Origin of the sequence: Variovorax paradoxus (assembly GCF_030811855.1) — a bacterium.
Lineage (GTDB): Bacteria > Pseudomonadota > Gammaproteobacteria > Burkholderiales > Burkholderiaceae_C > Variovorax > Variovorax paradoxus_L.
This window is the reverse complement of sequence record NZ_JAUSRN010000015.1, coordinates 1-115,067: the sequence shown is the minus strand read 5'-3', so window position 1 is coordinate 115,067 and position 115,067 is coordinate 1. Positions and strand designations below refer to the sequence as shown.

Sequence of the window (115,067 nt, the reverse complement as noted above, 5' to 3'; positions counted from 1 at the left end):
CGAGGTTGTCACGAACGCGGTCCATTGCTGCGAATTCTCCCAAGTGAACGATGAGTTCGCGCAGCCAGAGCTTCTCCTCAAAGCCTGGCGCGAGCTGGCGCGCCTTCTTCGCGATCGCGCGGACGTCGCCCCAAGACAGATGTTGGACTCTGACACCGTCGATCTCGCGAGCGAGGCTCAAGCGCGCGACCTCGGCCGTCGCGGCGCTGACCGAGACCATCGCGAGTTTCGAGCGAGACAGGCCCTTTTCATTGAGCCTGGGCCGGTATCGGCGCAGTTGGTCCGCGGAAGGCACGAGCCAACCCACCTTCGCCTCGACGATGGCGTGCAGCTCGTCGCCGAAGCGCATCTCCAAGTCCGTGAAGCCCTTGTCCGCGCCGGATTGCTGCAGGCGGAAGAAACGGTCGGTCGCCGAAAGCTTCCGACCGGCGACGCGCTCGGCGAAGAGGCTCGCGAATTGAGGGCTCACTTCGAGCGTCCAACCGAGAGCGAAGGTCGCACTGTTCTCGTCTCTGCCAAGCAGACGAAAGACGTTGCCAGGAAAATCTCCTCGCGCGACGAGCGTCATCGACACCTCCTGCGTCTAGCTTACCCCGTATCGGGTCGAGAGGCGGGCAAGCCCCGTGTCGATTCCTCGCGACGAGGCGTATGGCTGCGCGTTGACAGCCGCTCGGGCGAGCCGCTAGAACTTCTTCTATGGCGCAGGTCGACACCTGCTGTGCACCACGGTAGATCCTCGCGGGACTTCGAAGGCCAAGCGGGTGCGCTGCTACTTGAACACCCAAGGCTACGTTCGTCGAACGACGGGTAATCGCCGTAGCTGCCGTCCAGGCGTTGATCGCGAGTGATCGGGTCCAGTCTCATTAACAGAAGCAGGCACTCGAAGTTTGTCGTTGCATGACGTGGATCGTTCCGCACTCTGCCCAAAGCTTCGTTCGCGGCCGGGTAAGTGGCACGTACCGCTCTCACTAGGCCGTCGGCCACCCGGCGGTACTATTGCCTATATTTTCAGCAAACCCTAACCCACGTAAATGCCTGCTTATAGTGGGTTAGAGTTGCGCGTCCCTGATCGACGCTGGACCCAAGCGCGGCGGCCGAGCCGTCGGACTTTGCGGCGCCACTGTCTCGCCACTCGCTCGCGCACTTCGCCGAGACCGAGCGACAACAATTATTTCAGCGATGCCTCAACCTTTTCCGCCACCCACCATCGGCGCCGTCTTTCGAGAGGAGCTTGGCCAGCTCGCGTGGGCAGGGGGGCTGAATTTCGACCGTCTGATTGCGACCGACCATGTGATCACAGAGCGGCCCGATGGACGGCACCTGTTTGCGGATGCCTTGTGGGACATCTGCTTTCCTCGGCTGGTCGGCGGCGTCTTTGGACACCACACCGACCTCACCGCGTTCAGCAAGATCATCGGCAGCCGCGAAATTTGGCTGCACGCCGTCGCAAAGCATATTCGTTGGGGAGAGCTGGAGCTGTTCGCTCAGCGCTTCGACCTCGACGGGTACCTCGCCAGGGATGCCAACGGAGGACGCATGCTGGACGAGCTCGCGCAGGACATGTTCTCCCTGTCATTGACCTTGGCGCAGCCCAACAAAGAACTGTGGGGCAGGCGCTTTGGGCCGATCCGCTTGAATCTGGAAGTTGTCCCCATCCAAGAACGAAGCGAACTTCGGCGCGTTGCCTACGACGTGGCGAACATGCAAGCTGACCACCCGTTCGCGGTGCTGAGAGAGGTTTCGATGCGTCGCCTCAGCCGCCCCTTGGTTCCTCCGAGGGTCAATCGTGCGGGCGCGTTCTTCCTGCCCTCCAAGTACCAAGGGCAACAGGAGGTCAGGCTCTTGGTGAAAAGGCTGCCCGGCTCGCCCGCGATCAACACAAAGACCGCAAGCACCGATGAGGTGCTTCCCATTCCACTAGGACTACGGCACCCGCGCGTCGAAATCCGACTGGTGAGCGTGCAGGTGAGCAAACCCGAACTCGTCGGTCCCGTCGAGAATTTTCTGACTCAGGTTGCCGACTGGAAGGTCGCGGTGAGCGTCGCGGATGATTCGCCGACCTCTGGCTGATGCCACCCTGAATTCCGTGCGGCCGTTGGCGGTCACACCGCAAAATCGCCGCACTCGCTTGCCCAAAACCCACTGAAAGGCACTTCGCATGGAGCGAGACTGGGACCGAATCCGCACCTGCCTGTTGGCCATCGAAAAGGACGAGGACCTGAAGCAGACCATCCTTGCCGATGTGCTGACCAATCCTCTCTGGGAGGACCAGACCGAGGCCGAGTTCAACAAAGAATGGGCAGCATTCAAGGCCAAGGAGCGTGTCGTGTGCAGACACCTCGAACTGCTGGTTGCCGGTGGCTACATTGAGGGCCTGACCATCAGCCGCGATACGTCGGAAGGCTTCCACTTTGCGCTCCATGATCCGCGCCTGACAAACGCGGGGCACGATCTGCTGGACTCCATCCGGTCACCGAAGGTATGGGCCTTCATCAAGGACACGGCCAAGTCGAAGAGCGTTGACCTGACCCTCGATGCTGTCAAAGCGCTTGGCCCGCTCGCCATGAAGGCGATTTTCGGAAGCTGAGGCAGAGCGTCGCCATCGCCAGGGTGCATTGGCTCACTGCAAGCCTGCTGCCAGCATGGGTCAGCCCGCTGCCTTCTAAGGATGGCCGATAAGGCCGAATATCGCATCTACCTCCACCTTGGTGCCGGGCGCGTGCAGCACCACGAACCAGGAGTTTGGCAGGAGCGCCACGTTGGCTGGGTAGCGCGGCACCCCTTGGGGCCGTGGTGGCATGGGGTCGTCAATGCGGATGAGACTCGGCGCTGCCGCCCTGAACGTGGCCGGAGGGAAGAGAGCGAGCGCTTCCCCGTGCAGTTCCGCTGTCGCAGCGGGACGGATGCTTCGCAGTGCCGCGAGCGCGCGAGCAAGCGGTGTGGCGGCGTCAAGCGACTCCGCCACCTCAGCCAAGGGGGCGAAGAAGTGAAAACCATCCACAGTCTGCGCCAGCCGGCGCACTTGTTCCGCCTTGGCCTCCGGACCAGGGAACACGACCCACCCGATCGGCGGTGCCGCGCCCACTTCGCCGAAATCGCGGCCGACGCCCGCGATGGTCGACGACTCGCGGCCCTCTGCGGCGAAGATGTAGTGCGCCCACAACTCCGTCAGGCATCCCTCACGAATGGGCACAAAGCACAAGCCCCTCGCCTCGTGGGTGGTGGCAGCGAGTAGCGTTCGCACGGCCTCCCCCACATCAACGGAGAGCGAGGGCAATTGTGCTTCCAGCGCATCGCAGACGCTGGCAACTCGAATGAACATTAGCATGAGGAGACTCCAAGCGGATCAAGGCATCGCGGACTCGCGTACGACAGCGATCAAGCTCGCGGCCGTCGGGCCCGCATGAAACTAAACACTGAGACGCGAGCCCCGTCCCGATCCTTGATCCGCGCAGGCACCGACGCGCCTGCCATCGCGTCCGACATCCAATTCCCTAGTCTCCGAAGCGCCCTGACTCGGGGGGCTAGGTCCGGCTCACTCGCAGTGAGCAGCGAGGTGTTGGCACGATGCGCTGCGGAACGCAGCTTGCCGGACCCGACGCAGTTGGCGCACAACCTCCCATCGGCACGCAGATCGAAGGCAGGCAAAGGCGCCGCAGCACCCGGTGTGGCCGCGCCTCCTCTTCACCGCCGAAGCCACGCTCGTGGTCAGGCAGCCCGCTGTCGATCCAACTCGTCAGCGCCTGCACCTGCTTTTCCGTAAGCGCCTGCCTGCCGGCGCGCGAGATGTGATCGATGGCGCGGTCGCCTGTTCCGCCGAACACCCGCGTGAGCGCGGGCAAGAACTCTGGCGCCTTCGCCTCAATCTGCTGCGGCGTCAGGAATCGCGATGTCGCCGGATCGCCGATGGCATACCGGCCACGAATTTTGCGAAAGTTGTGTTCATGGATGCCGTCATCCCAACGGCTGTACCCGCCGCCCGCATTCACGATGATGTTCCCGTCGGGCCATCGCCCTCGCATTCGCTTCTGTGGCAGCTTGCGATACGCGGCAGCGTGGCTCACGATCGCAGCCACCTTCATGTAGCCGAAGATCATCTGCGGGTGCTGGGCGTGCTTGGAAAGCACGAAGAAGATCGTCTGCCCTAGCACAGCCTTCTTGCGCAGGTCCGGGCGGCAGATGCCCCATGTCGGCGGCGACGACCAGAAATGCGGGTCGTTGTCCACGGGCCAGTGTCCCCGTTCCCTTTGCGTCCTACCAACCGTCTTGAACGAGTTGGCGATATACATCATTCCCGCGGCCACTTGCTCCTCCTTGCCCGCTGTGTGTCGCTATCGCGGCTCCGCATAATATGGCGTTTTCGCGTGCTAAGTAGAAATTCGAGCCTGAGGAATAGAGATGGGAAAACCTGTTTCGTCGGAACTGCCGACGCCGGACTGGAGTGCGTACGATCACACTGCGTCGGCCCGGGTGTCCCACTGTTGCTTGCTACTCATGGGTCTGCGGCCGGGCCCCGCTATCAAAGCCGGAGTGACCAAGTGGCCTGCGCACTCAGAACTCGGGAAACGCTATTACACCCTCCTTCGGAAGTGCTACTGGGCCATGAGCGGCCGGAACCCACTCATGCAGCCATTGGAGGGGGATGCCACTACTGAACTCGTCGAATTCCAGCGGCTTCCACTTTCCCTGGCCCACTTTGCTGCACTGGCCCAGAGTGACATGTCTCCGTTCGCACATACCTTGCAGGAGCAGTTGCCGGAAGGTTTTGAAAACCTGAAGCCCCCCGTCCCGCTCGGTTCGCGCGCGAGCAACGAGCTGCTGTCTGAGCTTCGCGCCACCTACGCCACCAGCGACTCGCCCGAAGACCACGAGCAACTCAATGTTCCTGGGGAGTCAGAGAAGCTGGATCGGAAGGACAAGCAATTGGCGCTCTACACCGGGGTCCTCCTGCACTGGGTATATGAGACTCGCGGCAAACAGAACTGGCTCTGGGGCGCCGCACTCAATGCAAGCGCCATCGAAGCCGACCTCTTGACGTGGCTGCGTGATCGAGCCGTCCATTCAAGCGATGCTCCTCAGGAGGGCACCATGCGCCGATACCTTGGCATGGCTGCGAAGACGTTCGACGACACCTACAAGCTGAAGAGCTCTTAGCCAAATCTTGGCAGGCGTGTCCTGCCCATCTTGCCAAACTCAAAAGCTTGGCAAGATGTCCAGCCATCCACCTCTCCTTGGTGGAATCCAGCCATGTTCAACAACGCCTGAAGGTGTTCCAGCATGGTCAAGCATCTCCAAGACGCACTCATGCGCAAGCATGAGGTTCTGCGACGTACTGGTCTCTCGAATTCGTCGCTGTACCTGCTCATGGCTGATGGCAGGTTCCCTCGGCCTGTCCGACTCGGCCCCAGAACGGTGAGATGGGTAGAACGCGAGGTCCAAAACTTCATTGAAGGTTGTGTCGCTGGGCGCGACAAGGCGCAGGCAGGCCGAGACCATGAGTGATCGGACTCACTCCGCCGCGCAGCTTGAAGCCATTCCGTTCAGGCCAGGAGTCATTCTTGTGACCTTCGACGCACCGGAGAGCGGCTTCCACGCGAGACGCGTTCTTGAAGCGCAAGCGGCTCAAGGAAAGAGCACCTTGCGGCTTCCATTTCCACCTCCGGCACCGGTTATCTCTTTGCACACGGGAACTTTGCGTTCTTTTGAACAGCTGCGAGCGTTTCGCAGTCTGTGCCCACAACTTGCGGCTGCGGGCGTGGAGCATCGCCACGCAGGTCGAGAGGAATTCGACTTCCTCCGAGAAGAAGGAATTCAAGTCCTGCTTGATGCAGTGTCATCGCCATCAGCCGGCTGGGTCTCATTGGAACAGTCGTTTGGCGAGCCGATGCCGCAGCACGTCATCGAGGGTTTCACGCGCGCAAGACATGAGGCTGTCGCCGCCTCGAAGCATGTCATGATTTTTTCGCCCAAGCTCCCACCCGTGTTGCGCCGGCAGATTGTCCGGTTTGTAGATGAAGTTGTTGAAGTTGACACTTGTGAGCCGGGTCCGAACGCGCGCCATAGCTTTAGCGTACGGTGGCGTGGCGCAAGCTTCGTGGGCGACTTTGGCGGTGGCGCGGCAATGGTGTCGGTCCAATTCCAAGACGGTCGGTATCGCTACAAGGGCACGCCGTACATCTCTCAAGATGTCGCAGGGCGGGTCATGTGGCGCCTGCGTTGTGCAAGTTGGACTCTCCAGGGAATCGCAGATTTCTTTCGTCTGAACCGAAGCAGCGTCAAACGCCGACTAGATCAGATGCCACCCGTCCGCCCAATGAGGCTGCCTGATGGCTGGCTGGAACGGTACCGAGATTGCCTCGACGTCCCGGCCGAAAGCGAAATCTAACCGCGCATGTGATTTCGCACGCATAGCACCGGGGAACGCTCACTCCGGTGATTTCTGCGGTCTGTGTTGCGTGCGTTGCGCATGTTGCGTCCGTTTCGCACATCTCGGCCGACCACGCAACGTGGCCCGCACGAAGAGATCTCCGACTGCTTTTCTACGCGCTCCGCGCATCGACTAATAAGCGTGTAAGTGAAACTGTAAATGCGAGTTCAAGTGGTGAATAACACACCCGTACCAGGACAAGAATATGAACACGAATACAGCAATCCGACAGTCTGCCGGATTTATCGACAAGCTGGCGTACCTGCTCCCTACCTCCAAGCTGTTGGGACCCGAGATCACCTGGCTACCCGGTTTTCAAGGCTACGTTCGTACTGCCATGGCCGCAGGCGTTTGCACGCCTTTCTTCGGCAGCTCGGGGCGTTTTCGAGCATCAGCACAGCTGGTCCTGCCTAGCGGCGCCAGCGCCATTGTGAGCTACGGGCGCAAGGGGAAACGGCTTCAGCGGTTCGGCATTCGCGTTGAGTGCAACCCAGGCGGGATGCTGGATGCCGATGTTGCGACGATTCACCGCTTCTTCATCGGCGCGTTCGGCGATCAATACCTGGGGATGCTGAAGTCACCTCGCGTCAAGCGGCTGGATGTTGCCGTGGACATCCACGGGGTCAGCCTTGACGATGTTTTCGTCTCCTACGCGCACGCGCAGCATGTCACCGTGTTTGGCAAGAGTTTCACCAAGGCTCGAGGTAGCGTGGAGACTTTGATGTTCGGCAGCGTGACAAGCAGCAGCGCCGCGGCGGTGTACGCGAAGAGCACCGAGAGCTTGCACAAGCTTCTTGTGGGTGTCGCGAAGCGCGGCGTCACCGCTGAACGGCTTCCGGACAACGTCGTGCGTCAGTACAAAGACATGAAATCATCGCGTCCTGTGGTCCGCATCGAAGTACGCCTTCGGAAGCTCACATCATCTGTCGCGGACCTGGTGGACCTTGAGAACAAGTTTCTTCGATTCATCTTTGTCGAATACGAGGACGCATCCTTTCTACCAAAGCGGGTGCGTTTAGCCTTCCGATCTATGTGCCGGGACATAGGGCTCAAAGCTGCTCTGGACGTGTTCAGGGGTCACCCCCTGCATCAGCGTCTCACTCAGCTCTCACGCGGGCGGCCGTGTTGGTGGGAACCCGAGAAGGCTTGGCGCGAGGCCATCTCGTACCCGGTCGTCATGAAGCTCTTCACGGCTCCCTCCTCCGCTCCTGCGCGGCGGGCTAAGAACCGAGACAATCGAGCGCCTTAGCGCCAGCGCCTGAGTCGAGGCATGATGCCGGATCTTCCGCCGCGACCCGGCAGCGTTGCTAACCACAGTGCCGGGAACGACACCGTGCGGGCACCAGCTGCAAATCTTCCGATCTGCTGCCAAGGGAATATTGGGTGTAATTGGTTGTAGTATTGGCGGCGCAATGATCGCCGCCCATGCCATCCAGATCACCCCGGAAGTCCTGAAGCTCATCGCCAGCATCGATGAGTTCAAAGGTGCCTGGCGTGCGCTCGGCACCCTCGCACCGGACCGGCTCTCGGCCTTGCGCCGGGTGGCCGCCATCGAGAGTATCGGCTCGTCCACCCGCATAGAGGGCAGCAAGCTGTCGGACCAAGAGGTCGAGCGCCTGCTGTCCAATCTCCAGATCAAATCCTTCTCGACTCGCGACGAGCAAGAAGTGGCCGGCTACGCCGAAGTCATGGAAATGGTGTTCTCGTCCTGGCAAGACATCACACTGACCGAGGACCACATCAAGCAGCTGCACCGCGATCTGCTGACCTACAGCGAGAAGGACACTGGGCACCGCGGCAACTACAAGACCTCTGCCATCAGCGTGGTCGCCTTCGATGAGAACGGCGAGCAATTGAGTGTAGGGTCCGAAACCGCGAAGCCCTTCAACACGCCACGCCAGATGACCGAGCTGGTCAGCTGGTTCAACGAGGAGCATGACGCGGCACGATTTCACCCCCTGCTGCTCATCGGCATCTGGGTCGTGGTCTTTTTGGAGATCCATCCCTTCCAGGATGGCAACGGCCGCCTGAGTCGGGTGCTGACCACGTTGCTGCTGCTACAGGCCGGTTATGCCTACGTCCCCTACAGCTCACTCGAAAGTGTTATCGAGCAGAGCAAGGAGGCCTACTGCCTGGCGCTGGGGCAGACGCAGGGAACCATTCGTACGGAATCGCCGAATTGGCAGCCCTGGCTCATCTTCTTTCTACGCGCACTGACGGAGCAGGTTCGTCGCCTCAACCGCAAGGTAGAGCGCGAAAAGCTCGTACTCGCCACACTGCCCGAACTTTCGCTGCAAATCGTGGAATTCGCGCGGGAGCATGGGCGCATCACCATGGGCGATGCGATCAGACTGACTGACGGAAGCCGCAACACGCTCAAGCAGCATTTCCGTGTCCTGGTGGAACGTGGGCATCTCGCGCAGCATGGGGCAGGCCGAGGTGTCTGGTATCAGTTCGCGTCGTCACCCGATGCGCCACGTAGCAACCACCAAGAAGAACAAAGAGGCAAGTGATGGACAACGTCTTCAGTTTCAGAGATCAACTGATCGCGGAATACAGCAGCTTCTCGCGCAGCTTCAGCCGCATCGCCTCCGATGACATCCTTCGCACCGTAGAGCAGGAATATGCCCGCGGCCGTTACTGGCCTGAGCCGCTGATTCAGATCAATCCCAACTACAAGCGCGACACCACCGTTCAGCAATTGGCTCATCAAGGCATGCTGCATGCCGATTGCGCGCATATCTTCCAAGTGGGCAAGACGGAGGGGGCGACTGCAGATCTGCACCTGTATGTTCACCAATTGCAGGCGCTGGCTAAGGCCCAGGGTCGGCAAAGCTATGTGGTCACCACCGGCACGGGGTCGGGCAAATCGCTGTCGTTCTTCATTCCGATCATCGACCGCATCGTGAGAGCCAAGGCAGCCGACCCGAGCAAACGCACGCGGGCCGTTGTGATTTACCCCATGAACGCACTGGCCAACAGCCAGTTGGAAGAACTCGACAAGTTCTTGCACGGTTACCCGGAAGATCAAAAGCCGTTTACGGTCGCTCGCTACACCGGGCAGGAAAGCACTACGCAGCGGCAGGAAATCGCCAGCAATCCGCCGGACATCCTGCTCACCAACTTCATGATGCTGGAGTTGATCCTGACCCGATTTGAGGCGGTGGACAGGCAGGTGGTGGAACATTGCGCAGGGCTGGAATTCCTGGTCCTCGACGAACTGCACACATATCGCGGTCGGCAAGGCGCCGACGTGGCCTTGCTCGTGCGACGGCTTCGCGAGCGCTTGAATGCCGAAGAATTGGTGTGCATTGGTACTTCCGCCACCATGTCGTCCACGGGCACTCAGGCTGACAGAAACCAGACTGTTGCCAATGTGGCCAGCTTGCTCTTTGGTGCGCATATTTCCGAGAACGATGTCATCGGCGAAACGCTGGAGCGAGTCACGAACCCGGGCAAAGGAATTCCTGCCGTCAAACCGCTCCTCAAGCCGGCGCTACTAAAGGAAATCCATCACTGGCCGGACTTCGCCGCCTTCAGTGATGACCCATTAGCTGTGTGGGTTGAACTGAACCTTGGAATTGAACTGCCCCCCAACGAACCGCCCCGACGCGCCAAACCCATGACGCTGCGCGATGCCGCCTTGCGGTTGGCTAGTGATGCGCAATGCACTTTTGAAGAAGCGAGCGCCGGACTTCAGCGCTTTCTGGTTGCCGCACATGCTGTTCGAACAGCGCAGGGCCGTGCGCCATTTGCCTTCAAGCTCCACCAGTTCATCAGCGGGCCAGGCAAGGTGCTGGCGACCCTGGAAGCTGAAGGCGTACGCCATATCACGCTGGATGCCCAGCGCTACGCGCCGGGGCGGCAGGAAGAAGGCACGGAGCTCTATCCCGTTCACTTCTGCCGCGATTGCGGACAGGAATACCACCCAGTGTGGCGCTCTGGCCAGTCGCAAGTGGAATACACCCCCCGAGAAATCGACGACATCTCTGGCGACGACGACGAAAACGCGCGCTACGGCTTCCTGTGTCCGGCCGACATTCGTCAGTCCTACCGTGGAAACATTGAAGATTTGCCCGAAACGTGGCTGGATCTGGCCAAGGCCGAACCCAAAGTCAAAAGCACCTACCGAAAATCCATCCCGGAAGATGTCCGCGTCACTCCACAGGGGCGGCAGACTGTGCAAGGCCAGGACAAGGAGTACTGGTTCATTCCAGGCAAGTTCCGTTTTTGCCTGAACTGCGGCCAAACCCATGAAGTTCATGGCAAGGACATCAACCGATTGGCCAGCCTATCGGGCGAAGGCCGGTCCTCGGCCACTACCATTCTGACACTGAGCGCCCTCCGGCAACTCTTTGCCATGCAGGACATCCCGGCTGGCCAGCCCGACCCGCGCAAGCTGCTCGGCTTCACTGACAACCGGCAGGATGCCGCACTGCAAGCCGGTCACTTCAACGACTTCGTGTTCTTGCTCACGCTGCGCTCCGCCCTCATTGGCGCGCTGCAGAACCACCACGACGTGCTCACCGAAGAAATGCTCGCAGATGCAGTCTTCAAGGCACTGGGCTTTGACCAAGCCGACTTCACCACACTGGCCGAGTACCTGCGCACACCAAAGCTGATGGGTCTCGCACGCCAGGATGCTCAGCGCACCATGCGCTTCATCATCGGCTACCGTCTGCTGCGCGATCTGCGGCGTGGTTGGCGCTTCAACAATCCAAATCTCGACCAGTTGAACCTGCTCTCCATCGCCTATCGTGGGTTGAATGAGTTCTCACAGGAATCCCAACTATTCACAGGTCGCTCCATACTCGCCGCCATCGAGCCAAGCCAACGAGCCGCTCTGGCGCGAACGATGTTCAACCACATGCGGCGCCACCTCTGCCTGGAGACCCGCTATCTAGACTCGGTGGAACAAGAAAAAGCTAGGGCCACGGCGCACCAGCACCTGAATGAACGATGGGCCTTCGCTGCCGATGAAAACCTGGAAACCGCCAGGTACCTGATCCTGACAAAGCGTCCCGAGTACAAAGGCAAACCCCGCAACGACCTAGTCCCCGGCGGATCACGCTCCCGTTTACTGAAAGACATCAAGTCGGCGGACTTCTGGAAGAGCGGCAGCGCCGCTGCTCTGGTCAAAGGCTGGAAAGAGCCGCAGTGGGTCGAGCTTCTGGAACATCTACTCAAAGCCGCCAAGGACCACGGCTACGTTCAACGATTCGAGGTGGATCGGCAAACCGTTGGCTGGCGTCTCAACGCGTCGTCCATGGACTGGCTGCTGGTGGAGGAAACCCAGGCCACCGACGACGGCAAGCACAACCAGTTCTTCCGCAACCTGTACCTGGCCTTGGCCCAAACCCTGCGCCAACAGGGCCATGCTCTGTTCGACTTCGAGGCCCAGGAGCACACAGCCCAGGTGGACACCTCCCGACGCCAACTGCTGGAGCAGCGATTCCGCTACACCGATAAAGACCGCCGCGACTGGTCGGAAAACCCCGCTCATGAAGCGCCTTTGGAGCGCCTGCCCGTGATGTTCTGTTCACCCACCATGGAGTTGGGCGTGGACATTTCGGCACTGAACACGGTGTATCTGCGCAATGTACCGCCGACTCCAGCCAACTACGCCCAGCGCAGCGGCCGTGCCGGGCGCTCAGGCCAGCAAGCGCTTGTCATCACGTATTGCGCGGCCCTCAGTCCGCACGACCAATGGTTCTTCCACCATGCTACCGAGATGGTGCATGGCATCGTCAGACCACCGACGCTGGACTTGGCCAACCGAGACCTGGTCGAAAGCCATCTGCACGCTGCATGGCTGGCGGCGCTGCAGGTGCAACTGGACACCAGCATCGGCCCGCTGCTGGACTTGGAGCAGCCAGGCAAGCCTCTGCAAAGCGCCTTGCGTGAGAAGCTCCTGGCGCCCGAGGCCCACGCACGCGCCCTGCAAAGCGCCCACGCGTTCATGGCGCAGCTCACCCCAGTGCTGCAAGGCAGCACGTGGTTCTCGTCCAACTTTGTGGAAGAAGCCATTCAGCGTGCAGCGCAAGACTTCGATGCCGCCCTGCAACGTTGGCGCGTGCTCGTGGACGCCACGCGCAAGCAGATGGACATGGCCGACCAGGTGGTCAAGAGCTATACCACCACTCATGCTGAAAAGCAGAATGCCCAGCGACGCTATGGCGATGCGGCCCGCCAGTACGCCGTGCTGCTCAAGCCGGGCAACGGCCAAAACGCAGACTTCTATACCTACCGCTACCTTGCCAGTCAGGGCTTCCTGCCCGGCTACAACTTCCCCCGCCTGCCGCTCATGGCCTGGATCCCTGCCAAAGGCGGCGCCACAGCCAAAGGCAAGGACGATGAAGGCAGCATGGTCAGTCGCCCGCGCTTCCTGGCCCTGTCCGAGTTCGGCCCACGCAGCCTCATCTACCACCAAGGCCGCATGTACCGCGTTGTGCGCGCCAAGCTCAATGTAGGCTCAACCGACCACATCTCTGGCAACAGCACGCTGGCCACGGTGGCCAGCCGCGTGTGCAGCCAATGCGGCTATGCGCATATGGGTGAGGAGACCGGCATCGAACCACACCACAACACATGTGAGAACTGCGAGGCCCTTCTCACCGACCTGGATTGGGTGCGCAACCTGTACCGCATCGAAACCGTGGAGACCGTGCCCGTCGAGCGCATTTCAATCAATGACGAAGACCGTCAGCGCCAGGGCTTCGAACTGCAAACCACCTACCGCTTTCTGCCCGGCCCCGATGGCAAGATCGCACAGCACAAGTCTCTCGTCTTGGGCGGCGCGGACGGCAGCGGTGAAACCGATGTCCTCGCCGCGCTGACCTATGCCCCGGCGGCGCAAATCTGGCGCATCAACCGCGGTTGGCGCCGTCGCAAAGACAAGGAGCAGCTCGGCTTCTACATCAACCCCATTACCGGACAGTGGAGCAAAAAGGACGAGCCCGGCGCCACCACCGACGGCTCCGAGCCCGAAGGCGATCTGCTGGACAAAGTACCCAATCAGCAAATCGTGCCGTTCGTGGAGGACCATCGCAACATCCTCATCCTCGCCCCCAGAATTCCCCTAGACATGGAGGCCATGGCCACGCTGCAGGCTGCTCTCAAACGCGGCATTGAAATGACCTTCCAGATCGAAGAGTCCGAGCTCGTGGCCGAATCCTTGCCCAAGCAAGACGACCGCAAGGCGCTGCTGTTCTACGAGGCCGCCGAAGGTGGTGCGGGCGTGCTCACGCGCCTGGCAACGGAATCGGGAGCCATGGCTCAGGTTGCCGCTGCCGCATTGCGGCTGATGCACCACGACGCCCCCACCGGCCCCTGGACAGTCGAAGGCCTGGATGCTCTGGAACACAAGAACAAGTTCGGCCAGAGCATTTGCGAAGCCGGCTGCTACCAGTGCCTGTTGTCGTACTTCAACCAGCCCGACCACAACCACATCAATCGTCGCAATGCTCAAGCCATTGAGATGCTTGTGGCTCTGGCCAATGCGCAGGTGACGCCTGCGGACCCGGAGCAGCCCGCTTTCATCGTAGCAATAACGGCGAACGGAGCCATCCAACCCGCTCCGGGTGCAAGCCATGGCGAACTCTTTGCTCAATGGCAAGAAGCGTTGCACGCTGGAAGCCACCGCGAGCCCGATCAGTACCAAGTGCCTGCACTGGGCGGCGAGCTCACCGTAGCAGGCCAATACAAGGCCGCACGCACGGTGGTGGTCCTGGTGCCCCCCAGTCCAGCCCATGTGGCAGCCCTGATGGACAAGGGCCAGGCAGTGCTGGACATGTCCAACCCTCAGCACTGGCCCGAACAGTTCGCCAGCCATCCGCATGTTTTCAGCTAGATCATCCGCATGACCACCGCGAACCACGACCTCATGGCTGGCAATCTGGTGCGCGCCCGGGGGCGCGAATGGGTGGTACAGAGCGACTCGCGGCGTGACTGGCTGCGCCTGCGCCCATTGAGCGGTTCCGACGAAGACAGCATCGTCCTGATTCCAGAGCTGGAGCTCCAACCCGTCGAACCCGCCACCTTCACCTGGCCCGATGCAGCACGCGCCGGCAACCATGCCGCCGCCTTGCTGCTGCGAGATGCCTTGCGTCTGACCCTGCGCGCCGGTGCGGGCCCGTTCCGCTCTTTCGGCAACATTGCCGTGGAGCCCCGCGGCTACCAGCTCGTGCCACTGTTGATGGCCTTGCGCATGTCCACCGTGCGCCTGCTGATTGCCGACGACGTGGGTATCGGCAAGACCATTGAAGCAGGTCTGATTGCCCGCGAGCTGATGGATCGCGGTGAAATCACGCGCCTAGCCGTCTTGTGCCCGCCGCATCTGGTCGAGCAATGGCAAGGTGAACTGGAAACTCGTTTCAACCTTCAAGCTGTTGCGCTGACCTCGGCCTCCGCCGCCCGCATCGAGCGCGAGCTGCCGCATGGTGTGCGCCTGTTCGACCACCATCCTGTGGTGGTGGTTAGCCTGGACTACATCAAGAGCGAGCGGCATCGCGAGCAGTTCCTCGCCACCGCCCCTGAGTGCATCGTCGTTGACGAGGCCCACACCTGCGCCAGCAGCGGCGCGGGTAAGCAATTGCGCTTCGAACTGCTGCAACGCCTTGCTCGTGACGAGCAACGCCACCTGATCCTACTCACCGCCACGCCGCACTCTGGCGATGAGACCGCCTTCTACAACCTGCTGTCGCTGCTCGACCCACGCTTTGCCGCCTTACAGGGCCGCATGACGGCCGCCGATCCGCTGCGGCAGGAACTGGCCCGCCACTTTGTCCAGCGTCGCCGCAAAGACATTGTTGAATGGCAGTCTGAAACCCGTGACGGACGCGGCTTTCCCCGCCGCATGAAAACCGAGCTCACTTATCAGCTTAGCGGCGATTGGGGCACGTTCTTCGACGCCGTGCAGGATTACTGCCGCGAGCTGGCCGAAACCATTGAAACGCGGGAGCAAGCTGGCGGCGCTCGCCTCATCTGGTACGCCACCTTGGCGCTGCTGCGCTGCGTGGCCTCGTCGCCCGCTGCCGCCGTGAAGGCACTGACCACCCGGCTGGAAGGCGCACTACCGAATGACACTCTCCTCAGCGATGAACGCCTGTACGACGGCGAAGCCGACGACCTCTCCATCAACGACCTGGAGCCGCCCGCCCAGTTGCAGGATGCCGGCCGCCTGCAAAGCCTGATTGCCGACGCGCGGCGCCTTTCCGGCAAAGCTGGTGACCCCAAGCTGGCTGCACTCATACGACATATCGGCCTTCTGGTGAAGGATGGCTACCACCCCGTGGTGTTCTGCCGCTATATCGCAACCGCCCATTACGTCGCCGAACACCTCAAGGCCGCCTTTCCCAAGGCCACGATCGAAGCCATCACCGGCGAATTCACGCCCCAAGAACGCCGCGAGCGCGTGGACGACATGGAGAATGCCGAGCAACGCATCCTGGTCGCCACCGACTGCCTTTCCGAAGGCATCAACCTGCAGCACCTGTTCACTGCTGTCGTCCACTACGACCTGGCCTGGAACCCCACCCGCCATGAACAGCGCGAAGGCCGCGTCGATCGCTTCGGCCAGCAGGCCGACGAAGTGCGCTGCACCATGATTTACGGGCAGGACAACCCGGTGGATGGCTTCGTGCTCAACGTCATTCTCAAGAAAGGCGAGGCCATCCAGAAGGAACTCGGCGTGCTCGTTCCCATGCCCGAGGACGAAGCCCGCATCAATCAGGCGCTGGTCAAGGCCGCACTGATGAAGCGCAGCGACAGCCGCATCGTCTCGCCACAAGTCGCGTTCGATTTCGGTGAGCCGGAGCAACTGCTCGCCCCGTTGCAAGCCCAATGGCGCGACGCGTTGGAAAAAGCCAAGACCAACCGCACCGTGTTCGCCCAACGCCGCATCCGCCCCGACGAAGTGCTGCCCGAATGGCACAAGCAGCAGCAGGCCCTGGGCACCCAGGCCGACGTGCAGCGCTTCCTGCAAAGCGCCTGTGTGCGCCTGGGCGCCCCGCTGGAGATCGGGCGCAAGCAGACTGCACGCTTCTTACCGCAACACCTGCCCGAAGCCCTGCGCCAGCGCTTGGCCGATGAGGGTATCGACGCACCTCAACTCATCGATTTCAACGAACTGCACCGCAGCCACCCATTGGTCAGCGTGCTGGCCCAGCACATGCTGGAAGATGCACTTGGTGGCGAGCACCCATTGGCCGCCCGCTGCGCCGCCACCCTCACCAATGACGTGAAGGTCGTCAGCACTCTCTACCTGCTGCGCCTGCGGCACCAACTCAGTTATGTGCGCCGCCGCGAACCCTTCCAGATGATGGCCGAGGAAACCGTGGCCTTGGCCGTGCAAGGTCGCAACGCCCCGCAATGGCTGACCGATGACAGCGTGAGCCGCCTGCTCGAATGCGTACCCAGCGGCAACTTGCCGCCCGAGGCCGCTCAGCGCGAAATCCGCGCCGCACTCGAGTTCTTGGCCGCGCAGCCGCAGCAACTGCAAGCGCTGGCGCAGCAACGCGCAGATGCGCTACTGGTCGACCACCAGCGCGTACGAGAGGCCACCCGCGACGTGGGTCAGTACAGCGTCAGCCCCTGCCTGCCGGTCGATGTGATGGGCGTGTACGTGCTGCTACCGGATGAGCTCTGACCATGCTCGGACGCACCATGACGGAAGCGGCGGACAAGGTCCGCCACATCTGTCCCACCAACGTCGGCCATTGGGAAGTCGTCGCAGAGGCCAGCCAATAACATGAAACGCATCCGCAAGACCCAGGCCACGCTAAATCTGCCTACCCTCAAGCTGGAAGGCGGGCTGTTCCTGCCCGACCAACTAGAGAAAGCCGCCCAGGGCCGCGCCAGCGCACAGCTTGAGGCCGATTACGGGACCCCCAAGGGCGTCAAGCTCAAGGACGAATACAGCCGTGCCTTCCAAATCGCCTGCGCCCAATGGCAGCATTTCGCCGCGCAAATGGAGCGCACCGACGTCGATGCCGCACACGTCACCACCGCTTTCGTCCACGAACTGTTGCGCGACGCCTTCGGCTACGCAACCTTGCACGCCACGCAAGGGCAGCAGGTGGGCGAGCTGCGCTATCCGGTCAGCCTCGTTGCCGGCCATCCACCTGGAGGAATGCCGGTGCTGGTGGCACCGCATACCCAGCCACTGGACGATGCCGACACTCGCTTTGCCATCGCCGGCTCGGGCAGCCGCAAGAAAGCTCCCTTTCTGGCCCTGCAGGAACTGCTCAACGCCAGCGAAGCGCTGCAATGGGGCGTCGTCAGCAATGGCAAACAGTTGCGCCTGCTGCGCGACGCCGCCAGCCTCACCCGCCCCAGCTTCCTCGAAGTGGATCTGGCCGATCTGCTCGGCGGTGCACGCTATGCCGAATTCGCCAATGTCTGGCGCCTGCTGCATGCAAGCCGTGCCCCCCAAACCACTGCCACCTGCATCTGGGAACAATGGCGCAACGAAGGCCAGGAGGAAGGCACTCGTGTGCGCGATGGCCTGCGCAACGGCGTCGAGCAAGCCCTGCTGACCTTCGGCGCGGGCTTCCTGCAACACCCCGCCAGCCACGCCCTGCGCACCGCCCTGCACGATGGCACCCTGAGCAAGGATGCCTACTTCCAACAACTTCTGCGCCTCATTTACCGGCTCATCTTCGTCTTCACCGTGGAAGAACGCGGCGTGCTGCACCCACAGGACGACAAAGCCGACGCACTGGCCGCCCGCCGCGCCTACGCCGAAGGATATGCCTTGGGCCGCCTGCGCGAGCTGTGTCTCAAGCGCCGTGCCCGCACCCGCCATGAGGACCAATGGCAGGCCATCCGCATCGTCTTTCGTGGTCTAGCGCGGGGCGAGCCACGCCTGGCACTGCCTGCCTTGGGTGGCCTGTTCGTGCCCGAGCAATGCCCCGATCTGGATGCCGCCAGCCTGGACAACGCTCACCTGCTCACTGCCCTGCAACACCTGAGGTGGGCGGTAGTCGCGCAGGGCAAGGGCAGCAGCCTCACCCCGGTGGACTATCGCAACATGGGGCCGGAAGAGTTGGGCAGTGTGTATGAAAGCCTGCTGGAGCTGGTGCCCGTTATCGACCTGCCCGCCCGCAGCTTTGGCTTTGTAGGCCGCACCGAGGGGGGCAGCACCGCCGGCAACGCCCGCAAGCTCACCGGCAGTTACTACACCCCTGACAGCCTGGTGCAGGAGCTCGTCAAAAGCGCGCTCAACCCCCTCATCGATCAGCGCCTGGCCGCCAAACCGGCCAAGCCGATCGAAGCGCTGCTGGCCATCCGCGTCATCGACCCCGCTTGCGGCAGCGGTCACTTCCTACTCGCCGCCGCCCGCCGCCTTGCGGAAAAGCTGGCCCAGTTGCGCAGCCTCGAAGGTGGCCAAGAAGGAGCCATCAAGCCGCAGGACTACCGCCACGCCCTGCGCGAAGTGGTGGCTCACTGCATCTACGGCGTGGACCGCAACCCAATGGCCATCGAACTGGCACGCATGGCCTTGTGGTTGGAGGGATACGAAGAAGGCCGCCCCTTGGGCTTTCTCGACCATCACCTGCAAGTGGGCGACGCCCTTGTGGGCCTGACCGATCTGCATGCGCTGGAACAAGGGATCGCCAAGGATGCCTTCAAGCCCCTCAGCGGCGACGACAAGGACACCTGCAAGCAACTGGCCAAAACCAACGCCCAGGCGCTCAAGCAACTGAACGGCGAGCGCACCATACCGCAAAGCCGCCTGCAACTGGACAACGCCAGCAGTCTGACCGAACTCCAGGCGCTCGAAGCCCTGCCCGAAGACAGTGCCGAACAGATCGCGACCAAGGCCAGTGCTTGGGGCCAGTATCTGCGCCAGGCGCGCGACAACCACCTGGCCCAGGCGGCTGACCTGTTGCTGGGCGCCTACCTGTTGCCCAAGACCGAAGACACGGCCCAGGCCATTCCCACCACCGCCGCGCTCTACCTTACCTTGCTGGGCAGCGCACTACCTGCCGACCAGCGGCTCGCGCTGGTCGCTGCCCGGCAAGCCTGCGAAGAAGCCCGCGTGTTTCACTGGCCGCTGGCCTTCCCGCAGGTGTTTGCGGAAGGCGGCTTCGACTGCGTGCTGGCCAACCCGCCGTGGGAACGCATCAAGCTGCAGGAAGAAGAGTTCTTTGCCACCCGGCACCGCGACGTGTTTGACGCCCGCAACAAGGCTGAGCGCGCCCAGCGCATCCAGTGGCTCAGCGAAGGCATGCTGGCGCGCCACCTCTACCCCGAACTGGCGCATGAAACGCACGAGGACGAAGCCGAACGACGCCTGTACCGCGAATTCGTCAGCGCACGCCGCACGGCGGAAGCCGCCAGCCTTTTCGCCCACGTCAAGGGTGAAGATGGTGGACGTTATCCGCTCACTGGCGTGGGGGATGTGAACACCTATGCGCTGTTTGCCGAAACCATCTTGCAGATCCATGCTGACAGTGGTCGCGCTGGCTTCATCGTGCCCACCGGCATCGCGACCGACGACAGCACCAAGGCTTATTTCGGCCACGTCACCCAGAAGCGGCAACTGGTCAGCCTGTACGACATCGAAAACCGCGAGGCGGTATTTCCTTCCGTGCACCGCAGCTACAAGTTCTGCCTGCTGACCCTGGGCGCCGCAGACCAGGCCGAATTCGTCTGCTTTGCCACGCGAGTCAGCCAATTGGACGATCCGCGCCGCCGTTTCACCCTCACACCCGACGAATTCCGCCTCATCAATCCCAATACGCTAACCTGCCCGGTATTCCGCAGCGAGCGCGACGCGGCACTGACCAAGAAGCTCTATCGCGCCGCGCCGGTGCTGATGCGTGACGCTGTGATCGCGGGCGAGGGCAAGCAGGCCGGGGCCGGGGAGCACGCGCAAAACCCGTGGGGCATTTTGTTCATGCGCATGCTGGACATGTCGAACGACAGCCACTTGTTCAAGGACACACCCGCCCCCGAGCGCTTGCCGCTGTACGAAGCCAAGCTCATCCACCAGTTTGATCACCGCTGGGCCACCTACACGGAAGACGGCAGCAGCCGCGACGTCACCGCCACCGAGAAAGCCTCGGCGGATTTCACTGTCACCCCGCGTTACTGGGTCAACCGCAGTGAAGTGGAAGAGCGCCTGAACGACAGGGGCTGGGAGCACGGCTGGTTGATGGGCTGGCGGGACATCTGCCGCGCTACCGACGAGCGCACGGTGATTGCATCAGTGGTGCCGTTGGTGGGGGTGGGGAACCAGATGCCGCTCATGTTGTTCTCCGAACGAGAGAATCCGCAGCAGTTTGCTGCTTTGCTGGGAAACCTTGATGCGCTGGTGTTCGACTTCGTGGCTCGCCACAAGACGGGCGGCACGCATATGAACTACTTCATTTACAAGCAGCTTCCTGTCCTGCCCCCTGACCGCTACACGGAAGCCGATCTCGCCCATATCGTCCCGCGGGTACTCGAACTCACATACGCTGCTCACGATCTAGTCGATTGGGCCAAAGACCTGGGCTACGGCGGCCCGCCCTTTTCCTTCGATGCAGACCGCCGCGCCATCCTGCGCGCAGAACTCGACGCCTACTATGCCAAGCTCTACGGCCTCACCCGCGACGAACTGCGCTACATCCTCGATCCCGCCGACGTAATGGGCAAGGACTACCCCAGCGAAACCTTCCGCGTACTGAAGGATCGTGAGAAGCGCGAGTTCAACGGGGAATACCGAACACAGAGTCTGGTGCTCGAAGCTTGGGACAAGCTGGAACGCGGAGCACTCGGATGAAGATCCTCGATCTGCAGAACGAATTCCGCGAGTTGATCGCCCAACTTCGACATGAAGTCGAGGCCGCCAGCGCGATGGGGCAGTTTGACGCGCACAAGGTATCAGAGAATCTCATGTGCGGCCTCTTGCGCGAGCTGTGCGGTTGGTCCGCGTTGCGCAACTTGAACACAGAGCAGTCGAACTTCCCCGGAATCGATCTGGCAGACGATACACACCGAGTGGCCATCCAGGTAACAGCCACTGCCGATATCGGCAAGGTCAAATACACCTTGGAGCAGTTCATCAGCCACGACCTACACCAGCGTTATGACCGACTGATTGTCTACGTGCTCACGGCAAAGCAAGGCAGCTACTCACAAACTGCGATTGAATCAGCGTGCGCCGGTAAACATCAGTTTTCAGCCGGCACCGATGTTTGGGACTACAAAGAGATTTGCTCCAAGGCTGCCGATGCCGAACCGCACAAACTGCAAGCAGCGCTGAACCACTTGAAAGCCTACTTGCGTGGCGTCCCCGTTGGCTTGGCTGATGAGGATATTGATCCGCCCTCAACGCCAGCAGAATCACTAACGGCCAATCTTGTAGAGCTCTATTTCCCTAGTGCCCTTTACATTGCTCGTTTAAGCGTTGATCTCGTGGAGCGGCACGGCAAAAGAAAGCCGGGTTTATGGCGAAAAACGATACGGGAGTTCAACCAAGAGAACGATTCCGCTGTCCCCTCTGCCTATGTTATTCACAGCGGCAACTTGGTCTCATTTTTCGACTTGACTGATCGGGACAATCCGTACAAGCACCTGATCGAGTCAGGAACAACAGAAGCGCACCGCCCTGGTGACTACTGGACCATTGACGAAGATCACGAACGTGTCTTCAAGTCACTATTGCGATTCTCGTTGCAGCAGCGCCTATTCAAAGAGCGTGTGCGATGGGAGAACGACGGCGGCGAATTTGTCTTTTTGCCCCTGGAAGACGGACTCAACCAGCGGGAAGAGACATGGCAGGGAGAGAAGAAGGCCAAGCGCACCGTCTTCGCAAGGCAATTTAATAAGAAAGATCGCTCTAAGGTTTATCTACAGAAGCATCTGTCGTTTGCAGTGGAATTTTTGCTCTTCGGTGATCTCTGGTTCATGGCGATAACTCCCAGCTGGTTCTTCAGCTACGGCGCTGCTTTCAAGGAATCTGGATTTAGCCACGACAACCTCAGCTGGATTAAGCGTCAAGAAAATAATCAGCAAGTTATGAATCATTTTCGGTTCCTATCTGCGTGGTTGCGTACCATCGACGACGAGGACCTTTTCTCTGAAAAGAAACTGACTGATTCATTTCTCTCGTTCGGATCAGCACTCACGCTGGGCGGAGCTCCTTCCCTGGAGGAGTCAGGTTGGGCAACGTTGCCGTCTAGCAGTGAAGAGGATTCGGAAAATCCAAGAAGGATGTTCGGCTAATGAAATTGGTGCATGTCAACGAGCCAAGGCTTGAATTCTTTGAGGGTTCGCATGTTTGCCCACGGCGCGGAATTGCAGCCTACGGCGTATATGACAAGAGGTCTCTGACCCGAAGAACCAGAATTCTTCTTGGCGCCATCGGGACAAGCAAAGATCTCGAAGAGCTTTCGAGTTTGCTTGAGCGAATGAAATCACCCATTTCTGCTGATGTTGACGCGCACAAAGGAAACCTCTTCCCAGAATTTTGCGGCTTCAATGAAGACGCAGGATTTTATGCCGAATTTGCATTTAATCAGGACCTAGGTCGGCCGCTAAGGCATTTAGACATTGAGAAAATAGCAAAAATCAAGGACCGTACGCAACGCATAGAGGCGGCAATCGATCTCTACTACGAGGAAATAAAATTCCTCGCACAGAATCGGCCTGTTGATGTCATCGTTTGCGTGCTCTCCAAGTCCATCTTCGATGCAGTCAGCAAGGATGCGGCTGTTGAAGGTGATGAAAAACTGGAAGAGAGCATTGAAGTCCAGGCAGAGCTTAATTTCCGGCGCGCACTGAAAGCAAAGGCCATGCATTTGGGCAAACCGCTGCAATTGGTGCGGGCAGACTCGCTGCTGTCTGGCGCAAAAAGTCAGCAGGACGATGCCACGAAGGCCTGGAATCTGGCGACTGCGCTGTATTACAAGGCGGGAGCAACCAATCCGTGGCGATTAGAAAAAACTGATGGAAATACGCTCTCCTGTGCATTGGGTATTGCGTTCTACCGAAGCAGAGACAAGAAGACGCTTAACACCAGTTTGGCTCAGGTTTTTGATGAGCTGGGCAATGGATTGATTCTCCGAGGCACTCCTGTGCACCTAGAAAAAGGAGATCGGATTCCACGGTTATCCGAAGAGCAGTCATACACCTTGTTCAAGGCTGCACTTGATGAGTATCGCAATGCGATGCGGACATATCCTGGGCGAGTAGTTGTTCACAAGACGTCCAATTTTTCTGATCCTGAAATGTCCGGATTCATGAGCGCAGCATCGGATCTCCGAATTGACACAGTTGATTTCGTGACAGTTATGGATTCGCGTCTCCGTCTTTTCAGGGCTGGCGCATATCCACCCTATCGCGGCACATCCGTTGTCCTTGATGAGCAACGGCAATTGCTCTACACACGTGGCTCCATCTGGTATTACAAGACGTACCCTGGAATGTATATACCTCAACCCCTGGAGCTACGAATCATAAGATCAGAGCAAAGCCCCGCATTTCTTGCCAAAGAGATTCTTGGGTTGACAAAAATGAACTGGAACAACACCCAGCTGGATGGAAAGTACCCCATTACGCTCAGTTGCGCAAGAAAGGTGGGGGAGATCATGAAATACTTGGAAGAGCATGATCGACCACAGATTCGGTACGGCTATTACATGTAATGACCGGAAAATAAAATGCTGACCCACTTGAAGCTCGAGAACTTTAAAATTTGGCGCAGCACCGGCCCCGTTCGGCTGGCGCCCATTACGCTGTTGCTCGGCACCAACTCTTCCGGCAAATCCAGCATGATCCAGAGCTTGCTGCTGATCCGGCAAACGGTCAAAGGCGACGACCCCAATCTGGATCTGAACCTCGGCAATCCCGATGCTGATGACTCGGTCACCATGGGTCAGTTCAAGGACTTGCTCTGCCGTCACAGCGCGGCGACCGAAAGCACATCTGCCACGCAGGTGGGGATTGAATTCCGCTGGGCGGACTCTCATGACACTGACGGCTCAACGCTGTTTTCGGCGCGCTACGGCAAGGGCCCAGCTGGCAGCGCCGAGCTAGCCTATCTCCGACTCGGAAAGGACGATGAGGGCTTCACGGTCGCACGTCGCAAGCCAGGCATCTACCGCCTGAGCTTGGGCACCCGAGCCAAGGCTCTGGGTCAGAGCGCAGACTATCGGCCGCAACGCTCTTTCGCCTTCTCGGCCTCCACATTGAATAAGTTGGGGGACATCGGCGAACTGATCAAACCGATTGGCCCGGCCTTGCTTGATGAGTTGGGGCGCATCATTTATCTGGGGCCCGTGCGCCGCCTGGCGCAGCGAGACTATGTGTGGGGTGGGCGCATGCCCGCTCACATTGGCGACGATGGAGCCAAGGCCGTAGATGCCTTGATTGCCAGCGGTGTCGTGTTTCAACAGGCCAAGAAGCGCAATCAAGCCCTGCCCCCCGAAGCGGGTCTGTTTGACCAGACGATCCACTGGCTCAAGGAGATGAATCTGGCCGACGGCCTCAGCATTCGCGCTCTGGGAGGCTCCGCGCGCTACGAACTGATGATCGAGAAAGACGGTCAGGCCAGCAACCTGAAGGACGTTGGCGTGGGGGTGTCCCAGGTCATCCCCGTCATCGTGGCGGCGCTATTTGCCAAGCCTGGGCACGTCGTGATTTTGGAGGAGCCCGAGAGCCATCTTCATCCGCTGGCACAACGCAAGCTGGCAGAGCTGTTTGCACAAATCAGCAATCAACGCAAAGTCCAGTTCATCGTCGAAACTCACTCCGAGCATCTCTTCCGACGCATGCAGACCTTGATTGCACGCGAAGAGGTTTCCATTACCGATGCTGCGATGTACTTCGTCGAACGGGAAGGCAAGAGCGCGCGGCTGTTGCCGTTGGAGGTCGATGACTTTGGGCGAGTAAGAAACTGGCCCAAAGAATTTTTCGGTGACGCCCTGGGTGAAACCCGCGAGCAAACTGCATTGGCCATCAAGCGCGCCAAAGACCTGAGGACCCAAGATGGCAATGTTCTTGGTTGATACCAATGTGATGCTCGCTGCCAGTGCGATCTCTGATCTGTCCAATGTCGCCGCCCGAGCCATGCCGCGTGAAATTGAGTTGCGCGAGTCGGTATACGAATGGCTGGTCGCCTTCGATCTCTCGGATGGCCGGATCGTATTGGATGATGTTGGCTTGGTGCGAGCGGAGTACGAGCGCAACATGCCCTACAACTGGCGTGAGCAGGAGTACGGCATGCAAGTGCTTCAAAACAAGATTGATCGAATGCAGGCGGATCACGTTCCGATCGAAACATTTGAGGGCAATGGCGAACACATAGCCGTTCTTGAACCTGCGCACGAGGCCATCGTCACCGACAGAGAGGACCGGAAATGGGTCGCGTGTGCGTTGGCAGCACTGATCCTGTTCGGTGAATCACCCCCCATCGTTTACGGAGCGGAGACAGACTGGTATATCGCGAGAGCACAGTTGGAGGTGCTCGGAATTTGCTTTCAGCCATTGCTGCCGACCGATTGGTACCGGGTCAAAGTGGATCAGCAATGACGACCGACTTCTTCCGTTTTCCACACACACCACACTTGGCTTGGCTCGGTCAGGACGCACCACGCGACGATAAGGTGCTTTCACCTTACGAAGCCCAGGCACTGCTGGCAGGCGACGTGGTAATGGAGGAAAAGCTTGATGGCGCCAATCTCGGCTTCTCGCTTGCGCCCGATGGCAGTCTGCGAGCGCAGAACCGTGGGCAGTATTTGGCCGAGCCCCATGCCGGGCAGTTTGCCCGGCTGCCCGCATGGCTTGTCCAGCATAGCGACGCGCTGCGCGGCGTTCTGACGCCCGAAATCATCATGTTTGGCGAGTGGTGCGCCGCACGCCATTCGCTGGACTATGCCGCGTTGCCGGACTGGTTCCTGCTGTTTGATGTGTATGACCGTGGCGCAGGGCGTTTCTGGAGCAGTTCACGCCGAAATGCGCTGGCTGCCTCGGCAGGACTGGCCACGGTGCCCCTGGTGGCGCGTGGAAAGTACAACGTTATTGCGCTGAAGCAATCGGTGGCGACAACCACCAGCCGCTATCGCTGTGGGCCGCTGGAAGGCGTGGTCATTCGCCGTGAGTCTGAGCAATGGTGCGAGGCTAGAGCGAAGCTCGTTCGAGCTGACTTCGCGCAGGCCATCGAGACGCATTGGCGCAAGCGCGTAATTGAATGGAATCGGGTGGGTTCAAACAGCGGCACACAACGATGAACCCGCTGCAACGCACCCTGATCGAGAAAGCCGGCCACGACAACGGCTTTGAGCACGTGCTGGCGCAAGAGCCCGCCGCGGTTGCAATGGCTTCAGCGCGCCATCAAGCCTGCGCGGTGGTATCGGTGCCATCCAGCGGCGGTTTCAACATCCTTTTTCAACCGGCTTCCCCTGCATTGCTTCCGGAACTGCATCGGACGTTCGAAGGCGCCGCGGCATCCGTGGATTCGTTCAATGTTGCCACCGTGGCAGATCTGGCCTTGCTGTTGCGCCGCGCTACCAGCCTGTCGCAGGCACTGCCCAGCCAGGCGGCGCAGGATTACCAAGCCGAGGTCGCGGAAGCGCTGGAAAAGCTCCCCCCCGGTAGTCGTGGTACCGAGGTGGAGCGACTAGTGCGCCAGCGGGTAGGTCAGGACAGGTTCCGTACGGCCATGCTGGACTATTGGGGCGGCGCTTGCGCCCTCAAGAAGGTGAGCATTCCTGCGGTGCTGCGTGCCAGCCACGCCAAACCCTGGGCGGACTGCGCCAGCGATGAGGAGCGGCTCGATGTTTTCAATGGATTCCTGCTGTGCGCTCATCTCGACGCGCTGTTCGATCGATTCCTGATCAGTTTTGACGAGGCCGGCTGGATGCTCGTCTCGCCTTCGATCTCCACCAAAGATGGCGAGTTGCTCGGCCTGATCGAACCCCTGCAGTTGCGTTGGCTGGCCCCCGAGCACGCAAGCTACCTCCGATACCACCGTATGCGGTTCAACGGGACGTCGAACGCGAAAAACGGGAACGACAGATGAGGTTCTGGGCAGGGGTAACGGACAACACCTGGTTCAACTTCCTAGGCCAGTCGGCTCCAGATGAGGTTAACTTCTGGCAACCCCGAGGCGCTGCCACCTATGCAGCGCTGGAGCCAGGCACACCATTCCTATTCAAGCTCAAACGCCCCTACCACCACATCGCGGGCGGCGGCTACTTCGTGAAGTCAACATCGCTGCCACTGTCCATCGCCTGGGAGGCCTTCGGGCCCAAGAATGGCGCTGCTCAACGTGACGCTCTCGAGAAGATGATCCGTAGCCTGCTTGCCGACCCCACGGTGAGGGACCCCGAGATCGGCTGCACGGTACTCGCACAACCGTTCTTCTGGCCGCGCGACGCTTGGATCCCCGACCCAATCGACTTTGCCACCAACATCGTCCGCGGACGGTACTACGATACGGCCGAACCACCAGGAGCTCAACTCTGGTCCGATGTGCAGTCGAGACTTACGGCGCCGTTCAATGAGCCACCGCGGGTCAGCGAGCCTGAATTGACGGAGCGATATGGAGCACCGATTCCGGTACGCCCCAGGCTCGGGCAAGGCGCTTTCCGCGTGCTGGTCACCGATGCCTACCAGCGCCGTTGCGCGCTGACGGGTGAATCCACCTTGCCTGTGTTGGAGGCGGCGCACATTCAGCCTTATGCGGAAAGCGGTCCGCACGATCCCGCCAACGGACTGTTGTTGCGCTCCGACTTTCACAAGCTGTTCGACCTCGGTCTGGTAACTGTTACGACCGATCACCGCATTGAGGTCAGCCCCCGAATTCGCGAAGAATGGTTCAACGGTAAGGCTTACTACCGTCTGCACGGGCAGCCGCTGCCTCGACTGCCAGAACATCCGGACCACCGGCCCGGCGAGGCCTACCTGCGCTGGCACAACGAGAACCGGTTCGTAGGTTAGCGGTGGGAGCGTCACATGATGTTTTTGAGCGCTTGCCGTGAACATGGTCCCTGCCGGCAACTGCGCATTCGTCGAACTGATGGGTCGGACCGATGATCGGCGCGTACTACGACACGGTGTTCACCAGTGCTCAGGATCAGGGCCTGCTCATCGAAATAGCCGCAGACTATGCAGCCACTGCATTCCTAGGTGGCAAGCCTGCGGGCCAAGGCAAACGCAAATGCAGTGGCGCTGACCGCCACGCCGCCTTCTGGGCGTCCGGCTTCTTGCGCAAGCTGCCGGTACAAGCCTGGCAGCAAGAGTCGCTCGGCCTGGCCCTTGCACACTATCTCGGTCAGGACCGATTTGCCTGTCCGGACATCGTGGCTCATGTCGCCAAGCTCGCGCCCGACGTGCTTCAGCAAGCCGCCCGTCATGCCGGCCTAGTGCTGCGGCAGGATTCAGCACGCTGGCGCGAAATTGAAGCCCTGGCCGACAGCCAGCCTGAGACCTTCTCTGAATTCGTTCAGGTCTTCCGCATCTTCAAGCAGGCACATCGACTACGCGTGGATGAGATCGAGCGCCTGCGTCAGCCGCTGGCATCGTTGACGCCTCTGGATCTGTTGGCCTATGCCAGCCTCTACGCTTTCGAGCACCTGTTGCCGGATTTGCTGGCGGGCCGTGACATGCCCAAGGCACCGCATGCTCAGGAAGTCTGGGATGCCGTCGAAGACATTCTGGCCTGGAAGCTCGGCACCTGCGATGCCGCCGGCCTACGCTTGACCGACCCAGCTATCGCAGCTTCGATGCGGCAACACCTCACCCCTTTCCTGTTTCCATCAAGCGAAGCACCTGGTCCTCGACACGATTTGTACGCCGCCTTCGCTGCATTGCTCGACGCGCAGATCGAGTTGGACGCCTTCATAAGCCGATCGGCAGAAGCCTTCAGCTACGACGATGGCATCCGCTTCGTGCGACAGGGCGAGCGCCTGGAAATCATTGAAGTGGATGCGCAAGCACGGGCCGCATGGCGCAGCGATGGCGACAAGCTCAACCGCCTGCACCAGTACTGGCTATATCGCGGCATGGATGCACTGATGGTATCCCCCGAGTTGTTGGCCTTGGTGAGCCCGGCCCATCTGGAAGCCAACTTACAGGCTTTCGCCAAGGCCATGGGCACCTGGCTGCGCCTGCAGGAGGTCTATGGCGTCGCCGAACAGGTGCGCTCCGAAGCCGGCTCTTCCGTCGATGTCTTCCGCGCGCTGCTGGCCACCGAGTTGATGACGGCTTTCTACATCGAGGACTTTCTGCGGCCCTACCACCAGCACCTGCAGCAGCTTGGCCATCCCTGGGTGGCGCTGGGGCGCCTGGCGTTCGGTGGCCTGTTGCAGCCCACGATGCAGAACCGCTTTCCGATCACCTGGTCTGATCGTGCGGCCAAGATCGCCCGCATCACGCCATGGACAGTCACGCCGGAACACCCCAATGGTCAGGCACAGGCCGCAGAGGCCATCCTAGATTTCTGGACCAGCGACTGGAGCGCGGTGGCCGAGCGGTTGCGCGAGGGTGATGTCGCCTTGCGCCCCCGCTGGCAGGAACGCCCCGTGCTGATGATGGGACAGCACCTGTTCCAACTGCCCTGGATGATGGCCGTGCAGAACAACGCCACGGCAGCTGTCAACAATTTGCGCCGGCTGGGCGCCCGGCGGAACGAGGCACGGGAAGAGACCCGACGCATCGAATACCGGCTGGGCGCGCTGTTCGAGCAGCGAGGCTTTCGGGCGCTCGTCGGCCATGAACTGCCCGTCGGTGCAAGCGACGACGCGGACGCGGGTGAGATCGATCTGCTGTGCGCGCTGGAAGGGCACTTGCTCGTTCTCGAACTGAAATCAACCTACCAGCGCCGCTCAGTGAAGGACGCCTGGGTGCACCGCACCTCGAACCTGCGCAAAGCAGGATGGCAGTTGCACAGAAAAGTGCCCGCGGTTCGCCATGCACTCCGGCGCGATGCAGCGCTGCGGCACGCGCTGGCGTTGCCGCCGGAAGCAGAGCCGCAAATCACCGCCTGGATCATCGACACATCCATTGAGTGGGATCACCAAGCGTTTCGGGGCTTTCTCAAGGTTTCGCTGGAAGAGATCCAAATCGCGCTGCGCGATGACCGACGTTGGCTGAACGACCCCGAAGGATTGTTCCGAGCGGCATGCGTTGGTGATGCGACGACGCGCCTCGACGCAGACTCGGAGCCAATCGACACGCTTTATCCGGGCGGATTTTCGGCAAAGCAGTTCATTGAGGTTGTCGAGACGGCCGCGGTGTGGACAGGCACGGCATGAACCGAGGAACTGCCGCGCACGGTCTTGCCAGGTGCGCCTGTGCGAAGCAGGACCACAAGTAGCTCGCTGTCGGAAAGCGTGGTCGGACCGACAGCCAAGCCAATAGTCTGTACCGAGAGCAAAACTCCGAGGCGAAATCTCGATCGACACTTGGTGATTCGCCCTTCGACGTCAGTGCGAAGGCTGCTCCGGAAGTGGCGTGCACCGCGCGGCCAGCCGGATCATGAGCGCCGTGATGGCGCCAAGTTCCGCGAGCAACCAGCCAAGCGCCTCGATCGCGTCGGAGCTGATTGCCTTGTCCTCGCACTCCGGCGCAGCATAGGCCATCATGGAACCTACCGCCGACATGCCCAAGTTCATGGCGGCGGCCGAAGCTTGCGCGTGCAGAACAAGCCCCTTCAGAACTGCGCCATCGGTAGCTCGCGGGTCGGGATCCCCATTGGCATCCAGCTTCAAGTGGGGAAGTAGCTCGAAGAGCTCTTGCATGTGCCGTAGCGACTCCGGCAAGAGATGTCGCGTTCCGCGACCGGCTGGCAGCACGTCGGGCTCCTCTCGACGCCTGCGAGCCTTGCGTTGTCGGCGTGTTCCCGTTCCTTCTGCTGGCGGGGTTGGTGTCTCGGTGGTGTTTTCCTGGGGCATACCCAGACAGTACAGCCTGCTATGCGCAATTCCTACCGCGCTCAACCCGCCCCGCCGCCGCAATCTAACTTTACTACTACCTTGTCGTCCAACGCCGTCCAAGCCAGTCCAGCTCAAAAAGGGGGTAGGAAAGGGAGTAAAAAAGCGCCATGCAGCTGTAAACCGCATGGCGCTTATGTTTGTGGCGGAGTGGACGGGACTCGAACCCGCGACCCCCGGCGTGACAGGCCGGTATTCTAACCAACTGAACTACCACTCCTGGTAGACAACGTTCACTCCTTGCGGAGCCAAGTGCTGACGACTTGTGCCTGCTTCACTTGCGCGAAACTGGCGACCCTACGGGGATTCGAACCCCGGTAGCCACCGTGAAAGGGTGGTGTCCTAGGCCTCTAGACGATAGGGTCAAAACCTTAGGAACCGTGCTGCGATCAGCACTTATCTTCTCGACACTTTGATGGTGGAGGTAAACGGGATCGAACCGATGACCTCTTGCATGCCATGCAAGCGCTCTCCCAGCTGAGCTATACCCCCGTGTGGGTGTCGAGCCTCAAATTATAGCCTGAAAAATCAGGCCCTTTTCAAACGCTCGATGACTTTTTCGCGAGAAAAAATTGCGAGCACTGAATCGAGGGATGGTGTCTGCGCAGTTCCCATCACGAGGACGCGAACCGGCATCGCCAACACAGGCATTTTTACAGAATGTGCGGCCAAAACTTCCTTGATGCCTGCAGCAATCGAAGTTTTTTCCCAGTTCACGCTCGCGAGCTTTTCGGCCAGCGTGGCGATAACGGGCTTCACCGTGTCGGTGATGTGCTGCGCGCGATCGGCTTCGCTCACGGTCACGTCGGCATAGAACGCCGCAGCCCAGTCGGCCAATGCAACCGTGGTCTCGCAACGGTCCTTGAAGAGTGCGCAGATCGCGGGCAGGCGTTCGTCGGCGATGAGGCCGCGCTTTTGCAGCTGCGCGGCCACGAGCGGTGCGAGTTCATCGTCGGCCTTGGCCTTGATGTATTGCGCATTCACCCACGAAAGCTTGGCGGCGTCCCACTGTGCAGGGCTCTTCGAGAGGTGCGACCCGTCGAACCAGCTCACCATCTGTTCGCGCGTGAAGAGCTCGTCGTCGCCGTGGCTCCAGCCGAGGCGCGCAAGATAGTTGAGCATGGCTTCGGGCAGGTAGCCGTTCTCTTCATAGGCGGTGACGCTCACGGCGCCGCGGCGCTTGGAGAGCTTCTGCCCGTCGTCGCCCAGGATCACCGGCACATGGCCGAACGCAGGCAACGGCGCGCCAAGCGCGCGGAAGATGTTGATCTGCCACGGCGTGTTGTTGATGTGCTCGTCGCCGCGGAACACGTGCGTGATGGCCATGTCCCAGTCGTCGACCACCACCGCGAAGTTGTAGGTGGGCACACCGTCAGGCCGCAGGATGATGAGGTCATCGATCTCGCGGTTGTTGATGGTGATCTCGCCCTTGACGAGGTCGTTCCACGTCACGTCGCCTTCGGGCGGATTGCAGAAGCGCACCACGGGCGGCACGCCTTCGGGCACGGGCGGCAGCACCTTGCCGGGCTCGGGGCGCCAGCGGCGGTCGTACAGCGTTTTTTCGCCGCGCGCGCGTTGCGCTTCGCGCATTTCATCGAGCTCGGCCGGCGTGCAGTAGCAATGGTAGGCCGTGCCGGCCGCAAGCATTTGCGCGATGACTTCGCGGTAGCGCTCCAGGCGCTGCATCTGGTAGATCGGGCCTTCGTCGTAGTCGAGGCCGAGCCAGTGCATCGATGCAAGGATCTGGTCGGTCGAATCCTGCGTGGAGCGGGCCACGTCGGTGTCTTCGATGCGCAGCACAAACTCTCCGCCATGGTGGCGTGCGTAAGCCCACGAATAGAGCGCGGTGCGGGCCGTGCCCAGGTGAAGAAAGCCGGTGGGAGACGGAGCGATGCGGGTGCGAACTTTGCCGGTCATTGGATCGATCAGGATTTCAGGGTGCCAAGGCCGCGAAGCAAGTCGGCCTTGATGTCGTCGATGTACTCGAGGCCGACCGCGACGCGAATGAGCCCCTGGCTGATGCCGGCGGCCTGGCGCTGCACTTCGGTCAAGCGGCCGTGCGACGTGGTGCCGGGGTGCGTGATGATGGTCTTGGTGTCACCCAGGTTGGTGGCAATGCTCACCACGCGCGTGCTGTTGATCACGTGGAAGGCATTGGCGCGCGCTGATTCGGGATCGTTGCCGACCACGTCGAACGACACCACCGCCCCGCCCTGCCCCGACTGTTGGCGCATGGCCAGGTCGTGCTGCGCGTGCGAGGCAAGGCCTGGGTAGTAAACGCGTGCAATGCCGGGCTGCGTTTCGAGCCACTGGGCCACGGCGAGCGCATTGGCGCACTGCGCCTGCATGCGGATGCCGAGCGTTTCCAAGCCCTTGAGCACGACCCATGCATTGAACGGCGACAGCGCCATGCCGGCCGTGCGCACCACCGGGCCGAACACGTCGACGATGAGCTTCGACGGACCGCAGATCGCGCCGGCCATCACGCGGCCTTGGCCGTCGAGGTACTTGGTGCCGGAATGAATGATGAGGTCGGCGCCGAGTTCGGCCGGGCGCTGCAGCGCGGGCGTGCAAAAGCAGTTGTCGACCGCGAGCAGCGCGCCGGCGCCGTGCGCCAGGTCGGCCAGCGCGCGGATGTCGCACACTTCGGTGAGCGGATTGGTGGGCGTCTCGGCGAACAGGAGTTTGGTGTTGGGCTTCACGGCCGCACGCCATTCGGCCACGTCGGTCTGCGAGACAAAAGTGGTCTCTACACCGAACTTCGCGAACTCTTTCCCGAACAGGTTGAGCGTGGAGCCGAACACCGAGCGCGAGCAGATCACATGGTCGCCGGCCTTCAGCAAGCCCATGCACATCATGAGGATCGCGCCCATGCCGGTGGAGGCGCCGATGGCGGCCTCCGTACCTTCCATCGCCGCAAGCCGCTGCTCGAAGCTGGTGACCGTGGGATTGGAAGTGCGCGAGTAGGTAAAGCCCGCTTCGGTGCCGGCAAAGCGGCGCGCCGATGTTTCGGCGTCGGGCTGCACGAATCCGCTGGTCAGGAACAGCGCTTCGGAGTGCTCGCCGTGCTGGCTGGGCGCCAGGCCGGTGCGCAGCGCGAGCGTGTCGCGATGCAGTCCGGGCGGGAGGGTTCGTTCGTCGGCAGTCAATTCAGCTCTCACTCGCTGTGATTGGGAAGCGCAAGGCGCGAAGAATCTTCTTCGGTCTCTTCGATGCGCGGGCGGTTGCCGTTCATGCGCGAGATCGCTTCGGTGTCGATGTCGCCGGTCACGTACACGCCGTCAAAGCAGGAGGCGTCGAAGCCGTCGAGCTTGGGGTTGAGCGAACCGATGGCGCGCTTCATGGCATCGACGTCTTGATAGATCAGCGCGTCGCAGCCGATCAGCTCGCGGATCTGCTCGATGGTGCGGTCGTGCGCCACCAGCTCGTCCTTGGTGGGCATGTCGATGCCGTAGACGTTGGGGTAGCGTACCGGCGGCGCTGCGCTGGCAAGGTAGACCTTGCGCGCGCCGGCATCGCGTGCCATCTGAACGATTTCGCGGCTGGTGGTGCCACGCACGATCGAGTCGTCGACCAAGAGCACGTTGCGGCCCTTGAACTCGCTCGCAATCACGTTGAGCTTCTGGCGCACCGACTTCTTGCGCACGCCCTGCCCCGGCATGATGAAGGTGCGGCCCACGTAGCGGTTCTTCACGAAGCCTTCGCGGTACGGCACACCCAGCAGGTGCGCAAGCTGCGTGGCGCTCGGGCGGCTCGATTCGGGAATCGGGATGATCACGTCGATCTGGTTTGGCGGCACGGTGGACACCACGCGCTTGGCCAGCGTCTCGCCCAGGTTCAGGCGCGCCTGGTACACCGAGATGCCGTCGAGCACCGAGTCCGGACGCGCCAAGTACACGAATTCGAAGATGCAGGGGTTCAGCGTGGGCGCCTCGGCGCACTGCATGGAGTGCACGTTGCCCTGCAGGTCGATGAACACGGCTTCGCCCGGCGCGATGTTGCGCTCGAACACATGGCCCGACCCTTCGAGCGCGACCGACTCGCTGGCCACCATCACCGTGCCATCGGCGCTGCGGCCCATGGACAGCGGACGGATGCCGTACGGATCGCGGAAGGCCAGCAGGCCGTGGCCGGCAATCAGCGACACCACGGCATACGAGCCGCGCAGGCGCTTGTGCATGTTCTTGACCGCGGCAAACACCTCGGCCGGGTTCAGCGGCACGCCGCGCGATGCGCCCTCGAGCTCGTGCGCGAGCACGTTGAGCAGCACTTCGGAGTCGCTCTCGGTGTTGGTGTGGCGATGGTCGGTGGAGAACAGCTCCGAGCGCAGCGCATGTGCGTTGGTCAGGTTGCCGTTGTGCACCAGCACGATGCCGAAGGGCGCGTTGACGTAGAAGGGCTGCGCCTCTTCTTCGCTGTAGGCGTTGCCCGCCGTCGGGTAGCGCACCTGGCCCAGGCCCACGCTGCCCGGCAGCCCGCGCATGTTGCGCGTGCGGAACACGTCGCGCACCATGCCCTTGGCCTTGTGCATGAAGAACTTGCGTTCGAGCAGGGTGACGATGCCGGCCGCGTCCTGGCCGCGATGCTGCAGCAGCAGCAAGGCGTCATAAAGCAGCTGATTGACGGGTGCGTTACTGACAACGCCGACGATTCCACACATGAACGATTCCTCTCAGGGCAGGTAGCTTGCCAACTTTTCAGGCAGCGCGGGTTTCAGGCCCTGCAATGCCGCATCGAGAACAATGGCGCTGCGCGATTCGTGCCACCAGGCACTGTCGCTCAACGCCAGCAAATGAACAATGACCGCCAGCACGAGCAGGGCAACCGCACCCCGCGCCGCTCCAAAGGCCCCACCCAATAGCCGGTCCACCGGCCTGAGGCCGACAGCCGCAATCAACTTTCGCGTCAGCGCCGCCACCAGGCCTACGCCGAATGCCACCGCCACGAACACCAGCACAAAGGCCAGCGGGTAGCGCCAGGTAGCCTGCGGGTCGCCGAATGGCAGCCATGCCGCCACGCTCGACGCCAGCCACTGGGCGGCAATGAATGCAGCCACCCAACCCGCCAGCGAAATCACCTCGAACACCAGGCCCCGCCAGAGGCCGAACAGCATCGACACGACGATGAGCGCGACGGCGATCCAATCGAGCAGGGCCACGGCAACGGGCGATGGCTACTACAACGTGAGGATGGCGGCCGACAAAGACAAGCCCTTGACCTTCTCCGCGGCCTTGTCCGCCTCGGCGCGCGAGCTGAACGGCCCGACACGCACACGCGTGCGCTGCTCGCCATCGGACGTCTTGGCCACGTTCACATAGGTCTTGAGGCCGGCCTTCTCGAGCTTTTGCCGCACTTCGCGCGCCTTGTCGGCATCGGCAAAGGCACCGACCTGCACGACGAAGCGGCCGCCGTCTTCGGCGGCGGGCTTGGTGGTGCTGGTGTTGGAAGGCTTGCCTTCGAGCAAGGCGCGCGCGCGGTTGCCGTCCTCGGCCGCAGCCGGCTTGGGCGCCGCGGGCTTCGGTTCGGGTTTGGCTTCCGGCTTGGCTTCGGGCTTTGGCTTCGGCTCGGGCTTGGGTTCGGGTTTGTGTTCCGGCTTCGGCTCGGGCTTGCGTTCCGGCTTGGCTTCAGCGGTGGGTCGGGTTTCGGCCGGAGGCGTGCTGGCGGCCGGCTTGCCGGATGGGATCTCAGTGCCGTCGGCGGTTTCGGTAATCATGCCGCCGCTCGATGCCGAAGGGGGCGCCGCCGCCACGCGGGCGCCGCTGTCGGCCGCGCCTGTGGTGGGAGCGGCGGGCGCGGGCGTTGCAGGCACCGGCAATGGCTTGACCTTGTTGCGGTCGGGAATCTCGATGGGAATGTCGACCGAGACCGGGCGCGGCTGGGTGTCGAACAACAACGGAAATCCGATCACGCCAAGCAGCACCAGAACGGCCGCGCCCACCAGTCGGTGCCGCGCGCGGCGGCGCATGGTTTCGACACTTTCCGCGGGGACGGCGGCCGGTGCGCTGCGTCCTTCGTTGCCTTGCGGGCCGCGCGTGCGGAACTTGAAAAACGCCATGAAGTTCGATCCCTGAAGGAGTGCAGCGAGGTGGTGCCAGATGGTGCGGACGGCCCGGCGATCAGCCGCCGGGCAGCAGGTGTTTGGCTTGCAGCCGCGGAGTGCCGTGCTCCAGCACGCCACCCACGGTGAAGAACGATCCGAAGACCACGATTCTATCAGCGGGGTCCGCGTGCTCGATGGCTGCGCGGAGCGCTTCCATCGGTCCCTTATGCGTGCTGCCGGAGGCATCGGCGCGCGTGTTTTGCGCCTGCCAACTCGCGAGCAGATCGCTCGCCTTGGCGGCGCGCGGCGTCGGCAGATCGGTGAAGTACCAGCGGTCGATCATCGGGCCGATGCGCGCGAGGATCGGGGCCAGATCCTTGTCGGCCATGACACCGAACACGCCGTGCGTGGTGGGGTAGAAGCCCATCGCGTCGAGGTTCTCGGCCAGTGCCGCGACCGCATGGGCGTTGTGCGCCACATCGAGTACCAGCGCGGGTTCGCCCGGAATGATCTGGAAGCGACCGGGCAGCTCGACCATGGCGAGCCCCGTGCGCACGGCCTGCGCGGTGATCGGCAATTGCGGCCGCAGCGCTTCGAGCGCCGCAAGCACGCCCGCGGCATTGAGCAGCTGGTTGGCGCCGCGCAGCGCCGGATAGGCCAGCCCGCTGTAGCGCCGGCCGCGGCCCGACCAGCCCCACTGCTGCTTGTCGCCAGAGACGTTGAAATCGTGCCCGAAGCGCCAGAGGTCGGCGCCGATGGCCGCTGCGTGGTCGATCACGCTTTGCGGCGGCATCGGGTCACTCACGATGGCGGGCTTGCCCGGGCGCAGGATGCCGGCCTTTTCGAAGCCGATGCTTTCGCGGTCGGGCCCGAGGTAATCCATGTGGTCGAGGTCGATGCTGGTGATGACCGCGCAATCGGTGTCGATGATGTTGACTGCGTCGAGCCGGCCGCCCAGGCCGACCTCGAGAATGGCCACGTCCGGCTTCTCCTCGATCATGCAGCGCAGGATGCCGAGGGTCGTGAACTCGAAGTACGTCAGCGGCATGTCGCCCCGCGCCACTTCCACCGCCTCGAAGTTTGCTATCAATTTAGAAGCGTCGACCGCTTCGCCCGAGAGCCGCAGCCGTTCCTCGAAGCGCACCAGATGCGGCGACGTGAAGACCGCCGTGCGATAGCCGGCATGCCGGAGGATCGATTCGAGCATGGCGCAGGTCGAGCCCTTGCCATTGGTGCCGGCCACGGTGATGACCGGGCAGTCGAAGCGCAGGCCCATGCGGGCCGCCATCTCTTTGGCGCGGTCGAGCCCGAGCTCGATGTTCTTCGGATGGAGTTGCTCGGCGCGTGCGAGCCAGTCGTTAAGGGTTTCCATGGAGGCCGGCATTGTCGCCGACCCGGAATGCGCCCGGCGCCCCGCGTTTTATCGGCATCATTGGCGACCATGACAACCCTCTACGGAATTCCCAATTGCGACACCGTCAAGCGCGCCCGCGCCTGGCTCGACGAACACGGCGTTGCCTACACCTTCCATGACTTCAAGAAGCAGGGCGTGCCCGAGGCCGAGCTCGACCACTGGCTGAAAGAGCCGGGCTGGGAGGCTTTGGTCAACCGACGCGGCACCACCTGGCGCAAGTTGGGCGAAGCCGAACGCAACGCGGTGGTCGATGCCGCTTCCGCCCGCGCCGCATTGCTGGCCAACCCTAGCCTCATCAAGCGGCCGGTGGTCAACTGGGGCGCCAAAACCGGCGTTACGACAGGGTTCGACGCCGAAGCCTGGGCTGCTGTGAACGCCGTGTAAACCCCGGAACCCGTCTCGCCGGCCGGCCTCCAACCCCGATCTGCAGGAGAGAACACCATGAACCGACAAGTTTTTCGCGCCCTCACGGGCCTTTCCGTGGCCGGCCTGTTGACGGCGGGCGCCGTCAGCGTAGTCCAGGCCCAGGAGGCATGGGCGAGGGTGATTTCCGCCACCCCCGTCTACGAGACCACCGGCAGCAGCCCAAGCTACAACGTGACCTACGAGTACAACGGGCGCCAGTACACCACGCGCATGAACAGCCGGCCGGGCGCCACCATCCCGATCCAGGCCAGCGCCTATGGCGTGACGACGGCACCGGTCGCGCCCCAGTCCCAGTTGCAGCCTTATCCGGCCGAAGCCGACAGCGGGCAGCAGCAGTACCAATACCAGCAGCCCCCGCAATACGCGCAACCAGGCGGATCGGCATGGGACAGCGTGGTGCCCGAGCCCGGCGTGGTGGTCTCCAATGCGCCGCCGCCGCCCGTTTACGCGCAGCCGGCACCGGTGTATCCGGCCCCCGTCTACGTGCAGCCGAGCTATGTCTACCCGCAGCCTTACGTCTATCCGCCGGTCGGCATTTCGCTGAACCTGGGCTACTCCAGGGGCTGGGGCGGCTATCGCGGATACGGCTACCGCCACTGGCGCTGAACCGCGCAATGCGGTAGTCGGGCTGGCAATGTCGGCCAAGCCCTAAAATCGAGGACTTTTCCAACCCCCAAGGGGTGCGCCGCCGCGGTGGCGCGTCCTCGACAAGCCGACCGCGCACGCGCCGGCGCCATCCAATGACGACGACTACCGACACTCTCAACAGCGCCGCAGTGGCGACCAAGGCCAACGTGTATTTCGACGGCAAGTGCGTGAGCCACAGCCTCACGCTCGCCGACGGCACGAAAAAATCAGTCGGCGTGATTCTTCCGTCCACCCTGACCTTCAAGACCGGCGCGCCCGAAATCATGGAAGGCACGGCCGGTAGCTGCGAATACCTGCTCGAAGGCAGCGCCGAATGGGTCGCCGCGGGCCCTGGCCAGAAGTTCAGCGTGCCGGGCAATTCGAGCTTCCAGATCCGGGTAACCGGCGAGCCCTACAGCTATATCTGCCACTTCGGCTGAACCGCGAACTGGACACGCACATGTCGACCATTCTCCAAAACGTTCCCGCCGGCCAGAAGGTCGGCATTGCCTTTTCGGGCGGCCTGGACACCAGCGCCGCGCTGCACTGGATGAAGCTGAAGGGCGCGATTCCCTACGCCTACACCGCCAACCTCGGCCAGCCCGACGAGCCCGACTACGACGAGATTCCCCGCAAGGCGATGCTATACGGCGCGCAGAACGCGCGCCTGATCGACTGCCGCGCGCAGCTCGCCAACGAAGGCATTGCCGCTCTGCAGGCCGGCGCCTTCCACGTCACCACCGCCGGCGTCACCTACTTCAACACCACGCCGCTCGGCCGCGCGGTGACGGGCACCATGCTGGTGTCGGCCATGAAGGAAGACGACGTCCACATCTGGGGCGACGGCAGCACCTACAAGGGCAACGACATCGAGCGCTTCTACCGCTACGGCCTGCTCACCAACCCTGCCCTCAAGATCTACAAGCCCTGGCTCGACCAGCTGTTCATCGACGAGCTCGGCGGCCGCGCCGAGATGTCGGCGTTCATGACCAAGGCCGGCTTCGGCTACAAGATGTCGGCCGAGAAGGCCTACAGCACCGACTCCAACATGCTCGGCGCCACGCACGAGGCCAAGGACCTGGAGAACCTCGACAGCGGCATGCAGATCGTGCAGCCGATCATGGGCGTCGCGTTCTGGAAAGACGAAGTCGAGGTCAAGCGCGAAACGGTCAGCGTGCGCTTCGAGGAAGGCCGCCCCGTCGCTTTGAACGGCGTGGAGTACGCAAACCTTGTCGACCTGATCCTGGAAGCCAACCGCATTGGCGGGCGCCACGGCCTGGGCATGAGCGACCAGATCGAGAACCGCATCATCGAGGCCAAGAGCCGCGGCATCTACGAGGCACCCGGCCTTGCGCTGCTGTTCATTGCCTACGAGCGCCTGGTGACCGGCATCCACAACGAAGACACGATCGAGCAGTACCGCGACAACGGCCGCAAGCTCGGCCGCCTGCTCTACCAGGGCCGCTGGTTCGACCCGCAAGCCATCATGCTGCGCGAGACGGCCCAGCGCTGGGTGGCGCGCGCCATCACCGGCGAAGTGACCGTCGAGCTGCGTCGCGGTAACGACTACTCGATTCTCAACACCGTCTCGCCCAACCTCACCTACCAGCCCGAACGGCTGAGCATGGAAAAGGTTGCCGGGGCGTTCACGCCGCTGGACCGCATCGGCCAGCTCACGATGCGCAACCTCGACATCGTCGACACGCGCGAGAAGCTGGCGATCTACACCCGTACCGGGTTGCTGTCCCCGGGCCAGGGCACCTCGGTGCCGCGGCTCTCGAACGACGACGAGAGCAAGTAAGCCGACGCGCTTCTTGCAATGACAACGGGCCCCTCGGGGCCCGTTTTGCATGGTGCGCGGTGCGTGCTTGCCGGTCAGTCGCCACCGCCCCCGCCGCAACCACCACCGCAGCCGCCCCCGTCACCGCCGGAAGAATCCCCTCCTCCGCCGCCGTCACTGCTGCCGCTCGATTCGCTGCCGCCAAAGCCGTTGGCATCGCCCGAGCTGCCGCCATCCGATGAGGACGACGAGTCGCCAAAGCTGGTGCCGCAATGGGCGTCGGAGCCGTTGTGCCGGTCGACGGCCTTGCAGTCGGGCACGTAGTCGAAGCCGCCTGGAATGCCGAACTTCACGTCGAGCGCGAACAAGAGCGGCAGGCGAGCCGGCTTGCGCGGGTCGATGCTTTCTTCCTTGCAGGCCCAATACCAGCTGCGGCGCAGGCCATCGTTGCGCTTCGGGTCCTTGCCCAGCACCTCCGCCGGGCTGTGGTGCAGCATGCCGCCGAAGGCCGCCTTGCACCAGTTCTGGTAGCCCTGCGTGTGCAGGATGAACTCGTGCCACGCGGTGTCGACCACCTTGGACGGCATGGCGACGAACTTGCGGCCGCTGCGCAGATGGGCCATGAAAAACTGGCGCAGGCCGCGCAGCACCAGTTCGGCGTCGCGAACGCTGAGCCCGGGGTGTGCGGCGCGCAGCTTGCCGATGAGGAACGGCGGCATGCGCGCCTCGCGGATGAACTGGCGGCGCAGGCTGGATTCCATGAAGCCCAGCGTGGCGGCAAAAAGCCATCCACCCAGGACCAACGGCACCAGCACAAACCGGCCGCCACTTCGGAAGGTGAGGAACACCGCGACCAAGGCGCCCAGCACAATGGCTCGGCGGGCCCAGATCAGGGCGGCAATGCGCCGCCGGTAATTCAGGTGCAGGAAGTCGAGGTCCATCAGACGACCACCGGCTCCGGTTCCAACCGGATGCCGAAGCGCTCGTACACGCTCGTCTGGATGGCCTTGGCCAGCGTCATCACCTCGCCGCCCGTCACCGGGTTTTCGAGGCCGCCGCGGTTCACCAGCACCAGCGCCTGTTTCTCGTAGACGCCGGCATTGCCGACCGATTTGCCCTTCCAGCCGCAGGCGTCGATGAGCCAGCCGGCCGCAAGCTTGATGCTGCCATCGGCCATCGGGTAATGCACGATCTTCGGGTCGCGCGCAATGATGTCGGCGCACTGCTCGGGCGTGACGGTCGGGTTCTTGAAGAAGCTGCCGGCATTGCCGAGCACGCGCCAGTCAGGCAGCTTGGCGCGGCGGATGGCGCAGACCCAGTCGAACACGTCGGTGGGGCTGGGCGTGAAGTTGCCGTTTTCCTCCATCTTGCGTTCCAGGTCGAGGTAGCCCACCACCGCCTTCCAGGGCTTGGCCAGGCGAAAGCGCACGCGGCTGATGAGCGCCCGGCCCGAAAGCCCGAAATCGTTCGGCCCGCTGCGCACGTGCTTGAACACCGAGTCGCGGTAGCCGAAGGCGCATTGCGCAGCGTCCAGGGTGAAGCTAAGCCCGGTGTCCAGGTCGATGGCGTCGAGCGAATCGAAACGGTCTTGCAGCTCGACCCCGTAGGCGCCGATGTTCTGCACCGGCGCGCCGCCCACCGTGCCCGGAATGAGCGCCAGGTTCTCGAGCCCCGGATAGCCGTTGGCGAGCATCCACTGAATGGCGTCGTGCCAGACCTCGCCCGCGCCAGCCTCCACGATCCAGGCGCGCGGGGTCTCTTCGACCAGCCGCAGCCCCTTGATCTCGACCTTCAGCACCAATGGCTTCACGTCGCCCGTGAGCACGATGTTGCTGCCCCCGCCCAATACGAAACGGGGTGCGTCGCGCCAGCGCGGATCGGCCCGCAGCTCGGCCACGTCCCCTTCGCTGGCGATGCGCACCAGGTTCTGCGCGCGCGCGACGATGCCGAAGCTGTTGTACGGCTGCAGCGGGACGTTGTTCTCCACGATCATGGGAGAATTGTCGCATCCAGCACCCGCGATTCCAGGAGGAGCCCAATGCCGTCTTTCGATACCGTTTGCGAACCCAATCTGCCCGAAGTGAAGAACGCGGTCGAAAACACCGCCAAGGAAATCGCAACGCGTTTCGATTTCAAGGGCACGGCCGCCGCCGTCGAGCTCAAGGACAAGGAAATCACCATGATCGGTGACGCCGAGTTCCAGCTTGTGCAGGTGGAAGACATTCTTCGCGCCAAGCTCACCAAACGCAGTGTCGACGTGCGCTTTCTCGACAAGGGCGACGTGCAGAAAATCGGCGGCGACAAGGTCAAGCAGGTCATCAAGGTCAAGAGCGGCATCGAAACCGAGCAGGCCAAGAAGATCACCCGCATCATCAAGGACAGCAAGCTCAAGGTGCAGGCCGCCATCCAGGGCGATGCGGTGCGCATCACCGGCGCCAAGCGCGACGACCTGCAGGCCGCCATGGCACTCATCAAGAAAGACGTGCCCGACATGCCGCTGTCGTTCAACAACTTCCGCGACTGATCTGCAAATGAAATCCCTGGTCGTCGCAGCGCAGCTCCTGGCTGCCGCTGCAGGGGCGCATGCGGCAAGCTCCGTCATGCTGACAGGCACCATCGGCAGCCGCGCGATCCTGATCGTCGACGGCGCTCCGCCCAAGACCGTGGCCGTCGGCGAGACCTTCCAGGGCGTCAAGCTCGTGTCGCTGCAGGCCGAGCAGGCGGTGGTCGAGCTCGAAGGCAAGCGCCTCAACCTGCGCATGGACACGCCCGTGAGCATTGGCGGCGGAGGGGGAACGGGCGGCGGCAGCCGCATCGTGCTGCCGGCCGACAGCCGCGGCCACTTCATGACGCAAGGCGCCATCAACGGCCGCCCCGTCACCTTCATGCTCGACACGGGCGCCACCTCGATCGCGTTGTCGGCCGCCGATGCGCAGCGCATCGGGCTGGACTACAGCAAGGGCCAGCGCGTCCAGATGAACACCGCCAACGGCGTGTCCCAGGGCTACAAGCTGCGGCTGCAATCGGTGCGCGTGGGCGACGTCGAGGTGTACGACATCGACGCCATCGTCTCACCGCAGCCCATGCCCTTCGTGCTGCTGGGCAACAGCTTCATCAACCGCTTCTCAATGCGGCGCGACGCGGACCAGATGGTCCTCGAAAAACGGTACTGAACAGCGAGCGTCAGGCCTGCGCGGCCGTGACCACGATCTCGATCTTGTAGGCCGCATTGGCCATCTTGGCCTCCACCGTCGCGCGCGGCGGCGTGTTGCCGGCGGGAATCCAAGCATCCCACACTTCGTTCATGGCCGTGATGTCGGTGATGTCGGCCAAAAATATCTGCGTCATGAGGATGCGCGACTTGTCGCTGCCGGCCTCGGCCAGCAGGCGGTCGACCATGTCCAGCACCTGCGTGGTCTGGCCTCGGATGTCCTGCGTGGTGTCGTCGGGCACCTGGCCCGCGAGGTAGACGGTGCCGTTATGCACGGCCGTTTCAGAGAGGCGCGGGCCGACGTGGAAGCGGGTGATGGATGCCATGATGTTCAAGCCTTTTTCTTCGAGCCGAGTTTCGACTCCGTGCCGGCCGCGAGCCGGCGGATGTTTTCGCGGTGCCGCCAGATCAGCAGCAGGCTCATGATGATGATCGCAATCAGCACCGTGCGGTCGAGCGGCCACGCAATGTTGCCGCCCAGAAGGTAATACGCCGGCGCAAAGAAGGCCGCCACCAGCGACGACAGCGACGAATAGCGGAAGAACACCGCGATGATCAGCCAGGTGGCGCCGGTGGCCAGCCCCAGCCAGGGCGCAATGCCCACCAGCACGCCCGCCGCCGTGGCCACGCCCTTGCCGCCCTGGAAGCTGAAGAACACCGGGTACAGATGGCCCAAAAAGGCCGCCAGGCCCGCCAGCGCGGCGACGCCCTCACCCAGCCCGAACTGCGCGCCAAAGTGGCGGATCAGGAACACCGGCAGCCAGCCCTTGAGCGCATCGAGCAGCAAGGTGGCCAATGCCGCGCCCTTGTTGCCGGAGCGCAGCACGTTGGTCGCGCCCGGGTTGCCGCTGCCGTAGCTGCGCGGGTCGGCCATGCCGAGCGACTTGCTCACGATGACCGCGAAGGACAGCGAGCCGATCAGGTAGGAGGCCACGATGGCCAGGAGGGAAGGCAAATGAAAGCTCAAGGCGGCGCTCCACGAAGGATGGATGTTCTTATTCGCTGATTCGGACAGAAGGGGTGCCGCCGTTCTCAGGCCGGCGGGCCGGCTATTCTGCCAGCGCGCACTGCACCGGCTTGGCCGCCAGCAAGGTGACGCACACCTGCGGGTCGATACCCACCAGGTAGCCGCGTCGCCCGCCGTTGATGGCGATCCTGGGCAGTTCGAGGATGGTCGACTCGATGTAGACCGGCATCTGGCGCCGCGTGCCGAAGGGCGAGGTGCCGCCCACCATGTAGCCGCTGTGGCGCTGCGCCACTTCGGGCTTGCACGGCTCGACCGACTTGGCACCGATCTGCCGCGCCAGGTTCTTGGTCGACACCGTGCGGTTGCCATGCATCAGCACGATCAGCGGCTTGACATCCTGGTCCTGCATCACCAGCGTTTTCACGACAGTGAAGGGATCGAAGCCCAGCACCTCGGCACTGTGCTGCGCGCCGCCGTGTTCCAGGTACTCATACGGATGCTCGGTGAACGCGACCTTGTTCGCGCGCAGCAGCTGCGTAGCTGGGGTTTCCGAAACGTGAGCCTTCTTGCTCAAGGGTGCACCTTTGGCGCGGCGCTCACGCCGCCGGATCCCGGATCTCCCACCGGATCTTGTCGATCTCGGCCAGCACCTCGGGCGAGAGCGTGGTGCCGTAGGCGTCGATGTCTTCGTCGAGCTGCGCCAGCGTGGTCACGCCGATGATCGTGCTGGCCACCTGCCACTTGGTGTAGCAGAAGCCCAGCGCGAGCTGCACCGGCGTCAGGCCGTTGTCGCGCGCGAGCTGGTTGTACAGGCGCGCGGCCTTCAGCGCGTCGGGGCGGCCCCAGCGTTGCTTGCGCACCGACTCGTAGCTCGAAATGCGCGCGCCCTTGGGTGCGTCGGGCCCCTCGATGCCGCTCTGGTCGTACTTGCCGGTCAAGAGGCCGAAGGCCAGCGGCGAATACGCCAGCAGCGACACGCCCAGCCGGTGCATCGTCTCGTCGAGCCCATTCTCCAGGCCGCGGCTCGCCAAGTTGTAGACGTTCTGCACCGCGGCCACGCGCGGCAGGTCGTGCTGCTCGGCCAGCCGCACGAATTCGTGCACGCCGTAGGGCGTCTCGTTCGAGAGGCCGATGGCGCGCACCTTGCCGGCCTTCACCAGCTTGCCGAGCGCTTCGAGCTGGTCGTGGATGGGCGTCTTCGAGCTTTCCTTGGCGGGGTCGTAATAGATGTTGCCGAAGGCCGGCACGTGGCGCTCGGGCCAGTGGATCTGGTAGAGGTCGATGACGTCGGTCTTCAGGCGCTTGAGGCTCGCATTGCACGAGGCCTCGATGTCTTCGGGCGTCATGCCGCTGCCTGCGCGCACCCAGGGCATGCCGCGCGACGGGCCGGCCACCTTGGTGGCCAGCGTGATCTTCTGGCGCGCACCGGGGTTGGCCGCAAACCAGTGGCCGATGATGGTTTCGGTGACGCTGAAGGTTTCTTGCCGCGTGGGCACCGAGTACATCTCGGCCGTGTCGATGAAATCGACGCCGCGCTCGAGCGAACGGCTCAAAATGGCATGGGAAGTGGGTTCGTCCACCTGTTCGCCGAAGGTCATGGTGCCCAGGCAGATCGGGGTGACGTGCAGGTCGCTCTGGCCGAGTTGGATTTTTTTCATGCGCGGGATGCTACCGCCCTCCCCCGCAATGCGCTGGCCGCGCGCCAAAAAGCCGAGCGAAGGGCTGTCCTGTGCCGGACTGCGCGCCGGCGCCGGGCTCCTTATCATCGACGCCCATGTACCAAGCCCTCCGTCCCTCGCGCAGCGAATTCGTGCCCGTGCGCAACCTCAGCTACCACGTGCGCCTCTGGGGCGAGCCCTCGGCCGCACGGCCGCCGCTGGTGCTTCTGCACGGCTGGATGGACGTGGCCGCCTCCTGGCAGTTCGTGGTCGATGCGCTGGCCGAAGAGCGCTTCATCGTCGCACCCGACTGGCGCGGCTTCGGCCTCACCGACGGCGGCGGCGTCGACAACTACTGGCTGCCCGACTACATGGCCGATCTCGAATGGCTGCTCGACCACTACGCGGGCGAAGGCGACGCGGCGCGGCCGGTCGACCTGGTCGGCCACAGCATGGGCGGCAACGTCGCCATGCACTACGCCGGCGCAAGGCCCGAGCGCATCCGCCGCCTCGTCAACCTCGAAGGCTTCGGCATGCCGGCGCGCAAGCCCGAAGAAGCGCCCGGGCGCTACGGCCAATGGATCGACGAGCTCAAGCGGCTGCACCGCGGCGAGATGGCGCTGGCCGGCTACTCCGCCGTGGACGGCGTGGCGCGGCGGCTCATGAAGACCAATCCGCGCCTCACGCCCGACAAGGCCAACTGGCTCGCCAGCCATTGGTCCGCGTTGCAGGTGCAGGCCGACGGCAGCGAGCGCTGGCAAATCCTCGGCGACCCCGGGCACAAGATCATCAACGCCAACATCTTCCGGGTCGATGAAACCCTCGCGCTCTATGCGCGGATCTCGGCGCCCACGCTCATGATCGAAGCCGCGGACGACAGCCTGCAGGGGTGGTGGAAAAACCGCTACACGCTGGACGAGTTCCATGAGCGCCTCCGGTCCGTGCCTTCGGTGCGCATCGAGCGGCTCGAAGACGCCGGCCACATGCTGCACCACGACCAGCCGCAGCGCGTGGCCGGGCTGATCGAGCAGTTCCTGGCGGGCTGAGGTTCAGGGCTCTTCAGCCGCGGCGCGGCCCTGCACCGTGCGCTGCAACGCGGCGCGTGCAAGGAGCCGCGTCGAATCGAGCGTTGGAAGCGGCGAGTTCACGTCATTCATGATGAGCGGAATCTCGGTGCAGCCGAGAACGACCGCATCGCAGCCGTCCTCGTCCTTCATGCGCTGGATGACGCGGCGGAACGCCGTGACCGCATCGGGCGTGAAGACACCGCAAACCAGCTCTTCCATGATGATGCGGTTGATCTCTTCGCGTTCATCGACAGCAGGCCGAACGTACTCGAGCCCCCTGGCAGAGAGCTTCTCGGCATAGACCTCGCTCTCCACCAGCCAGCGCGTGCCGGTGATGGCCAGGCGCTTGAACCCGCGCTGCGCGGCCTCGTCGGCCACGCATTCGGCAATATGCAGCCACGGCAGCGGTGATCGCGCTTCGATGAACGGCAGCGCCTGGTGAATGGTGTTGTCAGGGCAGACCAGAAAGCTCGCCCCAATCTTCGCGAGCTTGTTGGCCGAAGCGAGCATCACCTCGCCCACGCCGCGCCAGTCGTTGCGGTAGATGTGCGCCATGTAGTCGGCAAGCGACGGCGTGTGCATCGAGACTTCGGGGTGCGCATGCGGGCCCAGCAGTTGGGCGCCCTCCACGCAGATGGTCTGGTAGCAAAGCGCCGCGCCTTCGGCGGAGCATCCGACGATTCCGATGTGCTGGGTCATGGCGCATCCTACAAAAAAGAATGCCGCCATGCCCGCCTGACCGATCAGGCGTGGCTAGCCTCGCTGTCCAGATGCGCCATCTGCGCGGCGGCGTAGCGCTCACCGGCCGCGGCGCCCTTTGGCACTGCACGTTCGATGGCTGCGAGATCGTCCGCGCTCAAGGCAATGCCGAGCGAGCCCAGCGCTTCGCCCAGCCGCGTGCGCTGCCGCGCGCCCACCAGCGGCACGATGTCTTCGCCCTGCGCGGCCACCCATGCAATGGCAATCTGCGCGACCGTCACGCCCTTGGCGTCCGCGATCTTGCGCAGCGCATCGACCAGCGTCAGGTTGCGCTCGACGTTCTCGCCCTGGAAGCGCGGGCTGTGCGTACGGAAGTCCGCAGCACCCGCGCCCTCTTTCTTCCAATGCCCGCTGATCAGCCCGCGCGACAGCACGCCATAGGCCGTGATGCCGATGCCCAGCTCTCGGCAGGTCGCAAGAATGTCATCCTCGATGCCGCGCGAGATCAGCGAATATTCGATCTGCAGGTCGGCAATCGGGTGCACGGCCGCCGCCTTGCGAATGGTGTGCGAGCCCACTTCCGAGAGCCCGATGTGCCGCACGTAGCCGGCCTTCACCATGTCGGCAATGGCGCCCACGGTGTCTTCGATCGGCACGTTGGGGTCGAGCCGCGCCGGGCGGTAGATGTCGATGTGATCCACGCCAAGCCGTTGCAGCGAATAGACCAGAAAGTTCTTCACTGCTTCGGGCCGCGCGTCGTAGCCGCTCCAGCCGCCGGCCGGATCGCGCAGGGCACCGAATTTCACGCTGACCAGGGCCGCGTCGCGCTGCGAGCCCTTGAGGCCCCTGAGCGCTTCGCCGATCAGCATTTCGTTGTGGCCGCTGCCGTAGAAGTCGCCGGTGTCGAGCAGCGTGATGCCCGCGTCCATGGCGGCATGAATGGTGGCGATGCTTTCGGTGCGGTCCGAGGGGCCGTACAGCGCCGACATGCCCATGCAGCCGAGGCCGATGGCGGAGACTTTCGGGCCCGTGGCCCCGAGTTGACGTGTGTTCATTTCAGCTTCCTTTCGTTGAAGGCCGCATGCGGTTGCTAGCGGTATGGCGGTAGTCTGGAAGAAAGCACCTCGTTCGATAATCCGTCCAGCACTGCACGAGCTGTGCAAAAAACCGCACAATCCGCTTTCATGACCGACCCCGACCTTTCGGACCTCGGCGCCTTCATGGCAGTAACGCGGGCGCGCAGCTTTCGCGGCGCCGCCGCGCTGCGCGGCGTGTCGCCCTCCTCGCTCAGCGAGGCCATGCGCCGGCTCGAGGCGCAACTGGGCGTGCGGCTTTTGAACCGCACCACGCGCAGCGTGACGCCCACCGAGGCTGGCCAGCGGCTGCTGGAGCGCATTGCGCCGGCGCTCGACGACATCTCGGGCGCGCTCGACACGCTTAACAACTTTCGCGACAGCCCCACCGGCACGCTGCGGCTCAACGTGCCGACCATCGTGACGCAGCGCGTGCTGCCGCCACTGGCCAGCCGCTTCCTGGCCGCGCACCCCGGCATCACGCTCGAGGTGACGACCAACGACACCTTCATCGACGTGCTCGCGGCCGGCTTCGACGCCGGCATTCGCTATGACGAGAGCATCGCGCGAGACATGATTGCGGTACCGCTCGGCCCGCGCGTGCAGCGCTTCGTGGCCGCCGCGTCACCGCGCTACCTGGTGGCGCATGGCACGCCCAGGCACCCGACCGACCTGCTGCAGCACGCCTGCATCGGCCACCGCTTTCCGAGCGGCGTGCTCGCGGCCTGGGGCTTCGTGCGCAAGGGCAAGACCGTGCGCATCACGCCGAGCGGGCCGCTGGTGGCGTCGATGATCGATCTTGAACTGCATGCGGCCGAATCGGGCCTGGGCCTCATCTACACCTTCGACGAATACCTGCGACCCTCGCTCGACCGCGGTGCGCTGGTGCCGGTGCTGGAGGATTGGTGGCAAAGCTTTTCGGGTCCGTTTCTCTACTACCCGAGCCGCACGCACATGCCGGCGCCGCTGCGGGCTTTTGTCGACTTTCTGAAGAACGAGGCGAAACACTGAGGCACAGGCACCTCAACCATCCCACGGGAGGGAGAGAGAAAGTCAGGGGGTCCTCGGTATTGCTCCTTCCCCCTCTGGGGGAAGGCTGGGATGGGGGCGGCTCCCGTATTCAGCGACGGCCTGTTTTGAACGCCGTCGTGCCCCCACCCAACCCTCCCCCGGGAGGGGAGGGAGAAGGTCAGAAGGCTTTGGGTATTGTTTCACGCGTCGTCGTCGGCGTCGTTGCCCGTGAGGGACAGCACTTGTTCGACGAAGGCCTCGAACAGCGGCAGCGCGGCGGGCAATCCATCGAACGACTTCGCCTCGCCGGCATCGAAGAAATGCGGCTTGTCGGCCGGCAGCGCCACCCATTCCCCGGCTTCGAACAGCAGGCCCAGATAGCCGTCCTGCGTGGGCAGGTAGACAAGCGCCGCACGGTCGAGCACCTGCTGCCCTTGCGGCGCGGTTTCGCGGCCCCAGGCCACACCCTGCCGAGCCAGGTGCTCGTTGATCCAGCCGTCGCACACATGCGTGTCGCGCCAGTTTCCTTCGGCGTCGAAAACAGCGAGCACGGGCATGGGCGTCCTTTTGCCTGAGAGTTATTGCAGGAAGCTGGGCTTGGCATAGCCCTGGAACTTGGTGTCGACCACGGCCTTGAAGTCCTTCGAATGGTAGGCCTCCACAATGTCCTTGGCCCAGGCAGTGTTCTTGTCGGCGCTCTTCACGGCCACCACATTGAGGTAGTGATCGGGCGTCTTCTCCAGCGCCACGGCCTCGTTGAGCTTCAGGCCCGACGAGATCGCGAAGTTGCCGTTGACGATCGCGTATTCGGTGTCGCCCAGCGAGCGCGGCAGCTGCGCGGCTTCAAGTGGAATGAACTTGAGCTTCTTCGGGTTCTCGGCCACGTCTTTTTCAGACGCGCGCAGCGGGTCGACGCCGGGCTTGATGGTGATGAGCTTGTTCTGCTCCAACAGCACCAGCGCGCGGGCCAGGTTGCTCGGGTCATTGGGCAGCGTGAAGCGGTCGCCATCTTTCACTTCGGCCAGCGTCTTGCGCTTGGTCGAGTACACGCCCAGCGGCGCAATGGGGCCTTGCACCAGTTCGGCCAGGTCGAGCTTCTGGTCGGCCGAGAACTTCTTCAGATAGACCTGATGCTGAAAGAAGTTGGCGTCGAGCGAACCCTGCGCGAGCGCGAGGTTGGGCTGCACGTAGTCGTTGAACTCGACCAGCTTCACCTTGTAGCCCTTCTTCTCGAGGATGGGCACGATGCCGGCCTTGAGCTGGTCGATGTTGGAGCCGGCGGTGCCGCCGATGACAAGGTTCTTCTTGGCTTCCTGGGCCTGTGCCAGCGAAAGCCCACCGAACGACAGGGCAATCAGAGACAAGGCAAGGACGGAGCGGCGCAGCAGTGCGGTTTTCATGAGATCAAAAAAAGGAAGGGAACAAAAATTCAACGCTTGTCCAGCCTGCGCGCCGTGGTGTTGCCCACGAATTGCAGGATCTGTACCAGCACCACGAGCAGCGCCACGGTGAGCACCATCACGTCGGTCTGGAAGCGGTAGTAGCCGTAGCGGATGGCCAGGTCGCCGATGCCGCCGCCGCCCACCACGCCGGCAATGGCCGAGTAGGAAAGAAAGCTCACCGCCAGCACCGTGAGCGCCAGCACCAGGCCCGAGCGCGCCTCGACCACCAGCACGCGCCAGACGATCTGCAGCTCCGACGCGCCCATGGCGTGCGCCGCCTCGATCACCCCGCGCGGCACTTCGCGCAGGCATTGGTCGACCAGCCGCGCAAAGTACGGAATGGCCGCGAACGAGAGCGGCACCGCGGCCGCCAGCGGGCCGATGGAGGTGCCCGCAATCACGCGCGTGAACGGCACCAGTGCTACCAGCAGGATGATGAAAGGAAACGAGCGCACGGTGTTCACGATCCAGTTGAGCACCAGGAACGCCGGCTTGTTTTCGAGCGACTGGCCCGGCCCCAGCAGGAACAGCAAAATGCCCAGCGGCCCGCCGATGAGCACCGCGGCCGAGAGGCCGATGGCCAGCATCAAAAAGGTCTGGCCCGTGGCAGTCCACAGCTCGGGGAGGATGGGGGCGATATTCTCAAACATAGGCCACCTCCTCCGGGTTGCGCCGCAACGACGTCGGGCGCGGCTCGACAGGTTCGCGCGCCTCGCGCTCGCGGCGGCGCACCAGTTCGTCGATCTCGCGGCCCAATGCCGTCTGGCGCTCTTCGCTCGGCGCATCGACCGCAAACTGCTCGACCAACCGGCCCTTCTCCAGGATGGCCACGTTGCGGCACAGCACCTCGACCACCGACAGCTCATGCGTCACGATGACGATAGTGACGCCGATCTTCTGGTTGATGTCGCGCAGCGTTTCGAGCAGTGCGCGCGTGGTTTCGGTGTCGAGCGCCGAGGTGGGCTCGTCGCACAGCAGCACCTGCGGCCGCGGCGCCAGCGCGCGTGCAATGGCCACTCGCTGCTTCTGGCCGCCCGAGAGTTGCGCCGGATAGGTATCGATCTTCTCGGCCAGGCCTACCAGCGCCAGGCATTCGCGCACCCGCGCATCGATCTCGGCGCGCGAATGCCGGCCGTGGATCTTCAGCGGAAAGGCCACGTTGTCGAACACCGTGGCGTTCTGCAGCAGGTTGAACTGCTGAAAGATCATGCCGATGTTCTGCCGCGTGTCGCGCAGCTCGCGGCGCGAAAGCGTGGTGAGGTCGCGCCCGCCGACGAAGACCTTGCCCGCATCGGGCCGCTCCAGCAGGTTGATGAGGCGCAGCAGGGTCGACTTGCCCGCGCCACTCTTGCCGATCAGGCCGAACACGTCGCCGGGGTGGATGTCTAGCGAAAGCGACTGCACGGCGTCGAACACCTCGCCGCTGGGCAGTGCGAATGATTTCTGCACCGATTGAAGACGGATCACAGGCTCTGCGTTGCCGCGGCCCGTGTCGGAGGAAGGGTTGCTCATAAAAAAGGCAGCGGCGGGCGCGGAGCCGACCGCGAAGGTTCGCAAAAAGGGGCCGAGTATGAAAACAAAGGCGCCGAAAGGGAACGAACAAATCGTCGCGTGCTTATTCGATAAACGGCATAAGGCCATGAACGCACGATTGAGTGACGCCATATCGATATGCGCATTGGTTCGTTCCCAAGTTCGCCGGGCAATGCCACATTCGCGCCTTCATTTTTTTGATTTCGCGCCACACCATGCATACCAATTTCCGCCGCCGCACCCTCGCCTTTGCAACGCTGGCCGTTGCCCTTTTTGCCGGCAGCAGCGCCGCGCTCGCGCAAGACAAGAACACAGTCAAGGTCGGCGTCTCCGTCGGCAGCGCCGAGCAGGTGTTCGAAGTGGTGAAGAAGGTGGCCGCGAAAGACGGCCTGAACATCCAGCTGGTGGTGTTCAACGACTACCAGCTGCCGAATGCGGCTCTGGCCTCTGGCGACCTGGATGCCAACGCCTTCCAGCACCAGCCGTTCCTGGACAACCAGAACAAGGCGCGCGGCTTCGACATCGTGCCCGTGGGCCTGACCATCACCGCGCCGCTGGGCTTCTACTCGCGCAAGATCAAGTCGATCGACCAGCTGCCCGAGGGCGCATCGGTCGGCATTCAGAATGACCCGTCGAACGGCAACCGCGCGCTGCTGCTGCTGCAGTCGGCCGGCCTCATCACGCTGAAGCCCGAAGCCGTGAAGAACAACACCGCCACGCCGCTCGATGTGGTGAGCAACCCCAAGAAGCTCAAGCTCGTGCCGCTCGACGCCGCGCAGTTGCCCCGCTCGCTCGACGACCTGGCCATTGCCGCCATCAACAACGACTACGCCGAGAAGGCCGGCCTTTCACTCAACAAGGACGCGGTGATCAAGGAATCGGCCAAGAGCCCGTACGCCAACCTGATTGCCGTGCGCCGCGCCGACAAGGACAAGCCCTGGGCCAAGCGCTTGGTGGCGGCGTACCAGTCGGCGGAGGTGAAGAGCTTCATCGAGACACAGTTCAAGGGCTCGCTTGTTCCGGCGTTCTGACTTTGCCTTCCTCCCTCCCCTCCCGGGGGAGGGCCGGGGTGGGGGCACGCCGGCGCCGAAACAAAGGCCGCGGCCAAATACGGGAGCCGCCCCCATCCCCGCCTTCCCCCAGCGGGGGAAGGAGCAATACAGGGGCCTTACCGGGCGGGTAATCGGACCATGAGAAAATGTCCGGTTTCCCCCGAACACAGTCAGGACACCCCATGGACGCAGAACAAATCAACCAAATCGGCGCAACCCTCGCGGACCTGAGCGCCCGGACGGCCGATTTACGGAGGTATCTTTGACTACGATGCCAAATCCGAACGCCTGAGGACGGTCAACGCATCGCTCGAAGACCCTAACGTCTGGAACGACCCGAAGAAGGCCCAGGAGCTGGGCCGCGAGAAGAAATCGCTCGACGACGTCGTCGTGACGCTCGACCGCCTCACCAGCGGACTCTCGGACAACTCCGAGCTGTACGAGATGTCGAAGGAAGAAGGCGACATGGACGGCTTGCAGTCCATTGCCGATGACGCCGCCGCGCTCGAAGCCGACATCAAGCAGCTCGAATTCCGCCGGATGTTCAACAACCCGGCCGACCCGCTCAACGCCTTTGTCGACATTCAGGCCGGCGCGGGCGGTACCGAGGCCTGCGACTGGGCCAGCATGCTGCTGCGCCAGTACCTGAAGTACGCCGAGCGCAAGGGCTTCAAGACGCAGATCGAAGACGAAACCCCTGGCGACACCGCCGGCATCAAGGGCGCGACCATCAAGGTGGAAGGCGACTACGCCTTTGGCTTGCTGCGCACCGAAACCGGCGTGCACCGCCTGGTGCGCAAGTCGCCGTTCGACTCGTCGGGCGGGCGCCACACCAGCTTTGCCTCGATCTTTGTGTACCCGGAAATCGACGACTCCATCGAGATCGAGATCAACCCGTCAGACGTGCGCACCGACACCTTCCGCGCATCGGGCGCGGGCGGCCAGCACATCAACAAGACCGACTCGGCCGTGCGTTTGACGCACATCCCGACCGGCATCGTGGTGCAGTGCCAGGACGGCCGCAGCCAGCACAGCAACCGCGACGTGGCGTGGAAGCGCCTGCGTTCACGCCTGTACGACCACGAGATGCGCAAGCGCCAGGAAGAGCAGCAAAAGCTCGAGGACAGCAAGACCGACGTGGGCTGGGGCCACCAGATTCGAAGCTACGTGCTGGACAACAGCCGCATCAAGGACCTGCGCACCAACGTTGAAGTGTCGGCCACGCAAAAGGTGCTCGACGGCGACCTGGACGTGTTCATCGAAGCATCGCTGAAGCAAGGCGTGTAATCGATGAGCCTCACGCACGACAAGGTCGAAGCCTTCATCTTCGACATGGACGGCACCATGATCGACTCCATGCCTTGGCATGCGCGCTCGTGGGTGGAGTTTGTGGCGCGCCACGGGCTGAAGCTGGACGTGACCGACATTCTTGCGCGCACCACGGGCCGCACCGGCGTCGAGTGCATGCGCGAGCTGTTCGATCGCGATCTTTCCGACGCCGAGTGCCAAGGCCTGGTGCAGGAGAAGGAAGAAATCTACCGCGCCATGTTCAGCGACAACTTCACCGAGGTGGCGGGCTTCACGGCCTTTGCCAAGGCCGCCGTGGCGCGCGGCCTGAAGGTGGCCGTGGGCACGGCGGGCGACAAGCACAACATCGAATTTGCGATGTCGCGCCTGAAAATGGACCCATTGCCGCTGGCCATTGTGGGCGGGGACGAAGGCTTTGCCGGCAAGCCCACGCCCGAGATTTTTCTGGAGGCCGCGCGCCGCATTGGCGTGGCGCCCGAGCGCTGCATCGTGTTTGAAGATGCGCCCTTCGGCATAGAGGCCGCGCGCCGCGGCGGCATGCGTGCCGTGGCCGTGTGCAGCACCCATACCGCCGCCGAACTTGCCGGCCCCCATGTGATTGCCGCGGTTCGCGACTACGACGAACTCGCCCATTCGAACTTTCTGGAGACACTCGATGCTGCTGCAGCGTGACGCCCAAGGGCAACCGATTGCCATTCGCCGCGAAGACTATTCCGCTCCGGCCTTCTGGATCGACACCGTCGACCTGACCTTCGACCTGGACCCCGCCAAGACCCGCGTGCTCAACCGCATGCAACTGCGCCGCAATCCGGACGCGCCGGCCCAGCCGCTGCGCCTGGACGGCGACGAACTGAACCTGGCGCGCGTGCTGGTGAACGGCCAAGGCGCGTCCTTCCGTATGGAAGGCGACCAGCTCGTGATCGACGGTTTGCCCGATGCCTTCGAGCTCGAGATTTTCACCACGTGCTGTCCCATCAAGAACACCAAGCTGATGGGTTTGTTTGTGAGCGAAGACACCTTCTTCACGCAGTGCGAGGCCGAAGGCTTCCGCCGCATCACGTACTTTCTGGACCGCCCCGACGTGATGGCGATGTACACCGTGACGCTGCGCGCCAACAAGGCCGCCTACCCGGTGCTGCTGTCGAATGGCAACCTGGTCGAGCAAGGCGAGCTGCCCGAAGGCCGCCACTTTGCCAAGTGGGTCGACCCCTTCAAGAAGCCCTGCTACCTGTTCGCGCTGGTGGCCGGCAAGCTGGTGGCGCGCGAGCAGCGCATTACCGCGCGCAATGGCAAGGAGCACTTGCTGCAGGTGTATGTGCGCGCCGGAGACCTCGACAAGACCGAACATGCGATGAACTCGCTGGTCAACTCCGTGCTGTGGGACGAAGCCCGCTTCGGCCTGCCGCTGGACCTGGACCGCTTCATGATTGTTGCCACCAGCGACTTCAACATGGGCGCCATGGAGAACAAGGGCCTGAACATCTTCAACACGAAGTACGTTCTGGCCAACCAGGCCACCGCCACCGACGCCGACTACAGCAACATCGAAAGTGTGGTCGGCCACGAGTACTTTCACAACTGGAGCGGCGACCGCGTGACCTGCCGCGACTGGTTCCAGCTGTCGCTTAAGGAAGGGCTTACCGTCTTCCGCGATCAGGAGTTCAGCCAGGACCTTTGCGCGGATGCTTCCGCCCGCGCCGTGAAGCGCATCGAAGACGTGCGCGTGCTGCGCACCGCCCAGTTCCCCGAAGACGCAGGTCCCATGGCCCACCCGGTGCGGCCCGACAGCTACATCGAGATCAGCAACTTCTACACCGTCACCATTTATGAAAAGGGTGCCGAGGTAGTGCGCATGATGCAGACGCTGGTCGGCCGCAAGGGCTTTGAAAAGGGCATCACCCTCTACTTTGAACGCCACGACGGCCAGGCCGTGACCTGCGACGATTTTGCGCAAGCCATTGCCGACGCCAACCCCGATTCGGAACTGTCTCGCTTGCTGCCGCAGTTCAAGCGCTGGTACAGCCAGGCCGGCACGCCGCGCCTTGCCGCTCATGGCGTGTACGACGCGCAGAACCGCAGCTATACGCTGAGCATCGTGCAGAGCTGCCTGCCCACGCCCGGCCAAGCGACCAAGGAGCCCTTCGTCATTCCGGTGAACATTGGCCTGCTCGACGCCAGCGGGCGCGAACTGCCAATGCAGCTCGAAGGCGAAGAGCACATCACGCACGGCACACGCACGCTGGTGCTTTCGCGCGCCGGCGAGCAGATCACCTTTGTGGGCCTGGATGCCCCGCCTGTGCCGTCGATCTTGCGCGGCTTCAGCGCGCCGGTGATCCTCGACTTCGAATACACCGACGCCCAACTGCTCACCCTGCTGGCCAACGACCCGGACCCCTTCAACCGCTGGGAAGCCGGCCAGCGACTGGGCCTGCGCGCCGCGCTGCAGGGCATTGCCGCGCTGGCGACCGACACCACCCCGGTGCTGAACGACGCCTACATCGACGCCATGCGCAGCGTGCTGCGCAACCCCAAGCTCGACGCCGCCTTCAAGGAGCTGGTGCTCACGCTGCCTTCGGAAACCTACATTGCCGAGCAGCTCGACGTGGTCGACCCGCAGCGCGTGCACCTGGTGCGCGACGCCATGCGCGCGCAGCTGGCGACCGCCCTCTTCTCCGACTGGCAACAGGTCTACGAAGAGAATCACGACACCGGCGCCTACACGCCCGACCCGACCTCTTCAGGCCGCCGCGCGCTGGCCGGCATGGCGCTCAACTTCTTGTGCCTGGCGGCGCGTTCTTCGGGCGACACCGTGTGGCCCGGCAAGACGCTGCAGCGCTTCAAGGATGCCGGCAACATGACCGACCGCTTCAACGCGCTCAACGCGCTGGTGTCGTCGGGCCACACCTTGGCCGCACAGGCGCTGGCGCGCTTCCACGCCATATTCAAGGACGAGGCGCTGGTCATCGACAAGTGGTTCTCGCTGCAGGCCGGCGCGCCCGACCGCGGCGGCGACATCTTGCCGCTGGTCAAGCAGCTGATGAAGCACCCGGACTTCTCCATCAAGAACCCGAACCGCGCCCGCAGCGTGATCTTCAGCTACTGCAGCGCCAACCCCGGCGCATTCCATCGCCCCGACGCGGCCGGCTACGTGTTCTGGAGCGAGCGTGTCATCGAGCTGGACGCCATCAACCCCCAGGTGGCCGCTCGCCTTGCCCGCGCCCTCGACCGTTGGAGCAAGTTGGCCGAGCCCTACCGCAGCGCCGCGCGCGAAGCCATCGCCCGCGTGGCGGCCAAGCCCGACCTGAGCAAGGACACCCACGAAGTCGTCACCCGCGCCCTGGCCGGTAACTAACAAGCAAGGAACACACAAGCACATGGCTCAACAAAAGATTTCCCTCACCCGCTATCTCGTCGAACAGCAACGCGCCGACGGTCTCATTCCCGGCCAACTGCGCCTCCTGCTTGAAGTGGTGGCCCGCGCCTGCAAGAGCATTAGCCAGGCCGTCAACAAGGGCGCGCTGGGCGGCGTGCTCGGCACCGCCGAGAGCGAGAACGTGCAGGGCGAGATCCAGAAGAAGCTGGACATCATCGCCAACGAAGTGCTCATCGAGGCCAACGAATGGGGCGGCCACCTCGCGGCCATGGCCAGCGAGGAAATGGACAGCATTTATGTAGTGCCCAACCGCTACCCGCAGGGCGAATACCTGCTCATGTTCGACCCGCTTGATGGCAGCAGCAACATCGACGTGAACGTGAGCATTGGCACCATCTTCAGCGTGCTGAAGAAGCCCGACGACACCCCTGGCGTGCAGGAAGCCGACTTTCTGCAGCCCGGCACCCAGCAAGTGGCCGCCGGCTACTGCATCTACGGTCCGCAAACCACCCTGGTGCTCACCGTGGGCAATGGCGTGGCCATGTTCACGCTCGACCGCGAGCAAGGCAGCTTTGTGCTCACGCAGGAAGACATCCAGATTCCGGCCGACACCAAAGAATTTGCCATCAACATGAGCAACATGCGCCATTGGGACGAGCCCATGACGCGCTACATCGAAGAATGCCTGGCCGGCAAGGACGGCCCGCGCGGCAAGGACTTCAACATGCGCTGGATTGCCAGCATGGTGGCCGACGTGCACCGCATCCTGATGCGCGGCGGCGTGTTCATGTACCCGTGGGACAAGCGCGAGCCCGAAAAGGCCGGCAAGCTGCGCCTGATGTACGAGGCCAATCCGATGAGCTGGCTCGTCGAGCAGGCCGGCGGCGCCGCCACCAACGGCAAGCAACGCATCCTCGACCTGAAGCCCACCAAACTGCACGAGCGCGTGAGTGTGATGTTGGGTTCGCGAAACGAAGTCGAGCGTTTGACGCAGTACCACGCCGAAAAGGCCTGAAGCTCTTGCTATAATCGCGGGCTTAGCCGGTGTAGCTCAGTCGGTAGAGCAGCTCATTCGTAATGAGAAGGTCGGGTGTTCGATTCATCTCTCCGGCACCAAGTCAGTCAAGGAAACCTTGCTATCGAATAGATAGCAAGGTTTTTCTGTTTTGAGCCTGTGTAGCCACTGTGTAGCCGCCAGCATGGGGTTTTCGGCGGCTTCAGCCACGCAGCTGTCGCTTCAATGTGCACCCCATGCTTGCGCCGCCCCACCGCCGCTGCACTTCGCCCACCAGCAACACACCACCAAACAAGCCTGCCGTGGCGGCGCGCTGCATTGCAGCTTCCTGCGCCTCGTCACGTGGTAGCACACCACTGCGCAGCCCTGCTCCAGCCCTGCTCCAGCGCAGCAAGGCGCCGCCTCGCCCGTCGCCATCGTCTGCGTTGCTCTAACCGGTCGATGCGTCGCCGAGGATGGAATGCCCGCTGTACAGCTTGGCGCCCTCGGCCGGCACGCGCTGGCAGGTGCGGCTTCACAGCTCATCCGCAGGGCTCGCTGTGTCACACTGAGGCTGAACAGTCGCTAGGCTGCGCTTCTACGCCTCGGTGTTTAGGTTGGTCTAGATCGACAGCAGCTACTACGCCATGCCGGTCCGGTCCCCGACACAGCACTGGGTCGAATGCACGCCGCCCGAGTTCAAGATGAACGTGAAGGACCTACGTATCCAGCGCCGGGCACGAGCGCCGAAATTGACGGCATTTCAATTTATCGGTAAATGCTTGGAAGTGCGCTCCAAGAGATTCACGCCCCTTCCTGCATCGGCACGCCTCTAGCTTTTTACCGGGTACGCTCCCTGCGGAGTGCCATGATGGGGGTCGTGCCATATCAAGCGCAGCACCCGACCATCGCGAATGCCATACAGGCGCAAAGCGTTTTGGAGACGAAGGGAAAACAGGTCGTCTATATCGTCCAACCTCAGCTCGATGAGCCGGTCTTGGGCCTCCTTCGGCATTTTCGCAACTGGCACGAAATGGTTGTTGTTGCCTTCTTTACGGCCTCCTGTTGCGCTCTGAATCTCCGCCCACGTCATGCTCTCCAAACTACAGAAGAACTTTTGGAGTAGTTCGCTAAAACCCTCCGGGCCGAGCTTGCTCCATCCCCAATATTCGTGGTCCGGGTCGCGTCGATGAAACTGCCACGCGATTGTTTGACGGTCCGTAGACTCGGGATTTTCCTTTATGCGTGGCTGTCGATCGGCAGACGGCTCAATCGCCCATTTGGGCTGGCCCTTACCTTTCCCATTCTTTGCCACGCTACAAAGCCGAGTAGTACTCGGCCATCGCATCATGGCCGATGGGCGCCTCACCCCGTTCGCCATCGGGTATCCCTGCCCTTGCTTCACGCCACGGCGGCTCAGCGTGGGTAAGGTCGCTCAACCACTGCGGACTCTTGTTCCCATAGACTCTGATGACACGGTCTACGGTGTCTTGCTCATCAGCCGACAGAGCATTCCCGCCGAAAAATCCGGGCTCCAGCAAGAACCGCCCCTTGTGCGCTTGGTACAAGGTCGGTACGACAGGGCCATTGGCCCACGCCTGAATTTCATTGTCGAATAGTGGAGCATCTGTCCACGTCAAATGCCAAACCTGCGAGTAGTACACAAGCTTCTGAAGTTTCATGGCCGACATTGGGCCGAGGTTCGCGAGAATGTAGTCAGCGACATCGTGCGCGGTTGCCATATTTTTTCTTCGTGCGTCGGATAACCGCAACGCAATATTCCTGGATTTTCGCACGCCCCATGCCCCTGTGCTCGCGGTAACAGCCGCAATCGGCTGCGGACATGTCACACCAGTCATCCGATTTGATAAGCCGGCAGGCACTGGTTTGACTGGGCGGCGAGATTACAGTTGTCCAGACCGGTCATTCCGAACAGGTAGGCGTAGACTTGTTGCCGACCGAGAGTTGGCAAGCTGTTCTGATATCACGGGAACCCCAGATGTCATATTTCATCGATTTGTTCTCGCCAGAGACGTATGAAGCCTTCTCGAAGTCCTCGCGGGATGTGTCCGGCTTTCGACTTCGACACAAAGGCATGGCTGACCGTATCAAGCCGGGCGATTTCTTTGTCTGCTACCTCACACGCATCTCTCGATGGTGCGGGCTGTTAGAGGTAATCGATGGCCCCTTCATAGACGCTTCACCGCTGTTCGTTCCGGAGGCTGATCCATTTGTAGTGCGCTTTCACGTCAAGCCCACGATATGGTTGCCAATCGATCACGCGCTTCCGATTTACGCCGACCAGGTTTGGAATTCACTCTCCTTTACCCGCGACCTTGAACGTGGTTCCATCGGATGGACCGGCAAGGTGCGTGGGAGCCTCGTGAAGCTAGATGAGAATGACGGGGTGTTCTTGGCCAAGACATTGACGTCGCAAGCTTCGGCACCGGTAGTGCGCGAGCTTACGGAGCAGGAGAATAAGAAGCTTACGACTCATACGATTAACCGCGAAGACAAGGTCGTGACTGTTTCGGTTCCCGAAGACACTGTCCTGCTGGACCAAATCCAAGTTCCGCAAGAGGTTGAGGCGCGTGAGTCGATTCGAATTCAGTCCATCATCGCCCAAATCGGCGCTCGCATGGGCATGAGCATTTGGATTCCCCGAAACGATCGAGGAGGGGTTCTTCGTGAATGGAAAGGTGAAAGTCAAACGCTGCTTGAACGTCTTCCACTTAACTATGACGATGTCACGCTTCGGACAATTGAACAAATAGACGTTCTTTGGCTGCGCGGGCGTTCGATCATCCGAGCGTTTGAGGTGGAGCACACGACTGCCGTTTATTCGGGAATCCTCCGTATGGCTGACCTGCTTGCACTTCAGCCAAATATGGCTATCAAACTCCATATCGTTGCGCCGATTGCGAAGCGTGAAAAGGTATTTTCGGAAATTCGGCGCCCTGTTTTTTCGCTTCTCGATCGCGGACCGCTTGCAGATAGTTGCACCTATCTTTCCTACGATAGCTTGCGTGAGTTGTCGTCGCAAAAGCACCTTTCTCACCTCTCTGATACGGTGCTTGATGAGTACGCTGAAGAAGCCGAATAGACCACTATGAGCGCTCGGCTTAAAGACCGCATCGCGGCCCAAAGCCGCTGCACCGCAACTGCACCCACGAACAGCCGAAAATTCGAGCAGAAGCGACTTGATAGAAAGGTGCTTCAGTCAAAGGGGGTGCTATGACGACCGTGCGGGGTTTCGTCAGGGCAGAATCCAGTGATGAGCGGACCTACTCATTGGACATTTTCCGATACTGTCGCGCCCGAGCGAGCGGACCGCCTGATGATATGGAAATGCTTCCAAGAGGTCATCGACGAGGTGGTCGCCACGTCTGCGCTGGAGAGCGGCATGTGGTGGGAACCGGCGAGGGACTTTGCCGGTCACTCCCGAGCATCGTTCGTTTTGCGCGTCCCACGGCATGCGTACGACGCCTTCTTCAATGCGAGAGTTGGCTATCGCGGCCAGTACGCCATGTCCGAAGCGCAGGGGGAGAAAGCCAATCGCGAACTCGTCGACGCGCTTTGCCCCAAGCTACTTCCTGCCGTTGATGGGCGCGCTGACGTGACGTTCTCGCAGGTGACGGCGTCGCTCAAAGGCGCACAGGCAAAGGTATGGATTATGGAATCGGAGGTCGATGACCAGTTGACTGCCCCGCACAGTTCAATCCGCTTTGCGGAGTGGGAGTTCAATGAACCTAGCGGGCAAGGCCTGAGAGCTCCTGTTGGGACGGCGTTGGAAGTCAAAGGCGCATGGGTTCACAACGCCTCGGGCAAGGAGTTCTTCAACCGGCAGAAGCGCATGCGCAGTCATAACATCTTCCGAACTGGTGATTCCAAATGAGAGCCGCGGAGGACCCCTGTTCGCCGGTGCGACGACAGTACTGTGTGCGCCGAATAGCAGCCCACCGACGATGTTCGAAAACTGGAGCTAGGACGACTGGATGCGATGTTCATTCCGGTCTACGCCAACGCCTGCCGCGGCGACATTGCCGCGCTCAACTCGGCGCTGAACATCATGACGCGCCGTGCCCGCTGCACCACGGCAAGAGCAGCCACAAGTTCTGGACGGCCTGCTTCGCCAGGCCGGTCTAGCTCTTTCGGCCTGCCCTGCCGGCCAGGCAGGACAGAAGAGAATTCGACAAGCTGTAAAGCAAACCGCCAATTGCAGCTCGTACCTCTCTTCGATCATGAACCTCTCAGAATCCGTCTCCGTCGTCGGGTTAGTCCTGGGCACCGCTGGGTCTGTATTGGGCGTTCTCAACTATCTCCGTGATCGTCACAAAGTGGTGGTCACCCTTCATTGGGACCTCGCAGTCACGGAAGGAAGCGGGTACGACCACACCAAGAAGTGGGGAGTCATCCGCGTCACAAACGTGGGGCGCCGAGCGACCTACGTGAGTCACGTGGCTCTCAAGCTCCCAACGGGATACGACGACACACACCTTCTCATCCAGAGCGGGATCGCAGGAACCAAGCTCGCCGAAGGGGACCCCACGGCCGTATACGTCGTAGAGCAGGTCGGCATGGAGGCGTACGCGAAAGCCTGGCACAAAATCGTTGCCCAGGTGAGCGACTCCACGGGTGCCGTCTGGTACTCGAAGAAGCCACGAGCAGATGAGCGGCCCGCCTGGGCGGCTGGCGCAGGCTGAACGGCGGCAGCACTGGTTCAATTCGCAAAGCGCGTGGACAGCATCTACCAGCCCGGAGTCCGTGCAACCGATTGGGTGAAGGTCAAGCGGAAGGGCGCGATACCGGCTGAGCGGTTCAAGCGCTGACCGCACCCGGACGCGGGGCAAATTCTGGAGCCAAAGCGACTTGATGCGAAGGCATCTCGGAAGATTTCCGGTCGCGAGCGACTCGGAGACAGCTTCGTCGCCTACTGCTGCCGCGGCGCGTTGCCAGGTGCCACCTGCTGAGGCAAGGTCAAGCCGGCGGTATATCCGCGCACGGCGCCAACCACAACGGCAAGCAACGTGAACATCGCAACACCGAGCAGGAGACCCGCCAGGAAGCCCCAGCCGCCGCCACGGCCCGTGCGTTTGAACCAATAGGCCATCAATCCACCGGTGTACAGCATCACGTAAATGGGTGCCCTTGTCCGAGAATCTGCGCCAAAGGACAATTCCATCCAAATGCCGACCCAGGAGAAGCACAGCAGCGCGACCATCATCCAGAAGAACGCGGGCATTCGGGCAGGTAGCGTCTTCGCGTAAGCCGGACTGGGCGGTACATGAATGGCCCGCTCCCACATCGGGGGGGGCGCTGACGGGCTCGACCTGGTCTCGGCAGCAGCAAACGAGGAGGCAGGTATCGAAGGCGTTGGAGCCAGAGGATAGGGCTTTCCGCAGTTGTGGCAGAACTTCGCATCGTCTGCGAGCCGCGCCGTTCCGCAATAAACGCAAAGCATTTTCTTCGCTCCTCCGTTCACTTCCGCTTGGTCGCTGGCTTCTCGAACAGCCCGAGTGGGTCCTTCGGGTCCTTCGCTTGTTTTGGGTACTCCTCCCATGGCTTGGCATCTTGCGCCGGATCGAGAGGCTGCAAATCAAGCTTTGCGTTTGGCGTCGCGCCTTGAGGCGGGTCGAGGGGCTGAATGTCCAGTTCCTCTTCGACGGTCATCTCGCGGAATCGCTTCGGCGGGTCAGTATGTACGCCGAACTGGTCGAACGGCTTGGACTTTGGGGTCCCTAGTTTGGGGTCGAATTCGTCGAACGGGTTGCGGCCGGCAGGACCCTTCGACGCGGATGCGCCTGCGCGTGTTCCCGTCAACGCCTCAGGCAGAAAGTGGCCCATCCCTTGCGCGCCGCTGATGGCCAGCGAGGTGGCCCACATGAACGCCAGGCCGACCGCAAACCCAAGGCCAAAGCCGACGAGTCGCCTGCGGCCTACCCGGTGCAAGAGGTAGGCGTTCATGACGCCTGCCAGGATTGCGATGTCGAGGGCCCAAAAGGCCACCGTCAGGGACCGGTGGCCGGCGAGCCGCAATCCTACGTAAACATAGAAAAGGCCTGCCAGCCCAAGGCAGCCCAGCCAAAACCAGGGCGACAAAGTCGTCCAGCCGGAGCCTGCAAGCGATGAACTCCGTACTGCGGCCGGGCGCGGCGGCTCGGGCGGTAACACCTCGCCGGAACCGGGCATGGACGTGGCAGGAATGGGCTCGGCGAACTGAGACGGAGCGACAGGGGGCGGGGCAAAAGCGGGCTGGGCGCCAGTGACATCGTCGCGCTGCGTCGGCAGCTCACGCCCGCACGCGTGGCAGAACTGACCGTCGCCAGCCACAAGCTGCGTCCCGCAATAGGGGCAAAACTTCATGCGTCCAGTCCTCCGGCGAGCCCGACGGCTTGTTCTGATGCGGTGCCGAGGGTGCTGCGGACCGATTCTGCCTCACGGGCCCGGTGGACGGTGGTGCGCTCCGCCCCCGCTGCGGCAGCGTGAGTGCGCGGGGCCTTCAATACCTCCACCAACGCGGGCAGCTTCGGGCCAGCCGTTACGTGTCTCAGTTGTTGCTCCAGACCGAATAAATCAGCCATAGCACCTCCTCCGGAAACTCCCTCCGGAAACCTCCTCCCCCCTATAGGGGGAGCGGAGAATTTCGGAGACTCCGGAACTCGCCGGGAACGGAGAAAACGGAGAATTTCGGAGACTCACACCAGCCACAGCCACCCCTCGTGCAAGCCCAGCACTCCACGAGACGCGAGGCCCGTGATTGCGTCTCTGGTGCGACTGTTGCGCTTGTCGGTCGGGCACGATAGCTTTGCAGCGCCGGCAGCGATGGCGGCCTCCAGCTCGATGCAGGGGCACAGCGGCGGCGCTCCCGGCTTGCCCGTGGTCCCGTCCTTGAACATCGGACGCAGCGCCTCCAGCACCAACCGCTGATTGCCCCCCTGGGGCAGCTTCACTGCGCGCACCTCTTGGGCGGCAGTGGTGCGCTCCACCACACACGATGTCATCGGGTCGCCGTGTGCATCAATGCCGAGCGTCTCCACCCGCAGCTTGAACGGATGCGCGCCGCCGTCCTGCCCGTCCTTGGATTTCGCTACCTTCCATTCGCGGCGGTCGCCATCGCGTGAGACCTCCACGGCGGCATCCATCGCAGCGAATAGCGAACTGTGCCCACGCAGGCCCCGCGTGCTGTCCTTGCCCGTGTGGTGGACCAGCACCACCAGCCCCCCGGTCATGGATTGCATGCGCTTGGCAGCCTCCAGAATTTCGCCCATGTCGCGGCTGCTGTTTTCGTCGGCGGTCGGCGCGGCGCGGTTCAATGTGTCGACGAACACGACAGCACCAGCAGGTATCACCGCGGCAAGGTCTTGCACGTCCTGGGGCTCGGTCAGCCTGAACGGTTGAAGCATCATGCGCAGGCCGGCAGGCAGCGAACGGCTCCGGCTTGCCTCCCATGCTTGGGCGCGCAGCTTGAAGCCAGCTTCGCCCTCCAGCGCGGCGTAGACCACAGGCGCAGCCTCGACGCGGCAATCGAACCAGCGGGCGCCCTCCGCAATGGCGCAGGCCATATCGAACCCGAGAAACGATTTGCCGGATGCGCTCGGGCCAAACAGCGCCGCAAGCCCCACGGCAGGCAGCACACCACGCACACACCATGCGAGCGGCGGCAAGTCGCGCAGTTCTGCGGCGGTCAGCAGCTTGAAGCGCGGTTCAAGCGGTGCGGGCTCGGCGGCGTGCTCCAGCAGGTCGGCCAGCATGTCGAACCCTTCACGCAATGCATAGTCGTTCACATCGCTGTTATTCGGCCAGCCCTGGGGCATGCAGGCCACGGCGGCGCGCACATCGCGGGCGATGGCTTCGGCGTCGCGTTCCTTGCCCGCATCGGGCACCAGCACCAACCGGGTGGATGCGTCGCGCTGGCGAAGTTCAGCAGCAACGGCACGCACACGGCCCCAGCCGAAGCACACCACGGCAGCGGCTCCGGTCGCTTTCCATGCGGCCCACGCTTGCCCGATGCCTTCGCACACGTACGCCACGCCACCGGGCACAAGCTCGCCCACCGTAAACCAGCCTTCGACACTGGCACCCGGCAGATTCAGCTTGCCCGGCTTACCTTGCACCTTCAATCGTGCGGCCACCTCGGGCGGCGCGATGAACTGCAGGCTCGACAGCGTGCCATCGAAGCGAAGCACGGGCACTACCAGCGCACCGGCCATGCTCTCGCCAGCGATGCGCAACGGGTCGCCAGCGGGCAGCACACGCAGGCCACCCAGCGGCACTCCGGCGGCTTGCTTCTGCTCGATGTAGGGATGCCCCAAGTTCGCGGGTTCACAGCGGCTCCACACCTCGGCAGGGCTCATGCCTGAACTGCACTTGCGCGGCGGCTCTGCGACCTTCCTGGGGGCTTGTGCGGGCCTGTGCCGGGGCTTGTCATTGAGGCGCCATCCTCCAAGCTCTGCAGCCATCATGAACAGGGTTCCAGCCCCGACACCTGCGCCCGGCGTGAAACTGCGCCAGGCAGCGCGGGCGTCGCGCTCGTCGTAGCTGGCCGCCTGCGCGCTCCAGTCGTTGAAGTCGTCGGAGTCGAGCCCCGCAGCTTGGGCGGCCATGCCGACGCGCACCCATTCCTCGCGGCGCAGGTCGGCAGGAATGGCGTACAGCGCGTCGCGGGCACGGTCGACTGTGTGCCCGTCAAGCATTCGACCCTCGCTCGACAGTCTTGCCGCGCCGCACCAACCAGCGGCCAATCTTGCGGCGGTCGGCGGCGGTGAGGTGATAGACGCCGCGCTTCACCTCGAACCCGTCACGGTCGATGCATGGCACCTTGTCGCACGGAATGTCCAACCCGCGGCGGCGCAGTTCGGCCACGAGTTCTGGGCCGTTGCTGCACCCGCCCCACATGTCGATCGCCTTGCGCGTCTGTGGGTTTTTGAGCAGCGCGTCGATCACGCGCAGATGGCGCGGATTCTCAGTGCCCAAAAATTCAACAACAACGTTGGAGTCGCGTTGATGTGCATCCTGGAAAGCGCTGTACTCCTTGCTGGGGTCACCCGATTTTTTCAGAGCGTTCCATGAAGCCGCACCCTCATGATGGAGAGCCAAAACCGCAGCGGCGAGGCGGTCAAGTTCGGCCTTCATGCCGACACCCCCAGCACCCGGCGCAGTTCAGATACCGGCCAAGCCAGCCGGCCATTGATGCGGATGGGACGCAGCGGGCCGTCCTCGCGCATTGCCCAAAGGCGAAGCGTTTGCTGTGCGCGATTCAGATGAAACGCGGCTTCGGGCGTCGGCAACGTGGCGCGGGTCTCGCGCTCAAGTGCCACCGGTTGAACGATCTTTGCAGCCATTTCGTAACCCCTCGGGTTGTTGAACATGGCTGCACTTCGATGCCGGGGTAAATTGCGGACTACGAGCCCCGGTCAATTTCACTGGGAATCCCTGGCCAGAGCGACGGGTGAACCCTGGTCAAAAGCCGTTTTGCCCCGGTCAATCGGTGCGGGGGTCACCGACTGAATAAGCCGCGTAGACCTTGGGGAAGTATCTTTCGAGCTGTTGCCATGCCGTCAGGTCGCCCAGCTGACGGCGCACCTTGCGACTGGTAGGCGACATCAGCCACTGCATGACCTCGTAGGGACAGAACAGGGGCACGGTGGTACGGCCCCTGCCTCCTTGGCCCTTCACCTTGCGGGCGGCTTTCAGCTTCGGCGTGTCTTCCAGATTGTCGAACCAGGACATATCCATGCCGACGAATCGACCGAACGCCTCAATCAACTCCTCGCGGGTCGCCAGCATGCCGAGGTCGATACCACGGTCCGGAATCGCGGCGACCTCGGGCGCGGGTTGGGGAAGCGTTTCGACGATATTCTGCAAATCTTCGCGCTTGAATCGCAGTTCGGACAACGGAACGCGCATTCCGGGCTCGATTTTGAGCAGTTCTCCTTCAGACGTGCGAGTGATGTTCACAAGCGCGTCGGCCCCGTCAGCCTCCAGACGGTGCGTGTCGCCTGCGAACACCATGGGCGCCAGATAGCCCTCGAATCGACCGTTGAAAATCTTCGAAGGTGCCGTGGGGGTGTAATCAAGCCAGAACCACGGCGTGAGCCCCATCTCCAGCAGGCGCGCCAGAATCCAGATGCCCCCGGTTTTCGCGTGGAGCCAAGCGCACGCTTGTTCGATGGTCGCGAGCTTGGGCAAATAGTCCATCACACTCCCCCGATGCAACCCTGACCTAGAAGCTCCGGCAAGCGGGCAGGAAAATCCGCTGTTCGGCCTGGTGGCCTAGCTCGGGCGAAATCAATTCACGACGCGCAGCTTACCGGACGCTCCGCCGCGAACGGCATGTCGGCCATGCTCCAATTTCACGCCCTCTATGCGCTCGTGAGCACGTGAAAAGAAAGCGAGCGGCCCAGTGTCTTGCCATCGTAAAACCTTTCCGGGGGCTGCGTAGAATGTGCGAGTGACCCTCGTGCGCTCTATTCTCCCGAACGACACGCCCGCGCTTCGCAAGGAGCGGGGCGCTTTCTTCACTCCCGACGAGATCACCCGCTTCATTTCCAGTTGGGCCATTCGCACCGCCGACGACTTGGTGATGGAGCCTTCCGCCGGTGATGCCGCCTTCCTGGTCGCTGCCGTGGCCCGTCTTCGCGAGCTTTCGCACGACCCGGATGCGTGCCCGACCGTACACGGTGTCGAAATCCATGCGCACAGCGCAGAGGTTAGCGGCCAACGCGTGCAGGAGGCAGGTGGCGAACCACACATCCGGCACAGCGACTTCTTCCTCGTCGAACCTGAGCCGGTCTTCGACACGGTCATCGGCAACCCGCCCTACATTCGCTACCAAGACTTCGCGGGCGAGTCCCGTGCTCGGTCTCGCGCTGCCGCCCTCAGAGGTGGTGTGTCGCTGACCGGTCTCGCGTCCAGCTGGGCGGCCTTCACAATTCACTCTGCACTTTTCTTAAAGCAAGGGGGCCGGCTCGGGCTTGTGCTCCCCGCCGAGTTGTTGTCGGTGAACTATGCGGCCCCCGTGCGCCGTTTCCTGTTCAACCATTTTCGCGACGTGCAGCTCGTGCTCTTCGACGAGCAGGTATTTTCGGAGGCCGAGGCCGACGTCGTGCTGCTCCTTGCCGACGGTTACCTGGAGGGTCCCGCGAATCACGCAGTCATCCGCCAGGCGAAGAATGCTGCAAATCTCGCGTTTCTTGGCGCGGGGCAGCCCTGGACGCCGACTGACCCAGCGGGCAAGTGGACCAGCAGCCTCGTAGATCCAGATGCCGTCAAGTCGCTGCACGCAGCAGTTCAGCGCGGCCTGTTTACAAGCCTCGAGACGTGGGGCGACACCACCCTCGGCATCGTCACCGGCAACAACAAATACTTCACGCTCTCGCCGCAGCGCGTAAAGGAACTCGGCCTGCGCCGCAACGAGTTGTTGCGCCTCTCGCCACCTGGGAGCTCTCATTTGCGTGGCCTAACGCTTTCCGACGCCATGCTCACCTCGCTCGGCCGGCAGGGGCATGCCACCTATCTCTTCTATCCCAGCGACCAGCCCTCGGCTGAGGCTGCGGCGTACATCGAAGATGGCCACCGGACCGGTGTCGACACTGCCTACAAGTGCCGCGTCCGCAAAACCTGGTATCGAGTGCCGCTCGTCTCGGCGGCCGACCTGCTGTTGACCTGCATGAACGCCGACACACCTCGACTTACAACAAACGAGGCCGGGGCGCGCCACCTCAATTCGGTGCACGGCATCTACCTGGATGGCAAATACCGTGAACTCGGTCGCGAGCTGCTGCCGCTGGCGAGCTTGAATTCGATCACGCTGCTGCACGCGGAGATGGTGGGTCGCGCTTACGGAGGAGGCATCCTGAAGATCGAGCCGAAAGAAGCCGACGTATGGGCCGTACCCTCGCCCGCCTTGATCTTGGCTTGCGCCGGGGCGCTTCGCGCCGTTAAGGAACAGGTCGCCAGCCTGCTTCGCGCAGGCAAGCTGCTCGACGCCGTTGAGGTCGTGGACAACGTTGTACTCGTCCAGTACAGCAAGTTATCGGCAAAAAAAATCAAGCATATTCGGCAGGCGCGTGCAGAGTTCGCCCACCGCCGCACAACGAGGGCTGCCAGTGGCCACTGAACCAAACGCGAAAGCGAAAGCCTGGGAGCTCTTTGATCGAATCGTTGCGCGTGCCGCCGACAACGGGCTTCACAGCAATCCCTGGCTCATGGGCTTGGACGGCGAGCTTCGCTACGAGCCGGACTACACGACCCTTGCCCAACTGCTCGGCGTTCCTCTTTATCTCAAAGCCGACACTCGCACCGGGGTGCCCGCGCTGGCCCTGGACGTCTGGCTGAGCTACGAGCTGCGACGCGCAGGCTTTGGCCGCGACCAGGTTTGGCCGCGCCCCATTCATCCGCGCATCCTTCCGGCGTCGGTTGCGAACCTGCTGAAAGCACTGACTGCCAAGGAGCGGGCTCCCGTCGAAGCCCGCATCACACAGGAAGCGGCGGTTAAGAACGTCACCGCAGCTAGTGCGAACATTCTTGGCAAGAACTACCTCAAGCAGGTCGATGTAATCATCACCGACTGGGCCACGGGGCCCGAGCTGTTGATCTCGACCAAGCGCATGGATTCCTCTTACGGCAAGAACGCTGCCAACCGAGTCGAGGAATCCTACGGCGACGCCAAGAACCTGCGTTTGAGGCATCCTCTCGCCGCCCTTGGCTTCATGTTCGGCCTACGCTCTGACATTCTTCAGAAGGAGCCTGCTACCGCCGAATGGCTATTCGACCTGCTGGCCAAGCTCGGACGTGAGGACGACGCGTACCATGCCACGTGCGTCGTTTTGATGGAATATTCGGACGCTGCCGCGATACTCGACAGTGGCGAAGAGACGCCCCCTGCTGCCATACCGGAGCCCGGACCGGAACTACGTGAAGAGGAGATTGCACCGGCACACGACCCCGACTATGTCGTCGAGAGCGCTCTCCTGCAGCTCCCGAAGGTGATGATTCTTCAAGACAAGATACCCAAGGAACTCGCACCTGGCCGCTTCCTGGCGGCGATGGTTGATCGGGTTCTTGGCGCAACACCCGTCAATATGCACGCAGAGGCACGGAAAAGACGTCGCGAATCCCGGAACGCCCTGGACTGAATCGCCGTCTACTTCACAGAGCAGCACCACCGACTACGCGCAGCTTCCCGAGCTCCGCATCAAAGGACCGGGGTTCAGTGCCGCCCGAGCGGTTCACGCTAACGCGCAGCGCGCATGCCAAGCGCACACCATGCAGCCGGGCAACTCATCTCGGCTGAACGCCTGCTGCAACGCCGTCCAGCATTCCCTGCACGCGGCGCACTTGCGCTTCGAGCATTTCCTTGAAATCTTCATAGCTTCCGCCGACATCAAGTTCGCGCCTTAGCTCGACCATCAGTGGCAGAAGCTCCATCGTCAACACTTTCATGGTCGAGGCTATTGACTGCATGAATTCCAGAAGCAGCGACATATGAAGCTCACGGAGCCTCACCCGTTTTTCCTCGACGCTGGCTGCTTGTCCCTTGTGAAATTCAAGTGACCTGTTCTTTGCTTCGAACGCTTCTAGGTCTGGGTTGCCCGATTCGTTCTTTGCTGTCATCTCAGCGAGAATTCGTTTGATCTCAACTTGATGCACTTCGTACAAGTCGTCCTGAATCTTGAGGTTAGACACAGCATCGCGAATCGGCATCACTTGGACGATCGTTCGTCCAAGCACCTCACCATACGAACTAACAAGGCCGTTGGCCAGTCGAGCCGTTTTTGGGTCACCGACCAACTGCAGCTTGATCATCGAGGCGAAGAAGCCCTTCAGTTCATGGCTAGGGTTGACCTGCGACAAATCTGTTTGCGGCAATGCACCGATCACTGAGTTTGCCTTGACGAGTTCCTCTGCGCCTTCCAGGTACACCGCCTGGCGTAAATCCGCTCGACGCTGCTTCGCCTTTTCTTCGGCGTCTGCGGCAAGCTGGGTCTGGAGTTGCTTGCGACTGTGGCGGTTGGCAACGAGCACGCCGAGAAGCGTGAGGCCGGAACCCATGAGCGTCGTCCAGGCTGTTTCGGGGATAGCCTGAAGAACGCTCCAGATAGCGGAAAGAATTGTCATTGCTTGTGCCATGTCCTGCTCCTGTAGGCAGCATTAGGACACAAGGAACGGCGAGGAGCGACCGGGCGCGACCACCGCTCTTAGCTGGCCGTCGGCGGCTTGCTATAGGCCAATTTCAGGCGGCAGTACCGCCAACCACGCGCAGCATGCCTGGCCCCACATCAGGCACACACACCACGCCGGCCAGACCCATGATGTGCGACTCGATTTGCTCCAGGAACGGGCGCAGCGCGTCAACGCTGCGCGGCCGGTAGCCCTCGGCGGTGGCGCTGGGCTTGTGGCCCATGACCTGGGCAATGGCGCCTGCCGGTGCTCCAGCAGCTTCGCCCAGCAGCGAAAACGAACGACGCAGGCCGTGAATGGTCAGGCCCTCGATGCCGGCGCCCTGCAGCGCCTTGGCGTGGCTTGAACGGGCATCGGCGATGCGGCCCGACTTGCTGGCGCTGGCGAACACGTACGGCCCCACCCTCGGCAAGCTGGCCAGCAGTTGCGCGAGGTACGGCGTCAGCGGAATCGTGCGGGTCGCGTCCACCTTGTCGGCGATGGTCAGCTTGCGCCACTGCAAGTCCACGTTCGCCCAGGTCAACGCGGCCAGTTCTTCGCGGCGTGCCCCTGTCAGCAGCAAGGCGCGCAGGTAGGCCGATGCGGCGCCGTTGCCGAGTTGCGCCACGCCTGCCCACCAGCCGGGCACTTGCGCGGCCTCCAACGCGTCGGTGCGGCGCGTATTGCTCGGCAGGTTCTCCACGATCGCGGCGGCCCTGCCGGCCTCGCGGTCGGTCTGCCCCCGGTATTCGGGACGGCCCGCACACCAGCGCAGAAAACCACGGAACATCATCAGGGCGCGAGCCGCCTGGTGCCTGCCGGCAAGCGCTTCGCGGTCGTACCAGGCCTTCAGGCTGTCCTCGTTAATGGCCGCCAGCGGCAGCGCGAGCAATGGAGAGAGCGGCCCCGGTCGCGTCAGTCCCTCCCCTCTCTTCTTCTTCACCCCCCCGGGTGCGGCCATTGCCTTCAGGTCTGCCAGGTAGCGCGGCTTCCATGCTTCGCGGCGCTTGGGCCTGCCATGCTCCAAGTACAGCGGCCACACCTCGCCCACGGTGACGGCATGGGCCGCAGCGGCCGCCGCATGCGCGGCCTTGTCGGCGGCTTGCTGGCGCTCGATTTCTCGCGGGTCCAGTCCGTTGTCCAAGACCACGGCCAGGCGGCGTGCCTCGGCACGCGCCTGCTCGATGGACCAGACGCGCACGTCGCCAATCGTGCGGCGGATGGTCTGGCGGTTCAGCTTGGACTCGAACACGAACGACTTCGCGCCGGTGTTCGTCACGCGCACGCGCAGGCCGGGCACCTGGCTATCCCGCAGGAACGCCTGGGCTTTCTGGTCGGTGCGGCAAGTCAAGCGCTCGATGACGCCAACGGTCAGGTTCACGCGCTGCGTGGTGTCGGGCGCTTCGTTTTTCTTCGGTCGGGCCATGTGCGGTGCTCCGGTCGGAAGTGGCTACACCCGGAATCCGTGTAGCCACTGTGTAGCCAAAATCGCCCAATTTTGGGGAATATCGATCAACGCTCAACTGTATGTTCAGCCAGCCATTCTACCGCAAGTCGTTGATTTATATCGATTTATCTACGAAGCTCAACACAGGCAAATATACCTATTCCATCATTCGTAATGAGAAGGTCGGGTGTTCGATTCATCTCTCCGGCACCAAGTCAGTCAAAAAGCCTTGCTATCGAACAGATAGCAAGGCTTTTCTGTTTTTGAGCTGTGTAGCCGCGAGCACGGAGTTCGCCGCGCGGCTTTAACGACGCGTTGGGCTCAATCAGAAAGCCACGCTGGGCTAAGCGTCTGATGGCCAACTCATCAATACGCCCGCTCAAAAACCCCCTTTGGTTACCCCTGAAACACCGCAACAACGCGTTGTATTCCAAGGCGGCAATAGTCCGCCATAGGTAATTCTCCGACACAGAAGATCCCCACGCCTACGCGCCAATTCGCTGCAGAAAGCGCATCATTGCCAGCGAGGAACCCCCGGTTCAAGACTGTGCGAGGCAGCATGACAAGGTTCAAAAAGGTCTTCTGGATCGGCGGCGGGCTCGCCGTGTTGGGTGCGCTCGCCGCGTACGCGGTGTTCAACGAGCTGAAGACCTCCCGATGGCAATCCGCCCTGTGGCGCGACTTTGCCAAGGGTGCTGGCTACACGGTCGAAGCGGGTGCGAGCGATGCCATCCGCTTTCCCCATACCGGACCGTACGACGAGCGGATGGGCTATCACGATCTTCCAGATTTCATCCGGCGCTTGCAGCCTGAGGGCTACGTCGTCACCCGTCAGGCGCGCATGTCGCCGCGGCTGATCGAGCTTCAGGAGCGCGGGCTTTTTATCCCCTACCGCGAGAAAAACCAGGCGGGTCTGACGGTGCGCGATTGCCGCAATACGGCGATGCTGCACACGCGGGTGCCCCAGCGCGCCTACGAGCGCTTCGAAGAGGTGCCGCCGCTCCTGGTCAGCGCCCTGCTGTTCGTGGAAGACCGCCACCTGCTCGACGCGCAGCCGGCACAGCGCAACCCCGCGCTGGACCCGGAACGCTTTGCCAAGGCAGCTGTGGAGCAAGGGCTGCGGGTGCTCAGCCCGGGCCAGAGCGCGACGGGCGGCAGCACGCTCGCAACTCAGATCGAAAAATACCGCCATTCGCCGCAGGGCCGCACCACGTCGGTTCGCGAGAAGCTGCGCCAGATGGCGTCGGCCTCGGTGCGTGCCTACCAGGACGGCGAAGACACGCTGGCGCGGCGCCGCCAGATCGTGGTCGACTATCTCGACACGGTGCCGCTGGCCGCGCGTCCGAGCATGGGCGAAGTGCACGGCCTGGGCGACGGCCTGTGGACCTGGTACGGACGCGATTTCAGCGAGGTGAACCGCCTGCTGGTCGACAACGCGGAGGGCGCAGCGCCTACGCCCGAGGCGCTTCGGCGCCAGGCCGAGGCCTTCAAGCAGGCGCTGTCGCTGATGATTGCGCAGCGCCGCCCGTCGCAGCACCTGCTGGGCGACGGCACGGGTCTGGCGCGGCTGACCGACAGCTACCTTCGGCTGATGGCCGAAGCGGGTTTGATTTCTACCGTGCTGCGCGATGCGGCGCTGGCCGTGCCCTTGCACCTGCGGCCCCAATTGCCGGCGGTCCCCCGGCCCGACTTTGTGCAGCGCAAGGCCGCGACCGCGCTGCGCACCCACATCTCCACCCTGCTCAACGTGCCGCGCGCCTATGACCTGGAGCGCCTCGACATGGAGGCCGAAACCAGCCTCGACAGTCAGGCGCAGGCACTCGCGGCGCAGGTGCTCACCAGCCTGCAGGCGCCCGCGGCGGCCAAGTCGGCGGGGTTGTACGGGCACCACCTGCTCGACCCAGGCGCCAACCCCGCCCCGCTTATCTACAGCTTCACGCTGTTCGAGCGCGGCGCCCAGGCCAACCTGCTGCGCGTGCAGGCCGACAACATCAACCAGCCCTTCGACGTGAACCAGGGCGCTCGGCTGGACCTTGGCTCCACCGCCAAGCTGCGCACGCTGGTGAGCTACCTGGAGCTGGTGGCCGAGCTGCATGGCCGATGGGGCGAGATGAGCCCTGCTCAACTCACCGCGCTGAAGACCAGCCCCCGCGATCCGCTGGGCGCTTGGGCGCGGCAATACCTGCAGCGCACCAAGGATCGCCGTCTCACGCCCATGCTCGAGGCGGCCATGGAGCGCAAGTATTCGGCCAACCCGGGCGAGGCCTTCTTCACCGGCGGCGGCCTGCACCAGTTCGAGAATTTCGAGAGTTCGCGCAACAACGAATTCATGACGGTGCGCGAAGGCTTCAAGCATTCGGTCAACCTGGTGTTCATTCGCCTGATGCGCGACCTGGTGCGGCACCGCATGTTCGGCGGCGCGTCAGACGCCGAGAGCATGCTGCAAGACCCTTCGGATCCGCGCCGACACGAGCTGCTCGCGCGCTTTGCCGATCGCGAAGGCTCGGCCTACCTGATCCGCTTCTATCGCAAGTACCAGCGGCTGCAGCCTGCCGACGCCGAGGCGTTGCTGCTGCGCAGCCTTCGGCCCTCGGCGCCGCGCATTGCCAGTGCGCTGTTCACCGTCGAGCCCGACGCCAGCGAGGCACGGCTCGAAGAACTGCTCGTGGAGCGCACGGGCCGAGGCGCCGCGTCGCCTCGCGCATTGCGGGCAATGCGCACCACCTACTCCGGCCTGTCGCTTGCCGATCGCGGCTACGTGGCGCGCGTGCATCCGCTCGAACTGTGGCTGGTTGGCTATCTGAAAAGCCACCCCGGCGCAACGTTGACCGACGTGCTGAACGCCAGCGCGAGCGAACGCCAGGAGGTCTACGCCTGGCTCTTCAAGACGCGCCACAAGAGCGCGCAGGACAAGCGTTTGCGCGAGCTCGTCGAGATCGACGCCTTCGCGGAGATCCATCGCTCGTGGCAGCGGGTGGGCTATCCGTTCGAATCGCTGACGCCCTCGTACGCCAGCGCCATCGGCGCCTCGGGCGACCGGCCAAGCGCCTTGGCGGAGCTGATGGGCATCATCGCCAACGACGGCGTGCGGCGGCCGACACAGCGTGTGGGCGCCCTGCACTTTGCGCGCGAAACGCCGTATGAAACGCGGCTGGAGCAACGCAACGCGAGCGCCGAGCGGGTGCTGCCGAGCGAGGTGGCCGCATCGGTGCGCCGCGCGCTCTTCGAGGTGGTGCAAGACGGCACGGCGCGGCGCCTGAAGGGCTCGCTGGTGGATGCGAACGGCCGCGTCATCGAGATTGGCGGCAAGACCGGCACGGGGGACCACCGCTATGGGCACGGCAGCGGGAAGGCGGAGCGCAAGATCAGCCGCTCGGCCACCTTCGTCTTCATGATCGGCGATCGCTACTTCGGCACCATCATGGCCTACGTGAACGAACCCTATGCCGCGCGTTACCGCTTCACCAGCGCGCTGCCGACGCAGCTGCTGAAGTCGCTCGGGCCGCAGCTGCTGCCGGTGCTGGAGCGCAGCGGCTGCGGTGGCGACTGACATCATCGATCGATTGATGCAAATCCGCGAACTCGCCACCGGCCTGCAGTTTCCCGAAGGGCCGGTCGCCATGGACGACGGCTCCGTGCTGCTGGTCGAGATTGCCCGCGGCACGCTCACGCGCGTGCGGCACGACGGCCTGGCTCAGGCGGTGGCCGACCTGGGAGGCGGGCCGAACGGCGCCGCCCTGGGGCCCGATGGCGCTGTGTACGTATGCAACAACGGCGGCTTTCGCTGGCACACCGAAGCCGACGGTTGCCACCGGCCAGTGGGCCAGGCCGACGACTATTCGGGCGGGCGCATCGAGCGCGTGAACCTGGCCACGGGCCGCGCGGAGCGGCTCTACGACACCGTCGATGGCGTCGCGCTGCGCGGGCCGAACGACATCGTGTTCGACGCGCAAGGCGGCTTCTACTTCACCGACCTGGGCAAGACGCGCGAGCGCGACATGGACCGCGGCGGCGTGTTCTACGGCCACAGCGACGGCAGCGGCGCGCATGCCATCGCACGGCCGGTGATGACACCCAATGGCATCGCCCTGTCGCCCGATGGCCGCACGCTCTACTACGCCGAGACCGAAGGCGCGCGGCTCTGGGCCTTCGACATCACCGCGCCGGGGCGCGTGCGCAAGGAGGGCTGGCCCTCTCCGCACGGCGGCCGCATGCTGTGCGCATCGCCGGGCGGACACTACCAGCGCTTCGACTCGATGGCCGCCGATGCGCTGGGCAACCTGTGCGTCGCCACGCTGCTGCACGGCGGCATCACCATCGTCGCGCCCGACGGCGCCACCTGCGAGCACGTACCGCTGCCCGACCGCTACACCACCAACATCTGCTTTGGCGGACGCGACATGCGCACGGCCTACATCACCCTGTCGGGGAGCGGGCGGCTGATTGCGATTGACGATTGGCCTACGCCGGGGCTTCGGTTGAACTTTCAGGGTTGAGGCCTGAAGCCGCCTCATACCACGCCCTTCTTCGCACTCCCCGTCAGCGACGCGACCGAAGGCACGATCCAGCGCCGGTCATTGAACAGCCGCCGGATGCATTCGCGCAGCCACCGATGCGCGGGGTCGACGTGGTGGCGCGGGTGCCAGGCCATGCGCAGGGGCTCGGACTGCACCGCCACCGGCAGTTCGAACACCGTGAGGCCGAGCGAGTCGGCCATGCCGCGTGCGGTGCGCTCGGGGACACTGGCGACCAGCTCGGTACGCGAGGCGGCGATCAGCGCAGAGAAAGTGCTTGGCACGAGCAACGCCACCTGGCGCTGCAAGCCAAGCACGGCCAGCGCCGTGTCCACTGGCGAAGGCTCGCCTTGTCGCGGCGTGACGCCGACGTGGCGCGCCTCTGCATACCGTTGGGCAGTCATCGGCGTTTTCTTGAGCCCCTTCAACAGCGGGTGCCCGGCGCGCACCGCGCCCACCAGCGTTTGCTCCGACAGCACCTGCGTTTCGGTTTCCGGATCGGTGCCGCGAAAGCTCCCGACATCCAGGTCGATGCGCCCATCGCGCAATGCACCTGGGTCGGCGTGGGTTTCGGGAAGAAACTGGAGCGAGGCCAACGGCATTTCCATTTCCAGCGCATGCGACAGGCTGGAGCCGAACACCACCGCAATGCCCTCGGGTGCACGCACGACGAAGCGCCGTCGCACCGCCGCCAGGCTTTCTGCATCCGCGGGTGCGTGCAACGCCTGCGCCTGTGCGAGCAAGGCGCGCACAGGTTCTGCCAGCGCAATGGCGCGCGGCGTTGGCACGAGCTTTCGGCCGGCGCGCACGAGGATCGGGTCGCCAAAGGACTCGCGGATGCGCGCCAGTGTGTGGCTCATCGCGGGCGTGCTCAGGTTCATGCGCGCGGCCGCCGCTGTCACGCTGCCGGTGGAGAGCAGCGCATCGAGCGCAGTGAGCAGGTTCAGGTCGTATGTGTTCGCCATGCGAAATCATATGTTCAATACATTGCACTGTACAAAACGATTGCCGCTTCCGACACTGGTGCCCTTGCCCCTCGATCGATCGGTTCCATGAAAGCTTCTCGCACTTCTTCTTCACCCCTGCTGCCATTCGCCATGCTGGTGTTGACGCTCATCCTCGCGGCACTCGACCAGACCATCCTCTCCACTGCGCTGCCCGTCATTGCGCGCGAACTCCGGGGAAGCTGGCCGCTCGCATGGGTTTTCTCGGCCTATCTGCTGGCCGCGACGGTGGTCATTGCGCTGTATGGCCGCCTGGCAGACGTGCTCGGCAAGAAGCCGATGCTGCTGTTGGCCATTGGCCTCTTCCTGGCCGGTTCGCTTGCCTGCGGCGCGAGCCAGGACGTGCAGCAACTGGTGCTTGCGCGCGCACTGCAAGGCGCGGGCGGCGGCGGACTGATGACGCTCACCATGCTGACCGTTCCCGACCTGTTCGCGCCCGAGCAGCGCGGCCGCTACCAGGCGCTGCTCGGCGCGGCATATGGTGTTTCGACGATGTTCGGGCCACTGCTGGGTGGCGCGCTGGTGGAGCACCTGTCGTGGCATTGGGCTTTCTGGATGAATGTTCCAGCCGCCGCGCTGGCGTGGGGTGTGCTGGCATCGACCCTTCCCTCGAAGCCGATGGCGGCCCAAGCATCGGCTGCGGAAGAGGGACGGCAGCGCACGCGCATCGACTGGCTCGGCGCGGTGCTCCTTACGGCCGCTCTTGTTTTGCTGCTGCTGGCGACCCAGCATGGCCAACTGAATTTGCCCGAGGCGGTTTCGCTGTGGTTGCTGTTGGGGTTGGGCGCCAAATTCGCACTGGCTTTTATCTGGCGGCAGAAGCGCGCCGCGCAACCCTTGCTGCCGCTGTCGCTGTTCGCGCGCCCGGCCTACGCGGCGGTCAGCTTCATCGGAATGGCCACCGGCATTGCGCTGTATGCGGCAGTGGTGTTCTTGCCGCAGTACCTGCAGATCGGCTTGCACCTGTCGCCCACGGGCTCTGCGTGGCACCTGTTGCCACTGATGGCGGGTATCACCGTGGCGGCCGTGACCAGCGGCAAGTTGCTGCGCGCGCAACGGCCGGCCATCTCGGTGGCGCGCGTGGCCTGCGTGCTGATGTTGCTGTCCTTCGGCTTGATGATTGGCGTGCTGCGCTGGCTGCCCGCTGAGCCCCTGGCGCTGTCGGCCGCGCTGTTGCCGCTGGGACTCGGGCTTGGACTGCTCTTTCCCATCGTCACGGTGGTGGCGCAGCGCGTGTCGCCCGCGCAGCACATGGGCATTGCCACGGCAGCGCCCATCATGCTGCGCAGCCTGGGCGGCGCCGCGGGTGTGGCGCTGCTGGCTGCGCTGCTCACGCGCCTGGTCAAGCAGGAGCTCACCACGCCCGGTGCGCTGGCACACGGCGCGGCGGATGCCGTGACGGCCGCTCTGGGCCATGGGCTGCAATCGGTATTCGGCTGTGCCGCGGTGGCCGTTCTTCTTGCGTTGATCGCCTCGAGTTGGCTGGTGCAGAAACGGCCGCCCGAAGGGCTTGCGAACGATGGCCTTCTCGAAGCCGCGTCATGAAGGCGGCCTAGGTCACGCGATGTTCATTAAGTCTATGGATGCTCTGCTTGCTTGCGCAGCACACGCGCCGTGTGCCGAGCAATCACCGCCTCCTCGTCGGTCTTGAACACCCAGGCGCTGACCGGGCTCTTCGGCGTGGTCAGCCGAGTCGCACCGGCTGCCTTGGCGGCCGCATCGACCTCCAGCCCGAGCCATGCGCACTCGGCAAGAATGCGCTCGCGCAGCGCCGCGGCGTTCTCGCCGATGCCGCCGGTGAACACGATGGCGTCGACACCGCGAAGCGCCGCAGCCAGGCAGCCCATGTGCTGCACCACCTGCTCGACAAAATGCGTGATGGCTTCCGCCGCGGCGGGCAGCTTCGACGCTTCGAGCTCGCGCATGTCGCTCGACACGCCTGAAAGCCCCAGCAGGCCCGACTCGCGGAACAGCAGCTTCTCGACCTCGCCCGTGGACATGCCGCGCGAGCGCATGAGGTACAGCACCACGGCTGCGTCGAGCCGGCCGCAGCGTGTGCCCATGGTGAGTCCATCAAGCGGAGAAAAGCTCATGGTCGTCGCGACCGATCGGCCCTCTGCCATGGCGCACATCGACGCGCCGTTGCCAAGGTGCGCGACGATCACGCGTTGCTCGGCGAGCTGCGGCGCGAGCTGCGCGAACTGCGCCACGATCGATTCGTAGGACAACCCATGAAAGCCGTAGCGCCGCACGCCCGCATCGTGCAGCGCGCGCGGCAACGCGAAGCGGCGGTTCACCTCAGGCTGCACTGCATGAAAGGCAGTATCGAAGCACAGCACCTGCGGCACGCCGCCAAAGGCCTGCATGGCGGCGCGCACGCCGGCAATGTTGTGCGGCTGGTGCAAGGGCGCGAGTGGCTCGAGCGCCTTCAGTGCATCCAGCACCGCATCGTCCGCGCGCACCGGCTCGATTAAGTTCACGCCGCCATGCACGATGCGGTGTCCGACCGCGGCGATGCGGCCGCCGCCGCCCTGCCGCGCATGCCAGTCGAGCAGCGCGGCCAGCGCGCCCTGATGCGAGCGCTGGTCGCCTTGCAGCTCGGCTTCGTGCAGCGTGCCGCCCTGCACGTTGTGCACGCGAAGCCGCGCTTCGAGCCCCGCGCCAAGGCCATCGGCCTGGCCCGACCATCGGGCGGTGGGCAGCGCGGCACTGTTGTTTTCGCCCTTGACCGCATCGAACAGCGCAACCTTGATCGACGACGACCCGGCGTTCAGCGTGAGCAACGGCAGCAGCGAATCAGCCATGGCTTACTTTAAACCGACCCGCAGAGACCCCGCGCCACGCACGTTCCGGGAAACTGGAACAATGCAACCACAATGGACGGCCTCGATCTCATTAAAACATTCCGCGAAGTGGCGTTCCGGCGCAGCTTCTCCCGCGCAGCCATCTCGCTCGGCATGTCGAAAGCCACCGTCAGCCGCTACGTGGCCGAGCTGGAGGAACGCAGCGGCGTGCGCCTGCTCAACCGCTCCACGCGCTCGCTGAGCCTGACGGACGCGGGCCAGGTGCTGCTCGACCGCAGCGCTGATCTGGTGAACATGGCTGAGGCCACGCTGAACGACCTGCAGGCCCATGCCTCGCACCCGCGCGGGCGGCTGCGCATGAGCGCGCCGCACGGGCTCATTGCGGGCTGGCTCTCCGACGTGATCGCGGAGTTCATCAAGCTCTATCCCGACGTGTACGTGAGTCTGGTGTTCACCAACAGCGAGATCGACCTGATCGAGGAAGGCATCGACATCCACCTGACCGGCGGGCGCATCGACGACATGAACCTGATCGTGCGACGCCTGGTCCCGTTCGACATGGTGGTCTGCGCGAGCCCGGCCTACTGGGCCCGGCGCGGCATTCCCAGGGTGCCGGAAGACCTGGCACGTCACGACGTGCTGAGCTATTCGGCCAAGCCCACCACCCATCTGCCCTTCGAGACCGATGGCAAGGCCATCGACGTGCCCGTGCACAGCCGCCTGGAGGCCAACGACGCGGTCGCGCTCATCGAGCTGGCGCTGCGCGGCGCGGGCGTGGCCTACGTGCCGGAGCCGCTCGCGCTGTCGCACCTGGATCGCGGCGCGCTGGTGCCGGTGCTGCGGGAGCACATGCCGCACGATCACTGGCTGTATGCCGCCTACTCGCAGCGCCGCCACAACAGCGCAGCCATGCGCACGATGCTTGATTTTCTCGAGCAATCGATGGGGGCGACTGGTGAGCCGCCGGTGTTTCCGCGGATGACGCCCGTCGAAGCAGCCGCGTGCACCCTTTCGAGGGCGACGGAGGTTGTGCGGGTCGCCACCACGTCGGCGGAACGGACGGACAGGCTGCTGCCCCAGTCCTGAGGATGGCCGGCCCATGATGGGGCCGGGTCGTGTTGCAATCGCAGGTTTTCAAACGTGCAGGCAACCGACGCATGACGACCACTCCTTCTTCTCCTTCTTCTCCTTCTCTCCTGATCCGCCCGCCGACGCGAGACGACTTCGCTGCATGGAAGCCGCTATGGGACGGCTACAACGCCTTCTACAAGCGCGAAGGCCCCACGGCGCTGCCCGACGAGATCACGCAGGTCACCTGGCAGCGCTTCTTCGATGCCTATGAGCCGGTGCATGCGTTGGTGGCCGAGCGCGACGGCCAGCTGGTTGGGCTGACGCACTACCTCTTTCATCGCAGCACCACGCGCATCGAGCCGACCTGCTACCTGCAGGATCTGTTCACGCTTCCGTCGGAGCGCGGCCGCGGCGTGGGGCGCCAGCTGATCCAGGGCGTGTGCGCGCACGTCAAGGGCGTGGGCGGGCACCGCGTGTACTGGCAGACGCACGTCACCAACGCAGCCGGCCGCAGGCTCTACGACAAAGTCGCCACGCACGACGGCTTCATCGTGTACGGGACCACGGCCTGACGGCTGACGAAACACTGGCCTGGTGAGAGAGGCTGGGTGGGGGAGCAGCAGCGGCGGCCTGGGGCGCCTCAGGGAATCTACGGATATATGAATCGCCGGATGGGGTTGATTGCACACTGTTTTTGTATACAAATAACGCACCCGATACCCGGCGCGGCGTTTGCGCTGGAAAACGGTCCCTCAATCCCATTCGCACGAGGAAAGACCATGAGCACAGTCGTCAGCCAAGCCCCCGCGGGCACCAACGAAGCCGGCCATGCGCCGCACACCGAATCCAACGCGGTGATCAAGCCCGGCTACCACCCGCGGCTGACCAACGAAGACCTGGCCCCGCTCAAGAAGCAGACCTGGGGCCAATACAACATCTTTGCGTTCTGGATGTCCGACGTGCACAGCGTGGGCGGCTACATCACGGCCGGAAGCCTGTTCGCGCTGGGCCTGTCGAGCTGGCAGGTGCTGGTGTCGCTGCTCGTGGGCATCGTGATCGTGCAGTTCTTCTGCAACCTGGTGGCCAAGCCGAGCCAGGTTACGGGCGTGCCCTACCCCGTGGTGTGCCGCGCATCGTTCGGCGTGCTGGGCGCCAACATCCCGGCCATCATCCGCGGGCTGATCGCGGTAGCCTGGTACGGTGTGCAGACGTATCTCGCATCGGCCGCCTTCATGGTGCTGGCGCTGCACATGTTCCCCAACCTCGCGCCCTATGCCAACGTGGCGCAGCACGGCTTCGCTGGCTTGTCGACGCTCGGCTGGGTAGCCTTCATGATCATGTGGGTGCTGCAGGCCTTCGTGTTCTGGCACGGCATGGAAGCCATCCGCAAGTTCATCGACTGGGCCGGTCCTGCCGTGTATGTGGTGATGGCCGTGCTCTGCGGCTGGCTGGTGTGGAAGGCGGGCTGGAGCAACATCGACCTGAACCTGGGCGGCATCAAGTTCCAGGGCTGGGATGCGCTGCCGGTGATGCTCTCGGCCATTGCGCTGGTGGTGAGCTATTTCAGCGGCCCCATGCTCAACTTTGGCGACTTCTCGCGCTACGGCAAGAGCTTCGACGCGGTGAAGAAGGGCAACTTCTGGGGCTTGCCGATCAACTTCGTGTTCTTCTCGCTGCTGACCGTGATCACCACGGCCGCCACGCTGCCGGTGTTCGGTGAGCTCATCACCGATCCGGTGCACACCGTGGGCAAGATCGACAGCACCACCGCCGTGGTGCTGGGTGCGCTGACATTCATGATCGCGACCATCGGCATCAACATCGTCGCCAACTTCGTCTCGCCGGCGTTCGACTTCTCGAACGTGGCGCCGCAGCACATCAGCTGGCGAACCGGCGGCATGATCGCCGCGGTGGGCTCGGTGTTTCTGACGCCGTGGAACCTCTACAACAGCCCCGAGGTGATCCACTACACGCTGGACGTGCTGGGCTCGTTCATCGGCCCGCTGTTCGGCATCTTGATTGCCGATTACTACTTCGTGCGCAAGCAGCGCATCGACGTGGACGCGCTCTACTCCATGAGCCCAAAGGGCGAATACTGGTACAGCGGCGGCTACAACCCGAAGGCGATCCAGGCGCTGATCCCCTCCGCGCTGGTGCCGATTCTGTGCGTGATGGTGCCGGCGCTGCGTGGTGGCGCGAACTATGCATGGTTCATCGGCATGGGGCTGGGCTTCGTGCTCTACGTGCTGCTGAACCGCAACAACAAGACTTGAAACGCTGAAGAGAAGGACCGCGCCGTGCGCATCAAGATCATCAATCCCAACACCACCTGGAGCATGACCGAGAAGATCGGTGCCTGCGCCCGCGCGGTTGCGCAGCCCGGCACCGAGATCGTCGCGGTCAGCCCCGCCATGGGGCCGGTCTCCATCGAGAGCCACTACGACGAGGCGCTGGCCGTACCCGGCCTGTTGCAGGAGATTGCGGCCGGCGAGCGCGAGGGCATCGATGGCTACGTGATCGCCTGCTTCGGCGACCCGGGCCTGAAGGCCGCCCGCGAACTCGCGCGCGGCCCGGTGGTGGGCATTGCAGAAGCCGCGATGCACCTGGCCAGCATGGTGGGCAGCCGCTTCAGCGTGGTCACCACGCTGGGCCGCACCATGGGACAGGCCTGGCACCTGGCCGAGATCTACGGCATGGAGCGCTTCTGCGCCAACGTGCGCGCCTGCGAGCTGCCGGTGCTCGAGCTCGAAGAGCCCGGCTCCAATGCGCGCGAGCGCATCGTCGATGAATGCCGGCGCGCCCTCGACGAAGACGGCTCGGATTGCATCGTGCTCGGCTGCGCCGGCATGACCGACCTGTGCGAGCACATCGGCGGCCTGCTCGGCGTGCCGGTGATCGACGGCGTGGCCGCGGCCACCAAGCTCGTCGAATCGCTGGTCGCGTTGAAGCTGCAGACCAGCAAGCGCGGCGAGCTGGCTCGTCCCCTGCCCAAGCGCATGACGGGTGCGCTCGAAGGTTTTACCCTGGCCGCACGCTAGGGGCGGCACGGGGTTCGGCGGCCAGCCCGCTAAGACACAATCTCCGCATGCCCCGCGCCAAATCTCCTGCCTCTCCCGCTTCCCCTATCGCCACCGCCGCTCCTAACGAGAACGGCGCAGCCGCCGCCGACAAGGGCAGCTCCATCGAGAGCATTGCGCAGGACATCGCCACCGCCATCGTCGAGAAGCGCCTGCCGCCCGGCACCTGGCTGCGCGAGGAAGCGCTGGGCCGCGTCTATTCGGTGAGCCGCACCAAGATCCGCGCGGCCTTGCTCATGCTGTCGAAGGACAAGCTCATCGAGATGATTCCCGACAAGGGCGCGTTCGTCTGCCAGCCCACGGTGCAGGAGGCGCGCGAGGTGTTCGCGGTGCGTCGCATCCTCGAAAGCGAAGTGGTGCGCCTGTTCATCGCCAATGCGCGGCCGCGCGACTACCAGGTGCTGGAGCAGCACATTCGCTTCGAGCGCACCGCGTTGCGCCAGACCACCACCACGGGCACCGTGCGCGAGAAAGTGCTGGGCGATTTTCACGTGGCACTGGCCGAAGCCACGGGCAACAAGACGCTGGCCGAACTGGTGCGCGAACTGGTGGCGCGCAGTTCGCTGATCGCCATGCTCTACCACTCGTCGAACGACCCGCACTGCTCGTCGGACGAGCACTCGGAGTTTCTGCGCATCTGCCGCAAGGGCGACGCGGAAGGCGCCGTGGCCTGCATGACCGAGCACCTGGAGCGCATCGAGGCCAGCCTGGAGCTCGGCACCGAGAAGCCCGACCGGCAGCTCGACCTGGTGAAGGCGCTGCTCGCCTGACGGCGCCCTCGCGGCGATGCGGGTTTTCCTGCATCCAGATTGCGGCATAAATTGTATACAGTTTGGCGTACACACTTTGTGGACGCCCGGCCAGCCGCGTCGTCGTCCACGCATGCTCCCTTGCAGCGCCAGGAGACAAACCGATGACGGCCCAGACATCTTCCCCTGTTCAGACAGTCCATCCGGTGGACCAGCGCCTGCCTTCGGGCAAGCTCGCAGCCCTCGGCCTCCAGCATGTGCTCGTGATGTATGCGGGGGCCGTTGCAGTGCCGCTGATCGTCGGCCGCGCGCTCAAGCTGTCGCCCGACGAAGTCGCGCTGCTGATCTCGGCCGACCTGTTCTGCTGCGGCATTGCCACGCTGATCCAAGCGCTGGGCGCGACGCAGTGGTTCGGCATCAAGCTGCCGGTGATGATGGGCGTGACCTTCGCATCGGTCGCGCCGATGGTCGCCATTGCCAACGCCAACCCGGGGCAGAACGGCGCTCAGCTGCTGTTCGGCGCCATCATCGGCGCGGGCGTGGTGTCGATACTGATCGCACCGTTGGTGAGCCGCATGCTGCGCTTCTTTCCGCCGGTGGTCACGGGCACCATCATCGCGGTCATCGGCATCAGCCTGATGCGCGTGGGCATCAACTGGATCTTCGGCAACCCCGTGGGCCCGACGGCGCCGGCGCTGGTCGATCCGGTCTACGCGAAGTGGCTGGCCGAGGTAACTTCGCCGGGCAGCTCGATTCCCGCAGTGCCCAAGGGCTTTGCCATCATGCCGACGGTGCCCAACCCAAAGTACGCGGACCTCTCGGGCTTCGGCGTGGCGGCGTTGGTACTGGTGTCCATCCTGCTGATCGTCAAGTATGCGAAGGGCTTCATCGCCAACATCTCGGTGCTGCTGGGCATTGCGATTGGCGCTGTGGTGGCCTCGATCACGGGGCTCATGACCTACGAGAAAGTCGGCAAGGCGGCCTGGGTGGACGTGGTGCTGCCGTTCCACTTCGGCATGCCGCAGTTCGACCCGATCCTGATCCTCACGATGACGCTGATCATGATCGTGGTGATGATCGAATCGACCGGCATGTTCCTCGCGCTCGGCGAGATGACCGACCGGAAGATCGGCCAGAAGGACTTGGCGCGCGGATTGCGCACCGACGGCCTGGGCACGCTCATCGGAGGCATCTTCAACACCTTTCCGTACACCAGCTTTTCGCAGAACGTGGGGCTGGTGGCTGTCACGGGCATCAAGAGCCGCTATGTCTGCGTGGCCGGCGGCGTGATCCTGATCGTGCTGGGCCTGCTGCCGAAGATGGCCGCGCTGATCGAATCGCTGCCCACCGTGGTGCTCGGCGGCGCGGGGCTGGTGATGTTCGGCATGGTGGCGGCCACGGGCATCCGCATTCTTTCGGGCGTGGACTTCAAGACCAACCGCCACAACGCAATGATCGTCGCGGTGTCGATCGGCATCGGCATGATTCCGCTCATCGCACCCAACTTCAAACAGTGGATGCCGCATGCGATTCACTCGCTGGTCGAATCGGGCATCCTGCTGGCGTCGATCACCGCAGTGCTGCTGAACCTGTTCCTCAATGGCGCGAAGCACGACGAGCAGGCCGTGATCGACGCGGCCAAACAGGCCGAAGCGCACTAGGGCGCCGTCACGTCAGATCATCGCCAGGGGTGTCTTGCGACGTGGCGGCGGGTACAGCCGATCCAGTTCTGCGAGGGTGGCTGCGTCCAGTGTCAGCCGAGCGGCGGCGAGGTTCTCTTCGAGGTGCTTGCTGCGCACCGCTGGTTGGCCGCGCAGCCGGACCCCTCGCCCACCACCTGCGTCAGCTCTTCCATGTCGTCGAGATCGAAATTGCTCACGCCCCAGTGCACGACGCGCCCTTGAGCCACCAGCGCCTGCATGGCATTAGCCGTTTCGCTCAGCGGATGGCTGCCGCGCCAGTGCAGCAGGTAAAGGTCGATCGTGTCCAGGCCGAGGCGCTTCAGGCTGCGCTCGCAGGCTTCGGGCGTTCCGCGCCGGCTCGCGTTGTGCGGGTACACCTTGCTGACGATGAAGAGTTCGTCGCGCCGCACGTCGCCGGCCTGCAGGGCTTCAGCCAGCGCCTGGCCCACCACCATTTCCGCGCCGCCCTCGCCGTACATCTCGGCAGTGTCGATCAGGCGGTAGCCCATGGCGATGGCTTCGCGCACCGCGGCCACTTCAGCCTTGCGGCGGCTGGCCACCTCGCCCATTCGCCAAGTGCCGAGACCCAGGACCGGGATTTCGCCGGAGTTTGAAAGAGGCAATGTTCGCATCGGGCACATCCTAAATCCCTACGAGCCGCCCCCATGGGAGCGCGAAGTTGTTACCCGAGGAAAAAATTGACTGCGGGCGCATGAGACGCAGCCGATCACGCGCGTGGGGGGCCGAGTCCTACAGATGCGAGGCCGCAATCTTTCGCAAAGTGGCCGTAAGGCATGGGCGCCGCCGAAGCACGTCGGTCGGACTGCCGCATACCTTCAACTGATGAGGAGATTTTTTATGCACACGATCAAGGATGTCATGAGCCGGGACGTTCAAGTCATCAGTCCCGACGCAACGATTGCCGAGGCCGCGCGCTGCATGCGAGACGGCGACTTCGGCATGATGCCGGTGGGTGAGAACGATCGGATGATCGGCTCCATTTCGGACCGGGACATCGCCATTCGAGCGGTGGCTGAAGGCCGCGGCGGCGACGCCAAGGTGCGCGACGTGATGTCGGAGCACATCCGCTGGGCTTACGAAGACGAGCCGGTGACGCGCGCTGCCGCGATCATGGGCGAGTACCAGATCAGGCGCCTGCCGATCGTCAACCGCGACAAGCGCCTCGTGGGCATCGTGGCGCTGGGCGACATTGCCGTGAAAGAACGCAAACCGGCGCCCGCGGCCGAAGCGCTCTGCGAAATCTCGGAACCCGCCTGAAAAAAAGAGCCGCCGTCGGCCAAATTCCTACAGTGCTTCGGCATCTCGCTGACACAAGGAATGCCACCGGCGGCGCAATCTGTTTTTCGGATGTGGTGCGCTCCTCTGGGCCCCGACGGTGCTTTTGTGAAACTTGGAGAGCACGACGCAAGGATCCCCAGACAAGCTGGCGGACCCGCCCAATGAGCTTGGCTCGTGGGCAAAAGCGCATGGCATGAAAAGCGCGCCACATCCCCCCTTCAAGTTGAGAGCACTAACGACGAGCCGATGTCTTTTTTTCTGAGGATGCGGCCGAAAGGATTCCCCATGAGCAAAACCCTTCTCGATGGCGCCAAGGTCGCCATTCTCGTGGCCGATGGCTTCGAGCAGTCCGAGATGACGGAGCCCCGCAAAGCCCTGGAGGCGGCCGGCGCCGTTACCAAAATCGTCTCGCCAAAGAACAACACGGTGAGCGGCTGGAAGCATCACAAAACGGCCGATGAGTTCAACGTTGACATACCCCTTTCGCAGGCGGCAGCGCATGAGTTCGATGCGCTGCTGCTGCCCGGCGGCGTGATGAACCCCGATGCGCTGCGCATCGACGAGGAGGCCGTCACCTTCGTTCGCGACTTCTTCAAAGCCGGCAAGCCCGTGGCCGCCATCTGCCACGGACCCTGGACGCTGATAGAGGCCGGAGCGGTCCAGGGCCGCACGCTGACGTCGTGGCCATCCCTCCGCACCGATCTGTCGAATGCCGGCGCCAAGTGGGTCGACAGCGAAGTCGTGGTCGACGGCAACCTGATCACGAGCCGCAAGCCGCAGGACCTGCCGGTCTTCGATCGGGAGATGGTCAGGCTGTTTGCAGGGGCGCTCGCTCACGCTTGAGCGACTTGCCCCTTCTTTTAGCGGTCGGTCTCACGGAACCAGTAGGTTCTCTTAGCCGTCGATCCTCTGGTACCGATAGACCGGCTTGCGATCAGGTTTGACCTTGGGAACGATCTTGTTCGGAGACAAGACAGTTGGCCCCGAGCATCCAATACAGAATGGCACGGTCTTCCCATCGATGGAAACCAACCCGCCTACAGGCGACGGTGGAATGCCCTGAGAACTGAACGTGTCCGGCGCATAAAGACCTGCCGAATTCGGCGCGATCACGCCCGTCTGGAAATCTACCTTGTACGCCCGTCCGACACCCAGGTTCGAACACTGGTTCGTGCTGCCGGGAGTGCTCGTCGCTTTGGGTTGGAACGTGCTGAAGTAAGTCAGCCCGCCGATGGTCAGTGGCGTGGTGACGACCTGCTCGAACGGCGTGCTCGTGGTGGAAAGATTCCTGTACCAGCCATTCGGCGCCAAGGTCGTCGGATCGACAGTCGTGGTGACGCTGGTCACGTTCGTCAATTGATTGGCGCTGGCCAGCGATGCATCGGTGCCGAAGCCGTTCACGACCGTGGGCTTGGTGGCCGTCGTTGGCCCTGTCTTGGTGATGTCGTCACGAATGCCGTAGAAGCGGTTGTTGACCAATGCGGCGCTGCCTGAGGCCAGGGGTTTTTCGCGATCGCCCGTGCCAACCAGAACGGTTGCCTGTGTGCCAAGCATGACGACGCTGGGTGCATTCATGAACTTGCGCTGTTCCGAGGCGGTGGTCCAGTCGCTCACCGTCGCGATCTTGTTCCACGGCCAGTCGGCGACGCTGCTGTAGCTCGCGTAGCTGCTGTTCGGGTTAGTGGTGTTGATGCGCCAGATATTGCCGCGCGTGTCGACGGCGTACAGGAGGTCGATGATGCCGTCACCGTTGACGTCGACCGACGTCATGTCGGCGACGAAGCGGCCGGCCGTCGAATCCAGATCGAAGAATCGATAGTTGGCCGCTTTGCCGGTTCCGGCGTCCATCACGAAAATGCCGCGCCCTTGCGTGCAGGTGATGGTCGCGTCGTCCTCGCAGCTGTCGTAGCCGGCCCCGAAGGCGACCAGCGTGGTAGTTGCCGTTCCGATCTTCACGCGGATGGCGACCGGCGTGGACCAGGTCTGACCCAGGTTGCTGTTGTCGGTGTTGCTGAACTTCCACATCAGCGTCGGTTGATTGCCGCCGGTGCCGGGCTTGTTCGTTGCATTGAACGCATAGACCGCACGCCCGCCGCGGCGCATAGTCGGGTAGATCCACAGCTTGCTCAACACGCCGTTGGCCACCTCCTGGTAGCCGCCGATGGAACCATCGAAAAAGTAGGTCTTCGGTGCGGCGCCGGTGGCCGTTACACCGGGGAACTTGATCAGCGGATAGTTCGAATGCACCCGATCCAGCAGATTCCAGGACCCCGTACTGTCGGTGCCGCTCCAGTGTTCCGGCGCGACAAAGGCCCAGAGTTCGTTGCCGGCGCCGGTGCCGGTCTGGTTGCCGTTGACCGCGTGCAACATGCCGTCGCCGGCGCCGTAAAACACCACGACGTCGTTCGTGCTGCCCGAGCCGTAGTTCACCGCGAGGGGCCGCGAATGAACCACTTCGCCGTGCACCGTCGGGCGAGTGGTGGGGCCTGGTGTCACCGTGCCGGTGCTCGGGTCCGTTGCCGGGTAAGTCGTGGTGACCAGATCGCCGGACGAGTTGAAGGTGCTGTTGCCGTCGCCCACATTCTGGCCCCGTGCCCAGTTGACCAAGGTCGCGCTCGTGGTGCCCTTGCTCAGGCCCGCGCTGGGAATCGTCACGTTCGTCGCGTTGAAGTCGACCACGGAACCGCAGGTGGTGTCTGTGCAAGTCCGGATGTTGCGGGCTGCATGTCCAAGATTGCGCAGCTTCTGACCAGTGGCTCCCCGTTCGACGAGCGGACCGTCAGGCAAATCGGAGTACTTGCTTAAAGTGGAGTAGTTCGCGTTTCCGCAACTCGACGCCGTCCCGGTCACGCTCTGCCAGTAAGTGCCGCTGTCGGCCGTCCCGTAGCTCGCCGCGCAATTCAGGATGAAGCCGCTCGACGTGTCGACTGCGGGATTGGGATTGCCTGCCGCGTCGGTGGTGGAATCGGCGAGGTAAAGAGCGTTGCCATTGAGCGCAAACTTGTACTGCTTCATGTTGCCGGCCCAGCGCTGATAGGCGCTTTCCTGTGGCCGAAAAACGCCCATGAACACCTGGTTCAGGAAGGTGCCCTGGGCATTCACGCTCACCGGCAGCGAGGCGGACGCAAACACGCTGTTGACCGATGCGATCTGGGTCAGGGTCTGCTTGAGCGCGTTGATCAGCGCCAGCAGATCGCCGCCCACTGCAAAGTAGCCGCCGGCGTAGTCGCCGGGTACCTTGCCTCGGCCGACGGCTGCCATGGTCTGAAGCAGCTTCGCCTGCTTCAGGTCCTGCGATTGGTTGTAGACGTCGATCGTGAAGGTCTCGACCCTCTGCTGGCCGTCGGTCGAGTTCACGTCGGTGTCGTAGAGGAATTTGGCCCACTCGTCGGCGAAGCGGACATTGGTTTTGTCGTTGGTGGTCAGAGGCGTCGGATAGATCTGCAGCCCCGGGTCATAGCGGAGACGCGACATCAGGGTGTTCGTGGGATACGGTGAGGCGCTCGTATCGGTTCCGTACTCCTGGTTCGGCCACGTATTGCCGATCAGGATGATGTAGTTCTTGCCGCAGCTGTTCGCGTCGATCGGGCTCTTGTAGATGGTCCTTTCCGTAGCGTTCGTGAATGCATTCGGGTCCTCAAGGGCGTTCTTGGTGCCATAGCGCGTGGGGCCGAACCCCGTGGCGCTCACCGGGGAGCCGGCCGTACCGCCGGAACCGGAGGCGACCAGGTCTGGCCGCGACCAGCCGCCGAAGTACTTGAAGGCCTCGTAGAGGCCGGCGCCGTATTCGGCCGAGGAGGGTCCTTTGAAATCCGATCCCGTGATGTTGGCGTCGATGTTGGTCAGGTCCGCGATGATCGACTTCGTTACGTCGGTAACCGTGCACTGGTCCTTCAGCGGCTTGATCTCATGGCGGATGTAGCCCGATATGACATTGTTGCCATCGACCGAACCGCTGTTGAACATCATCAAGCCGGCATTGATGTCCACTGCGGCGGCTCCGGTTGGCGGGCACGCGAGTTCGTTGAGCACGAGTTTCAGCGCGCGAACTTCGACCTGCCCTTGCACCAACTTTGGATCCCCGCTGCAGGCTGACGTCGAATTGCAGAAGATTTGATAGACGTAGCTTTGGCATGTGGTCCGTGCCGAGCCACTGTAGTTTCCGCACTTCGCCAGGACAGACGAGTAACTCCAAGCCTGATTGTTGGCCGACCAGTTTGAGCTGTTGTCCAGGTAGAAGAGAACATTGGGCGCCGAGGCGCTTCCTCCGCCTGCATACAGGTCGATGTCTTCGGCCGCGGCCCGCGAGTGCAGGACCGTGACGGCGAGAATCGCCACGACGAGTCGGAAGGAAAGGGTTTTCATCGGTGATCTTTCTGGCTATATCGCGATCAGGAGCAGCTGTCCGTGAGCGCCGTGATGTCCGTGCGAACCTCAACGCCCTGCTGGACAAGCGGCGCGGCACTCAGCAGCTTCGGATCGTTCGCTTGCGCCTGCATGTCGTACAACACGGTGGCGCACAGCGAGTTATCGTTGGGAGAGCCCGACGCGCTCGTATCGACGATGGTCAGGCCGGGGGAACCTCCGCCACCAAAGCAGGAGGCGTCCGTCGAGGCCACGTAATAGGTGCCGGACGCATTTCTCTGGACGAGTTCCGCACTCTTGATCACGCGGGCACGCTTGCATTCGAGGTTCTTGATCGCGACGTTCATCGAACCGGCGGTGCCGGCGGCGCTGTCATCGGTCTTGCTCGTGCCGAGATTGACGCTGGTGGTCGAGCCTGTTGCGGTCCTGTACGACGGATCCCAGCTGGTGTAGGGCTGATTCATCACCGTATCGAGCGCGTAATTTGCTGCTGCTACTGCTTCGGATCGCACCTGCTCATTGCCGACAATCTGCGTGTGGCGCGTGGACAGCCGAATGACGCTGATCGCGATGAGGCTGATCATCAGCAGCATCACCATGCCGATCATCAGCACGGCGCCGGACTGGGCACGGTGCGCTCGGCGGACACTTGGCATCTTCATGATTCGCTGCGGGCCTTGGGGGTGATGAAAGAGATATAAGTGCTGTAGACGCGCCGCTTCGGGTTGCCGGCGGAATTTGCGGTAACGCTGACGGTGGTGTCCCCGCCGAGCACGAAGCTCGCGGCATTCTTGGTGTACCGGCTCGGATCGCTGGAGCGGGCCAGCAGCCAGATTCGTACGCCGATGACTTGCGTCCAGTCGGTAGGCGGCACAGCCAGCGCATCGGGCGCGGCCGCGTACACATCGGGTGTTCCGTCTGCGGGGGTGCCTGTGTCGAACGCGTACTCGATTTGCAGCTGCTCGATGTTCTCGACCAGCACCACTGGATCGGGAAGCCCGCCGCTGAGCGGAATGTCCTGATAGCTCAGCGCGTTCGCCGCACTGACGTAGTAGATGCGGCGAACGAGCTTGCGCTTCGGTGCCGCCGTGCCGGCGCAGGTTTTGGTTTGAAGCGTGAACGTGGACGCACCGGTACCGCCCCGTCCAAGAACGATCGGAGTCGTGCTGTATTCGGTGCCGCACTCGGACACCTGCAAATAGGCATCTGCATTCGACTCGGCCGGGCAATTCGGGTCGCCGACGGCACAGGTACTCGCTCGCTGAATGAAAAGCGCGTCGGTCCCGGCTTTGCGCGCGATGCAAGATGGATCCGCGTCGACATTCGCGCCTGACGCGCTGCCAAGCCCCAGTACGTTGTAGGTCAACGAGTCTTTCCAGGCGGCAAGATTCGCGACTCCGGTCAGGCACATGGCTGTCGCTACAGTCATGTCCGCCGGAATCCTGGTAGTGGCCGCCGTGGGTTTGACCAGGGATCCGTAGAACCCCGTCTGCGACAACTCGCGGTTCAGAACGTCCAGGGCATAGCGCCCGTTTTCGTTCACGTCCGCGCTCATTTCAATCTCGCGTCGGGACTGGCTTCCGCCAGCAAAAAGGACACTCATGGCCGCGACGATCAGCAGGCCGATGGCGAGCGCAATCATCAATTCGATGAGCGTGAGCCCTCGTTGATGACGGGGACGACTTTGTGAAATCGAGGTGCGGGCGAGGTGGTACATGTAGGCCTCAAGATGCCTTGTGCAAGTCCGGCACCAGTACGCGGACGGTTGCGCCGCGCCGCAGCCCGGCACCGAAATTCACAGCGCTGGCACACTTGCCCGCTGGAGAATCGGCATCTGGTTCAGCACCACGCGATTTACCTTGCCACACCACGGTGACGTAAATGTCGGCCAGCGCGTTGTTCTCCGCCGGGACGACCCGGATCAGGCAGCCGCGGGCGCCGATCATGGCCCCGACCTTCGAAGTGCCCTCCATGGCCGCCGTGCCTTGCAGCGCCAGCCCCCACTGGCACATTTCGAACTTTGCCTCCGCCAGCGGAACGCCTGCTCCCCCGACGCATACGGAAGCGGTGCTGAAGTCCTTGGCATTCGCGCCCGAACCCACGTAAACACTGCCGTCGGTGGAACTGACGGCAGAATCGAGGTAGCCGGTCACGATGGTTCGCGAATCGGTCAGGCGGGCTTGCATTTCTCGCACCAGCGCAAGCGCCTCGCCACGCTGATATGACTCAAATTCGATGACGGCCGCCCTGGCCTGCATCCCGATCACGCCCAGAAGGCCAACAAGCATCACGGCGATGGTCACCAGCACTTCGATGAGCGTGAAGCCGCGCGTGCCGGTCGCCCGCGCACGGAATCGATGAAGGTCAGTTACGAGCATGATGTCGATTGGGTGACGGCCCGGCCGCTGGCAGAAATGCAGACCCAGCGATTGACGTTGGCAGACGGGACGCTGAGCTGGATCGAGGACGAGCCGCCAGAAGTCAGCCGGCCGGAGGAGTTGAAGACGAACAGCAGGTTGCCGCCCGTCGAGGTGGTGGATACGACGGAGGGGGAGCCTGCCTGCTGAAGGAGTGCGGTGCCCGTTCCGTCGCTGCTTTGGGTGATGTTCCAGTCCCCGACGACGGAGTTGCTGCCCGCATTCGTGAAGCTGAACGCCACGTTGTCATTGCGCTTGAGTGCCTCGCTGCGAGCGACCCAAAGCGATTCAGTCAGCGCCGAGGCGACGGACTTGATCCGCTGCGTTGCAATCAGTTGCTGGAACGAGGGCATGGCCAGCGCCGCCAGGATGGCGACGACTGCCACGGTGACCATCAACTCGATGGCCGTGAAGCCGACCTGGCGACCGCGCCGCGCCTCGCGCCGAGCCTGGGTCAATGACTCCGGGTTTTCCATCGCGTCACTTGCCCCAGTAACCCGAGGTGTTTGCGGGTGTCTTGGCGCCCGTGTTGTCGATCGTTATTGCCTGCTCACTCGACACGGCCTGACTCCCCGCGGGAGTGGCCGTTGCCGTGAAGCCGCCAGACGAGCAGTCCGCCGGAGAGCAAGCGACCGTGATCGTGTAGGCGCTCTGGATTTCGGTAGGCATCACGAAACCGATATCCGCCAGGACGGTGGTGTACACACGCCGGTCGAGAAGGTAGGTTTGTTCCTTGCTGGCCAGATCCATCAGGGCGGCCTGGGCAGTCGCCCGCTTCCCTTTGCGGATGTAGGACGCATAGGATGGGTATGCGATGGCCGCCAGGATCCCCACGATCGCGACGGTGATCATCACCTCTATCAGCGTGAAGCCGCGCACCCGCGCCAGCCTCGTCCGGAGACCGGACAAGCTGGAACGCATCGACGCCGCCTTCGATTTTCTCAAGAACTGATACATAAGCTACCCGTTCGGCCACCCGCTCTCTATTTGAAGCGAAAGCGGGCCCGCAAGTCATTTGAATGTGACTATATGTGAGTAATGTGAAAATGTCACACTAATTCATATTGGTTGCGTGAGTGCGACGCCCGCAGGGAAGACGGGAATACCCTCGAACGGAATCTGAGTCTTCTTGCCTACATTGCTTGTATGCAAGATCTCGGTGATCTTGCATTCAACCGATGGAAGGTCGCCCCATGCCCCGTTTCGCCAAATCCCTCTTCGGCCAGGTCGTCATTGCGCTGGTGCTAGGCGTGCTCGCTGGCCTCTTCATACCTGAGTTCGCCGTCAAGCTCAAGCCGCTCGGCGACGGTTTCATCAAGCTGATCAAGATGATCATCCCGGTGCTGGTTTTCTGCGTGGTGGTGCACGGCATCGCGGGCGCGGGCGACCTGAAGCGCGTGGGCCGGGTCGGCGTGAAGGCGCTGATCTACTTCGAGGTGCTGACCACCATCGCGCTGGCGATGGGCCTGGTGCTGGCCTTCGTGTTCCAGCCGGGCGTGGGCATGAACGTGGACCCGGGCAAGCTCGACGCCAACGCCATGAGCGCCTACGCCTCCAACGCCGACAAGCTCACGAGCGGCGGCACGGTCGAGTTTCTGATGAAGTTGATTCCCACCACGGTGGTGAACGCCTTTGCCACCGGCGACGTGCTGCAGGTGCTGCTGTTCGCGGTGCTGTTCGGCTGCGCGCTGTCGCTGCTCGGAGAGCGCGGCAAGCCGGTGGGCGCAGTGGTGGACGCGCTCTCGCTGGTGCTGTTCAAGATCATGGGCATCATCATCAAGCTGGCGCCGCTCGGCGTGCTGGGCGCCATTGCCTTCACGGTGGGCAAATACGGCATCGGCTCGCTCAAGCAGCTCGGCATGCTGGTCGCCCTCTTCTACGGCGCGGTGCTGATCTTCGTGTTCGTGGTGCTCGGGCTGGTCATGCGCTTTTCGGGCTTCAGCCTGTGGAAGCTGCTGCGCTACCTGCGCGAAGAGCTCGCGATCGTGTTCGCCACCACCTCGTCGGACAGCGTGCTGCCTCAGATCATGGCCAAGCTGCGCCGCATGGGCATTCGCGATTCGACGGTGGGCCTGGTGATTCCCACGGGCTACTCGTTCAACCTGGACGCCTTCTCGATCTACATCACGTTGGCGGCCGTGTTCATCGCGCAGGCCACCAACACGCCGATCTCGATGGCGGACCTCTTGACCATCCTGGCCATTGCGCTAGTCACCTCCAAAGGCGCGCACGGCGTGCCGGGCTCGGCTATCGTGGTGCTGGCGGCCACGCTGCACGCGATTCCGGCGATTCCCGCCATCGGGCTGGTGCTGGTGCTTTCGGTCGACTGGTTCATGGGCATCGCCCGCGCGTTGGGCAACCTGATCGGCAATTGCGTGGCCACGGTGGCCATTGCGGCCTGGGAGGGCGATATCGACCGCGAGCGCGCCCATGCCGTGCTCAATGGAACCGAGTCGCCCGACGACGAGCCGCTGGCCGAGCCCGAGCTGCCCGCCGCGCCCCTGGGTGCGGGAGCCGCCAGCCACTGAGCCCGATGCCCGCCGACGTCACTCCAACCTCCATTGCCGAACGGGTGGTCGAGGCCATCCTGGCGCAAAAGCTCGCGCCTGGCGAACGGCTTGGCGAGCAGGCGCTGGCCGAGAACTTCGCGGTCAGCCGGACCATGGTGCGCGAGGCGCTCATGCAGTTGCAGGCGCGCGGCTTCGTCGAGGTGCAGTCGCGCCGCGGCTGGTACGTGGTGGAGCCCTCGGCCGACGAAGCGCGCGATGCCTTTTCGGCGCGGCGCATCGTCGAAGCCGGCATCCTGGCCGAAAGCGAAGGCCGGCCCTTGCAGAACGTGATTCGCAAGCTGCGCGACCACATTGCGGACGAGCAGCGCGCCATCGAGGCTGCCGACGCCGCCACACGCGCCTTCCTGCTGGCGGATTTTCATGTGTGCCTGGCCGAGCAGATGGGGCACCAGCTGCTGGTCGACGTGCTACGCGACCTCACCGCCCGCACCACGCTGGCCGCCACGCTCTACCAGTCACGGCACGAGGCCGGGCAGTCTTGCGCGGAACATGGCGCCATCGTCGCCGCACTGGAGGCCGGCGATACGGCCCGGGCGCGCGCGCTGATGATCGATCACATCGGCAACGTCGAGCGCTCACTCGAGGTAGACCCCACGGCCGAGCCCGACGCCCCGGCCCGGCTGCGCGCCACCCTGGCGCCGGTAGCGCTGCCGCGCGCCAGGCGCTGACGCCGCCCGGGTCGGTTCGGCGCCGGCCAAAGCGGCTACAGGGACAAGGGCCTGCCGGCCGACACGGGCGCGTGTTCCGGCTCGGCTACAGTCCGAATCACCTATGAATTCACCCCAACTCCAGCGCGGCGTGTTCCTCGCCCTGCTCGCCGTCGTCACTGTTGCCTTCTTGTGGGTGCTGATGCCGTTCTTCGGCGCGGTGCTGTGGGGCGTTGCGCTCGCGATCCTGTTCACCCCGCTCTACAAGCGGCTGCTCAAGCAAATGCCCGGCCGGCACAACGCGGCGGCGTTGTCGACGCTGACCATCTGCCTCTTCATCGTGATTCTTCCGCTGGCCATGGTCGGGGTGTCGCTGGTGCAGGAAATCGTACAGGTCACGCAGAACATCCGTTCCGGGCAGATCAATTTCGCGGCCTATTTCCAGCAGATCCTCAATGCCTTGCCGCAATGGCTGCTGAGCATCTTCGACCGCTTCAACCTCGGCGACATGGAGGCCTGGCAAGCCAGGATTTCCGCAGGCGCCGCACAAGGCAGCCAGCTCATCGCAGGCCAGGCGCTCACCATCGGCCAGAACACCTTCGACTTCGTCATCAGCTTCTTCGTGATGCTGTACCTGCTGTATTTCCTGGTGCGCGACGGGGCGGGTCTGTCGAAGATGATGCGCGAAGCGGTGCCACTGGCCAAGCCGCACACGCACTACCTGCTCAACAAGTTCACCACCGTGATCCGCGCCACGGTGAAGGGCAACGTGGCGGTGGCCATTGCGCAGGGCGCGATCGGCGGCATTGCGTTCTGGCTGCTCGGCGTGCAGGGCGCGCTGCTGTGGGCCGTGCTGATGGCCTTTCTCTCGCTGCTGCCTGCCGTGGGCGCAGCGCTCATCTGGGGCCCGGTGGCCATCTATTACCTGGCAACGGGCCATTTCTGGCAGGGCGGCATCCTGATTTTCATTGGCGTGTTCGTGATCGGGCTGGTCGACAACGTCCTGCGCCCGGTGCTGGTGGGCAAGGACACGCAGATGCCCGACTACATCGTGCTGATGTCGACCATCGGAGGCATGGCAATCTTCGGCGTCAACGGCTTCGTGATCGGGCCGGTGATCGCGGCGCTGTTCATGGCGGCGTGGAGCCTGTTCATCGAGTCGGGCCAGCTGGAAGCCGAGCCCGGCGAAGACAAGAAGAACAGCTGAAGCAAGGCCCAAGCAGGGCGGGCTTGGGCACCAGGCGGCACGCCCCGCGCTTGCCGCGTGCATTTCGCGCGTGCATTTTCGCGTTTCATCGCAAGGTGCTGGCGAGCGCCTGGCGCCTGCGAGATCGTCTAGGCCTCCAACTTCCGACGAGGCCTTTTCGATGAACTCCCATCTCTCCCGCCCGGGTGTGCGCGCCCTGTGCGCCGCCGCACTCCTTTCGCCGCTTACCGCGCTGGCAGCCGACCTGAGCCTTTCCGTCGCCGACGGCCCGGCCACCGAAGCCACGCTCTACGTGGCGCTGTACAACGACGCCGCGAGCTACGCCGACAGCAAGGCCGTGGCCTCGCAGACCGCGCCGATGCAGGGCGGCAAGGCCCGTCTCGTTTTCACGGGACTGGCGCCCGGGCGCTACGCGCTGCGGGCGTTCGCCGACGAGAACGGCAACGGCAAGCTCGACACCAACCTCATAGGCATGCCGGCCGAGCGCTACGGCTTCTCGAACGACGCAAAGGGCAACCGCGCCGCGCCGGCCTTCGAAGCTGCGGCGATCAGCGTCGAGGCCGACCTGCAGACCGTCATTCACCTGCGCTGAGGAGCAAACCGCCATGGAACGACGCGAACTCCTGCGCTTGCTGGCTTCGGCCGGCGCCCTGCCCCTCTTGGCACCACTGGCACCCCTGGCCCGCGCGGCCGGCACCGCCGACGACTGGCAAGCCCAGTTCGAAGCCGCCGGCGCGCCCTGGAAGGCCGGCTTCGCCACGCCGCCGGACGACCTGCCGCTGACCCGCGCCACGGTGCGCGGGCGCTTTCCCGATGCCGTGGCCGGCACGCTGTTTCGCATCGGCCCGGCCGGCCACGACCTGGGCGGCGAGCGCTATCACCACTGGTTCGATGGCGACGGCATGGTGCACCGCTTCGTGATCGAAGGCACCGACGTGCGGCACCAGGGCCGCTACGTCGCCACCCCCAAGCGCGTGGCCGAGGCCCGGGCCGGCCGCCGCCTGTTCGAAGCCTTCGGCACCATGCCGCCGGGCGTCGAGCCACCGACCTCGGCCGACAGCATCAACGTCGCCAACACCAGCGTGCTGCCAATGCAAGGCGAGGTGCTGGCGCTGTGGGAAGGCGGCTCGGCCACGCGCGTCGACGCGCGCACGCTGGACACGCTCGGCGTGAAGACCTGGCGCGCCGACCTCGCGGGCATGCCGTTCTCGGCCCACCCCAAGGTCGATCCGGACGGCACGGTGTGGAACTTTGGCGTGAGTTCCGGCCAGGGCCTGCTGGCGCTGTACGAAATTGCGCCCGACGGCACGCTGCGGCGCGCAGCCGTGGTGCCGGTGGCAGACATGCCGATGGTCCATGACTTCGCCGTGACCGAGCGGCACCTGGTGTTCCTGATGCCGCCACTGGTCTACGACGGCAAGCGCAAGGAGGCCGGCGCGAGCTTTCTCGACGCCCACGTCTGGCGGCCGGAACTCGGCATGCGCGCGCTGGTCGTCGACAAGCAGAACTGGGAGCGGCGCCAGATGCTCACGCTGCCGGCCGGCTTCCTGTTCCATGTGGGCAATGCCTGGGAAGAAGACACGCCGCGCGGCACGCTCGTCCACATCGACTACGTGCGTTCGGACAACGCTGACTCGGTGTTTACCTCCAACCGCGAGGTGATGCGCGCACGCCGCGTGAAGAGCGCCTCGCCGCACTTGACCGTCGCCACGCTGAACCTCGGCACCGGCAAGGCCACGCAGCAGGCGCTGGCGCAGGAAGCCGAGTTTCCACGCATCGACCCGCGGCGCGTGGGCCTGCGCCATCGCCATGTGGTTCATGCTACGCAGACGCGCCTCGACGTGCCGGGCTTCGGCGCGATCGCGCGAAGCGATGTCGAAAGCGGCCGCAGCCAGCGCTTCAGCTACGGCGCCCAGGCCATGGTGGAAGAGCATGTCTTCGTGCCGGACGGCACCAGGCCCGGCTGGGTGCTGGGCACGGTGCTCGATTTCGGCCGGCAGAAGACAGTGCTGTCGTGCTTCGCGGCCGACCACCTGGCGGCGGGACCGGTGGCACAGGCCACGCTGCCCTACGCACTGCCGCTGGGCCTACACGGCGCCTTCGTGCCCGCCTGAAGCGCATCGCGGCGCTCAGGCCGCCCACCACCCTTCGGCAAACCGCCCCTGCAGGAAGGCCACGAAGCCCGATACCTTGCCCGGCACCAGCTTGGGCGAGGGAAAGACAGCGTGGATCTCCTGCTCGGGCAGCTTGTGGTCGCCGAGCACTTCGAGCACCTTGCCCGATGCCAGCGATTCGCTCGCCACGTAGCGCGGCATGAGCGCAATGCCCAGGCCGTCGCGCGCCGCGGCCAGCACGGCGGAAAGGTTGTTCGAGCGAAAGCGGCCCGAGACGGGCACTGTCACCGCATCGCCCTTGGGCGTATGCATGCGCCAGAACTCGTCGCCCACAACGCTGCTGTAGATGAGCGCCACGTGCGCGCTCAGGTCCTGCGCACGCTTGGGCGTGCCGTGCTTCTTCAGGTAGCCCGGCGCCGCGACCATGGCCCAGGGGTTGGTGCCGAGATAGCGCGCTCCCAGCGATGAATCGGCGAGCTTGCCCATGCGGATGGCCACGTCGATGCCCTGTGCGATGAGATCGACATAGCGGTCCTCGAAGCTCAGGTCGAGCTGCACCTGCGGATGGCGGCGCATGTACTCGAGCGCCAGCGGCACCACCACCCGGCGGCCGAAGGCCACCGAAGTGCCGATGCGCAGCAGCCCCTGCGCCTGGTTTTGGCGCAGCTGCACGATGCTCTCAGCCTCCTCGGCCTCGCGCACGATGTTCTTGCACTTCTCGTAGTAGAGCGCGCCCGGTTCCGTGAGGCTCACGCCGCGCGTGTTGCGGTTGAGCAGCCGCACCTTCAGCCGCGCCTCGGTGGCCGCGACCTGCTTGGTCACGGTGGGCTGCGTGGTGTGGAACTCGAGCGCCGCCTTCGAGAAGCTGCCGGTCTCGACCACGCGCACGAACATTTCCATTGCGAGCAATCTGTCCATGGCAGGATCGTACTGACTTATTCCGCTGTGGAATAGGTTTTATGGCCCCCAGCCGTCTTCTTCGAATGGCCTCTGCTTCCTAAAGTGGACGCCACTCAAGGAGACAGTCCCATGGCAAAAATGAAAGCGGTCCAGGCCGCCGTGCTGGTGATGGAAAAAGAAGGCGTGACGCAGGCCTTCGGCGTGCCCGGCGCCGCCATCAACCCGATGTATTCGGCCCTGCGCCAGCGCGGCAGCATCGGCCACATCCTCGCGCGCCACGTCGAAGGCGCCTCGCACATGGCCGAGGGCTACACGCGTGCCGTGGCCGGCAACATCGGCGTGTGCATCGGCACCTCGGGGCCGGCAGGCACCGACATGATCACGGGCCTCTATTCGGCCTGGGCCGATTCGATTCCCATCCTTTGCATCACCGGCCAGGCGCCGCGCGCGCGGCTCTACAAGGAAGACTTCCAGGCGGTGGACATCGAGTCGATCTCCAAGCCGGTCACCAAGTGGTCGGTCACGGTGCGGGAACCCGGCCAGGTGCCGCAGGTGTTCCAGCAGGCCTTCCACCTCATGCGCTCGGGCCGTCCGGGCCCCGTGCTCATCGACCTGCCCTTCGACGTGCAGATGGCCGAGATCGAGTTCGACATCGACAGCTACGAACCGCTCATCCCCTACAAGCCGGCCGCCACGCGGGCCCAGATCGAGAAGGCAATTGCCATGCTCAACGCGGCCGAGCGCCCGCTGATCGTGGCCGGCGGCGGCGTCATCAACGCCGATGCTTCCGACCTGCTCGTGCGCTTTGCCGAAGCCACCGGCGTGCCGGTAATTCCCACGCTGATGGGCTGGGGTTCGATTCCTGACGACCATCCGCTGATGGCCGGCATGTGCGGCCTGCAGACCAGCCACCGCTACGGCAACGCGACGATGCTGGCGAGCGACTTCGTGCTCGGCATCGGCAACCGCTGGGCCAACCGCCACACGGGCTCGGTGGATGTGTACACCAAGGGCCGCACCTTCGTGCACGTGGACATCGAGCCCACGCAGATCGGCCGCGTGTTCACGCCCGACTTCGGCATCGTCTCGGACGCCAAGGCCGCTCTCGAACAGTTCGTGGCCGTGGCCGAGGAGATGAAGGCTGCAGGCAAGCTGCCCGACCGCCGCAGCTGGGCCAAGTCGTGCATCGAGCGCAAGAAGACCATGCTGCGCAAGACCAATTTCGACAGCGTGCCGATGAAGCCGCAGCGCGTGTACCAGTGCATGAACAACAACTTCAGCAACGACACCTGCTACGTGAGCACCATCGGGCTCTCGCAGATCGCGGCCGCGCAGTTCCTGCACGTGTACAACCCGCGCCACTGGATCAACTGCGGCCAGGCCGGCCCACTGGGCTGGACCATCCCCGCCGCACTGGGCGTGCGCGCTGCCGACCCGACGCGCAAGATCGTCGCGCTTTCGGGCGACTACGACTTCCAGTTCATGATCGAAGAGCTCGCGGTGGGCGCGCAGTTCAAGCTGCCGTACATCCACATCGTGGTCAACAACTCCTACCTCGGGTTGATTCGCCAGGCGCAGCGCGGCTTCGAGATGGACTACTGCGTGCAGCTCGCGTTCGACAACATCAATGCGGGACCTGACGCCGGCATCGAGAGCAGCTACGGCGTCGATCACTTGAAGGTCGTCGAAGGCCTGGGCTGCAAGGCGATCCGGGTGAACACGCAGGAAGAGATCGCGCCGGCCATCCAGCGCGCCGAAGCGCTGATGGCCGAGTTCAGCGTGCCGGTCGTCATCGAGGTGATGCTGGAGCGCGTGACCAACATCGCAATGGGCACCGAGATCGACAACATCACCGAGTTCGAGCCCCTGGCCGAGCACCCGGCCGATGCACCGACCGCCGTCGCGGCCGAGATGCTGGACTGAGCAGGGAGACACGCACCATGCCCAAGTTCGCAGCCAACCTCACGATGCTCTTCGCCGAGCTGCCGTTCATGCAACGTTTCGAAGCCGCCGCCAAGGCCGGTTTCGAGGCGGTGGAATATCTGTTCCCCTACCCCTTCGAAAAGAAGGAGCTCGCCGCCGCACTGCGTGCCAACGGCCTGCAGCAAGTGCTGCACAACCTGCCGGCCGGCGACTGGGACAAGGGCGAGCGCGGCATCGCCTGCCATCCGGACCGCACCGGCGAGTTCCGCGAAGGCATCGCGATGGCCATCGACTACGCCACCGCCCTGGGCTGCCCGCAGCTCAACTGCCTGGTCGGCAAGGTGCCGGCGGGCGTGAGCACCGAGGCTGCGCACAAAACCGTGGTCGAGAACCTTCGCCTGGCCGCCGGCGAACTCGAAGCGGCCGGCCTGCGACTTTTGATCGAGCCCATCAACACCTTCGACATTCCGGGCTTCTTCCTGACGCGCACCGACCAGGCGCTGGAGCTGATCGACGAGGTGGGCTCTTCCAACCTGCGGGTGCAGTACGACATCTACCACGCGCAGCGCATGGAAGGCGAACTCGGCAACACGCTGTCGAAGAACCTCGCACGCATCGGCCACATCCAGCTCGCCGACAACCCGGGGCGCGGGGAACCGGGCACGGGCGAGATCAACTACCCGTGGCTCTTCAGGCACATCGATGCGATCGGCTACGACGGCTGGATCGGCTGCGAATACAAGCCGCGCACGGACACCGTCGACGGGCTCGGATGGCGACAGGCCCTGACCCAGCAGAAGTGAACGAAGAAGACAACAGCATCCAAGGAAACTGAAGACATGTCGCAATCTCAAAAAATCGGATTCATCGGCCTCGGCATCATGGGGGCACCCATGGCGGGCCACCTGCTCGACGCGGGGCACCAGCTTTTCGTGAACACCCAGGGCAACACGCCCGAACCCTTCATCTCGAAGGCGACCATCTGCGCCTCGGCGGCCGAGGTGGCACGCCAGGCCGACATCATCTTCATCATGGTGCCCGACACGCCCGACGTGGAAAAGGTGCTGTTTGGCGAGCCGGGCACGCAGGGCGTGGCCGAGGGCCTGAAGGACTCGCGCGGCAAGATCGTGGTCGACTGCAGCTCCATCGATCCGATTGCCACCAAGGGTTTTGCCAAGCGCATCATCGCGCTCGGCTGCGGCTACATCGACGCGCCGGTCTCGGGCGGCGAAGTGGGCGCCAAGGCCGCGAGCCTCACCATCATGTGCGGCGGCGACGAAGGCACCTTCGGCCAGGTGCGGCCGCTGCTCGAGAAAATGGGCAAGAACGTCACGCTCGTCGGCAACGTGGGCGACGGCCAGGTCTGCAAGGTGGCCAACCAGATCATCGTGGCGCTGAACATCGCGGCGGTGGGCGAGGCGCTGCTGTTCGCCTCCAAGGCGGGGGCCGATCCGGCCAAGGTGCGGCAGGCGCTGATGGGCGGCTTCGCCAGCTCACGCATCCTCGAAGTGCACGGCGAACGCATGATCAAGCGCACCTTCGCGCCGGGCTTCCGCATCTCGCTGCACCAGAAGGACCTGAACCTGGCGCTGCAGAGCGCCCGGGCGCTGGACGTGGCCCTGCCGCAGACGGCCGGCGCGGCGCAGCTCATGAACGCCTGCGCGGCGCTGGGCCACGGCCAGCAGGACCATTCCGCGCTGGTGCGCGCGCTCGAAGCGCTCGCCCAGCACACCGTCACGCCAGATTGAGCCTGCGGCTCAGGTCTTCGCGGCTTCCAACGACTCTTTCAGGTTGCGCCGGCGCCATGCCCAGGTCTTCACTGCCTGCGGCAGGATGCCGATGCACGAGGCGTAGTACGTCACCTTGAAGCCCCAGAAGCGTGGGCCGATGGGCGTGTCGCGGAACAGGTCGCCCGCCAATATGGACAGCAGCGCCTCCTGCATGCGCCAGATGTTGCGCGGCGCCATGAACAGGCGGCGAATGCCCGGCGAGGTGATGCGATAGATGAACCACGAGAACATCTTCGGCCCGTGCTTCATGACCTTCTCGAAGTGGCGGAAGGCCTTTTCGGCTTCCTTCGCCTCGCCCTTGAGCCACAGGTCGGCCGCCTTGGCCGCCTCGAAGCCGCTGTTCATCGCCAGGTACACGCCCGAGGAGAACATCGGGTCGACGAAGGCATAGGCGTCGCCCACCATCATGAAGCGGTCGCCGCGGCAGAACTTGCTGTCGTAGGCGTAGTTGCCGGTGGTGGTCGCGCCTTCCATCAACGTGGCATTCTTCAGGCGTGCGGCCAGCTTGGGCGCGAGCGCGATGGTTTCCATCAGGAATTCTTCGAGCGACTTGCCTTGGCGGCGCTTGAAGTACGCGGGCGAGGCCACGGCGCCGACGCTCACGGTGCCGTCCTTCAGCGGGATGTACCAGAACCAGCCGTGGTCGAACCAGAAGAGCGAGATGTTGCCCTCGAAGCGGCCGGGCCGGCGCTCGGCATTGGCAAAGTGGCCATAGAGTGCCGCGCTCGCATGCTTGCGGTTGCGCTGCTTGGCATCGAACTGGTTCGACAGCAGCGTGTCGCGCCCGCTGGCATCGATCACGAAGCGCGGGCGCCAGCTGGTTTCGGTGCCGTCGTCGGCCTTCACCTTGACCAGCGGGCGGTTGTCGGCCGTGCCCTTGCCGGCCTCCATGTCGACACCGGTCACGCGCTGGCCTTCGAAGGTGCGCGCGCCGCGCTTGCCGGCGTGGCGGAACAGCAGTTCGTCGAACTCGGAGCGGCGCACGTGCACGGCGTAGGGAAAGCTCTTGTCCATCGCCTCGCCGAAGTCGAAGTGGCTCGAGTGGTCGTGCCAGGGCGAGACAAACTCGGCGCCGTGCTTCTTGATGCCGATGGCCTCGACCTCGGTGCGCACGCCCAGCCGGTCGAACAGCGGCATGTTCATGGGCAAAAGCGACTCGCCGATGTGAAAGCGCGGGTGTTGCGCCTTCTCGATCAGCACCACGTCGTGGCCCTTGTCGGCCAGCAGCGCGGCCACGGTGGAGCCTGAAGGCCCGCCGCCGATGACCACGACATCGGGGTCGGTGGTGGTGAAAGCTCCGGGTGTCATGCGCTACCCCTCCGTTGTATTTGTGTGTGTCTGGGTTGACGTTGGCCGGCCGCATGGGCTGCACGGCGTTGCATTGCCTTGTGCAACGTAAGTTGACCTTGGCTAACACTTTCGGAGTTTAGCGAACCGGCGTCCCGGTTCCGCGCAGGCTATGGATCCAGGCGTTTTCGGCATTCCCCCTCTCTGAACAGGCCCTACTTTTGCGGTAGCCTCATTGCCCGTCAGAAACAAGGAGACTTTTCATGGCTGCACCTCTCTCGCCCGCAGAAGAAGCTCTTCGCGAAGCAGCGCGCGAATACCACCGCTCGCCCGTCAAGGGCAAGATCTCGATCACGCCGACCAAGCCCTTGCTGAACCAGCGCGACCTGTCGCTGGCCTATTCGCCCGGCGTGGCTTATCCTTGTCTCGACATCGCGGCCGATCCGTCGCTGGCGGCCGACTTCACTGCCCGCGGCAACCTGGTGGGGGTGGTCACCAACGGCACGGCTGTGCTGGGCCTGGGCAATATCGGCCCGCTGGCTGCCAAGCCGGTGATGGAAGGCAAGGGCTGCCTGTTCAAGAAATTCGCCGGCATCGACGTGTTCGACATCGAACTGGCCGAAAACGACCCCGACAAGCTGGTCGACATCATCGCGGCGCTGGAGCCCACGCTGGGCGGCGTCAACCTCGAGGACATCAAGGCGCCCGAGTGCTTCTACATCGAGAAGAAGCTGCGCGAGCGCATGAACATCCCGGTGTTCCACGACGACCAGCACGGCACGGCCATCATCTCGGCCGCGGCGCTCATCAACGGCCTGGAACTGGTCGGCAAGAAGATCGGAGAAGTGAAGGTCGCCGTCTCGGGCGCCGGCGCGGCCGCCATTGCCTGCCTGGACGTGATGGTGGGCCTGGGCGTCAAGCCCGCCAACATCTACGCCTGCGACTCCAAGGGCCTGATCTACATGGGCCGGGCAGGCGGCTTCGACGAATCCAAGGCGCGCTACGCCCAGAAAGACACCGGCGCGCGCACGCTGGCCGACGTGGTCAAGGACGCCGATGTGTTCCTGGGCTGCTCCGCGCCCGGCGTGATGAGCGCCGACATGGTGAAGACCATGGCCGGCCAGCCGATCATCCTGGCACTGGCCAACCCGGAGCCTGAGATCCGACCCGAGCTCGCCAAGGCCGTGCGGCCCGACTGCATCATTGCCACCGGCCGCTCGGACTACCCGAACCAGGTCAACAACGTGCTGTGCTTCCCGTACATCTTCCGCGGCGCGCTCGACTGCGGCGCCAGCAAGATCACGGAAGAAATGAAGCTGGCCTGCGTGCGCGAGATCGCCGAACTCACCAAGGCCGACATCAGCGAGGAAGTGGCCACCGCCTATGCGGGGCAGGAGCTGTCCTTCGGGCCCGACTACATCATTCCGAAGCCCTTCGATTCGCGGCTCATCCTGCGCATCGCGCCGGCCGTGGCCAAGGCCGCCGCCGCATCCGGCGTGGCTGCGCGGCCCATCGAGGACATGGACGCCTACCGCCAGCACCTGACGCGCTTCGTCTACCAGACCAGCATGTTCATGCGACCAGTGTTCGGCGCCGCCAAGATCGCCGCATCCAAGCGCGTGGCCTACGCCGAGGGCGAGGACGAGCGCGTGCTGCGTGCCGCGCAGTGGGCCATCGACGAAGGCCTGGCCCAGCCCATCCTGGTGGGACGACCCGCGGTGATCGAGGCGCGCATCCAGAAGGCCGGCCTGCACATCCGCGCGGGCACCGACTTCGAGATCGTCAATCCCGAAGACGATCCACGCTTTCGCACTTACTGGGAGAGCTTCCACAAGCTCATGGGCCGCCGCGGCGTGACGCCCGAGGCTGCCAAGACCATGGTGCGCCGCTCCAACACCACCATTGCGGCGCTGATGATGCACCTGGGCGATGCCGACGCCATGATCTGCGGCCTGGTCGGGCGCTTCGACGTGCACCTGGAGCACATCCGCAACCTCATCGGCCTGAAGCACGGCGCGCCGGGATTCGCGACGCTGAACGCGCTCACCCTCGAGAAACGCACGGTCTTCATCACCGACACCAACGTGAACGAAGACCCGAGCGCCGAGCTGCTCGCGAGCATCGCGCTGATGGCAGCCGAAGAGGTGCGCCGCTTCGGGCTGCCGCCGAAGGTGGCCTTTCTCTCGCACTCGAACTACGGCACTTCGAACCGCGGCTCGGCGCGCAAGATGCGGCTCGCGCGCGACCTGTTCGCGCAGCTGGCACCCGACATCGAATGCGACGGCGAGATGCACGGCGACGCCGCGCTGTCGGAAGAAGTGCGCCGCACCGCGCTGCCCGAAAGCACCCTCACCGGCGAGGCCAACCTGCTGGTGTGCCCGAACCTCGACTCGGCCCACATCCTCTACAACGTGCTGAAGATGACCGGTGCCAACGGCATCACAGTCGGCCCCATCCTGCTGGGCGCCGCGGGCTCGGCGCACGTGCTCACGCCGTCGTCGACTGTGCGGCGCGTGGTCAACATGACGGCGCTGGCTGTGGCCAATGCGACCACGGCGCTGAAGTAGGCGCTCCCCGCTTTCGTCTCTTCGCCCGAACGCCCCGCTGCGCAACGCAGCGGGGCATTTTTCATTGCGGTCCGATCAGGTGCACGCCGTGCCACGACGCGGCGCCCGCACGCGCCAGAAGGGAGCGCCGCAGCCGCCGCTCAAGCCGTTTTCCGCCTGCTCATCATTTTTTGGGCTGGCATGCAATCTGCTAATACCCTGAGCGGATATTTTAAATATCTTATTAATATATTTAGCAGAACAGGCAGCCCCTCCGGGCTTTTCGACCACCCCTCCCTCGATTCAAGAAGCAACCCATGACCCATCCCCGCTGGCAAGGCATCTTCCCCGCCATCACCACCAAGTTCCACGCCGACGAAAGCATCGATGCCGAAGGCACCGCGCGCCACATCGACTTCCAGATCCGCAACGGCATCCACGGCCTGGTGACCTGCGGCTCGCTGGGCGAGGC

At 63.5% G+C, this 115,067-nt stretch carries 98 protein-coding genes, 4 tRNA genes and 1 pseudogene (1 of these 103 running past the window's edge); 58 read left to right on the top strand and 45 right to left on the bottom strand.

The genetic code is table 11. The features are described from left to right. Positions 1-568: the 5' portion of a hypothetical protein gene (locus J2X92_RS24110; protein ID WP_307579469.1), read on the bottom strand. 440 nt of this gene lie to the left of the window's left edge; the window shows 568 of its 1,008 coding nt (coding positions 1-568); the start codon lies at positions 566-568; the stop codon falls past the left edge of the window. A gap of 611 nt (positions 569-1,179) precedes the next feature. On the opposite strand from J2X92_RS24110, the gene J2X92_RS24105 reads away from it, so the two are divergent. Then, positions 1,180-2,070 carry a hypothetical protein gene (locus J2X92_RS24105; protein ID WP_307579468.1) on the top strand — a complete coding sequence of 297 codons (891 nt, stop codon included), beginning with the start codon at positions 1,180-1,182 and terminating at the stop codon, positions 2,068-2,070. Positions 2,071-2,158: 88 nt separating this feature from the next. Next, on the top strand, positions 2,159-2,587 hold the full coding sequence (locus tag J2X92_RS24100) for a DUF2513 domain-containing protein (RefSeq protein ID WP_307579466.1): 429 nt from the start codon (positions 2,159-2,161) through the stop codon (positions 2,585-2,587). A gap of 75 nt (positions 2,588-2,662) precedes the next feature. On the opposite strand, the gene J2X92_RS24095 is transcribed toward J2X92_RS24100, so the two are convergent. Then, the gene (locus J2X92_RS24095; protein WP_307579464.1) at positions 2,663-3,328 is read right to left on the bottom strand and encodes a hypothetical protein; all 666 of its coding nucleotides are present in this window, start codon (positions 3,326-3,328) and stop codon (positions 2,663-2,665) included. 196 nt (positions 3,329-3,524) lie between these two features. After that, positions 3,525-4,226: a hypothetical protein gene (locus J2X92_RS24090; protein WP_307579462.1), complete on the bottom strand. Its 702-nt coding sequence runs from the start codon at positions 4,224-4,226 to the stop codon at positions 3,525-3,527. A gap of 397 nt (positions 4,227-4,623) precedes the next feature. Here J2X92_RS24090 and J2X92_RS24085 point away from each other — a divergent pair, with 397 nt between their 5' ends. The 16 genes from J2X92_RS24085 (at position 4,624) to J2X92_RS24010 (ending at position 30,669) form a co-directional block, all read left to right on the top strand. Continuing rightward, positions 4,624-5,154, top strand: a complete 531-nt coding sequence (locus J2X92_RS24085) for a hypothetical protein (protein ID WP_307579460.1) — start codon at positions 4,624-4,626, stop codon at positions 5,152-5,154. A 123-nt stretch (positions 5,155-5,277) separates the two neighbouring features. Continuing rightward, the gene (locus J2X92_RS24080) at positions 5,278-5,502 is read left to right on the top strand and encodes a helix-turn-helix transcriptional regulator (protein WP_126185736.1); all 225 of its coding nucleotides are present in this window, start codon (positions 5,278-5,280) and stop codon (positions 5,500-5,502) included. After that, positions 5,495-6,385 carry a hypothetical protein gene (locus J2X92_RS24075; protein ID WP_307579458.1) on the top strand — a complete coding sequence of 297 codons (891 nt, stop codon included), beginning with the start codon at positions 5,495-5,497 and terminating at the stop codon, positions 6,383-6,385. Before J2X92_RS24080 ends, J2X92_RS24075 begins: the two co-directional genes overlap by 8 nt. Before the next feature lie 247 nt (positions 6,386-6,632). Beyond that, the gene (locus J2X92_RS24070) at positions 6,633-7,676 is read left to right on the top strand and encodes a hypothetical protein (RefSeq protein WP_307579457.1); all 1,044 of its coding nucleotides are present in this window, start codon (positions 6,633-6,635) and stop codon (positions 7,674-7,676) included. A 163-nt stretch (positions 7,677-7,839) separates the two neighbouring features. Further along, entirely contained in the window at positions 7,840-8,940 is a 1,101-nt protein-coding gene (locus tag J2X92_RS24065; protein WP_307579455.1) for a Fic family protein, read from the top strand. Next, on the top strand, positions 8,940-14,276 hold the full coding sequence (locus J2X92_RS24060; RefSeq protein WP_307579453.1) for a DEAD/DEAH box helicase: 5,337 nt from the start codon (positions 8,940-8,942) through the stop codon (positions 14,274-14,276). The genes J2X92_RS24065 and J2X92_RS24060 overlap by 1 nt, the downstream gene beginning before the upstream one ends. 9 nt (positions 14,277-14,285) lie before the next feature. Then, positions 14,286-17,072: a helicase-related protein gene (locus J2X92_RS24055; RefSeq protein WP_307579451.1), complete on the top strand. Its 2,787-nt coding sequence runs from the start codon at positions 14,286-14,288 to the stop codon at positions 17,070-17,072. A gap of 102 nt (positions 17,073-17,174) precedes the next feature. Continuing rightward, a complete protein-coding gene (locus J2X92_RS24050) occupies positions 17,175-21,194 on the top strand; it encodes an Eco57I restriction-modification methylase domain-containing protein (protein ID WP_307579449.1) in 4,020 nt (1,339 codons plus the stop codon). Then, the gene (locus J2X92_RS24045; protein ID WP_307579447.1) at positions 21,191-22,639 is read left to right on the top strand and encodes an SMEK domain-containing protein; all 1,449 of its coding nucleotides are present in this window, start codon (positions 21,191-21,193) and stop codon (positions 22,637-22,639) included. Before J2X92_RS24050 ends, J2X92_RS24045 begins: the two co-directional genes overlap by 4 nt. After that, complete coding sequence (locus J2X92_RS24040) at positions 22,639-24,060, top strand: argonaute/piwi family protein (RefSeq protein ID WP_307579445.1); 1,422 nt, start codon at positions 22,639-22,641, stop codon at positions 24,058-24,060. Before J2X92_RS24045 ends, J2X92_RS24040 begins: the two co-directional genes overlap by 1 nt. A 15-nt stretch (positions 24,061-24,075) precedes the next feature. Then, positions 24,076-25,422 (top strand): AAA family ATPase, encoded by a 1,347-nt coding sequence (locus J2X92_RS24035; RefSeq protein ID WP_307579443.1) that lies wholly within the window; start codon positions 24,076-24,078, stop codon positions 25,420-25,422. Next, positions 25,403-25,945 (top strand): hypothetical protein, encoded by a 543-nt coding sequence (locus J2X92_RS24030; RefSeq protein ID WP_307579442.1) that lies wholly within the window; start codon positions 25,403-25,405, stop codon positions 25,943-25,945. Before J2X92_RS24035 ends, J2X92_RS24030 begins: the two co-directional genes overlap by 20 nt. Further along, a complete protein-coding gene (locus tag J2X92_RS24025) occupies positions 25,942-26,643 on the top strand; it encodes an RNA ligase family protein (protein ID WP_307579440.1) in 702 nt (233 codons plus the stop codon). Before J2X92_RS24030 ends, J2X92_RS24025 begins: the two co-directional genes overlap by 4 nt. Beyond that, complete coding sequence (locus J2X92_RS24020) at positions 26,640-27,434, top strand: HNH endonuclease (protein WP_307579438.1); 795 nt, start codon at positions 26,640-26,642, stop codon at positions 27,432-27,434. Before J2X92_RS24025 ends, J2X92_RS24020 begins: the two co-directional genes overlap by 4 nt. Continuing rightward, a complete protein-coding gene (locus J2X92_RS24015) occupies positions 27,431-28,354 on the top strand; it encodes an HNH endonuclease (protein ID WP_307579437.1) in 924 nt (307 codons plus the stop codon). Before J2X92_RS24020 ends, J2X92_RS24015 begins: the two co-directional genes overlap by 4 nt. Positions 28,355-28,446: 92 nt before the next feature. Continuing rightward, positions 28,447-30,669, top strand: a complete 2,223-nt coding sequence (locus J2X92_RS24010; protein ID WP_307579436.1) for a hypothetical protein — start codon at positions 28,447-28,449, stop codon at positions 30,667-30,669. Between the two features lie 171 nt (positions 30,670-30,840). Here J2X92_RS24010 and J2X92_RS24005 read toward each other — a convergent pair whose 3' ends face one another. The 10 genes from J2X92_RS24005 to folC all read right to left on the bottom strand — a co-directional run bounded on the left by J2X92_RS24005 (position 30,841) and on the right by folC (position 38,771). Beyond that, a complete protein-coding gene (locus J2X92_RS24005) occupies positions 30,841-31,155 on the bottom strand; it encodes a hypothetical protein (RefSeq protein ID WP_307579434.1) in 315 nt (104 codons plus the stop codon). A gap of 335 nt (positions 31,156-31,490) precedes the next feature. Beyond that, positions 31,491-31,567, bottom strand: a tRNA-Asp gene (locus tag J2X92_RS24000). A 69-nt stretch (positions 31,568-31,636) separates the two neighbouring features. After that, a tRNA-Glu gene (locus tag J2X92_RS23995) sits at positions 31,637-31,712 on the bottom strand. A 51-nt stretch (positions 31,713-31,763) separates the two neighbouring features. Continuing rightward, positions 31,764-31,839, bottom strand: a tRNA-Ala gene (locus J2X92_RS23990). A gap of 36 nt (positions 31,840-31,875) precedes the next feature. Then, entirely contained in the window at positions 31,876-33,264 is a 1,389-nt protein-coding gene (gltX, locus tag J2X92_RS23985) for a glutamate--tRNA ligase (RefSeq protein WP_307579432.1), read from the bottom strand. 8 nt (positions 33,265-33,272) lie between these two features. Continuing rightward, on the bottom strand, positions 33,273-34,496 hold the full coding sequence (locus tag J2X92_RS23980) for an O-succinylhomoserine sulfhydrylase (protein ID WP_307579430.1): 1,224 nt from the start codon (positions 34,494-34,496) through the stop codon (positions 33,273-33,275). Positions 34,497-34,504: 8 nt separating this feature from the next. Continuing rightward, on the bottom strand, positions 34,505-36,007 hold the full coding sequence (purF, locus tag J2X92_RS23975) for an amidophosphoribosyltransferase (protein ID WP_055803300.1): 1,503 nt from the start codon (positions 36,005-36,007) through the stop codon (positions 34,505-34,507). Between the two features lie 12 nt (positions 36,008-36,019). Then, the gene (locus tag J2X92_RS23970; RefSeq protein WP_307579428.1) at positions 36,020-36,505 is read right to left on the bottom strand and encodes a CvpA family protein; all 486 of its coding nucleotides are present in this window, start codon (positions 36,503-36,505) and stop codon (positions 36,020-36,022) included. 18 nt (positions 36,506-36,523) lie between these two features. Beyond that, complete coding sequence (locus tag J2X92_RS23965; RefSeq protein ID WP_307579426.1) at positions 36,524-37,402, bottom strand: SPOR domain-containing protein; 879 nt, start codon at positions 37,400-37,402, stop codon at positions 36,524-36,526. Between the two features lie 61 nt (positions 37,403-37,463). Then, positions 37,464-38,771 carry a bifunctional tetrahydrofolate synthase/dihydrofolate synthase gene (folC, locus tag J2X92_RS23960; protein ID WP_307579424.1) on the bottom strand — a complete coding sequence of 436 codons (1,308 nt, stop codon included), beginning with the start codon at positions 38,769-38,771 and terminating at the stop codon, positions 37,464-37,466. A gap of 57 nt (positions 38,772-38,828) precedes the next feature. Between folC and J2X92_RS23955 the strand changes: the two genes are divergently transcribed. The 4 genes from J2X92_RS23955 (at position 38,829) to argG (ending at position 41,655) form a co-directional block, all read left to right on the top strand. Beyond that, positions 38,829-39,185: an ArsC family reductase gene (locus J2X92_RS23955; protein WP_307579421.1), complete on the top strand. Its 357-nt coding sequence runs from the start codon at positions 38,829-38,831 to the stop codon at positions 39,183-39,185. A gap of 57 nt (positions 39,186-39,242) precedes the next feature. Beyond that, entirely contained in the window at positions 39,243-39,833 is a 591-nt protein-coding gene (locus J2X92_RS23950) for a hypothetical protein (RefSeq protein WP_307579419.1), read from the top strand. A 134-nt stretch (positions 39,834-39,967) separates the two neighbouring features. Then, entirely contained in the window at positions 39,968-40,294 is a 327-nt protein-coding gene (gene ppnP / locus J2X92_RS23945; protein WP_307579417.1) for a pyrimidine/purine nucleoside phosphorylase, read from the top strand. A 20-nt stretch (positions 40,295-40,314) separates the two neighbouring features. Next, on the top strand, positions 40,315-41,655 hold the full coding sequence (gene argG / locus J2X92_RS23940; protein WP_055803273.1) for an argininosuccinate synthase: 1,341 nt from the start codon (positions 40,315-40,317) through the stop codon (positions 41,653-41,655). A gap of 74 nt (positions 41,656-41,729) precedes the next feature. On the opposite strand, the gene J2X92_RS23935 is transcribed toward argG, so the two are convergent. Together J2X92_RS23935 and murB are read right to left on the bottom strand one after the other, a co-directional pair. Beyond that, positions 41,730-42,575 (bottom strand): glycine-rich domain-containing protein, encoded by an 846-nt coding sequence (locus J2X92_RS23935; RefSeq protein WP_307579415.1) that lies wholly within the window; start codon positions 42,573-42,575, stop codon positions 41,730-41,732. Further along, on the bottom strand, positions 42,575-43,627 hold the full coding sequence (gene murB, locus J2X92_RS23930) for a UDP-N-acetylmuramate dehydrogenase (protein WP_307579413.1): 1,053 nt from the start codon (positions 43,625-43,627) through the stop codon (positions 42,575-42,577). The genes J2X92_RS23935 and murB overlap by 1 nt, the downstream gene beginning before the upstream one ends. Before the next feature lie 45 nt (positions 43,628-43,672). On the opposite strand from murB, the gene J2X92_RS23925 reads away from it, so the two are divergent. Then, complete coding sequence (locus tag J2X92_RS23925; protein ID WP_028259207.1) at positions 43,673-44,158, top strand: YajQ family cyclic di-GMP-binding protein; 486 nt, start codon at positions 43,673-43,675, stop codon at positions 44,156-44,158. 7 nt (positions 44,159-44,165) lie between these two features. Beyond that, positions 44,166-44,807, top strand: a complete 642-nt coding sequence (locus J2X92_RS23920; protein ID WP_307579411.1) for a retropepsin-like aspartic protease family protein — start codon at positions 44,166-44,168, stop codon at positions 44,805-44,807. Between the two features lie 10 nt (positions 44,808-44,817). Here J2X92_RS23920 and J2X92_RS23915 read toward each other — a convergent pair whose 3' ends face one another. From J2X92_RS23915 to J2X92_RS23900, 4 genes are all read right to left on the bottom strand, one after another. Then, positions 44,818-45,171 carry a RidA family protein gene (locus tag J2X92_RS23915; protein ID WP_307579409.1) on the bottom strand — a complete coding sequence of 118 codons (354 nt, stop codon included), beginning with the start codon at positions 45,169-45,171 and terminating at the stop codon, positions 44,818-44,820. Positions 45,172-45,176: 5 nt separating this feature from the next. Next, on the bottom strand, positions 45,177-45,812 hold the full coding sequence (gene plsY / locus J2X92_RS23910) for a glycerol-3-phosphate 1-O-acyltransferase PlsY (RefSeq protein ID WP_307579407.1): 636 nt from the start codon (positions 45,810-45,812) through the stop codon (positions 45,177-45,179). An 82-nt stretch (positions 45,813-45,894) separates the two neighbouring features. Next, positions 45,895-46,386, bottom strand: coding sequence for an aminoacyl-tRNA deacylase (locus J2X92_RS23905; protein ID WP_307579406.1), 492 nt, complete (start codon positions 46,384-46,386; stop codon positions 45,895-45,897). 22 nt (positions 46,387-46,408) lie between these two features. Beyond that, positions 46,409-47,470: an aldo/keto reductase gene (locus J2X92_RS23900; protein ID WP_307579404.1), complete on the bottom strand. Its 1,062-nt coding sequence runs from the start codon at positions 47,468-47,470 to the stop codon at positions 46,409-46,411. 116 nt (positions 47,471-47,586) lie between these two features. On the opposite strand from J2X92_RS23900, the gene J2X92_RS23895 reads away from it, so the two are divergent. Beyond that, positions 47,587-48,516, top strand: coding sequence for an alpha/beta fold hydrolase (locus tag J2X92_RS23895; protein WP_055803250.1), 930 nt, complete (start codon positions 47,587-47,589; stop codon positions 48,514-48,516). A gap of 3 nt (positions 48,517-48,519) precedes the next feature. Here the strand turns inward: J2X92_RS23895 and J2X92_RS23890 are convergent, their stop codons facing one another. Together J2X92_RS23890 and J2X92_RS23885 are read right to left on the bottom strand one after the other, a co-directional pair. Continuing rightward, the gene (locus tag J2X92_RS23890) at positions 48,520-49,236 is read right to left on the bottom strand and encodes an aspartate/glutamate racemase family protein (RefSeq protein WP_307579402.1); all 717 of its coding nucleotides are present in this window, start codon (positions 49,234-49,236) and stop codon (positions 48,520-48,522) included. Positions 49,237-49,280: 44 nt separating this feature from the next. Next, positions 49,281-50,291 carry an aldo/keto reductase gene (locus J2X92_RS23885; protein WP_307579400.1) on the bottom strand — a complete coding sequence of 337 codons (1,011 nt, stop codon included), beginning with the start codon at positions 50,289-50,291 and terminating at the stop codon, positions 49,281-49,283. A gap of 129 nt (positions 50,292-50,420) precedes the next feature. On the opposite strand from J2X92_RS23885, the gene J2X92_RS23880 reads away from it, so the two are divergent. Then, the gene (locus tag J2X92_RS23880; protein ID WP_307579398.1) at positions 50,421-51,320 is read left to right on the top strand and encodes a LysR family transcriptional regulator; all 900 of its coding nucleotides are present in this window, start codon (positions 50,421-50,423) and stop codon (positions 51,318-51,320) included. A 200-nt stretch (positions 51,321-51,520) separates the two neighbouring features. Here the strand turns inward: J2X92_RS23880 and J2X92_RS23875 are convergent, their stop codons facing one another. Genes J2X92_RS23875 through J2X92_RS23860 form a run of 4 tightly spaced genes read right to left on the bottom strand, consistent with a single transcriptional unit; the run spans position 51,521 to position 54,274 of the window. Then, positions 51,521-51,877 (bottom strand): hypothetical protein, encoded by a 357-nt coding sequence (locus tag J2X92_RS23875; RefSeq protein WP_307579396.1) that lies wholly within the window; start codon positions 51,875-51,877, stop codon positions 51,521-51,523. A 21-nt stretch (positions 51,878-51,898) separates the two neighbouring features. Continuing rightward, positions 51,899-52,720: a MetQ/NlpA family ABC transporter substrate-binding protein gene (locus J2X92_RS23870; RefSeq protein ID WP_307579394.1), complete on the bottom strand. Its 822-nt coding sequence runs from the start codon at positions 52,718-52,720 to the stop codon at positions 51,899-51,901. A gap of 29 nt (positions 52,721-52,749) precedes the next feature. Continuing rightward, entirely contained in the window at positions 52,750-53,412 is a 663-nt protein-coding gene (locus J2X92_RS23865; protein ID WP_055803217.1) for a methionine ABC transporter permease, read from the bottom strand. Next, a complete protein-coding gene (locus J2X92_RS23860) occupies positions 53,405-54,274 on the bottom strand; it encodes a methionine ABC transporter ATP-binding protein (RefSeq protein ID WP_307579392.1) in 870 nt (289 codons plus the stop codon). The genes J2X92_RS23865 and J2X92_RS23860 overlap by 8 nt, the downstream gene beginning before the upstream one ends. A 236-nt stretch (positions 54,275-54,510) precedes the next feature. Between J2X92_RS23860 and J2X92_RS23855 the strand changes: the two genes are divergently transcribed. The 6 genes from J2X92_RS23855 (at position 54,511) to J2X92_RS23830 (ending at position 61,144) form a co-directional block, all read left to right on the top strand. Further along, a complete protein-coding gene (locus tag J2X92_RS23855; protein WP_307579390.1) occupies positions 54,511-55,326 on the top strand; it encodes a MetQ/NlpA family ABC transporter substrate-binding protein in 816 nt (271 codons plus the stop codon). Between the two features lie 203 nt (positions 55,327-55,529). Then, a protein-coding gene (gene prfB / locus J2X92_RS23850; RefSeq protein WP_307579388.1) for a peptide chain release factor 2 occupies positions 55,530-56,634 on the top strand; the annotation gives its coding sequence in 2 pieces (ribosomal slippage) (positions 55,530-55,610 and positions 55,612-56,634; 1,104 coding nt in all). Between the two features lie 3 nt (positions 56,635-56,637). Further along, the gene (locus J2X92_RS23845; RefSeq protein WP_307579386.1) at positions 56,638-57,327 is read left to right on the top strand and encodes an HAD family hydrolase; all 690 of its coding nucleotides are present in this window, start codon (positions 56,638-56,640) and stop codon (positions 57,325-57,327) included. Beyond that, complete coding sequence (gene pepN, locus J2X92_RS23840; RefSeq protein ID WP_307579384.1) at positions 57,311-60,007, top strand: aminopeptidase N; 2,697 nt, start codon at positions 57,311-57,313, stop codon at positions 60,005-60,007. The genes J2X92_RS23845 and pepN overlap by 17 nt, the downstream gene beginning before the upstream one ends. Positions 60,008-60,029: 22 nt before the next feature. Next, positions 60,030-61,043 carry a class 1 fructose-bisphosphatase gene (locus J2X92_RS23835; RefSeq protein WP_307579382.1) on the top strand — a complete coding sequence of 338 codons (1,014 nt, stop codon included), beginning with the start codon at positions 60,030-60,032 and terminating at the stop codon, positions 61,041-61,043. Positions 61,044-61,068: 25 nt separating this feature from the next. After that, positions 61,069-61,144, top strand: a tRNA-Thr gene (locus J2X92_RS23830). A 1,194-nt stretch (positions 61,145-62,338) separates the two neighbouring features. Here J2X92_RS23830 and J2X92_RS23825 read toward each other — a convergent pair. Next, positions 62,339-62,764 (bottom strand): Panacea domain-containing protein, encoded by a 426-nt coding sequence (locus J2X92_RS23825; RefSeq protein ID WP_307579381.1) that lies wholly within the window; start codon positions 62,762-62,764, stop codon positions 62,339-62,341. 353 nt (positions 62,765-63,117) lie between these two features. On the opposite strand from J2X92_RS23825, the gene J2X92_RS23820 reads away from it, so the two are divergent. The 3 genes from J2X92_RS23820 (at position 63,118) to J2X92_RS23810 (ending at position 65,725) form a co-directional block, all read left to right on the top strand. Next, positions 63,118-64,125: a hypothetical protein gene (locus J2X92_RS23820; RefSeq protein ID WP_307579379.1), complete on the top strand. Its 1,008-nt coding sequence runs from the start codon at positions 63,118-63,120 to the stop codon at positions 64,123-64,125. A gap of 171 nt (positions 64,126-64,296) precedes the next feature. After that, a complete protein-coding gene (locus tag J2X92_RS23815; protein WP_307579377.1) occupies positions 64,297-64,917 on the top strand; it encodes a hypothetical protein in 621 nt (206 codons plus the stop codon). A 346-nt stretch (positions 64,918-65,263) separates the two neighbouring features. Continuing rightward, a complete protein-coding gene (locus J2X92_RS23810; protein ID WP_307579375.1) occupies positions 65,264-65,725 on the top strand; it encodes a hypothetical protein in 462 nt (153 codons plus the stop codon). 227 nt (positions 65,726-65,952) lie between these two features. On the opposite strand, the gene J2X92_RS23805 is transcribed toward J2X92_RS23810, so the two are convergent. From J2X92_RS23805 to J2X92_RS23780, 6 genes are all read right to left on the bottom strand, one after another. Beyond that, a complete protein-coding gene (locus tag J2X92_RS23805; RefSeq protein ID WP_307579373.1) occupies positions 65,953-66,264 on the bottom strand; it encodes a hypothetical protein in 312 nt (103 codons plus the stop codon). 236 nt (positions 66,265-66,500) lie between these two features. Beyond that, complete coding sequence (locus J2X92_RS23800) at positions 66,501-66,986, bottom strand: hypothetical protein (RefSeq protein WP_307579372.1); 486 nt, start codon at positions 66,984-66,986, stop codon at positions 66,501-66,503. Positions 66,987-67,717: 731 nt separating this feature from the next. After that, on the bottom strand, positions 67,718-69,715 hold the full coding sequence (locus J2X92_RS23795) for an AAA family ATPase (protein ID WP_307579370.1): 1,998 nt from the start codon (positions 69,713-69,715) through the stop codon (positions 67,718-67,720). Next, entirely contained in the window at positions 69,708-70,154 is a 447-nt protein-coding gene (locus J2X92_RS23790; RefSeq protein WP_307579369.1) for a hypothetical protein, read from the bottom strand. Before J2X92_RS23790 ends, J2X92_RS23795 begins: the two co-directional genes overlap by 8 nt. Continuing rightward, on the bottom strand, positions 70,151-70,390 hold the full coding sequence (locus J2X92_RS23785) for a hypothetical protein (RefSeq protein ID WP_307579368.1): 240 nt from the start codon (positions 70,388-70,390) through the stop codon (positions 70,151-70,153). The genes J2X92_RS23790 and J2X92_RS23785 overlap by 4 nt, the downstream gene beginning before the upstream one ends. Before the next feature lie 112 nt (positions 70,391-70,502). Continuing rightward, positions 70,503-71,219, bottom strand: coding sequence for a hypothetical protein (locus J2X92_RS23780; RefSeq protein WP_307579366.1), 717 nt, complete (start codon positions 71,217-71,219; stop codon positions 70,503-70,505). A gap of 253 nt (positions 71,220-71,472) precedes the next feature. Between J2X92_RS23780 and J2X92_RS23775 the strand changes: the two genes are divergently transcribed. Then, complete coding sequence (locus tag J2X92_RS23775) at positions 71,473-73,140, top strand: N-6 DNA methylase (protein ID WP_307579365.1); 1,668 nt, start codon at positions 71,473-71,475, stop codon at positions 73,138-73,140. Next, positions 73,130-74,158, top strand: coding sequence for a hypothetical protein (locus tag J2X92_RS23770; protein ID WP_307579363.1), 1,029 nt, complete (start codon positions 73,130-73,132; stop codon positions 74,156-74,158). The genes J2X92_RS23775 and J2X92_RS23770 overlap by 11 nt, the downstream gene beginning before the upstream one ends. Positions 74,159-74,303: 145 nt before the next feature. Here J2X92_RS23770 and J2X92_RS23765 read toward each other — a convergent pair whose 3' ends face one another. After that, positions 74,304-75,152: a hypothetical protein gene (locus J2X92_RS23765; RefSeq protein ID WP_307579361.1), complete on the bottom strand. Its 849-nt coding sequence runs from the start codon at positions 75,150-75,152 to the stop codon at positions 74,304-74,306. Positions 75,153-75,255: 103 nt separating this feature from the next. Next, positions 75,256-76,608: a tyrosine-type recombinase/integrase gene (locus tag J2X92_RS23760; protein ID WP_307579359.1), complete on the bottom strand. Its 1,353-nt coding sequence runs from the start codon at positions 76,606-76,608 to the stop codon at positions 75,256-75,258. A 580-nt stretch (positions 76,609-77,188) separates the two neighbouring features. Between J2X92_RS23760 and J2X92_RS23755 the strand changes: the two genes are divergently transcribed. Together J2X92_RS23755 and J2X92_RS23750 are read left to right on the top strand one after the other, a co-directional pair. After that, on the top strand, positions 77,189-80,179 hold the full coding sequence (locus J2X92_RS23755; protein WP_307579358.1) for a transglycosylase domain-containing protein: 2,991 nt from the start codon (positions 77,189-77,191) through the stop codon (positions 80,177-80,179). 16 nt (positions 80,180-80,195) lie between these two features. Then, complete coding sequence (locus J2X92_RS23750) at positions 80,196-81,125, top strand: SMP-30/gluconolactonase/LRE family protein (protein WP_307579356.1); 930 nt, start codon at positions 80,196-80,198, stop codon at positions 81,123-81,125. 14 nt (positions 81,126-81,139) lie between these two features. Here J2X92_RS23750 and J2X92_RS23745 read toward each other — a convergent pair whose 3' ends face one another. Continuing rightward, positions 81,140-82,108, bottom strand: coding sequence for a LysR family transcriptional regulator (locus J2X92_RS23745; RefSeq protein WP_307579354.1), 969 nt, complete (start codon positions 82,106-82,108; stop codon positions 81,140-81,142). An 87-nt stretch (positions 82,109-82,195) separates the two neighbouring features. Here J2X92_RS23745 and J2X92_RS23740 point away from each other — a divergent pair, with 87 nt between their 5' ends. Beyond that, positions 82,196-83,692 carry an MFS transporter gene (locus tag J2X92_RS23740; RefSeq protein ID WP_307579352.1) on the top strand — a complete coding sequence of 499 codons (1,497 nt, stop codon included), beginning with the start codon at positions 82,196-82,198 and terminating at the stop codon, positions 83,690-83,692. Positions 83,693-83,724: 32 nt separating this feature from the next. Here the strand turns inward: J2X92_RS23740 and J2X92_RS23735 are convergent, their stop codons facing one another. Then, the gene (locus tag J2X92_RS23735) at positions 83,725-84,951 is read right to left on the bottom strand and encodes an acetate/propionate family kinase (RefSeq protein ID WP_307579350.1); all 1,227 of its coding nucleotides are present in this window, start codon (positions 84,949-84,951) and stop codon (positions 83,725-83,727) included. A gap of 72 nt (positions 84,952-85,023) precedes the next feature. Between J2X92_RS23735 and J2X92_RS23730 the strand changes: the two genes are divergently transcribed. The 6 genes from J2X92_RS23730 (at position 85,024) to J2X92_RS23705 (ending at position 91,509) form a co-directional block, all read left to right on the top strand. Then, on the top strand, positions 85,024-86,037 hold the full coding sequence (locus tag J2X92_RS23730; RefSeq protein WP_307579348.1) for a LysR family transcriptional regulator: 1,014 nt from the start codon (positions 85,024-85,026) through the stop codon (positions 86,035-86,037). A 71-nt stretch (positions 86,038-86,108) separates the two neighbouring features. Continuing rightward, complete coding sequence (locus J2X92_RS23725) at positions 86,109-86,594, top strand: GNAT family N-acetyltransferase (RefSeq protein WP_307579346.1); 486 nt, start codon at positions 86,109-86,111, stop codon at positions 86,592-86,594. A 207-nt stretch (positions 86,595-86,801) separates the two neighbouring features. Then, the gene (locus J2X92_RS23720) at positions 86,802-88,295 is read left to right on the top strand and encodes an NCS1 family nucleobase:cation symporter-1 (protein ID WP_307579345.1); all 1,494 of its coding nucleotides are present in this window, start codon (positions 86,802-86,804) and stop codon (positions 88,293-88,295) included. Positions 88,296-88,319: 24 nt separating this feature from the next. Next, entirely contained in the window at positions 88,320-89,060 is a 741-nt protein-coding gene (locus J2X92_RS23715) for an aspartate/glutamate racemase family protein (protein WP_307579343.1), read from the top strand. 47 nt (positions 89,061-89,107) lie between these two features. Continuing rightward, positions 89,108-89,869 (top strand): GntR family transcriptional regulator, encoded by a 762-nt coding sequence (locus tag J2X92_RS23710; protein ID WP_307579341.1) that lies wholly within the window; start codon positions 89,108-89,110, stop codon positions 89,867-89,869. A gap of 143 nt (positions 89,870-90,012) precedes the next feature. Beyond that, on the top strand, positions 90,013-91,509 hold the full coding sequence (locus J2X92_RS23705) for a nucleobase:cation symporter-2 family protein (protein WP_307579340.1): 1,497 nt from the start codon (positions 90,013-90,015) through the stop codon (positions 91,507-91,509). 12 nt (positions 91,510-91,521) lie between these two features. On the opposite strand, the pseudogene J2X92_RS23700 reads toward J2X92_RS23705, so the two are convergent. Then, positions 91,522-92,162: pseudogene (locus J2X92_RS23700) on the bottom strand (aldo/keto reductase). Positions 92,163-92,388: 226 nt separating this feature from the next. Here J2X92_RS23700 and J2X92_RS23695 point away from each other — a divergent pair. Together J2X92_RS23695 and J2X92_RS23690 are read left to right on the top strand one after the other, a co-directional pair. Continuing rightward, on the top strand, positions 92,389-92,808 hold the full coding sequence (locus J2X92_RS23695) for a CBS domain-containing protein (RefSeq protein WP_307579336.1): 420 nt from the start codon (positions 92,389-92,391) through the stop codon (positions 92,806-92,808). Positions 92,809-93,114: 306 nt separating this feature from the next. After that, positions 93,115-93,672, top strand: coding sequence for a type 1 glutamine amidotransferase domain-containing protein (locus tag J2X92_RS23690; RefSeq protein ID WP_307579335.1), 558 nt, complete (start codon positions 93,115-93,117; stop codon positions 93,670-93,672). Between the two features lie 51 nt (positions 93,673-93,723). Here the strand turns inward: J2X92_RS23690 and J2X92_RS23685 are convergent, their stop codons facing one another. Genes J2X92_RS23685 through J2X92_RS23660 form a run of 6 tightly spaced genes read right to left on the bottom strand, consistent with a single transcriptional unit; the run spans position 93,724 to position 100,568 of the window. Continuing rightward, a complete protein-coding gene (locus J2X92_RS23685; RefSeq protein ID WP_307579333.1) occupies positions 93,724-97,194 on the bottom strand; it encodes a pilus assembly protein in 3,471 nt (1,156 codons plus the stop codon). Positions 97,195-97,220: 26 nt separating this feature from the next. Then, positions 97,221-97,856, bottom strand: coding sequence for a pilus assembly PilX family protein (locus J2X92_RS23680; protein ID WP_307579331.1), 636 nt, complete (start codon positions 97,854-97,856; stop codon positions 97,221-97,223). After that, positions 97,853-98,911, bottom strand: coding sequence for a PilW family protein (locus tag J2X92_RS23675; RefSeq protein ID WP_307579329.1), 1,059 nt, complete (start codon positions 98,909-98,911; stop codon positions 97,853-97,855). The genes J2X92_RS23680 and J2X92_RS23675 overlap by 4 nt, the downstream gene beginning before the upstream one ends. Positions 98,912-98,918: 7 nt before the next feature. Continuing rightward, positions 98,919-99,572 carry a prepilin-type N-terminal cleavage/methylation domain-containing protein gene (locus J2X92_RS23670; RefSeq protein ID WP_307579327.1) on the bottom strand — a complete coding sequence of 218 codons (654 nt, stop codon included), beginning with the start codon at positions 99,570-99,572 and terminating at the stop codon, positions 98,919-98,921. Further along, a complete protein-coding gene (locus tag J2X92_RS23665) occupies positions 99,563-100,087 on the bottom strand; it encodes a GspH/FimT family pseudopilin (protein ID WP_307579325.1) in 525 nt (174 codons plus the stop codon). Before J2X92_RS23665 ends, J2X92_RS23670 begins: the two co-directional genes overlap by 10 nt. Positions 100,088-100,091: 4 nt before the next feature. Next, positions 100,092-100,568: a type IV pilin protein gene (locus J2X92_RS23660; RefSeq protein ID WP_307579323.1), complete on the bottom strand. Its 477-nt coding sequence runs from the start codon at positions 100,566-100,568 to the stop codon at positions 100,092-100,094. A 236-nt stretch (positions 100,569-100,804) separates the two neighbouring features. Here J2X92_RS23660 and J2X92_RS23655 point away from each other — a divergent pair, with 236 nt between their 5' ends. The 5 genes from J2X92_RS23655 to J2X92_RS23635 all read left to right on the top strand — a co-directional run bounded on the left by J2X92_RS23655 (position 100,805) and on the right by J2X92_RS23635 (position 106,149). Beyond that, positions 100,805-102,139 (top strand): C4-dicarboxylate transporter DctA, encoded by a 1,335-nt coding sequence (locus J2X92_RS23655; RefSeq protein ID WP_307579321.1) that lies wholly within the window; start codon positions 100,805-100,807, stop codon positions 102,137-102,139. Between the two features lie 5 nt (positions 102,140-102,144). After that, positions 102,145-102,849, top strand: a complete 705-nt coding sequence (locus J2X92_RS23650; protein WP_307579319.1) for a GntR family transcriptional regulator — start codon at positions 102,145-102,147, stop codon at positions 102,847-102,849. Positions 102,850-102,952: 103 nt separating this feature from the next. Then, positions 102,953-104,035: an AI-2E family transporter gene (locus J2X92_RS23645; RefSeq protein ID WP_307579318.1), complete on the top strand. Its 1,083-nt coding sequence runs from the start codon at positions 102,953-102,955 to the stop codon at positions 104,033-104,035. A gap of 160 nt (positions 104,036-104,195) precedes the next feature. After that, positions 104,196-104,627, top strand: coding sequence for a DUF2141 domain-containing protein (locus J2X92_RS23640; RefSeq protein WP_307579317.1), 432 nt, complete (start codon positions 104,196-104,198; stop codon positions 104,625-104,627). Between the two features lie 13 nt (positions 104,628-104,640). Further along, positions 104,641-106,149, top strand: a complete 1,509-nt coding sequence (locus J2X92_RS23635; protein ID WP_307579315.1) for a carotenoid oxygenase family protein — start codon at positions 104,641-104,643, stop codon at positions 106,147-106,149. Between the two features lie 15 nt (positions 106,150-106,164). Here the strand turns inward: J2X92_RS23635 and J2X92_RS23630 are convergent, their stop codons facing one another. Continuing rightward, complete coding sequence (locus J2X92_RS23630; protein ID WP_307579313.1) at positions 106,165-107,067, bottom strand: LysR family transcriptional regulator; 903 nt, start codon at positions 107,065-107,067, stop codon at positions 106,165-106,167. 111 nt (positions 107,068-107,178) lie between these two features. Between J2X92_RS23630 and gcl the strand changes: the two genes are divergently transcribed. From gcl to J2X92_RS23615, 3 genes are read left to right on the top strand one after another with little or no spacing between them, the layout of a single operon-like run. Next, positions 107,179-108,972 (top strand): glyoxylate carboligase, encoded by a 1,794-nt coding sequence (gene gcl / locus J2X92_RS23625; RefSeq protein WP_307579311.1) that lies wholly within the window; start codon positions 107,179-107,181, stop codon positions 108,970-108,972. 17 nt (positions 108,973-108,989) lie between these two features. Then, positions 108,990-109,775 (top strand): hydroxypyruvate isomerase, encoded by a 786-nt coding sequence (hyi, locus tag J2X92_RS23620; RefSeq protein WP_307579309.1) that lies wholly within the window; start codon positions 108,990-108,992, stop codon positions 109,773-109,775. Positions 109,776-109,811: 36 nt separating this feature from the next. Beyond that, positions 109,812-110,720, top strand: coding sequence for a 2-hydroxy-3-oxopropionate reductase (locus J2X92_RS23615; RefSeq protein ID WP_307579307.1), 909 nt, complete (start codon positions 109,812-109,814; stop codon positions 110,718-110,720). Positions 110,721-110,729: 9 nt separating this feature from the next. On the opposite strand, the gene J2X92_RS23610 is transcribed toward J2X92_RS23615, so the two are convergent. Continuing rightward, entirely contained in the window at positions 110,730-112,070 is a 1,341-nt protein-coding gene (locus J2X92_RS23610) for an NAD(P)/FAD-dependent oxidoreductase (protein ID WP_307579305.1), read from the bottom strand. A gap of 242 nt (positions 112,071-112,312) precedes the next feature. On the opposite strand from J2X92_RS23610, the gene J2X92_RS23605 reads away from it, so the two are divergent. Then, positions 112,313-114,616, top strand: coding sequence for an NADP-dependent malic enzyme (locus tag J2X92_RS23605; RefSeq protein ID WP_307579303.1), 2,304 nt, complete (start codon positions 112,313-112,315; stop codon positions 114,614-114,616). Between the two features lie 296 nt (positions 114,617-114,912). Beyond that, on the top strand, positions 114,913-115,067 hold a 155-nt coding region (locus tag J2X92_RS23600), incomplete at its 3' end, for a dihydrodipicolinate synthase family protein (RefSeq protein ID WP_307579546.1).

What these genes read in the sequence shown, in the direction of transcription:
- J2X92_RS24105 (WP_307579468.1), top strand. Translation starts at nt 1,180, where the DNA reads ATGCCTCAACCTTTTCCGCCACCCACCATCGGCGCCGTCTTTCGAGAG.
- J2X92_RS24100 (WP_307579466.1), top strand. Translation starts at nt 2,159, where the DNA reads ATGGAGCGAGACTGGGACCGAATCCGCACCTGCCTGTTGGCCATCGAA.
- J2X92_RS24095 (WP_307579464.1), bottom strand. Translation starts at nt 3,328, where the DNA reads ATGCTAATGTTCATTCGAGTTGCCAGCGTCTGCGATGCGCTGGAAGCA.
- J2X92_RS24085 (WP_307579460.1), top strand. Translation starts at nt 4,624, where the DNA reads ATGCAGCCATTGGAGGGGGATGCCACTACTGAACTCGTCGAATTCCAG.
- J2X92_RS24080 (WP_126185736.1), top strand. Translation starts at nt 5,278, where the DNA reads ATGGTCAAGCATCTCCAAGACGCACTCATGCGCAAGCATGAGGTTCTG.
- J2X92_RS24075 (WP_307579458.1), top strand. Translation starts at nt 5,495, where the DNA reads ATGAGTGATCGGACTCACTCCGCCGCGCAGCTTGAAGCCATTCCGTTC.
- J2X92_RS24070 (WP_307579457.1), top strand. Translation starts at nt 6,633, where the DNA reads ATGAACACGAATACAGCAATCCGACAGTCTGCCGGATTTATCGACAAG.
- J2X92_RS24065 (WP_307579455.1), top strand. Translation starts at nt 7,840, where the DNA reads ATGATCGCCGCCCATGCCATCCAGATCACCCCGGAAGTCCTGAAGCTC.
- J2X92_RS24060 (WP_307579453.1), top strand. Translation starts at nt 8,940, where the DNA reads ATGGACAACGTCTTCAGTTTCAGAGATCAACTGATCGCGGAATACAGC.
- J2X92_RS24055 (WP_307579451.1), top strand. Translation starts at nt 14,286, where the DNA reads ATGACCACCGCGAACCACGACCTCATGGCTGGCAATCTGGTGCGCGCC.
- J2X92_RS24050 (WP_307579449.1), top strand. Translation starts at nt 17,175, where the DNA reads ATGAAACGCATCCGCAAGACCCAGGCCACGCTAAATCTGCCTACCCTC.
- J2X92_RS24045 (WP_307579447.1), top strand. Translation starts at nt 21,191, where the DNA reads ATGAAGATCCTCGATCTGCAGAACGAATTCCGCGAGTTGATCGCCCAA.
- J2X92_RS24040 (WP_307579445.1), top strand. Translation starts at nt 22,639, where the DNA reads ATGAAATTGGTGCATGTCAACGAGCCAAGGCTTGAATTCTTTGAGGGT.
- J2X92_RS24035 (WP_307579443.1), top strand. Translation starts at nt 24,076, where the DNA reads ATGCTGACCCACTTGAAGCTCGAGAACTTTAAAATTTGGCGCAGCACC.
- J2X92_RS24030 (WP_307579442.1), top strand. Translation starts at nt 25,403, where the DNA reads ATGGCAATGTTCTTGGTTGATACCAATGTGATGCTCGCTGCCAGTGCG.
- J2X92_RS24025 (WP_307579440.1), top strand. Translation starts at nt 25,942, where the DNA reads ATGACGACCGACTTCTTCCGTTTTCCACACACACCACACTTGGCTTGG.
- J2X92_RS24020 (WP_307579438.1), top strand. Translation starts at nt 26,640, where the DNA reads ATGAACCCGCTGCAACGCACCCTGATCGAGAAAGCCGGCCACGACAAC.
- J2X92_RS24015 (WP_307579437.1), top strand. Translation starts at nt 27,431, where the DNA reads ATGAGGTTCTGGGCAGGGGTAACGGACAACACCTGGTTCAACTTCCTA.
- J2X92_RS24010 (WP_307579436.1), top strand. Translation starts at nt 28,447, where the DNA reads ATGATCGGCGCGTACTACGACACGGTGTTCACCAGTGCTCAGGATCAG.
- J2X92_RS24005 (WP_307579434.1), bottom strand. Translation starts at nt 31,155, where the DNA reads ATGCAAGAGCTCTTCGAGCTACTTCCCCACTTGAAGCTGGATGCCAAT.
- gltX (WP_307579432.1), bottom strand. Translation starts at nt 33,264, where the DNA reads ATGACCGGCAAAGTTCGCACCCGCATCGCTCCGTCTCCCACCGGCTTT.
- purF (WP_055803300.1), bottom strand. Translation starts at nt 36,007, where the DNA reads ATGTGTGGAATCGTCGGCGTTGTCAGTAACGCACCCGTCAATCAGCTG.
- J2X92_RS23965 (WP_307579426.1), bottom strand. Translation starts at nt 37,402, where the DNA reads ATGGCGTTTTTCAAGTTCCGCACGCGCGGCCCGCAAGGCAACGAAGGA.
- folC (WP_307579424.1), bottom strand. Translation starts at nt 38,771, where the DNA reads ATGCCGGCCTCCATGGAAACCCTTAACGACTGGCTCGCACGCGCCGAG.
- J2X92_RS23955 (WP_307579421.1), top strand. Translation starts at nt 38,829, where the DNA reads ATGACAACCCTCTACGGAATTCCCAATTGCGACACCGTCAAGCGCGCC.
- J2X92_RS23950 (WP_307579419.1), top strand. Translation starts at nt 39,243, where the DNA reads ATGAACCGACAAGTTTTTCGCGCCCTCACGGGCCTTTCCGTGGCCGGC.
- ppnP (WP_307579417.1), top strand. Translation starts at nt 39,968, where the DNA reads ATGACGACGACTACCGACACTCTCAACAGCGCCGCAGTGGCGACCAAG.
- argG (WP_055803273.1), top strand. Translation starts at nt 40,315, where the DNA reads ATGTCGACCATTCTCCAAAACGTTCCCGCCGGCCAGAAGGTCGGCATT.
- J2X92_RS23935 (WP_307579415.1), bottom strand. Translation starts at nt 42,575, where the DNA reads ATGGACCTCGACTTCCTGCACCTGAATTACCGGCGGCGCATTGCCGCC.
- murB (WP_307579413.1), bottom strand. Translation starts at nt 43,627, where the DNA reads ATGATCGTGGAGAACAACGTCCCGCTGCAGCCGTACAACAGCTTCGGC.
- J2X92_RS23925 (WP_028259207.1), top strand. Translation starts at nt 43,673, where the DNA reads ATGCCGTCTTTCGATACCGTTTGCGAACCCAATCTGCCCGAAGTGAAG.
- J2X92_RS23920 (WP_307579411.1), top strand. Translation starts at nt 44,166, where the DNA reads ATGAAATCCCTGGTCGTCGCAGCGCAGCTCCTGGCTGCCGCTGCAGGG.
- J2X92_RS23915 (WP_307579409.1), bottom strand. Translation starts at nt 45,171, where the DNA reads ATGGCATCCATCACCCGCTTCCACGTCGGCCCGCGCCTCTCTGAAACG.
- J2X92_RS23900 (WP_307579404.1), bottom strand. Translation starts at nt 47,470, where the DNA reads ATGAAAAAAATCCAACTCGGCCAGAGCGACCTGCACGTCACCCCGATC.
- J2X92_RS23895 (WP_055803250.1), top strand. Translation starts at nt 47,587, where the DNA reads ATGTACCAAGCCCTCCGTCCCTCGCGCAGCGAATTCGTGCCCGTGCGC.
- J2X92_RS23890 (WP_307579402.1), bottom strand. Translation starts at nt 49,236, where the DNA reads ATGACCCAGCACATCGGAATCGTCGGATGCTCCGCCGAAGGCGCGGCG.
- J2X92_RS23885 (WP_307579400.1), bottom strand. Translation starts at nt 50,291, where the DNA reads ATGAACACACGTCAACTCGGGGCCACGGGCCCGAAAGTCTCCGCCATC.
- J2X92_RS23880 (WP_307579398.1), top strand. Translation starts at nt 50,421, where the DNA reads ATGACCGACCCCGACCTTTCGGACCTCGGCGCCTTCATGGCAGTAACG.
- J2X92_RS23875 (WP_307579396.1), bottom strand. Translation starts at nt 51,877, where the DNA reads ATGCCCGTGCTCGCTGTTTTCGACGCCGAAGGAAACTGGCGCGACACG.
- J2X92_RS23870 (WP_307579394.1), bottom strand. Translation starts at nt 52,720, where the DNA reads ATGAAAACCGCACTGCTGCGCCGCTCCGTCCTTGCCTTGTCTCTGATT.
- J2X92_RS23865 (WP_055803217.1), bottom strand. Translation starts at nt 53,412, where the DNA reads ATGTTTGAGAATATCGCCCCCATCCTCCCCGAGCTGTGGACTGCCACG.
- J2X92_RS23860 (WP_307579392.1), bottom strand. Translation starts at nt 54,274, where the DNA reads ATGAGCAACCCTTCCTCCGACACGGGCCGCGGCAACGCAGAGCCTGTG.
- J2X92_RS23855 (WP_307579390.1), top strand. Translation starts at nt 54,511, where the DNA reads ATGCATACCAATTTCCGCCGCCGCACCCTCGCCTTTGCAACGCTGGCC.
- J2X92_RS23845 (WP_307579386.1), top strand. Translation starts at nt 56,638, where the DNA reads ATGAGCCTCACGCACGACAAGGTCGAAGCCTTCATCTTCGACATGGAC.
- pepN (WP_307579384.1), top strand. Translation starts at nt 57,311, where the DNA reads ATGCTGCTGCAGCGTGACGCCCAAGGGCAACCGATTGCCATTCGCCGC.
- J2X92_RS23835 (WP_307579382.1), top strand. Translation starts at nt 60,030, where the DNA reads ATGGCTCAACAAAAGATTTCCCTCACCCGCTATCTCGTCGAACAGCAA.
- J2X92_RS23825 (WP_307579381.1), bottom strand. Translation starts at nt 62,764, where the DNA reads ATGGCAACCGCGCACGATGTCGCTGACTACATTCTCGCGAACCTCGGC.
- J2X92_RS23820 (WP_307579379.1), top strand. Translation starts at nt 63,118, where the DNA reads ATGGCTGACCGTATCAAGCCGGGCGATTTCTTTGTCTGCTACCTCACA.
- J2X92_RS23815 (WP_307579377.1), top strand. Translation starts at nt 64,297, where the DNA reads ATGAGCGGACCTACTCATTGGACATTTTCCGATACTGTCGCGCCCGAG.
- J2X92_RS23810 (WP_307579375.1), top strand. Translation starts at nt 65,264, where the DNA reads ATGAACCTCTCAGAATCCGTCTCCGTCGTCGGGTTAGTCCTGGGCACC.
- J2X92_RS23805 (WP_307579373.1), bottom strand. Translation starts at nt 66,264, where the DNA reads ATGCCCGCGTTCTTCTGGATGATGGTCGCGCTGCTGTGCTTCTCCTGG.
- J2X92_RS23800 (WP_307579372.1), bottom strand. Translation starts at nt 66,986, where the DNA reads ATGAACGCCTACCTCTTGCACCGGGTAGGCCGCAGGCGACTCGTCGGC.
- J2X92_RS23795 (WP_307579370.1), bottom strand. Translation starts at nt 69,715, where the DNA reads ATGCTTGACGGGCACACAGTCGACCGTGCCCGCGACGCGCTGTACGCC.
- J2X92_RS23790 (WP_307579369.1), bottom strand. Translation starts at nt 70,154, where the DNA reads ATGAAGGCCGAACTTGACCGCCTCGCCGCTGCGGTTTTGGCTCTCCAT.
- J2X92_RS23785 (WP_307579368.1), bottom strand. Translation starts at nt 70,390, where the DNA reads ATGTTCAACAACCCGAGGGGTTACGAAATGGCTGCAAAGATCGTTCAA.
- J2X92_RS23780 (WP_307579366.1), bottom strand. Translation starts at nt 71,219, where the DNA reads ATGGACTATTTGCCCAAGCTCGCGACCATCGAACAAGCGTGCGCTTGG.
- J2X92_RS23765 (WP_307579361.1), bottom strand. Translation starts at nt 75,152, where the DNA reads ATGGCACAAGCAATGACAATTCTTTCCGCTATCTGGAGCGTTCTTCAG.
- J2X92_RS23760 (WP_307579359.1), bottom strand. Translation starts at nt 76,608, where the DNA reads ATGGCCCGACCGAAGAAAAACGAAGCGCCCGACACCACGCAGCGCGTG.
- J2X92_RS23755 (WP_307579358.1), top strand. Translation starts at nt 77,189, where the DNA reads ATGACAAGGTTCAAAAAGGTCTTCTGGATCGGCGGCGGGCTCGCCGTG.
- J2X92_RS23750 (WP_307579356.1), top strand. Translation starts at nt 80,196, where the DNA reads ATGCAAATCCGCGAACTCGCCACCGGCCTGCAGTTTCCCGAAGGGCCG.
- J2X92_RS23745 (WP_307579354.1), bottom strand. Translation starts at nt 82,108, where the DNA reads ATGGCGAACACATACGACCTGAACCTGCTCACTGCGCTCGATGCGCTG.
- J2X92_RS23740 (WP_307579352.1), top strand. Translation starts at nt 82,196, where the DNA reads ATGAAAGCTTCTCGCACTTCTTCTTCACCCCTGCTGCCATTCGCCATG.
- J2X92_RS23735 (WP_307579350.1), bottom strand. Translation starts at nt 84,951, where the DNA reads ATGGCTGATTCGCTGCTGCCGTTGCTCACGCTGAACGCCGGGTCGTCG.
- J2X92_RS23730 (WP_307579348.1), top strand. Translation starts at nt 85,024, where the DNA reads ATGGACGGCCTCGATCTCATTAAAACATTCCGCGAAGTGGCGTTCCGG.
- J2X92_RS23725 (WP_307579346.1), top strand. Translation starts at nt 86,109, where the DNA reads ATGACGACCACTCCTTCTTCTCCTTCTTCTCCTTCTCTCCTGATCCGC.
- J2X92_RS23720 (WP_307579345.1), top strand. Translation starts at nt 86,802, where the DNA reads ATGAGCACAGTCGTCAGCCAAGCCCCCGCGGGCACCAACGAAGCCGGC.
- J2X92_RS23710 (WP_307579341.1), top strand. Translation starts at nt 89,108, where the DNA reads ATGCCCCGCGCCAAATCTCCTGCCTCTCCCGCTTCCCCTATCGCCACC.
- J2X92_RS23705 (WP_307579340.1), top strand. Translation starts at nt 90,013, where the DNA reads ATGACGGCCCAGACATCTTCCCCTGTTCAGACAGTCCATCCGGTGGAC.
- J2X92_RS23695 (WP_307579336.1), top strand. Translation starts at nt 92,389, where the DNA reads ATGCACACGATCAAGGATGTCATGAGCCGGGACGTTCAAGTCATCAGT.
- J2X92_RS23690 (WP_307579335.1), top strand. Translation starts at nt 93,115, where the DNA reads ATGAGCAAAACCCTTCTCGATGGCGCCAAGGTCGCCATTCTCGTGGCC.
- J2X92_RS23685 (WP_307579333.1), bottom strand. Translation starts at nt 97,194, where the DNA reads ATGAAAACCCTTTCCTTCCGACTCGTCGTGGCGATTCTCGCCGTCACG.
- J2X92_RS23680 (WP_307579331.1), bottom strand. Translation starts at nt 97,856, where the DNA reads ATGAAGATGCCAAGTGTCCGCCGAGCGCACCGTGCCCAGTCCGGCGCC.
- J2X92_RS23675 (WP_307579329.1), bottom strand. Translation starts at nt 98,911, where the DNA reads ATGTACCACCTCGCCCGCACCTCGATTTCACAAAGTCGTCCCCGTCAT.
- J2X92_RS23670 (WP_307579327.1), bottom strand. Translation starts at nt 99,572, where the DNA reads ATGCTCGTAACTGACCTTCATCGATTCCGTGCGCGGGCGACCGGCACG.
- J2X92_RS23665 (WP_307579325.1), bottom strand. Translation starts at nt 100,087, where the DNA reads ATGGAAAACCCGGAGTCATTGACCCAGGCTCGGCGCGAGGCGCGGCGC.
- J2X92_RS23660 (WP_307579323.1), bottom strand. Translation starts at nt 100,568, where the DNA reads ATGTATCAGTTCTTGAGAAAATCGAAGGCGGCGTCGATGCGTTCCAGC.
- J2X92_RS23655 (WP_307579321.1), top strand. Translation starts at nt 100,805, where the DNA reads ATGCCCCGTTTCGCCAAATCCCTCTTCGGCCAGGTCGTCATTGCGCTG.
- J2X92_RS23650 (WP_307579319.1), top strand. Translation starts at nt 102,145, where the DNA reads ATGCCCGCCGACGTCACTCCAACCTCCATTGCCGAACGGGTGGTCGAG.
- J2X92_RS23645 (WP_307579318.1), top strand. Translation starts at nt 102,953, where the DNA reads ATGAATTCACCCCAACTCCAGCGCGGCGTGTTCCTCGCCCTGCTCGCC.
- J2X92_RS23640 (WP_307579317.1), top strand. Translation starts at nt 104,196, where the DNA reads ATGAACTCCCATCTCTCCCGCCCGGGTGTGCGCGCCCTGTGCGCCGCC.
- J2X92_RS23635 (WP_307579315.1), top strand. Translation starts at nt 104,641, where the DNA reads ATGGAACGACGCGAACTCCTGCGCTTGCTGGCTTCGGCCGGCGCCCTG.
- J2X92_RS23630 (WP_307579313.1), bottom strand. Translation starts at nt 107,067, where the DNA reads ATGGACAGATTGCTCGCAATGGAAATGTTCGTGCGCGTGGTCGAGACC.
- gcl (WP_307579311.1), top strand. Translation starts at nt 107,179, where the DNA reads ATGGCAAAAATGAAAGCGGTCCAGGCCGCCGTGCTGGTGATGGAAAAA.
- hyi (WP_307579309.1), top strand. Translation starts at nt 108,990, where the DNA reads ATGCCCAAGTTCGCAGCCAACCTCACGATGCTCTTCGCCGAGCTGCCG.
- J2X92_RS23615 (WP_307579307.1), top strand. Translation starts at nt 109,812, where the DNA reads ATGTCGCAATCTCAAAAAATCGGATTCATCGGCCTCGGCATCATGGGG.
- J2X92_RS23610 (WP_307579305.1), bottom strand. Translation starts at nt 112,070, where the DNA reads ATGACACCCGGAGCTTTCACCACCACCGACCCCGATGTCGTGGTCATC.
- J2X92_RS23605 (WP_307579303.1), top strand. Translation starts at nt 112,313, where the DNA reads ATGGCTGCACCTCTCTCGCCCGCAGAAGAAGCTCTTCGCGAAGCAGCG.